The sequence below is a fragment of the Rhizobium sp. Leaf262 genome (genome assembly GCF_001422245.1).
Classification (GTDB): Bacteria; Pseudomonadota; Alphaproteobacteria; order Rhizobiales; family Rhizobiaceae; genus Agrobacterium.
This window is the reverse complement of the sequence record NZ_LMMM01000016.1, coordinates 224091-338041: the sequence shown is the minus strand read 5'-3', so window position 1 is coordinate 338041 and position 113951 is coordinate 224091. Positions and strand designations below refer to the sequence as shown.

Annotated in this window: 115 protein-coding genes and 1 pseudogene (2 of these 116 cut by a window edge); 67 read left to right on the top strand and 49 right to left on the bottom strand. The window is 58.1% G+C overall.

Translation table 11 applies throughout. The annotated features are described in order from the left end of the window. Together dnaA and ASF29_RS15815 are read left to right on the top strand one after the other, a co-directional pair. On the top strand, window positions 1–1429 hold the 3' portion of the coding sequence (gene dnaA, locus ASF29_RS15820) for a chromosomal replication initiator protein DnaA (protein WP_244473571.1). Its footprint begins 38 nt before the window's first position; only the last 1429 of its 1467 coding nucleotides appear in the window; its start codon lies beyond the left edge, outside the window; the stop codon is at window positions 1427–1429. 225 nt (window positions 1430–1654) lie between these two features. Beyond that, the gene (locus ASF29_RS15815; protein WP_062451703.1) at window positions 1655–2089 is read left to right on the top strand and encodes a DUF805 domain-containing protein; all 435 of its coding nucleotides are present in this window, start codon (window positions 1655–1657) and stop codon (window positions 2087–2089) included. Between the two features lies 1 nt (window position 2090). Here the strand turns inward: ASF29_RS15815 and ASF29_RS15810 are convergent, their stop codons facing one another. After that, complete coding sequence (locus ASF29_RS15810; RefSeq protein ID WP_062451604.1) at window positions 2091–2636, bottom strand: hypothetical protein; 546 nt, start codon at window positions 2634–2636, stop codon at window positions 2091–2093. Continuing rightward, window positions 2633–3130 carry a hypothetical protein gene (locus ASF29_RS15805; RefSeq protein WP_200925543.1) on the bottom strand — a complete coding sequence of 166 codons (498 nt, stop codon included), beginning with the start codon at window positions 3128–3130 and terminating at the stop codon, window positions 2633–2635. Before ASF29_RS15805 ends, ASF29_RS15810 begins: the two co-directional genes overlap by 4 nt. 103 nt (window positions 3131–3233) lie before the next feature. Here ASF29_RS15805 and ASF29_RS15800 point away from each other — a divergent pair, with 103 nt between their 5' ends. Further along, entirely contained in the window at window positions 3234–3569 is a 336-nt protein-coding gene (locus tag ASF29_RS15800) for a metalloregulator ArsR/SmtB family transcription factor (protein WP_062451701.1), read from the top strand. Window positions 3570–3577: 8 nt separating this feature from the next. Here ASF29_RS15800 and ASF29_RS25115 read toward each other — a convergent pair. The 5 genes and pseudogenes from ASF29_RS25115 to rph form a co-directional block, all read right to left on the bottom strand. Continuing rightward, window positions 3578–3705, bottom strand: a pseudogene (locus ASF29_RS25115) (coproporphyrinogen III oxidase); the annotation flags it as partial. A gap of 93 nt (window positions 3706–3798) precedes the next feature. After that, window positions 3799–4254, bottom strand: coding sequence for a hypothetical protein (locus ASF29_RS15795; protein ID WP_062451603.1), 456 nt, complete (start codon window positions 4252–4254; stop codon window positions 3799–3801). A gap of 78 nt (window positions 4255–4332) precedes the next feature. Further along, entirely contained in the window at window positions 4333–5538 is a 1206-nt protein-coding gene (gene hemW / locus ASF29_RS15790; RefSeq protein WP_062451700.1) for a radical SAM family heme chaperone HemW, read from the bottom strand. Then, a complete protein-coding gene (gene rdgB / locus ASF29_RS15785) occupies window positions 5538–6182 on the bottom strand; it encodes an RdgB/HAM1 family non-canonical purine NTP pyrophosphatase (protein ID WP_062451602.1) in 645 nt (214 codons plus the stop codon). Before rdgB ends, hemW begins: the two co-directional genes overlap by 1 nt. A 16-nt stretch (window positions 6183–6198) precedes the next feature. Next, window positions 6199–6915 (bottom strand): ribonuclease PH, encoded by a 717-nt coding sequence (rph, locus tag ASF29_RS15780; RefSeq protein WP_062451601.1) that lies wholly within the window; start codon window positions 6913–6915, stop codon window positions 6199–6201. Between the two features lie 160 nt (window positions 6916–7075). On the opposite strand from rph, the gene hrcA reads away from it, so the two are divergent. Next, on the top strand, window positions 7076–8167 hold the full coding sequence (gene hrcA, locus ASF29_RS15775; protein WP_062451600.1) for a heat-inducible transcriptional repressor HrcA: 1092 nt from the start codon (window positions 7076–7078) through the stop codon (window positions 8165–8167). A gap of 126 nt (window positions 8168–8293) precedes the next feature. After that, window positions 8294–8929: a nucleotide exchange factor GrpE gene (gene grpE, locus ASF29_RS15770; protein ID WP_062451599.1), complete on the top strand. Its 636-nt coding sequence runs from the start codon at window positions 8294–8296 to the stop codon at window positions 8927–8929. 139 nt (window positions 8930–9068) lie between these two features. Here the strand turns inward: grpE and ASF29_RS15765 are convergent, their stop codons facing one another. From ASF29_RS15765 to lptC, 7 genes are all read right to left on the bottom strand, one after another. Next, a complete protein-coding gene (locus ASF29_RS15765) occupies window positions 9069–10223 on the bottom strand; it encodes an alpha/beta hydrolase family protein (RefSeq protein WP_062451598.1) in 1155 nt (384 codons plus the stop codon). A gap of 78 nt (window positions 10224–10301) precedes the next feature. Next, window positions 10302–10763, bottom strand: coding sequence for a PTS IIA-like nitrogen regulatory protein PtsN (gene ptsN, locus ASF29_RS15760; protein WP_062451597.1), 462 nt, complete (start codon window positions 10761–10763; stop codon window positions 10302–10304). Between the two features lie 78 nt (window positions 10764–10841). Then, complete coding sequence (gene raiA, locus ASF29_RS15755; protein WP_062451596.1) at window positions 10842–11417, bottom strand: ribosome-associated translation inhibitor RaiA; 576 nt, start codon at window positions 11415–11417, stop codon at window positions 10842–10844. Between the two features lie 224 nt (window positions 11418–11641). Continuing rightward, window positions 11642–13189, bottom strand: coding sequence for an RNA polymerase factor sigma-54 (rpoN, locus tag ASF29_RS15750; protein WP_062451595.1), 1548 nt, complete (start codon window positions 13187–13189; stop codon window positions 11642–11644). Window positions 13190–13371: 182 nt separating this feature from the next. After that, window positions 13372–14184 (bottom strand): LPS export ABC transporter ATP-binding protein, encoded by an 813-nt coding sequence (gene lptB, locus ASF29_RS15745; protein ID WP_156462692.1) that lies wholly within the window; start codon window positions 14182–14184, stop codon window positions 13372–13374. A gap of 10 nt (window positions 14185–14194) precedes the next feature. Then, window positions 14195–14770, bottom strand: coding sequence for an LptA/OstA family protein (locus ASF29_RS15740; RefSeq protein ID WP_062451594.1), 576 nt, complete (start codon window positions 14768–14770; stop codon window positions 14195–14197). A gap of 13 nt (window positions 14771–14783) precedes the next feature. Further along, on the bottom strand, window positions 14784–15449 hold the full coding sequence (lptC, locus tag ASF29_RS15735; protein WP_062451698.1) for an LPS export ABC transporter periplasmic protein LptC: 666 nt from the start codon (window positions 15447–15449) through the stop codon (window positions 14784–14786). A 240-nt stretch (window positions 15450–15689) separates the two neighbouring features. Between lptC and sppA the strand changes: the two genes are divergently transcribed. From sppA to trmB, 26 genes are all read left to right on the top strand, one after another. Then, window positions 15690–16643, top strand: a complete 954-nt coding sequence (gene sppA, locus ASF29_RS15730) for a signal peptide peptidase SppA (protein ID WP_062451593.1) — start codon at window positions 15690–15692, stop codon at window positions 16641–16643. Window positions 16644–16645: 2 nt separating this feature from the next. Then, window positions 16646–16975 (top strand): integration host factor subunit beta, encoded by a 330-nt coding sequence (locus ASF29_RS15725; RefSeq protein ID WP_268753650.1) that lies wholly within the window; start codon window positions 16646–16648, stop codon window positions 16973–16975. A 123-nt stretch (window positions 16976–17098) separates the two neighbouring features. Next, complete coding sequence (locus ASF29_RS15720) at window positions 17099–17449, top strand: lipopolysaccharide assembly protein LapA domain-containing protein (protein ID WP_062451592.1); 351 nt, start codon at window positions 17099–17101, stop codon at window positions 17447–17449. Between the two features lie 272 nt (window positions 17450–17721). Then, window positions 17722–18897 (top strand): class I SAM-dependent methyltransferase, encoded by a 1176-nt coding sequence (locus ASF29_RS15715; RefSeq protein WP_062451591.1) that lies wholly within the window; start codon window positions 17722–17724, stop codon window positions 18895–18897. Then, window positions 18894–19754: an RNA methyltransferase gene (locus tag ASF29_RS15710; protein ID WP_062451590.1), complete on the top strand. Its 861-nt coding sequence runs from the start codon at window positions 18894–18896 to the stop codon at window positions 19752–19754. Before ASF29_RS15715 ends, ASF29_RS15710 begins: the two co-directional genes overlap by 4 nt. Then, window positions 19754–20260 (top strand): signal peptidase II, encoded by a 507-nt coding sequence (gene lspA / locus ASF29_RS15705; protein ID WP_062451697.1) that lies wholly within the window; start codon window positions 19754–19756, stop codon window positions 20258–20260. Before ASF29_RS15710 ends, lspA begins: the two co-directional genes overlap by 1 nt. A 55-nt stretch (window positions 20261–20315) precedes the next feature. Further along, complete coding sequence (locus ASF29_RS15700) at window positions 20316–22562, top strand: PAS domain-containing hybrid sensor histidine kinase/response regulator (protein WP_062451589.1); 2247 nt, start codon at window positions 20316–20318, stop codon at window positions 22560–22562. 98 nt (window positions 22563–22660) lie between these two features. Next, entirely contained in the window at window positions 22661–23542 is an 882-nt protein-coding gene (locus ASF29_RS15695; protein ID WP_062451588.1) for a GNAT family N-acetyltransferase, read from the top strand. Window positions 23543–23656: 114 nt separating this feature from the next. Beyond that, window positions 23657–26371: a DNA mismatch repair protein MutS gene (mutS, locus tag ASF29_RS15690; protein ID WP_062451587.1), complete on the top strand. Its 2715-nt coding sequence runs from the start codon at window positions 23657–23659 to the stop codon at window positions 26369–26371. Window positions 26372–26499: 128 nt separating this feature from the next. Next, on the top strand, window positions 26500–29328 hold the full coding sequence (locus tag ASF29_RS15685; RefSeq protein WP_082453524.1) for a [protein-PII] uridylyltransferase: 2829 nt from the start codon (window positions 26500–26502) through the stop codon (window positions 29326–29328). A 7-nt stretch (window positions 29329–29335) separates the two neighbouring features. Further along, window positions 29336–30937 carry a murein biosynthesis integral membrane protein MurJ gene (gene murJ, locus ASF29_RS15680; protein ID WP_062451585.1) on the top strand — a complete coding sequence of 534 codons (1602 nt, stop codon included), beginning with the start codon at window positions 29336–29338 and terminating at the stop codon, window positions 30935–30937. A gap of 105 nt (window positions 30938–31042) precedes the next feature. Then, window positions 31043–32107 carry a tryptophan--tRNA ligase gene (gene trpS, locus ASF29_RS15675; protein WP_062451696.1) on the top strand — a complete coding sequence of 355 codons (1065 nt, stop codon included), beginning with the start codon at window positions 31043–31045 and terminating at the stop codon, window positions 32105–32107. 94 nt (window positions 32108–32201) lie between these two features. Continuing rightward, window positions 32202–32693 carry a universal stress protein gene (locus ASF29_RS15670; RefSeq protein WP_062451584.1) on the top strand — a complete coding sequence of 164 codons (492 nt, stop codon included), beginning with the start codon at window positions 32202–32204 and terminating at the stop codon, window positions 32691–32693. A 133-nt stretch (window positions 32694–32826) separates the two neighbouring features. Beyond that, window positions 32827–33390 (top strand): NifU family protein, encoded by a 564-nt coding sequence (locus ASF29_RS15665; RefSeq protein ID WP_062451583.1) that lies wholly within the window; start codon window positions 32827–32829, stop codon window positions 33388–33390. 19 nt (window positions 33391–33409) lie between these two features. After that, window positions 33410–34078, top strand: coding sequence for a tRNA (adenosine(37)-N6)-threonylcarbamoyltransferase complex dimerization subunit type 1 TsaB (gene tsaB, locus ASF29_RS15660; RefSeq protein WP_062451582.1), 669 nt, complete (start codon window positions 33410–33412; stop codon window positions 34076–34078). Between the two features lie 39 nt (window positions 34079–34117). Further along, window positions 34118–34612: an N-acetyltransferase gene (locus ASF29_RS15655; protein WP_062451581.1), complete on the top strand. Its 495-nt coding sequence runs from the start codon at window positions 34118–34120 to the stop codon at window positions 34610–34612. A gap of 64 nt (window positions 34613–34676) precedes the next feature. Beyond that, entirely contained in the window at window positions 34677–35105 is a 429-nt protein-coding gene (locus ASF29_RS15650) for a Fur family transcriptional regulator (RefSeq protein WP_062451580.1), read from the top strand. Between the two features lie 32 nt (window positions 35106–35137). Beyond that, a complete protein-coding gene (locus ASF29_RS15645; protein ID WP_062451579.1) occupies window positions 35138–35938 on the top strand; it encodes a lysophospholipid acyltransferase family protein in 801 nt (266 codons plus the stop codon). Between the two features lie 50 nt (window positions 35939–35988). Continuing rightward, entirely contained in the window at window positions 35989–37386 is a 1398-nt protein-coding gene (gene miaB, locus ASF29_RS15640) for a tRNA (N6-isopentenyl adenosine(37)-C2)-methylthiotransferase MiaB (protein ID WP_062451578.1), read from the top strand. A 46-nt stretch (window positions 37387–37432) separates the two neighbouring features. Continuing rightward, complete coding sequence (locus tag ASF29_RS15635) at window positions 37433–38488, top strand: PhoH family protein (protein WP_062451577.1); 1056 nt, start codon at window positions 37433–37435, stop codon at window positions 38486–38488. 7 nt (window positions 38489–38495) lie between these two features. Next, the gene (gene ybeY, locus ASF29_RS15630) at window positions 38496–39002 is read left to right on the top strand and encodes an rRNA maturation RNase YbeY (RefSeq protein WP_062451576.1); all 507 of its coding nucleotides are present in this window, start codon (window positions 38496–38498) and stop codon (window positions 39000–39002) included. 17 nt (window positions 39003–39019) lie between these two features. Continuing rightward, window positions 39020–40156 (top strand): hemolysin family protein, encoded by a 1137-nt coding sequence (locus ASF29_RS15625; RefSeq protein ID WP_062451575.1) that lies wholly within the window; start codon window positions 39020–39022, stop codon window positions 40154–40156. A 190-nt stretch (window positions 40157–40346) separates the two neighbouring features. Further along, window positions 40347–41936 (top strand): apolipoprotein N-acyltransferase, encoded by a 1590-nt coding sequence (gene lnt, locus ASF29_RS15620; protein WP_062451574.1) that lies wholly within the window; start codon window positions 40347–40349, stop codon window positions 41934–41936. 144 nt (window positions 41937–42080) lie between these two features. Then, window positions 42081–42500 (top strand): helix-turn-helix domain-containing protein, encoded by a 420-nt coding sequence (locus ASF29_RS15615; protein WP_062451573.1) that lies wholly within the window; start codon window positions 42081–42083, stop codon window positions 42498–42500. Window positions 42501–42671: 171 nt separating this feature from the next. Next, window positions 42672–43937: a methionine adenosyltransferase gene (gene metK, locus ASF29_RS15610; RefSeq protein WP_062451572.1), complete on the top strand. Its 1266-nt coding sequence runs from the start codon at window positions 42672–42674 to the stop codon at window positions 43935–43937. A 107-nt stretch (window positions 43938–44044) separates the two neighbouring features. Then, a complete protein-coding gene (gene trmB / locus ASF29_RS15605; RefSeq protein WP_062451571.1) occupies window positions 44045–44743 on the top strand; it encodes a tRNA (guanosine(46)-N7)-methyltransferase TrmB in 699 nt (232 codons plus the stop codon). Window positions 44744–44746: 3 nt separating this feature from the next. Here the strand turns inward: trmB and ASF29_RS15600 are convergent, their stop codons facing one another. After that, on the bottom strand, window positions 44747–45646 hold the full coding sequence (locus ASF29_RS15600; RefSeq protein ID WP_062451695.1) for a ribokinase: 900 nt from the start codon (window positions 45644–45646) through the stop codon (window positions 44747–44749). A gap of 49 nt (window positions 45647–45695) precedes the next feature. Next, a complete protein-coding gene (locus ASF29_RS15595; protein WP_062451570.1) occupies window positions 45696–46892 on the bottom strand; it encodes a DNA recombination protein RmuC in 1197 nt (398 codons plus the stop codon). Between the two features lie 149 nt (window positions 46893–47041). Between ASF29_RS15595 and def the strand changes: the two genes are divergently transcribed. From def to arsC, 4 genes are read left to right on the top strand one after another with little or no spacing between them, the layout of a single operon-like run. Beyond that, entirely contained in the window at window positions 47042–47554 is a 513-nt protein-coding gene (gene def, locus ASF29_RS15590) for a peptide deformylase (protein ID WP_062451569.1), read from the top strand. 52 nt (window positions 47555–47606) lie between these two features. Beyond that, window positions 47607–48542, top strand: coding sequence for a methionyl-tRNA formyltransferase (fmt, locus tag ASF29_RS15585; protein WP_062451568.1), 936 nt, complete (start codon window positions 47607–47609; stop codon window positions 48540–48542). After that, window positions 48542–49348, top strand: a complete 807-nt coding sequence (truA, locus tag ASF29_RS15580; RefSeq protein WP_062451567.1) for a tRNA pseudouridine(38-40) synthase TruA — start codon at window positions 48542–48544, stop codon at window positions 49346–49348. The genes fmt and truA overlap by 1 nt, the downstream gene beginning before the upstream one ends. Beyond that, complete coding sequence (gene arsC / locus ASF29_RS15575) at window positions 49326–49730, top strand: arsenate reductase (glutaredoxin) (protein ID WP_062451566.1); 405 nt, start codon at window positions 49326–49328, stop codon at window positions 49728–49730. Before truA ends, arsC begins: the two co-directional genes overlap by 23 nt. A gap of 247 nt (window positions 49731–49977) precedes the next feature. On the opposite strand, the gene ASF29_RS15570 is transcribed toward arsC, so the two are convergent. From ASF29_RS15570 to dapD, 4 genes are read right to left on the bottom strand one after another with little or no spacing between them, the layout of a single operon-like run. After that, window positions 49978–50574: a hypothetical protein gene (locus tag ASF29_RS15570; protein WP_062451565.1), complete on the bottom strand. Its 597-nt coding sequence runs from the start codon at window positions 50572–50574 to the stop codon at window positions 49978–49980. Continuing rightward, window positions 50561–51211, bottom strand: coding sequence for a hypothetical protein (locus tag ASF29_RS15565; RefSeq protein WP_062451564.1), 651 nt, complete (start codon window positions 51209–51211; stop codon window positions 50561–50563). Before ASF29_RS15565 ends, ASF29_RS15570 begins: the two co-directional genes overlap by 14 nt. Then, complete coding sequence (dapE, locus tag ASF29_RS15560) at window positions 51198–52391, bottom strand: succinyl-diaminopimelate desuccinylase (protein ID WP_062451563.1); 1194 nt, start codon at window positions 52389–52391, stop codon at window positions 51198–51200. Before dapE ends, ASF29_RS15565 begins: the two co-directional genes overlap by 14 nt. Before the next feature lie 17 nt (window positions 52392–52408). Next, a complete protein-coding gene (gene dapD / locus ASF29_RS15555) occupies window positions 52409–53263 on the bottom strand; it encodes a 2,3,4,5-tetrahydropyridine-2,6-dicarboxylate N-succinyltransferase (RefSeq protein WP_062451562.1) in 855 nt (284 codons plus the stop codon). A gap of 137 nt (window positions 53264–53400) precedes the next feature. Between dapD and ASF29_RS15550 the strand changes: the two genes are divergently transcribed. Next, window positions 53401–54261, top strand: a complete 861-nt coding sequence (locus ASF29_RS15550) for an LOG family protein (protein WP_062451694.1) — start codon at window positions 53401–53403, stop codon at window positions 54259–54261. Window positions 54262–54400: 139 nt separating this feature from the next. Here the strand turns inward: ASF29_RS15550 and ASF29_RS15545 are convergent, their stop codons facing one another. After that, the gene (locus tag ASF29_RS15545; protein WP_062451561.1) at window positions 54401–55345 is read right to left on the bottom strand and encodes a nucleoside hydrolase; all 945 of its coding nucleotides are present in this window, start codon (window positions 55343–55345) and stop codon (window positions 54401–54403) included. A gap of 182 nt (window positions 55346–55527) precedes the next feature. Here ASF29_RS15545 and ASF29_RS15540 point away from each other — a divergent pair, with 182 nt between their 5' ends. Together ASF29_RS15540 and ASF29_RS15535 are read left to right on the top strand one after the other, a co-directional pair. After that, on the top strand, window positions 55528–55953 hold the full coding sequence (locus tag ASF29_RS15540) for an Hsp20 family protein (protein ID WP_062451560.1): 426 nt from the start codon (window positions 55528–55530) through the stop codon (window positions 55951–55953). Between the two features lie 57 nt (window positions 55954–56010). Further along, a complete protein-coding gene (locus ASF29_RS15535; RefSeq protein WP_062451559.1) occupies window positions 56011–56268 on the top strand; it encodes a DUF1150 family protein in 258 nt (85 codons plus the stop codon). 51 nt (window positions 56269–56319) lie between these two features. On the opposite strand, the gene ASF29_RS15530 is transcribed toward ASF29_RS15535, so the two are convergent. Beyond that, window positions 56320–56955, bottom strand: coding sequence for a trimeric intracellular cation channel family protein (locus tag ASF29_RS15530; RefSeq protein WP_062451558.1), 636 nt, complete (start codon window positions 56953–56955; stop codon window positions 56320–56322). A gap of 138 nt (window positions 56956–57093) precedes the next feature. Between ASF29_RS15530 and ASF29_RS15525 the strand changes: the two genes are divergently transcribed. After that, entirely contained in the window at window positions 57094–57567 is a 474-nt protein-coding gene (locus ASF29_RS15525; RefSeq protein WP_062451557.1) for a hypothetical protein, read from the top strand. 2 nt (window positions 57568–57569) lie between these two features. Here the strand turns inward: ASF29_RS15525 and ASF29_RS15520 are convergent, their stop codons facing one another. Then, a complete protein-coding gene (locus ASF29_RS15520) occupies window positions 57570–58274 on the bottom strand; it encodes a YoaK family protein (RefSeq protein ID WP_062451556.1) in 705 nt (234 codons plus the stop codon). A 148-nt stretch (window positions 58275–58422) separates the two neighbouring features. On the opposite strand from ASF29_RS15520, the gene hutC reads away from it, so the two are divergent. From hutC to ASF29_RS15495, 5 genes are all read left to right on the top strand, one after another. Continuing rightward, window positions 58423–59148, top strand: coding sequence for a histidine utilization repressor (gene hutC / locus ASF29_RS15515; RefSeq protein WP_062451693.1), 726 nt, complete (start codon window positions 58423–58425; stop codon window positions 59146–59148). A 191-nt stretch (window positions 59149–59339) separates the two neighbouring features. Next, entirely contained in the window at window positions 59340–60467 is a 1128-nt protein-coding gene (exbB, locus tag ASF29_RS15510; RefSeq protein ID WP_062451555.1) for a tonB-system energizer ExbB, read from the top strand. A 2-nt stretch (window positions 60468–60469) separates the two neighbouring features. Beyond that, on the top strand, window positions 60470–60952 hold the full coding sequence (gene exbD, locus ASF29_RS15505) for a TonB system transport protein ExbD (RefSeq protein WP_062451554.1): 483 nt from the start codon (window positions 60470–60472) through the stop codon (window positions 60950–60952). Beyond that, entirely contained in the window at window positions 60949–61875 is a 927-nt protein-coding gene (locus tag ASF29_RS15500; RefSeq protein ID WP_062451553.1) for a TonB family protein, read from the top strand. The genes exbD and ASF29_RS15500 overlap by 4 nt, the downstream gene beginning before the upstream one ends. 84 nt (window positions 61876–61959) lie before the next feature. Continuing rightward, window positions 61960–62949: an Ldh family oxidoreductase gene (locus ASF29_RS15495; protein ID WP_062451552.1), complete on the top strand. Its 990-nt coding sequence runs from the start codon at window positions 61960–61962 to the stop codon at window positions 62947–62949. Here the strand turns inward: ASF29_RS15495 and phnN are convergent, their stop codons facing one another. The 9 genes from phnN to mepA all read right to left on the bottom strand — a co-directional run bounded on the left by phnN (window position 62950) and on the right by mepA (window position 71842). Next, window positions 62950–63552: a phosphonate metabolism protein/1,5-bisphosphokinase (PRPP-forming) PhnN gene (phnN, locus tag ASF29_RS15490; RefSeq protein ID WP_062451551.1), complete on the bottom strand. Its 603-nt coding sequence runs from the start codon at window positions 63550–63552 to the stop codon at window positions 62950–62952. Next, window positions 63549–64685, bottom strand: a complete 1137-nt coding sequence (locus ASF29_RS15485) for an alpha-D-ribose 1-methylphosphonate 5-triphosphate diphosphatase (protein WP_062451550.1) — start codon at window positions 64683–64685, stop codon at window positions 63549–63551. The genes phnN and ASF29_RS15485 overlap by 4 nt, the downstream gene beginning before the upstream one ends. Next, window positions 64682–65395: a DUF1045 domain-containing protein gene (locus ASF29_RS15480; RefSeq protein ID WP_062451549.1), complete on the bottom strand. Its 714-nt coding sequence runs from the start codon at window positions 65393–65395 to the stop codon at window positions 64682–64684. The genes ASF29_RS15485 and ASF29_RS15480 overlap by 4 nt, the downstream gene beginning before the upstream one ends. 475 nt (window positions 65396–65870) lie before the next feature. Then, on the bottom strand, window positions 65871–66506 hold the full coding sequence (locus tag ASF29_RS15475) for a 2,3-bisphosphoglycerate-dependent phosphoglycerate mutase (RefSeq protein WP_062451548.1): 636 nt from the start codon (window positions 66504–66506) through the stop codon (window positions 65871–65873). 23 nt (window positions 66507–66529) lie between these two features. Continuing rightward, the gene (dapB, locus tag ASF29_RS15470; RefSeq protein ID WP_062451547.1) at window positions 66530–67357 is read right to left on the bottom strand and encodes a 4-hydroxy-tetrahydrodipicolinate reductase; all 828 of its coding nucleotides are present in this window, start codon (window positions 67355–67357) and stop codon (window positions 66530–66532) included. 24 nt (window positions 67358–67381) lie between these two features. Next, complete coding sequence (locus tag ASF29_RS15465) at window positions 67382–69166, bottom strand: ABC transporter ATP-binding protein (protein WP_062451546.1); 1785 nt, start codon at window positions 69164–69166, stop codon at window positions 67382–67384. Between the two features lie 96 nt (window positions 69167–69262). Beyond that, the gene (locus ASF29_RS15460; protein ID WP_062451545.1) at window positions 69263–70279 is read right to left on the bottom strand and encodes a glucokinase; all 1017 of its coding nucleotides are present in this window, start codon (window positions 70277–70279) and stop codon (window positions 69263–69265) included. 24 nt (window positions 70280–70303) lie between these two features. Beyond that, a complete protein-coding gene (locus tag ASF29_RS15455) occupies window positions 70304–70687 on the bottom strand; it encodes a methylglyoxal synthase (protein WP_062451544.1) in 384 nt (127 codons plus the stop codon). Window positions 70688–70783: 96 nt separating this feature from the next. Further along, window positions 70784–71842 carry a penicillin-insensitive murein endopeptidase gene (gene mepA / locus ASF29_RS15450; protein WP_062451543.1) on the bottom strand — a complete coding sequence of 353 codons (1059 nt, stop codon included), beginning with the start codon at window positions 71840–71842 and terminating at the stop codon, window positions 70784–70786. Between the two features lie 182 nt (window positions 71843–72024). Here mepA and ASF29_RS15445 point away from each other — a divergent pair, with 182 nt between their 5' ends. The 6 genes from ASF29_RS15445 to ASF29_RS15420 all read left to right on the top strand — a co-directional run bounded on the left by ASF29_RS15445 (window position 72025) and on the right by ASF29_RS15420 (window position 80716). Further along, on the top strand, window positions 72025–73869 hold the full coding sequence (locus ASF29_RS15445) for an extracellular solute-binding protein (protein ID WP_062451542.1): 1845 nt from the start codon (window positions 72025–72027) through the stop codon (window positions 73867–73869). A gap of 143 nt (window positions 73870–74012) precedes the next feature. Continuing rightward, window positions 74013–75101, top strand: coding sequence for a microcin C ABC transporter permease YejB (locus ASF29_RS15440; RefSeq protein ID WP_062451541.1), 1089 nt, complete (start codon window positions 74013–74015; stop codon window positions 75099–75101). Further along, window positions 75101–76231, top strand: coding sequence for an ABC transporter permease (locus ASF29_RS15435; protein ID WP_062451540.1), 1131 nt, complete (start codon window positions 75101–75103; stop codon window positions 76229–76231). The genes ASF29_RS15440 and ASF29_RS15435 overlap by 1 nt, the downstream gene beginning before the upstream one ends. Further along, entirely contained in the window at window positions 76228–77877 is a 1650-nt protein-coding gene (locus tag ASF29_RS15430) for an ABC transporter ATP-binding protein (RefSeq protein WP_062451539.1), read from the top strand. Before ASF29_RS15435 ends, ASF29_RS15430 begins: the two co-directional genes overlap by 4 nt. A 174-nt stretch (window positions 77878–78051) precedes the next feature. Then, window positions 78052–79413, top strand: a complete 1362-nt coding sequence (locus ASF29_RS15425; RefSeq protein ID WP_062451538.1) for a glutamine synthetase family protein — start codon at window positions 78052–78054, stop codon at window positions 79411–79413. 1 nt (window position 79414) lies between these two features. Continuing rightward, a complete protein-coding gene (locus ASF29_RS15420) occupies window positions 79415–80716 on the top strand; it encodes an FAD-binding oxidoreductase (RefSeq protein ID WP_062451537.1) in 1302 nt (433 codons plus the stop codon). Window positions 80717–80769: 53 nt separating this feature from the next. Here ASF29_RS15420 and ASF29_RS15415 read toward each other — a convergent pair whose 3' ends face one another. From ASF29_RS15415 to rirA, 7 genes are all read right to left on the bottom strand, one after another. Beyond that, on the bottom strand, window positions 80770–81252 hold the full coding sequence (locus ASF29_RS15415) for a gluconokinase (RefSeq protein ID WP_062451692.1): 483 nt from the start codon (window positions 81250–81252) through the stop codon (window positions 80770–80772). A 120-nt stretch (window positions 81253–81372) separates the two neighbouring features. Beyond that, entirely contained in the window at window positions 81373–82113 is a 741-nt protein-coding gene (locus ASF29_RS15410) for an ABC transporter permease (protein ID WP_062451536.1), read from the bottom strand. Continuing rightward, on the bottom strand, window positions 82110–83048 hold the full coding sequence (locus tag ASF29_RS15405; RefSeq protein ID WP_062451535.1) for an ABC transporter ATP-binding protein: 939 nt from the start codon (window positions 83046–83048) through the stop codon (window positions 82110–82112). The genes ASF29_RS15410 and ASF29_RS15405 overlap by 4 nt, the downstream gene beginning before the upstream one ends. Beyond that, window positions 83045–84205: an ABC transporter permease gene (locus ASF29_RS15400; RefSeq protein WP_062451534.1), complete on the bottom strand. Its 1161-nt coding sequence runs from the start codon at window positions 84203–84205 to the stop codon at window positions 83045–83047. The genes ASF29_RS15405 and ASF29_RS15400 overlap by 4 nt, the downstream gene beginning before the upstream one ends. A 39-nt stretch (window positions 84206–84244) precedes the next feature. Further along, window positions 84245–85156 carry an ABC transporter substrate-binding protein gene (locus ASF29_RS15395; protein WP_062451533.1) on the bottom strand — a complete coding sequence of 304 codons (912 nt, stop codon included), beginning with the start codon at window positions 85154–85156 and terminating at the stop codon, window positions 84245–84247. Between the two features lie 150 nt (window positions 85157–85306). Continuing rightward, on the bottom strand, window positions 85307–86347 hold the full coding sequence (locus tag ASF29_RS15390; protein ID WP_062451532.1) for an AbrB family transcriptional regulator: 1041 nt from the start codon (window positions 86345–86347) through the stop codon (window positions 85307–85309). Window positions 86348–86488: 141 nt separating this feature from the next. Next, a complete protein-coding gene (gene rirA / locus ASF29_RS15385) occupies window positions 86489–86986 on the bottom strand; it encodes an iron-responsive transcriptional regulator RirA (protein WP_062451531.1) in 498 nt (165 codons plus the stop codon). 171 nt (window positions 86987–87157) lie between these two features. On the opposite strand from rirA, the gene ASF29_RS15380 reads away from it, so the two are divergent. After that, complete coding sequence (locus ASF29_RS15380; RefSeq protein ID WP_062451530.1) at window positions 87158–88207, top strand: Fe(3+) ABC transporter substrate-binding protein; 1050 nt, start codon at window positions 87158–87160, stop codon at window positions 88205–88207. Window positions 88208–88267: 60 nt separating this feature from the next. On the opposite strand, the gene irrA is transcribed toward ASF29_RS15380, so the two are convergent. Next, window positions 88268–88687, bottom strand: a complete 420-nt coding sequence (irrA, locus tag ASF29_RS15375; RefSeq protein WP_062451529.1) for an iron response transcriptional regulator IrrA — start codon at window positions 88685–88687, stop codon at window positions 88268–88270. 302 nt (window positions 88688–88989) lie between these two features. Between irrA and fabA the strand changes: the two genes are divergently transcribed. The 3 genes from fabA to fabI all read left to right on the top strand — a co-directional run bounded on the left by fabA (window position 88990) and on the right by fabI (window position 91624). Next, window positions 88990–89505, top strand: a complete 516-nt coding sequence (fabA, locus tag ASF29_RS15370) for a 3-hydroxyacyl-[acyl-carrier-protein] dehydratase FabA (protein ID WP_062451528.1) — start codon at window positions 88990–88992, stop codon at window positions 89503–89505. An 82-nt stretch (window positions 89506–89587) separates the two neighbouring features. Beyond that, window positions 89588–90811: a beta-ketoacyl-ACP synthase I gene (fabB, locus tag ASF29_RS15365; RefSeq protein WP_062451691.1), complete on the top strand. Its 1224-nt coding sequence runs from the start codon at window positions 89588–89590 to the stop codon at window positions 90809–90811. A gap of 6 nt (window positions 90812–90817) precedes the next feature. Next, window positions 90818–91624: an enoyl-ACP reductase FabI gene (gene fabI, locus ASF29_RS15360; RefSeq protein WP_062451527.1), complete on the top strand. Its 807-nt coding sequence runs from the start codon at window positions 90818–90820 to the stop codon at window positions 91622–91624. A 57-nt stretch (window positions 91625–91681) separates the two neighbouring features. Here the strand turns inward: fabI and ASF29_RS15355 are convergent, their stop codons facing one another. Together ASF29_RS15355 and ASF29_RS15350 are read right to left on the bottom strand one after the other, a co-directional pair. Further along, window positions 91682–92548, bottom strand: a complete 867-nt coding sequence (locus ASF29_RS15355) for an amidohydrolase family protein (protein ID WP_062451526.1) — start codon at window positions 92546–92548, stop codon at window positions 91682–91684. A gap of 83 nt (window positions 92549–92631) precedes the next feature. Next, window positions 92632–93393 carry a FadR/GntR family transcriptional regulator gene (locus tag ASF29_RS15350; RefSeq protein ID WP_062451525.1) on the bottom strand — a complete coding sequence of 254 codons (762 nt, stop codon included), beginning with the start codon at window positions 93391–93393 and terminating at the stop codon, window positions 92632–92634. Window positions 93394–93677: 284 nt separating this feature from the next. Between ASF29_RS15350 and ASF29_RS15345 the strand changes: the two genes are divergently transcribed. Both ASF29_RS15345 and ASF29_RS15340 read left to right on the top strand, forming a co-directional pair. Next, window positions 93678–94262, top strand: a complete 585-nt coding sequence (locus ASF29_RS15345) for a TadE/TadG family type IV pilus assembly protein (protein WP_062451524.1) — start codon at window positions 93678–93680, stop codon at window positions 94260–94262. Window positions 94263–94272: 10 nt separating this feature from the next. After that, window positions 94273–94854 carry a TadE/TadG family type IV pilus assembly protein gene (locus tag ASF29_RS15340; RefSeq protein WP_062451523.1) on the top strand — a complete coding sequence of 194 codons (582 nt, stop codon included), beginning with the start codon at window positions 94273–94275 and terminating at the stop codon, window positions 94852–94854. A 74-nt stretch (window positions 94855–94928) separates the two neighbouring features. On the opposite strand, the gene ASF29_RS15335 is transcribed toward ASF29_RS15340, so the two are convergent. Continuing rightward, window positions 94929–96251 (bottom strand): MFS transporter, encoded by a 1323-nt coding sequence (locus ASF29_RS15335; RefSeq protein ID WP_062451522.1) that lies wholly within the window; start codon window positions 96249–96251, stop codon window positions 94929–94931. 313 nt (window positions 96252–96564) lie between these two features. Here ASF29_RS15335 and cyoA point away from each other — a divergent pair, with 313 nt between their 5' ends. From cyoA to upp, 8 genes are all read left to right on the top strand, one after another. Next, window positions 96565–97653 carry a ubiquinol oxidase subunit II gene (cyoA, locus tag ASF29_RS15330; RefSeq protein ID WP_062451690.1) on the top strand — a complete coding sequence of 363 codons (1089 nt, stop codon included), beginning with the start codon at window positions 96565–96567 and terminating at the stop codon, window positions 97651–97653. Between the two features lie 141 nt (window positions 97654–97794). Then, on the top strand, window positions 97795–99798 hold the full coding sequence (cyoB, locus tag ASF29_RS15325; protein ID WP_062451521.1) for a cytochrome o ubiquinol oxidase subunit I: 2004 nt from the start codon (window positions 97795–97797) through the stop codon (window positions 99796–99798). Between the two features lie 4 nt (window positions 99799–99802). Next, window positions 99803–100429 carry a cytochrome o ubiquinol oxidase subunit III gene (gene cyoC, locus ASF29_RS15320; protein ID WP_062451520.1) on the top strand — a complete coding sequence of 209 codons (627 nt, stop codon included), beginning with the start codon at window positions 99803–99805 and terminating at the stop codon, window positions 100427–100429. Next, complete coding sequence (gene cyoD / locus ASF29_RS15315; protein ID WP_062451519.1) at window positions 100429–100845, top strand: cytochrome o ubiquinol oxidase subunit IV; 417 nt, start codon at window positions 100429–100431, stop codon at window positions 100843–100845. The genes cyoC and cyoD overlap by 1 nt, the downstream gene beginning before the upstream one ends. A 122-nt stretch (window positions 100846–100967) precedes the next feature. Then, complete coding sequence (locus tag ASF29_RS15310; RefSeq protein WP_062451518.1) at window positions 100968–101759, top strand: SURF1 family protein; 792 nt, start codon at window positions 100968–100970, stop codon at window positions 101757–101759. 84 nt (window positions 101760–101843) lie between these two features. Then, window positions 101844–103064: a phosphopentomutase gene (locus ASF29_RS15305; RefSeq protein WP_062451517.1), complete on the top strand. Its 1221-nt coding sequence runs from the start codon at window positions 101844–101846 to the stop codon at window positions 103062–103064. Then, window positions 103061–104050 carry an adenosine deaminase gene (locus ASF29_RS15300; RefSeq protein WP_062451516.1) on the top strand — a complete coding sequence of 330 codons (990 nt, stop codon included), beginning with the start codon at window positions 103061–103063 and terminating at the stop codon, window positions 104048–104050. Before ASF29_RS15305 ends, ASF29_RS15300 begins: the two co-directional genes overlap by 4 nt. 101 nt (window positions 104051–104151) lie before the next feature. Then, window positions 104152–104781 (top strand): uracil phosphoribosyltransferase, encoded by a 630-nt coding sequence (gene upp, locus ASF29_RS15295; RefSeq protein WP_062451515.1) that lies wholly within the window; start codon window positions 104152–104154, stop codon window positions 104779–104781. 59 nt (window positions 104782–104840) lie between these two features. Here the strand turns inward: upp and ASF29_RS15290 are convergent, their stop codons facing one another. After that, complete coding sequence (locus tag ASF29_RS15290) at window positions 104841–106337, bottom strand: CoA-acylating methylmalonate-semialdehyde dehydrogenase (protein WP_062451514.1); 1497 nt, start codon at window positions 106335–106337, stop codon at window positions 104841–104843. A 129-nt stretch (window positions 106338–106466) separates the two neighbouring features. On the opposite strand from ASF29_RS15290, the gene ASF29_RS15285 reads away from it, so the two are divergent. Both ASF29_RS15285 and ASF29_RS15280 read left to right on the top strand, forming a co-directional pair. Next, window positions 106467–106781, top strand: coding sequence for an antibiotic biosynthesis monooxygenase (locus tag ASF29_RS15285; RefSeq protein WP_062451513.1), 315 nt, complete (start codon window positions 106467–106469; stop codon window positions 106779–106781). Next, window positions 106778–107677 carry a LysR family transcriptional regulator gene (locus ASF29_RS15280; protein WP_062451512.1) on the top strand — a complete coding sequence of 300 codons (900 nt, stop codon included), beginning with the start codon at window positions 106778–106780 and terminating at the stop codon, window positions 107675–107677. Before ASF29_RS15285 ends, ASF29_RS15280 begins: the two co-directional genes overlap by 4 nt. On the opposite strand, the gene ASF29_RS15275 is transcribed toward ASF29_RS15280, so the two are convergent. Genes ASF29_RS15275 through hutI form a run of 5 tightly spaced genes read right to left on the bottom strand, consistent with a single transcriptional unit; the run spans window position 107652 to window position 113491 of the window. Continuing rightward, window positions 107652–108218, bottom strand: coding sequence for a HutD family protein (locus ASF29_RS15275; RefSeq protein ID WP_062451689.1), 567 nt, complete (start codon window positions 108216–108218; stop codon window positions 107652–107654). The genes ASF29_RS15280 and ASF29_RS15275 overlap by 26 nt on opposite strands. 5 nt (window positions 108219–108223) lie before the next feature. Next, window positions 108224–109897: a urocanate hydratase gene (gene hutU, locus ASF29_RS15270; RefSeq protein WP_062451511.1), complete on the bottom strand. Its 1674-nt coding sequence runs from the start codon at window positions 109895–109897 to the stop codon at window positions 108224–108226. Then, entirely contained in the window at window positions 109894–110709 is an 816-nt protein-coding gene (hutG, locus tag ASF29_RS15265; protein WP_062451510.1) for an N-formylglutamate deformylase, read from the bottom strand. The genes hutU and hutG overlap by 4 nt, the downstream gene beginning before the upstream one ends. 2 nt (window positions 110710–110711) lie before the next feature. Then, the gene (gene hutH / locus ASF29_RS15260) at window positions 110712–112247 is read right to left on the bottom strand and encodes a histidine ammonia-lyase (protein ID WP_062451509.1); all 1536 of its coding nucleotides are present in this window, start codon (window positions 112245–112247) and stop codon (window positions 110712–110714) included. Then, window positions 112244–113491 carry an imidazolonepropionase gene (hutI, locus tag ASF29_RS15255; protein WP_062451508.1) on the bottom strand — a complete coding sequence of 416 codons (1248 nt, stop codon included), beginning with the start codon at window positions 113489–113491 and terminating at the stop codon, window positions 112244–112246. Before hutI ends, hutH begins: the two co-directional genes overlap by 4 nt. Before the next feature lie 84 nt (window positions 113492–113575). Here hutI and ASF29_RS15250 point away from each other — a divergent pair, with 84 nt between their 5' ends. Continuing rightward, window positions 113576–113951, top strand: the 5' portion of a protein-coding gene (locus tag ASF29_RS15250; RefSeq protein ID WP_062451507.1) for a formimidoylglutamate deiminase. The gene runs 968 nt beyond the window's last position; only the first 376 of its 1344 coding nucleotides appear in the window; it begins with the start codon at window positions 113576–113578; its stop codon lies off the right edge, out of view.

The window sequence follows — 113951 nt, the reverse complement described above, 5'->3', positions numbered from 1 at the left end:
GCTCAAGGCGCAAGTCGGACCGGAGGTTTATGCAAGCTGGTTCGCTCGTCTCAAGCTTCATTCGGTGTCCAAGAGTGTCGTGCGTTTCACCGTACCGACCACATTTTTGAAATCCTGGATCAATAACCGTTACATCGACCTCATCACGACCCTGGTCCAGAGCGAGGACGCTGATGTCTTGAAGGTGGAAATTCTCGTGCGTTCGGCAAGCCGTCCGGCACGGCCAGCGCCGGTGGAAGAAAGAGCGCTGCCAGCCTCCGACGTGAGTGCCGCCGCCGTGCAGCGGGCAAAGCCTTTCATTCCGCCGCAGCCTGCTGCCAACACGCAAACGTCTGGCATTCCTGCATCGGTCACACGCCATTCCGGCTCCGGACCTCTGTTCGGTTCCCCGCTGGATAGCCGTTTCACATTCGACACTTTCGTCGAAGGCGCGTCCAACCGCGTGGCTCTGGCGGCCGCCAAGACCATTGCCGAAGCCGGTGCCGGTGCGGTGCGCTTCAATCCGCTCTTCATCCATGCGGGTGTAGGCCTTGGAAAGACGCATCTTCTTCAGGCCATCGCCAATGCGGCCATCGACAGCCCGCGCAATCCGCGCGTGGTCTATCTGACGGCGGAATATTTCATGTGGCGTTTCGCAACCGCGATCCGTGACAATGATGCGCTGACGCTGAAGGATACGCTGCGCAATATCGACCTTCTTGTGATCGATGACATGCAGTTCCTGCAGGGCAAGATGATCCAGCACGAGTTCTGCCATCTGCTCAACATGCTGCTCGACAGCGCCAAGCAGGTCGTGGTGGCCGCAGACCGCGCGCCATGGGAACTGGAATCGCTCGATCCGCGCGTGCGTTCGCGCCTTCAGGGTGGCATGGCCATTGAAATCGAAGGTCCGGACTATGAAATGCGCTATGAAATGCTGACCCAGCGCATCGCAACCGCCCGACAGGAAGATCCGAGCTTCGACATTCCCGAAGAGATCGTCTCCCACGTCGCCCGCAGCGTCACCGCCAGCGGTCGCGAACTGGAAGGCGCCTTCAACCAGCTGATCTTCCGCCGCTCCTTCGAGCCGAACCTTTCTGTCGAACGCGTGGATGAGCTTCTGGCCCATCTGGTCGGCACTGGCGAAGCCAAGCGCGTGCGCATCGAGGATATCCAGCGTATCGTCGCACGGCATTACAATGTCTCGCGCCAGGAACTGGTCTCCAACCGCCGCACCCGCGTCATCGTCAAGCCGCGTCAGGTGGCCATGTATCTCGCCAAGATGCTGACGCCACGCTCTTTCCCGGAAATCGGTCGCCGTTTCGGCGGACGCGATCACACCACCGTCTTGCATGCAGTGCGTAAGATCGAAGAACTGATCGGCGGAGACAGCAAGCTTGGCCACGAGGTGGAACTGCTGAAGCGGTTAATCAACGAGAACAACGCCTGATCCTGATGGCAGGGTAGCCCGCCATTACGACACCGTTCGACTGTCATAATTGAAACCGGCTGCCGTTACGGCGGTCGGTTTTTCTAGTTTTAATTGTGGTTTGACTGTGCTTATTAAAAATGTGGCCGCATGTTGCGTCGCTTGACGCTTCTTTTGTGCTCCATCAGGCGCAAAAAACTGATTTTAGGGATCGGCCGTCACGGCTGGAACGACGAAAGGTACGAGATGGGAAGTTTTTCGACTTGGCATTGGCTCATCCTTCTCGTCCTTTTGGTCATTCCCCTGATTTTCGTTTTCAGGCCACCGCCCGCCGGTCCTAACAGGTTCGGACCATCACCAATGCCCATGACGTTTGGAGAAGCTTTTGCCAGCTTCTTCAGAAACTACGTCAATTTCCGGGGCAGGGCGTCCCGATCGGAATACTGGTTTTCTTTCCTGTTCGTGTCGGCCAGTTCGTTGGGTGTCGACACGATTGACAGTCGTGGGTTCCTAAGCCTGATTTGGTCTTTCGTCCTGTTTTTACCGATGATCGCAGTGTCTGCGCGCCGCCTTCATGACATCAACCGCAGTGGATGGCACCAGCTTCTCTCGGGATTTTTCCCGATCGGTTCCATACTTGTCATCTGGTGGTATTGCACGTCCGGACGAGACGCGACCTGACCTAGGCGATCAGTGGTGTTTCGCTGTTCAGCCCAGGTTCGTCTTGAGGCTCGCGCATCGCGATCCAGAGATGGGTGACGGGGACGAGCAATGTACCGCCGCCAATGATGGCAAAAGGCAAACTTGACCAGCCGCCGTCGCTGACGGCAACAGCCGCCATCACTGTCGTGCTGAAAATAAGCGGCGCTAGCCCACAATAAAAGCCGATCCAAAAATCCCGGCGGTGCATCGATAGCGCAGTTGCGCCCTTGAAGAGATAGATGTGCGACAGCTTTGCCAGTTTCCATAGGGCGATCACACCGGTCACGGACAGCGCCGCGGCTAGGATGACGATCACTGCGATAATGAGGACAGGCGCGGCATCACCGTTCGCATCGCCCAGATAAGCCAAGAGCCAAACAGGACTGAACAGGATCAGCAAGCCGGCATAAGGCGCGCTGATGACCGCCAATAGCCCATAGGTCAGGTAGAAGGGTGCTGCAAAGATAAGTAGTTCAGCGAAATACACGACGCGGGCCACAATCTGCGATGTCGGACGCTCTATCATGGCAAGACCTCCAATGTCTGATCGGCGGCATGCATCTCGCTGCTTAGCCTGCGCCAGTTCTTGGAAGCATAGCGGTGGGCCTGTTTCAGGGCGATCCAGAGCGCCAGTTGCTTAACGGGTGCCAGCCATCCGTTTGCGACGAATTCGCTGCGCCGCTCGACACGTGTCATGTTCGGTCCCATGGAGACCAGAGTGAATTCATCCTCCAGATTGCCGATCCAGTCCTTGCACCACACTGTGCTGCCGATCATGCGATAACGCAGTTTCCGATTTGGGACGTAATCGAGAATGCGCTGATCAATGGTGCCGCGATCCGTGGTGCATTGGCGTGTGTTGCCCACTGCACCATGACCTTCCAGAACCTTGCAACTGACAGGCTTGGGAATGCCGAAGCGAAACAGCAATGGCTTGGAGCTGTCCATTTTGGAGTGGAGAAAATGCGGCCAGATGTGGTGCGGGGCGCTGTTGAAAATCCATTGCGAGTGAATCTGCATGATCTGATCTCCTTCATTTCCACAATTAGGTAATCAACTAAATATAACTCTGTCAACAGTTAGTTGATTGTCTAATTGATTAATGATAGAAAGAGCCATGTCCATTCAGTTGATTTTCGAGGCACTGGCCTCCCCCGTCAGGCGCAAAATCCTGGCTTATGTAGCTCATCACGAGATGAATGCGGGCGATATCGCCGCCCGTTTCGAAATGTCGAAACCGTCGATTTCTCAGCATTTACAATTGCTTGAACATGCGGGTCTGGTGTCGTCGGAAAAACGGGGCAAGTATGTCTATTACCGGCAGGTGTCTGATACGCTTGCCAACAGCCTGACCGGTTTCGTGCAGGATATCTGCCCTATCGGCGCGCCACTGCGGCGCGAAAGTGCGGAGAATGCGCGTAAAGCGAAGGAAAAAGACTTGGGCACTGCATCCGAATAACGGCTATCTCAACACGCCAAATCAGCCACCACCGAGTCCAAAATCAGCATTCCCGATGGCGTCAGCGCAGGCAGGAGTTGCCGATGCGTTCTATGAAACCATTTTGGAAGAGGAAGTCTTTCTTGTCGGGACAAGGTCGCGGACACCGGGTCGCTCTAGTTGGAAAGCGAGCATACGTTCCGTATGCAGCATTTCAGTCGGCGGCGCTGGTCTGATTTGCTCCATATCTTCAATCTTGCTTCGATGACTGGATATCGGCGAGGGCTTGTCTAAGCTTGGACGCCAGCGCTACGTAATCATTACCGGACGATTTGGGGGCATCGGGCCAGGAATAGCCCATGCATGCGGGACGATGGCGTTTGTCTTTCAGTTCGGAATCGTATCTGGGCATGATATGGGCGTGCAGGGCAGGCTCTGCATTTCCCCAGATCTCGTAGTTTATCCGCGCACATTCGGTCACGTTCAGAAGCGCATCACCTACCACAGCCATATCGTTTAAAAATATGAGACGCTCTTGGGCACCAAGATGGTTGAGGCTTGGGACGACAGGGTCCGCAAGCAAAAGACAATAGCCCGGAAGGGGCTGCACGTCGCCAATGACCAGCCAACCTGAAGTCATCCGGGCAATGACGAACGGGTTCGTGCCCGCCCGTGCCATTGCTACCCGTTCCTCGATCAGATTCATGGCTGCCTTTCTTCAAAACACCGGATACCTGGATCACCTTGCGCCCGACAGGACGATTCTTTTTGAATCGACGCGTCATCAACACGCCAGATCAGCTACCACCGAGTCCAGTATCAACATGCCCGATGGCGTGCAGCGCAGGCGGGAGTTGCCGATGCGCTCTATGAAGCCGTGTTGCAACAAGAACTCTTCCTTGTCGGGGTCGAGGTCGCGGCCCGAGAGATCGCTCCAGCGGGCGAGGTCGACACCTTCGCGCAGGCGCAGGCCCATCAACAGCAGCTCGTCGGACTGTTCTTCCACACCCAGCATTTCCTGATCCAGAATGCCATGGCCATCGCGTTCGACGGCCTCGATCCATGTTTCAGGGTGGCGTTCGGTGGCGGTTGCGAGTTTTGCGCTGCCTTTGGTCAGGCGTCCATGCGCGCCGGGGCCGATGCCGGCGTAATCGCCGTAGCGCCAATAGGTGAGGTTATGGCGGCTTTCGGCACCCGGTATGGCGTGGTTGGAGACCTCGTAGGCGGGCATGCCGTGGCGCGCGGTAATCTCCTGCGTTGCCTCATAGAGCAGCGCGGATTGATCGCCATCCGGCACGATCAGCTTGCCTGCCTTGTGCAGACCGTAAAAGGCGGTGCCTTCCTCGATGGTCAGCTGGTAGAGCGACAGGTGATCGACCGCATAGGAAATGGCTTCGACAAGCTCTTTTTCCCATTCCTCGACCGTCTGGTTTGGGCGGGCATAAATGAGGTCGAAGGACATACGCGGGAAGATTTCGCGGGCAAGGCGGATCGCTTTCAGCGCATCGGCCACATCATGAAGCCGTCCCAGAAATTTCAGGTCGCGGTCGTTGAGTGCCTGCACGCCCATCGAGACTCGGTTGACGCCAGCAGCACGGTAGCCGCGAAAACGTTCCGCTTCCACGCTGGACGGATTGGCTTCCATGGTGATTTCGATACCGTCAGGCACATGCCAGAAACGGGCGATGCCATCCAGAATGGCGCCCACGGTCTGTGGGTCCATCAGCGATGGCGTGCCACCGCCCATGAAGATGCTGGTCACGACCTTAGAGCCGCTCAGCTGCCGCATCGTGTCCATTTCCTTGAGGAAAGCGGCAACGAAACGATCCTGATCCACCGGCTTGTGGCGGACATGGCTGTTGAAATCGCAATAGGGACATTTGGCCGCGCAGAAGGGCCAGTGCACATAGATGCCGAAACCGGGCTCACCGGTATCGGGTGCGATCGTTGTGTTGGGGGCAGGGGAGAACCTGCTCCCAAGATCGGTCATCATGCGTTGAGACAGGTTTCGACGAATTTTTTGAAGGCACGGGCGCGGTGGGAGAGAGCCTGGGGATCGCCGGGCTTCCAGCCATGCTTTTCATCGGCGCTCATTTCACCGAAGGTGGTCTCGTAACCTTCCGGCTGGAAAATTGGATCATAGCCGAAGCCGCTCGTGCCACGCGGTGGCCATGCGACCGTGCCTTCGATTTCACCGCGGAAGAACTCCGTATGGCCATCTGGCCAAGCGAGGCACAGCACACTGACGAAGCGGGCCGTGCGGGCGGAAGGATCGGTCGCGCCGCGCTCCTGCAAAGCGTCTTCCACCTTCTGCATCGCCATCGCGAAATCGCGCGTGCCATCCGCTGTCTCGGCCCAATTGGCCGTGTAAACGCCGGGATTGCCATCCAGTGCGTCGATCACAAAGCCACTATCGTCGGACAATGCGGGCAGGCCGGAGGCTTGCGCCGAGGCCAAAGCCTTGATCGCCGCATTTTCCTCAAAGGTCGTGCCGGTCTCGTCAGGTTCTGCGAAATTCAGCTCTGCAGCCGACTTGGCGGAAAAGCCGAAGGGGCCGATGAGATCGGCGATTTCGGCGATCTTGCCCTTGTTATGACTGGCAACGACGATGGTACGTGTATCGAGTTTGCGCATGGTATTCCGCTCCGGATCAGGCAATCGCCTGCTTTTGCAGCTCAACGAGTTCCGCGCAGCCGGTCTTGGCAAGGCCGAGCAGCGTCAGGAATTCCTCTTCCGAGAAAGGTGCGCCTTCGGCTGTGCCCTGAATTTCGACAATGCCACCGGAGCCAGTGATGACGAAATTGGCGTCGGTTTCAGCCGAGGAATCTTCGAGATAGTCGAGATCGATCACCGGTTGGCTGGCGAAAATACCGCAGGAGATGGCGGCGATATGGTCTTTGAGAACCTTCTCGACCTTGATCATGTTGCGGCTTTCCATCCACTTCAGGCAATCGTGAAGGGCAATCCATGCGCCGGTAATGGAGGCCGTGCGGGTGCCGCCATCGGCCTGGATGACATCGCAGTCGATGCTGATCTGGCGCTCGCCGAGTGCCTGAAGATCGACCACGGCGCGCAATGAGCGGCCAATGAGACGCTGGATTTCCTGCGTTCTGCCACCCTGCTTGCCGGACGCGGCTTCGCGGCGCATGCGCTCATGGGTGGAGCGGGGCAACATACCATATTCGGCGGTGACCCAGCCCTTGCCGCTGTTGCGCAACCACGGTGGCGTCTTTTCTTCAAGGCTGGCGGTGACGAGCACATGCGTATCGCCAAATTTGACCAGACAGGAACCTTCGGCGTGCTTGGAGAAATTGCGCTCGAAAGAAACTTTGCGCATCTGATCGGTTTTTCTGCCTGAAGGCCGCATATGGTTCGTCTCCGTTTTGATCTCCGCCTTCTAAGGCCGCGAAACCGGTTTTGCAAAGGAAAAGCGGGCTGGGATTTACCCTGCGCGGAATTTCCGTTTTCACTTAACGACACGAGAGACTATATTCGCTTTGTTACTGACATTATGAAGAGCGAGCGAAATGGGCCTTTCTCCTCCAATCGGAAAAGAACCGGGTGCGTTGCTGGATGATCGCTCGCGCGAAATCTTCCGCCGCATCGTCGAAGGCTATCTGGAAAATGGCGAGCCGCTGGGCTCCCGCAACCTGTCTCGCCTGCTGCCCATGTCGCTGTCTCCCGCCTCCGTGCGCAATGTGATGAGCGATCTGGAAGAGCTGGGCCTCATTTATTCGCCGCATATCAGCGCCGGTCGTCTGCCCACCCAGACCGGATTGCGCTTCTTCGTGGATGCTTTCATGCAGGTGGGCGATCTGCCTGCCGAACAGCGCGCCAGCATCGACCGGCAGATCGGCCCTGTTTCAGGTCGGGAGCAGCCGATTGAGGGGCTGTTGACGGAGGCAAGCCGCATGCTCTCTGGCATGTCGCGTGGCGCAGGTCTGGTGCTGACGACCAAGAGCGACGCGGTGTTGAAACATGTCGAGTTCATTCGCCTCGAGCCGACCAAGGGGCTCGCCATTCTGGTGGGGGGCAACAATCAGGTCGAAAACCGCATCATTGATCTGCCCGCCGGTATCACCTCCTCGCAGCTGACGGAGGCTGCAAACTTCATCAATGCGCATCTGTCGGGCCAGACTCTTCCCGAATTGCGCACGCAACTCTTGCAGCAGAAATCCGAGCTTCAGACGGCGCTCAGCACGCTGGTGCAGGATCTGGTGACGCGCGGTCTTGCGGTGTGGTCCGGCGATAATGAAGAAGGCAAGCTCGGGCGGCTGATCGTGCGCGGACGCTCAAACCTGCTGGAAGGGCTGGCGGGGGAAGAGGACATCGACCGAGTCCGGCTGCTGTTTGACGATCTGGAGCGCAAAGACAATCTGATCGAGGTTCTCAATCTGGCCGAGACGGGTTCCGGCGTCAGAATTTTCATCGGATCGGAAAACAAATTGTTTTCGCTATCCGGCTCATCGCTGATCGTTGCGCCCTACAGGGACGATGAGAACCGCGTGGTGGGCGCCGTGGGCGTGATTGGCCCGACGCGGCTCAACTACTCGCGCATCGTGCCCATGGTCGATTATACCGCCCAGATCATGGCGCGGCTTTCCAGCCAAAGACGCTGATATCGAAAAGACATCATTGAATCCTAGATGGTTTAACTGGCAAGCCTTGATTTTTGCTTGGCAAAGCTCGATATCGGGCGCAACCCCTAACACTAAGCCATTACACATATGAAGCTGGAGAACGTCATGACCGATGACACAAATAAAGCCGGACCTGACGCAGACGTCGTAGACGAGGCTAACGAAGCGGCAACGGCGGAGAACGCTGTGCCCGAGCAGGCAGAGCCCGATCCGATCGATGTGCTGAAGGCCGAAAATGCCGACCTGCGCGATAAATTCCTGCGCCTTGCCGCCGAAATGGACAATCTGCGTCGCCGCACCGAGCGTGAAGTAAAGGATGCCAAGGCCTATTCCGTCGCCGGTTTCGCCCGCGACATGCTGGCCGTTTCCGACAATCTTCGCCGCGCTCTGGAAGCCATTCCCGAGGAACTGAAGACCAATGCCGAAGCGGGCATTACCGGTCTGATCGAAGGCGTCGATATGACCGAGCGCGCCATGCTGTCTGCGCTGGAACGTCACGGCGTGCGCAAGATGGATGTGGAAGGCCAGAAATTCGACCCGAATTTCCATCAGGCCATGTTCGAAATCCCCAACACGGCGGTTCCGAATAACACCGTCGTTCAGGTGGTGCAGGCTGGCTTCACCATCGGTGAACGCGTCCTTCGCCCTGCCATGGTCGGCGTTGCCAAGGGTGGCCCGAAGGGCGAAGTGCCTGTCACGGCAGAGCCGGGCACCAGCAGCGTTAATGAGAAAGACGCTTAACTGCGGTCTTCCGTCATTCCGGCCTTGAGCCGGAATCCAGTCAGCCCAAGTCTTTGGGCTGAAAAAATCCTTCGACCCGACAGACGTCGGGTCACTAGACCCCGGATCAAGTCCGGGGTGACGATCGTTTCAGTCGAAATCACCGCCCAAACTGCCCATCCAGCCAGTCAAACGCATAATCCTGCTGATCCGCTTCGAACACATGGCCGCCCGGCCAGATCTTGCTTTCGAACCGATCCGCCGCATTCCACGCAGTCCAGACGTCTTTCATCTTCCAGAAGGCTTCCGTCACGGACGCAAGCGGGAAGAGCGTGTCCTTCTCCCCTGCGAAGATCAGCATCGGGTTGGGGGCCGAAAGGCTGGCGACATCGGGATAATCCATATGCTGCATCAGGCCGGGATGCGTCATGTGCCAGGCGGAGCCGCCGCGCAGCTGGTTGTTGCCGGGCACCATCAGGCCCTTGGCCGTTGCCATCCAGTTTACCGCGACCGTGGCTGTGATGTCATCGCTGAGGGCTGCTGCCTGCCATGCGCGGAACGCGCCCATGGAAAAGCCGATAGCGGCGACGCGGGCCTTGTCAACCTCTGGCATGCTAGAGAGAAATGCGGCGGCGCGTACATCTTCATACGCCATGGCGCCCGCAAGAGAGCTTCCCATATTGGCGAAATTGGCCGCGAGTGCCTGCTGCGCGTCATAGGTCAGGGCACCGCGATCTCCCCAACCCAGCGCATCGGTCGCCAGAACGACGTAACCGCGACGCGCAAGCACATCGCCCGGGAAGCGGCCCGAAAAGAACTTTTGCGCCCATTGTTCAGACGATGTCAGTTTGCTCTCGTCACCCCATGTCGCAACCAGCTTCTCCTTGCCGATATCGAATTTCGATCCGTGATCATGGTAAAAAACAGCCGCAGGAAAGGGGCCGTCGCCTTTCGGCACCAGTAGCAACGCCATGACGCGATTGTCTTCGGTCAGGTTGAACGCCACCTTGCGGGCGACATAGGAACCGCGATCCACCTCGTCGATGATATGGGGTTCGAATGACGTCTGTTGCGGGGTTTGAAGCGTGAGCTCCCAAAACTTTGCGCGGGCCGCCCGTTTCCATGCCGGGGGATCGGAGACCTGCTGTGACCAGCCCAATGGAAACGTCAATCGCTGCTTTAGTTTGTCCGCAGTTACAGGTAAATGATCGGCTGTCACGCCCTGAGTCTGATAGGCTGTCGTTTCCGCCATCGCTGCCTCGCTACCGCAGGCCGCCATGATTATACCAATCGTCATGATTGTCCGAAGCTCCATGATGTCTCCTCCCACTGTCAGCCATTGCGGAGCCGACAGTCGGAAGGTTTAACAAATCGAGCCGCGATGCAAGACCGCTCAGGCGGCGTTTGCCTGTTCCTGATTGAGGAAGGTGTAGATGGCCGTATCGGATTCGGTCGCGCGTAGTTTGGCAACCAGTTCCGGGTCGCGTAGCACGCGTGCTATACGCGACAGAGCTTTCAGGTGGTCGGCACCAGCGCCTTCGGGCGCAAGAAGAAGAAACACGAGGTCAACGGGCTGATCGTCAAGCGCTTCGAAATCAACTGCGTTTTCCAGACGCGCAAAGACGCCAACGATCGAGTCGATGCTGGCAAGCTTGCCGTGCGGGATGGCGATTCCATGCCCGACGCCGGTCGAGCCGAGCCGCTCGCGCTGCAAGATGACGTCGAAAACTTCCCGTTCCGGCACTCCGGTGATCTTGGAGGCCTTTGCCGCCAGTTCCTGAAGGAGCTGCTTTTTGGAATTGACCTTAAGGGCGGGAATAATCGCATCTTGCTGCAGCAAATCTGCCAACGCCATTCTGTTTATCCTTCATGCCATCGAGACGAACCGGGAGTGCCGCCATGCGGCCGCACCCCCGGTGCCTTGTCAGACTATTCAGTTCTTGATCGTCGCCGCGTCAATCCAACCGATGTTTCCATCGTTGCGGCGGTAAACGATATTCAGTTCCTTGCCCGGGCTGCGGAATAGCAGAACCGGTTCGTCCGTCATGTCCAGCGCCATGACCGCGCTTGCGACCGTCATCGTTTTGACCTGCTTGGAGGTCTCGGCGACGATGGTCGGCGCGAAATCTTCCGGCAGTTCGTCATCTTCGTCTGGCACGGCGTCCATCACCGTGTAGGGGAATTCTTCTAAAATCCCGTTGGACGAAGCACCGTTATGGTGATCCTTCAGTTTTCTCTTATACCTGCGAAGGCGCTTTTCGATACGCGCAGCGGCTGCATCGAAACTCGCCTGCGGGTCATTGGCTTGTCCCGCGGCATGCAACACGATCCCGGTATCGAGATGAATCTTGCAATCGGCATCGAAACGCGCGCCGGATTTCTCCACGGTTACTTGGCCAGAATACCCCCCGTCAAAGTATTTGGTAATCGCCAGGCTAATGTTGTCCTCGATCCTCTGACGGAACGATTCGCCGATATCCATATGTTTACCAGATACACGCACACTCATGGAATTTTTCCTTTTTCAGTGATTTGCGTATACCAGCTTACGTCAAGCTAGGCGCTCATCCAAGCGTTTCGAGTCCGTTTCGGTCTCATTACCGCCTGCCGCAAAAGCGCCCTGTTCTTTTAACGGTTGTTCTGACCCCTGCCCTCTATGCGGCGAGCTTCTAGCCTCGGCGGCAGGAAGAGTCAATTAACATTATTAACATTCTGAAATATATGAATATTTCGTTACGCCGTCGCAACTTTTGCAATTGCTTTCTTTTCCCTACGTCGCTGCACGGACGAGGGGATATTCATGGCTTCACGATATTTTGCGACCGTTCGTCGCGCCAGTTCGACGCCAGTTTTTTTAAGATTTTCCACGATGTCATCGTCCGAAAGCACGGCTTCGGGCGCTTCCTGCGCGATCATATTGCGAATGCGATGGCGCACCGCTTCTGCCGAGTGGCTGTCTCCTCCTTCGACAGCTCCAATCGAAACGCTGAAAAAATATTTCAGCTCGAACAGTCCGCGCGGGGTCAGCATATATTTGCGTGATGTTACACGGCTGACAGTCGATTCATGCATCTTGATCGCATCGGCAACCTGCTTGAGATTGAGCGGGCGAAGATGATCGACACCGTGCAACAGAAAGGCGTCTTGCTGGCGCACGATCTCGCTGGCGACCTTCATGATGGTCTTCGCCCGCTGGTCCAGGCTGCGCGTCAGCCAGCTTGCAGTTTGCATACATTCGGAAATGAACTCGCCGTCCTCGCCCTCGCGCGCCTTGATTTTCGATATCTGGGCAAAATATGTCTGATTGACGAGGACGCGCGGCAGCGTTTCGGGATTGAGCTCGATCAGCCAGCCGCCATCGGAAGAAGGTCTGACGAGAATATCCGGCACGATGGTTTCTGCAATCCCGGCCTCGAAACCCGCGCCGGGTCTGGGGTTCAAGGACCGGATTTCAGCCAGCATGTCCAGAAGGTCGTCCTCGCCAACGCCACACAGCCGTTTGAGTGAAGCGAAGTCCCGCTTGGCCAGGAGCTCGAGATGACCGACGAACGCTTCCATTGCGGGATCGAGGCGGTTCTTCTGCGCCAGTTGAATGGACAAGCACTCACTCAGTGTCCGCGCGAAAATGCCAGGCGGATCGAGCGTTTGAAGCGAGGCGAGCACCACCTCGACATCGGCCATCGGAGTTGAGAGCCTGTTGGAGATCTCACCCAAAGCTTCCGAGGCGATATAACCGGTTTCGTCCAGATAATCGATCAGCGCGTCTGCGATCACCCTGGCCTGGGGCGATGAAACCGTAAACGGCAATTGCTGACCGATATGGTCGCGCAAGCTCGGCTTTCCCGCCACGAAATCATCGAGATCGTAAGCCTCGGCAGACTCTGCCCCCGGCATGGACTTCCACTGACCGACAAGCTCCGGTGCGTCTGCCTTGAGGGCAGCCAGATCGTCGGGAAAGACATTTTCGAAGTTCGTGTCGAGTTGCTCGTTCAGGCTGTCGGCACGGTCGCCGTACCATTCTTCGGAATCATGTCCAGAATCGGAAAACGGTTCGGCAGGTGTGTCTGATTGGCTATAGCTGTCCTCGATTGCAGCAGATGCACTGCCCAAATCGCTGTCGTTTGCCACTATTTCAAGCAGCGGGTTCTTTTCGACTTCCTGGGCGATGAATTGCGTGAGCTCAATATGCGTCATCTGAAGCAGCTGAATGGACTGCATCAGTTGTGGGGTCATGACCAGAGACTGGCTTTGACGCAACAAAAGACTGGCGGACAAGGCCATGGTGGACGCTAAACTCCCATAAACCCCTTCAACGCTCGTATTCTTAAAATAATTGAGCGGTGAAGTCTGAACTGGCCCAAAAATTGCTTTTTATTCTTGTTTGGTCAAGCTCAACTATGGGGCTGGGCGGAAGAATCTTTGCGGGGACTGTCAGGAGGCAGTCGATTTTTTCAGCCTCGATGTCAGAGGCTGAAATTATTACCCAGATACAGTCTGCGGACATCGGCATTGTTGACGATCTCGGACGCGCGGCCATGGGTCAGCACTTCACCGGCATGGATAATATAGGCGCGGTCGATCAGGCCCAATGTTTCGCGGACATTGTGGTCGGTGATCAGAACGCCGATGCCGCGTGCGGTCAGGTGACGGACCAGATTTTGGATATCTCCCACCGAAATGGGGTCGACGCCTGCAAAGGGTTCGTCCAGCAACATGAATGTCGGATCGGTTGCGAGCGCGCGGGCGATTTCCAGACGGCGACGTTCACCACCGGACAGAGCAACCGCCGGTGACTTGCGTAGCTGTGAAATATGAAATTCTTCCAGCAATTCGTCGAGCTTGCGATTGCGCTTCTTCTCGTCGCGCTCATGCACTTCGAGAACGGCAAGAATGTTTTCCTCGACCGTCAGTCCACGGAAGATCGACGCTTCCTGCGGCAGGTATCCAACGCCCAGACGCGAACGGCGATACATGGGCATACCGGTGACGTCGTTGCCGTTGATGGCGATCTTGCCACTATCGACAGGAACAAGGCCGGTTATCATATAGAAGCAGGTCGTCTTGCCAGCACCGTTGGGTCCCAACAAGCCGACGGCCTCGCCGCGGCGCACCACGAGCGACACGCCATTGACGACGCGACGGGTATTATAGGTCTTGGTCAGGCCGTGGGCGATCAGCGTGCCTTCATAGCGCGCCTTGTCACCGGAGGCGATATCCGCTTCCGATGCGCGCGCGGAACCGGCGCCGAACAGCTTTGGAATTGAGAGCATCTTCACAGGGTACGGACTACTGCTTTTTCTGGGACTTGGGGTCAAGCATAATGCGGACGGGTCCGCCACAGCTTTCGAGCTTTGCTTCGCCCGTATTCATCAGCACTGTCAGCTTGCAGCCGGTAAAGACGTTCGTGTCCTGCGAAAGAACGACCTGTTTGCCGGACAGCGTAAAGGTCTGCGATGCCATGTCGAACTCACCCTTGTCGGCCGTTGCCTTCTGGGTGCCGGATGTCAGATATACGGAGTTGTCGACGAAGATCTTGTCGATGTCGGCACCACCACTTGTGATCGAGGAATTGGCAGCAGCGCCATCACCCTTGCTTTTGTAAAGCACAGTCATCTTGCCGGCCTGCAAGGTGGTCGTTCCCTGCACCACCTTTACGTTACCAGTGAAATAGGCCTTGTGCTCCTGATCGCGCACCTCAAGCTGGTCACTTTCGATTGCGATCGGCTGATCGTTGGACAGCTTCATCCCTTCCATACTGCTTGTCGTGCTCTGCGCTGCGGCAGAGCCAGCAAGGCAGGCGAAGGCCATGGCAGCAAAATAGGCGGCATTGGTGCATCGGGCGGGGCGCAAAATCTGCATCATCTGGGTCGGGCTCTCACTTGCCTGCGTTCTGAATGGTGGATGCAGCTATACGAGCTCGTACCTGCCCCGAGAATGTAATTGTTTTGCCATTATCTGCTATGTGCATGCTTTCTGCAACAATCGAACCATCCTTGGTGGTGATGGAGACAGGCGTGTTGCTGTCCATCGTACCGGCTTTCAGGTCGACATTTGCAGACTGGAACTTCGCTTGTATGCCATTGCTGAGATTGATGTCAAAGGGTGCCGTCATTTGCAACCGGTTTGTGGCGCGGTCAAACAGGCCTTCCTGCGCCACCACCTGTGCGACAATGTCGTTCATGGGCACGGCGGCCAGCACTTTTTCCAGCGTCATCAGGTTGGGGCTGGCGATATCCTGCAAGGCCCGTTCGGCGTTCATCGAGTAGTCGAAACCCTTGTTGTTGCGCCCCGCAAGTGCTGGCTTTTCCATGACGATCTTGCCATTTTCTACGGTCGCGCTTTGCAGCGAAACCTCGTCCGGCAGCCATGTACGTGCCAGCGACACAGCAATAAACGTCAATGAGATCAAAGCTGCACCCAACGGGAGGATGATCTTCAGTTTCTTGACGCGCTTGGAGTGGCGCAATGCGAGGGCGTAAGCGCGCGCCTGTCCATCGGACAGAGAAAAACCTGGCGCTGGCTGGCTTAATTGTTCGAGCATCATCCGGATCCGGGGTAAGTCACGTCGCTTTGAGCGGTGTATTAGCGACATTATCAGTGGTTGTAGCTGTTTGGCATGAAGCCGATGCCCTGCCAATATGGTTTTTCTCCGTGTAAGCACAAGAGCTACGATATTTTTATCAAATAAGTCCTTTCTTGTTTGTTTCCGTGCAAGACGTGGCTACAAGGCTGACAAGGGCGGGTTTTGTATGCTGGCGCCCTTCCAGATCGAGGTGAGAAAATGGATCAGATGGCAATCGCAGATCGCAGACAGTTGCGGCGCAAGCTGACATTCTGGCGCATCGCAGCCGTTTTTCTTCTGCTGGCGGGATGTTTCGCGATCTACCGCTTCGCCTTTGCCGAACCGACGAAAAGCGTGCGTCCGCATATTGCCCGCGTCGAAATCAGCGGTCTCATTCAGGACGACACCGAACTTCTGGAGCGCCTGCAAAAGATTGCCGAGAGCGACAGCGCCAAGGGCCTGATCGTCTCCATCTCTTCGCCCGGCGGAACCACCTATGGCGGCGAGCGCATTTTCAAGGCGATCCGTGCTGTTGCCGAAAAGAAGCCGGTCGTTTCCGATGTTCGCACCTTGGCCGCTTCTGCCGGTTACATGATTGCCACCGCAGGTGACACGATCATCGCTGGCGACACCTCGATCACCGGTTCCATCGGCGTTATCTTCCAATATCCGCAGGTGAAGCCTCTGCTCGACAAGCTCGGCGTCTCCTTGCAGGAGATCAAGTCGTCGCCGATGAAGGCGGAGCCATCGCCCTTCCATGAGCCACCCGAGGAATCCAAGACCATGATCCGCAACATGGTTATGGACAGCTATAGCTGGTTCGTAGATCTCGTGGCAGATCGCCGCAAGCTGCCGCGCGAAAACGTGCTAAAGCTTGCCGATGGTTCGATTTTCACCGGTCGTCAGGCCGTGGCCGTGAAGCTCATCGACACGCTGGGTGGCGAAAAAGAAATTCGCAGCTATTTCGAAAGCCGCAACGTTGCCAAGGATCTGCCCATCGTCGAATGGACGGCTCCTCCCAAACGCTCGCCATTTTCACTCTTCAGTCTTGCGGGCATTGCTCAAATGCTCGGATATGACGAATTTTTGCCATTCAACGTGCCTCGCCAGCTGGGTGCCGACAAGTTGTTTCTTGACGGTCTTGTTTCGGTTTGGCAGGTTGGTGACCATTAAAAATCCAATTCTTTCAGGGGGCAACCGTGATTAAGTCTGAACTGGTGCAGATTGTCGCTGCGCATAACCCGCATCTTTACCACCGGGACGTGGAAAATATCGTCAACGCTGTGCTCGATGAGATCACGGATGCGTTGGCAGCGGGCAACCGTGTGGAGCTGCGTGGCTTCGGTGCCTTTTCAGTCAAGAATCGACCCTCGCGTTCCGGACGGAACCCGCGCACGGGTGAGTCCGTTTTTGTCGAAGAAAAATGGGTACCCTTCTTCAAGACCGGCAAGGAGCTGCGCGAGCGTCTCAACCCCGGCATGAGCGACGTCGAAGACGAAGACTAAGTCCGGTGCGCAGATCGTTTGGCGATTTTGCGCTTTGGAGAACGGTTGAGACCGAGCAGTCGGGCTCCTATCTGACGTCCATGCAGGTTTGTCTGAAGGCCCCTAAAGACGGAGTATCGTTGGATGTCTAAGAAGATCGTCAATCTCGTGGTTCTGGTGCCGCTCGCCATCATTCTGGTGGTGTTGTGCGTGGCCAACCGGCAGGCCGTGACACTCGCGCTCAATCCGTTCCGGCCCGATGACAGCGTTCTGTCCTTCTCGGCACCGTTCTTCGTCTTCATCTTCCTCGCCGTCATTTTCGGTGTGTTTCTCGGTTCTCTTGTCACGTGGTTCTCGCAGGGCAAATATCGCAAGCGCGCCCGCACCGAAGCCAAGGAGGCCGTGCGTTGGCATGATGAAGCCAACCGGCAGAAGGCGGCAGCCAATGCGGTGGTCATCGCCCCGTCCACGGATGCGCGCATCGCTGCCAAGTGAGGTCTCCAGGACGTGATGGGTGTTGAAACCGCAGCCCTTTGATAATATTGCGCTGTGATGCTATTCGCTGTCGCATAAGAGTCTGTTTGGAAACTCGGCGGCGGAGAACCGGCGGGTGATTTTTGTGGCTGACAAGGAGAAGATCGTAGGCGATATCATGTGATATCGGCAAGATTTTCGACGCAGTCAGGCGCAAAAAAGCGCCGCTGGGTCGACCCGTCCGATGTTTTCAAACAGACTCTAGAATGCGGTCAGACTTGGAAAGAACCCCGTTGAAGAAAAAAGACAACCGCCCGGGCGCCAAGTCGCGCGCGGGGCAGGAACCCCGGCAGCGCAATGCCGGTAAACCGGCAAGACAAAAAGAGACCGCTCCCCGCAGCCGCGCGCCGGACCATGTCCGCGCTGCCGCCAGCGCGCCATCCAAACCCGGCAAACCCGTTGCGAAAGCGGGCGCTCAGGACAGTGTGAAGGTCAAGATTGCCCCGCAAGAGACGGAACAGGTTCCACCACGCCCTCTCAAGCAGCGGGCCGGCGATCTGCCGGGCGAACAGGTTCCAGTGATCCTGGAATCGCTGGGCGCAGGTGATTTCCACCTGATCGACACCGGCAACGGGCTGAAGCTGGAGCAATATGGCAATTACCGCATCGTGCGGCCCGAGGCACAGGCGCTGTGGCGTCCGAGCCTGCCCGAGCGTGTCTGGGAAAACGCCGATTCCATCTTCACCGGCGATACGGATGAAGACGGCATGGGCCGCTGGCGCTTTCCCAAGGAGCCGCTGGGCGAAACATGGCCACTCTCTCTCCTCGGCGTCAATTTCCTCGGTCGTTTCACCGCCTTTCGCCATGTCGGCGTCTTCCCGGAACAGATTGTTCACTGGGAATGGCTGAAACACACGATCGAAACGGCGGGTCGCCCGCTCAAGGTTCTCAATCTCTTTGGTTATACCGGTGTCGCCTCGCTGGTGGCGGCGGCTGCCGGTGCGGAAGTCACCCATGTGGATGCTTCCAAGAAGGCGATTGGCTGGGCGCGGGAAAATCAGGCACTGGCGGGGCTGGAAAATGCCCCGATCCGCTGGATTTGCGAAGATGCGATGAAGTTCATCCAGCGCGAAGAACGGCGTGGCAACACCTACGACGTTATTCTCACTGATCCGCCGCACTTTGGCCGTGGCACCCATGGCGAGATCTGGCAGCTGTTCGACCATCTGCCGCTGATGCTGGATGTTTGCCGCGATATCCTGTCGCCCAAGGCGCTGGGTCTGGTGCTGACGGCCTATTCGATCCGCGCCAGTTTTTACTCCATGCATGAGCTGATGCGCGAAACCATGCGCGGAGCAGGCGGCGAGGTTGCCTCGGGCGAACTCGTCATCCGCGAGGCCGGTCTTGACGGCAAGACCCGGGGCCGTGCGCTTTCCACCTCTCTCTTCAGCCGCTGGGTGCCGAAATGATCGATGACCGCCGTGAAAACAGACCGGGCCGGGTAGGGCAGGTCAAAGAGGTCACCAGCCTTGCCAACCCCATCATCAAAGACATCAAGAACCTGACCCAGAAGAAGGGCCGGGAAGAAACCGGCACCTTCATGGCCGAAGGGCTGAAGCTGGTCATCGACGCGCTGGAGCTGGGTTGGACAATCCGCACTTTGGTTTACGCGAAAAATGCCAAGGGCAAGCCGCTGGTCGAGCAGGTGGCGACGAAGACCGTCGCGTCCGGCGGGCTGGTTCTGGAAGTGACGGAAAAAATCCTGTCCTCCATCACCCGTCGCGACAATCCGCAGATGGTGGTCGGTATTTTCGATCAGAAATGGACGCCGCTGAAGGACATCCAGCCGCAGGACGGCCAGACTTTCATTGCGCTCGACCGTGTGCGCGACCCCGGTAATCTCGGCACCATCATTCGCACCGCCGATGCGGCGGGTGCATCCGGCGTGATCCTCGTTGGTGATTGCACGGATCCGTTTTCGCTGGAAACAGTCCGCGCCACCATGGGTTCGGTCTTTGCCACGCCGGTTGCGCATGCGACGGTGGAGGAGTTTCTGGCCTGGAAGAAATCAGCTGGTGTCAGCGTCGTCGCCACCCATCTTGCCGGGTCTGTCGATTACCGGACCATCGATTACAAGCGCAAGCCGACCGTGATCCTGATGGGCAACGAACAATCCGGCCTGCCGCCGGAACTGGCTGCGAAGGCAGACCAGCTGGCGCGCATTCCCCAGCAGGGGCGTGCCGATTCTCTTAATCTGGCGATTGCAACGGCCGTCATGCTGTTTGAAGCCCGCCGTCATCTTCTCGAACTCGCACCGGTAAAATGATGGCAAAGCCCGCTCTGTTCTCCAAGCCCATTCCGGCCATCGCGCTGATCGTCTTTGCGCTGATCGCAGACCAGATCATCAAGCTTCTGGTGGAAGCCTATCTGCCCCTGCAGCAGATGGTGCCGGTGATGCCTTATCTGGCGCTCTACCGCACCTATAATCTGGGCGTTGCCTTTTCTATGATGGCTGACATGGAAGGCTGGTTCATCGTGACGATGCGGCTTGTCATCGTCGCCTTTGTCATATGGCTGTGGCGCAAGACGGACAAGGACCGCACCTTCGCTCATCTGGGCTTTGCGCTCATCATTGCCGGTGCCGCAGGCAATATCTTCGACCGTTTTTTATACGGCCATGTGATCGATTATATTCTCTTCCACACCGACACTTGGTCCTTTGCGGTGTTCAATCTGGCCGATAGCTTCATCACGATCGGTGCCGGTTGTGTCATTCTGGATGAGATATTGCACGCCAGAGCAACCCAGCGCGCTAAAAACGAGGAACGCTAAAAATTTAGCGTTCAAGCCAAGCCAATCCAAACGGCTGGCGTGTTAGCTTTTGGTCATGAGCGAACTGGCGAAACTGAAAGAGCAGCTTTCCGAAGCCTTCGGCCCGACTGAGGCGGATGCGGTTTCTCCGGTCGTTTCGAAAAAAGTGCGTTCGCAAGAGGCCGACGCTCTTCCTTTCTATAACAAAATTCTGCGCCGGGTGACGCTGTTCACCGCTGGTTGCGGCTTTGCTTTCGCAAGCGCTGTCTATCTGGGTGGAAACGCCGCACTTTATATGGCCGCACTGTCGGTCGCCATCTGCGTATCCTGCGCGCTCTATATGATGGTCCGGTCCTCCATGCTGCGGCAGGCATCCGTGCGCGATGCCAGGATCATCGAAGCGCGGCAGATGCAGAATGCGGCGCTGATGGCTGAAATCCATGAGGCGATGGGCGATATCGTCGTAACACGGGATATGGAGCGACGCATTCTGCACGCCAATGCCGCCTTTTGCGAAATGGCCGGCTGTGCAGCTCCGCGCGGCAAGACCTGCGAGGAAATCGGCATTGCCTTTCGCCCCGGTGGAAAGGCGCATTGCTACGATGTGGAGATAGCAACGCCCTATGGCCAGCGCATCTTCACCTGGCACGATGTGGTCGCCAATGATTCCTCCAGCAGCCGTCTGGTCATCAGCAGCATTGCCCGCGATATCACCGATGAGCGGGCAGCACTGAGGGCGCGTGAGGATGCAAGACTGCGCGCTGAAAATGCCAATGCCGCCAAGGGCAGGCTGCTGGCCACGGTCAGCCACGAAATCCGCCTGCCGCTGTCGGGCATTCTGGGCATGAACCATCTTCTGTCGCAGACGAAGCTCAGCCATGAGCAGCGCAACTATCTGGATGGCATGCGCCAGTCAGGTCAGGCGCTGGTGCAACTGGTGGAGGATCTGCTGGACTTCTCCACCATGGAAGCGGGACGTTTCCGGCTCAATCCACGCGCGGAGAACCTGCGCCAGCTGATCGAAAGCGTGGTGGAAATGCTGTCCCATCGCGCCCATGAAAAAGGCATCGAAATCGCCTCCATCGTCGCACCCGACGTGCCGGACTATCTGGATTTCGACCCGGCCCGCCTCCGTCAGGTTCTCTTCAACCTCATCGGCAATGCGGTGAAATTCACGAGCAAGGGTGGCGTGCTGGTACAGGCCTCCATGCAGGGCGACACGCTGTCGATTGCCGTTGAAGACACCGGCCCCGGCATGAGCAAGACCGAACAGGCCCGCATTTTCGGAGAGTTCGAGCAGGCGGGCTCCACCTCGCAACGCAGCGCTGGCACCGGGCTTGGCCTTGCCATCTCCGCCCGCATCATCCGTGAATTCGGCGGTCAGCTGTCTGTGACAAGCAAGAAGGGTAAGGGCAGCATCTTCACGCTGACCTTCAAGGCAGGCTCCGCCACGGCATCGGCAGGGCCTTCCAGCCGTATCGGTGTGCTACGCAGATCGAATGTCCTCCTGCTTGCCCCCGCAGGCATTGCTGCAAACGCCACCATCGAATCGATACAGGCGCTTGGCGGCGAGTGCATGTTGGTCTCGACACCACGTCAGCTGGAAGCGCTGCGGTCGAAAGCTTTAGTCGATCTGGACCGCGTCACCGATATCATCATCGATCACCGCGTCGCACCGGAGTTTCGCGAGAGCCTCCATAACTGGCCCGTCGTGGTGGATCGGACGGTGCGCCACATCCTTCTCGTCAATCCGGAAGACCGCGCCTCGCAGCAGCAGGAAGATTTCGACGCCTGGCTGATCAGGCCGCTGCGGGAAAAGTCGCTGACGGATGTGCTGTGCGGTCGCCTGCGCGGTGTGGAGCGACGCGACGCCATCAACGACAACAATCATCCCGGCCTCGGTTTCTTCTCCATGCTGGATGAGAAATCCCACGACCTCGATGTTCTCGTGGCCGAGGATGATCCGGTCAATGCCCGTATCCTGCTTGCAGTGCTGGAAAAATCCGGCTGCACGGTACGGCTGGTGAGCGATTTCGAGGCTCTGTCTGCCGCTCTCGGTGGTGCTGAGACATTGCCCGATCTGGTCATTTCGGATTTGAGCATGCCAGGTGGCGACGGGCTGCAAGTGCTGCCACGCCTCTGCGCCTCGCTGGCGGGTAAAAGCACGCCTGTGATGGTGCTGAGCGGCGATACGACGCCGGATACCAAATCGGCTTTGCTGCTTGCCGGCATCGCCGCCGTGCTGGCAAAACCCGTGGAGCCGAAGCGGCTGATCGAGGAAGTGCTGCGGTTGTTTCCCCAAAAAAGCACAGGCAGATTTTAGATTTGATCTGCGGGCCGTTACGCGGCTAACTGTCACTGTTTTGTCGTCAATAAGTGATTTATGACAGTCAGAACCAAACGGTGGTGGGACGATTCTCCATGATCACGGAAATTCTCGAACACGACATTCGCGAGCGAAATGTCATCACCAGCGCCCGTCCCGTTTCGCAGACGCGCAACGACGACGTCTTCGGCCGTATCGGCCCGTTGGAAACGCGGCTTGCGCGCAATGACCGCGAAATCGACGCAGCGCAACATGTCCGCTTCCGCGTTTTCGTGGAAGAAATGGGCGCGAGACTCCCTGCTGACGCCATGCGCCGCAACCGCGATGCCGACGCATTCGACGCCGTCTGTGACCATCTGTTGGTCCTCGACAATTCCATCGAAGGCGACACCGAAGACCAGATCGTCGGCACATACCGTCTGCTGCGGCAGGAAACGGCCTTTGCCCATAACGGTTTTTACTCCGCCAGCGAATTCGATATCGAAGGGCTGATCGCCCGTCATCCGGGCAAGAGCTTCATGGAACTGGGCCGCTCCTGCGTGCTGCCGGAATATCGCACCAAAAGAACGGTGGAACTGCTTTGGCAGGGCAACTGGGCCTATGCCGTGCGCCACCGCATGGATGCCATGATCGGCTGCGCCTCCTTCCCCGGCGTGCAGCCGGAAGCGCACGCGCTGGCGCTCTCGTTCCTGCACCATACCTGTGGCGCAAAGGGTGACTGGGCGGCGCAAGCCTTGCCTGAACTCTACCGCGAAATGGACATGATGCCGATGGAGGCCATCAACCCACGCCGCGCACTCTTCGCCATGCCGCCGCTGATCAAGGGCTATATGCGCCTCGGTGCCATGTTCGGCTCCGGCGCCGTCGTCGATCACGCCTTCAACACCACGGATGTTCTGGTCATCCTGCCGGTGTCTTCGATTGCGGGCCGCTACATCAATTATTACGGCGGCGACGCCTATCGCTTCACGGGTTGATGCTTTCCGGCCAAGCTTCCTGTGGGCAGGTGGCTTCTATGTGTTGTCCTGATGGGGCGGGGCCGTTAGTCTCTGCGCTCGTTTCCCGCAACACATAGCGATGTTGAAAAGCCATTGACGGACGTTCACTCCACTGCCTCGCTCATATCCGAGGAGAGCCGCGCCTCGGCCACTCCGATGATGGAGCAATATATCGAGATCAAGGCGAACAATCCCGGTTCGCTGCTCTTCTATCGCATGGGCGATTTCTACGAGCTGTTCTTCGATGATGCGGCGGAAGCTTCGCGGGCGCTGGGCATTACGCTGACCAAGCGCGGCCAGCATCTGGGGCAGGATATTCCCATGTGCGGCGTGCCGGTGCATGCAGCCGATGATTATCTGCAAAAGCTGATCCTGCGCGGTTACCGCGTGGCGGTGTGCGAGCAGACGGAAGACCCGGCGGAGGCCAAGAAGCGCGGCTCGAAATCCGTGGTGCGGCGCGATGTCGTGCGGCTGGTGACACCCGGCACGCTGACCGAAGAAAAGCTGCTTTCGCCAACGGAATCCAATTATCTGATGGCGCTGGCGCGTATCAGGGGCAGCGGCGATGCTCAGTTCGCGCTGGCCTGGATCGATATTTCCACCGGCGTTTTCCGCCTGGCCGAAACGACGCTGACGCGGCTTCTGGCTGATATCTGGCGCATCGATCCGCGCGAGTTGATCGTCGCCGACAGCCTGTTTCATGACGAAGAGCTGAAGGCCACCTTCGATGTGCTAGGCCGCGTGGCCGTGCCGCAACCTGCCGTTCTGTTCGATAGTGCGACGGCGGAAGGCCGTATCGCGCGCTATTTTGGCGTCACGACGCTGGATGGCTTCGGCACGTTTTCCCGCGTCGAAATGGCCGCTGCTGCCGCAGCCGTTGCCTATGTCGAGAAAACCCAGATTGCCGAGCGCCCGCCTTTGGCAGCACCCGAACGGGAAAGTGCGGCCTCCACCCTCTTCATTGATCCCGCCACCCGCGCCAATCTGGAACTGACCAAGACGCTATCGGGCGAGCGTGATGGATCGCTACTGCACGCCATCAACCGCACTGTTACGGGCGGCGGAGCGCGGTTGCTGGCAGAACGGCTGATGTCGCCGCTGACGGATGCCGACAAGATCAATGCGCGGCTGGATGCCGTCGCCTATCTGCTGGATGATGTGTCGCTGTCCGATGGCTTACGCGATGCGTTGAAGCAGGTGGCGGATATGCCGCGTGCGCTGTCGCGTCTGGCGCTGGATCGTGGAGGGCCACGGGATCTCGGTGCCATCAGGATCGGGATTTCCGCCGCCGCCCATGTTGCGGAACTGCTGGATCAGGGCCTGTTGCCGGATGAACTGGCGGATGCACTTGCCGCGCTGAAAGCGCTGCCGACGACGCTGGAAGCGATGCTCGCCGCCACGCTTGCCGATGAATTGCCTTTGCTGAAGCGCGATGGCGGTTTCGTTCGCGAGGGCTCCAACCCGGAACTGGACGAGATCAGGGCGTTGCGCGACCAGTCCCGCCGGGTCATTGCCGGGTTGCAGCTGCAATATTCCGAAGAGACGGGCATCAAGTCTCTGAAGATCAAGCACAACAATGTGCTGGGTTACTTCATCGAGGTCACGGCAGGCAATGCCGATGTGATGACGACGGGTGATGAGGCCAAAGCCCGCTTCATCCACCGCCAGACCATGGCCGGTGCCATGCGCTTCACCACGACGGAACTCGCCGATCTGGAAAGCCGCATCGCCAATGCCGCCTCTCAGGCGCTCACCATCGAATTGCAGGCTTTCGAGCAGATGGTGCGGGCCGTCGTTTCCCATGCCGAAGCGATCAAGGCGGGGGCGTTGGCGCTTGCGGCCATCGACGTTGCCACCAGCCTTGCCTATCTCGCCGCCGAGCAGGCCTATTGCCGCCCGGTGGTCGATGGTTCGATGATGTTCGACATCAAGGGTGGACGCCACCCGGTGGTGGAACAGGCGCTGCGCCGCCAGTCGTCAGGGCCGTTCATCGCCAATCATTGCGATCTTTCGGCGGTGAATGGCAATCGCAACGGCGCGATCTGGCTGCTGACCGGTCCGAATATGGGCGGTAAATCGACCTTCCTGCGCCAGAACGCGCTAATCGCCATTTTAGGCCAGATCGGTTCCTTCGTGCCGGCGCAAGCGGCCCATATCGGCATTGTCGACCGGCTGTTTTCCCGCGTCGGCGCATCGGATGATCTGGCGCGCGGGCGCTCCACCTTCATGGTGGAAATGGTGGAAACCGCTGCCATTCTCAATCAGGCAACAGATCGGTCGCTGGTTATTCTGGACGAGATCGGTCGCGGCACGGCGACCTTCGATGGCCTTTCGATTGCCTGGGCGGCTGTTGAACATCTGCATGAGGTCAACCGCTGCCGTGGACTTTTCGCCACCCACTTCCACGAATTGACGGTTCTGTCGGAAAAGCTCGGTCGCTTGTCCAACGCCACCATGAAGGTGCGCGAGTGGGAAGGCGACGTGATCTTCCTGCACGAGGTGGGGCCGGGTGCGGCGGATCGATCCTACGGTATTCAGGTGGCAAGGCTGGCAGGCCTTCCGGCGTCCGTCGTGGAGCGGGCGCGGACGGTTCTGACACAGCTGGAAGATGCCGACCGCAAGAACCCGGCCAGCAAGCTGATCGACGATCTGCCGCTGTTTCAGGTGGCGGTGCGGCGCGAGGAAAGCCGCAGCCATGGCAATTCCAAGGTGGACGAGGCTTTAAAAGCACTCAACCCGGATGAGATGACCCCGCGTGAAGCGCTGGATGCGCTTTATGCGCTCAAGAAACAACTTGGCAAGGCTTGAGCCTTACAGTGCCCCTTGTGAAGGGGCATTGAACTTTTAAGATGCGCATCGTGCCTGTCCATCACGCCCTAAAATCGTTATAGGGCTATGCCAAAACTATAGCCCGTATGAAATGGATATCGGCATCAATGGCCACGAAAGACCTGGATTTCTCCGCAATACTGGATGTCGATGCGCTGAAGCAGGAATGCGAAGCCGTGTTTCAGGGCGATGGGCAGCGCGTGTCGGATGTGCGTGCCGACCTTTTGCCGATCTTCAAGAAAGCCAGCGCGCAGGGCCGCGACAAGGCACGCGAACTTCTGGACACCGAAGGCGGCGGCATTGATTGCGCGCGCCGAATTTCCTGGCTTCAGGATCGGTTGATCGAAGTTCTCTATGATCTGGCCTGCACTTACGTCTATCCCAAGGATGCGCCACAGGTGGCCATAACAGCCGTTGGCGGTTACGGGCGTGGCACGCTGGCACCGGGTTCCGACATCGACCTGCTGTTCTTGCTGCCGCCCAAAAATATGCCTGACATGAACAAGGCGATCGAGTTCGTTCTCTACATTCTCTGGGATATCGGCTTCAAGGTGGGCCATGCCACGCGTTCTGTGGATGAATGCATTCGGCTGTCGAAGGCCGATATGACAATCCGCACCGCGATCCTCGAAATGCGCTCCATCTGCGGCAAGCAATCGCTGGCGGATGAGCTGGAGCGTCGTTTCGAAACGGAAGTCGTTACCAATAGCGGCCCCGAATTTATCGCCGCCAAGCTTGCCGAGCGCGACCAACGCCACCGCAAGGCGGGTGATACGCGCTATCTGGTGGAGCCCAACGTCAAGGAAGGCAAGGGCGGCCTGCGTGACCTGCACACGCTGTTCTGGATTGCCAAATATTATTACCATGTGCGCGACACAGCCGAATTGGTGAAGCTGGGCGTGCTGTCGAAGCGCGAATTGAAGCTGTTCGAAAAGGCCGACGATTTTCTCTGGACCGTGCGCTGCCAGATGCATTTCATCACCGGCAAGGCGGAAGAGCGGCTGTCCTTCGATATTCAGCGCGAAATCGCAGCAGCACTCAACTACCAGCCGCGCCCCGGCCTGTCTGCGGTCGAACGTTTCATGAAGCACTATTTCCTCGTGGCCAAAGATGTGGGCGATCTGACCCGCATTCTCTGCGCGGCACTGGAGGACAAGCAGGCCAAGGATGTTCCGGGCCTGTCGGGCGTGTTCAGCCGTTTTGCCCATCGCCTGCGCAAAATTCCCGGCTCCGACCAGTTCGTGGAAGATCGCGGCCGCATTGCGCTCGCCAATGCCGATGTGTTTCGCAACGATCCGGTCAGCATCATCCGCCTGTTTCATGTGGCCGATATCAACAATCTGGAACTGCATCCAGATGCACTGCGTGTGCTGACCCGCTCGCTCGCTCTGATCAATCACGAGCTTCGCGACAATGAGGAAGCCAACCGGCTGTTCCTCTCCATCCTGACCTCCCGGCGCGATCCTGCGCTGACGCTGCGGCGTATGAACGAGGCGGGTGTTCTGGGCAAATTCATCCCGGAATTCGGCAAGATCGTCGCGATGATGCAGTTCAACATGTATCACCACTATACTGTCGATGAGCATCTGATCCGCTCCGTTGCCGTGCTGTCGGAAATCGAAAAAGGGCAGGCTGTCGATACGCACCCGCTGGTCAACCAGCTGATGCCCGGGATCGAGGATCGCGATGCGCTCTACGTCGCCGTACTGCTGCATGATGTGGCGAAGGGTCGGCAGGAGGATCACTCCATTGCCGGTGCCCGCGTTGCACGCAAACTGTGCCAACGCTTCCGGCTCACCAGCAAGCAGACCGAAACGGTGTTCTGGCTGATCGAGCAGCATCTGTTGATGTCGATGGTGGCGCAGACCCGTGATCTTCACGACCGCAAGACGATCACCGATTTTGCCGACAAGGTGCAGTCCATGGAGCGGCTGAAAATGCTGCTGATCCTCACCGTCTGCGATATCAGGGCCGTGGGACCGGATGTGTGGAACGGCTGGAAGGGCCAGCTTCTGCGCACGCTCTATTATGAAACCGAGCTTCTGCTCTCCGGCGGTTTCTCGGAAACATCGCGAAAAGAACGCGCCAAGATTGCCCGTCAGGCGCTCTATGATTCGCTGACGGACTGGGGCCAGAAGGCACGGCGCAAATATACCGGCCTGCATTACGAGCCCTATCTCTTGTCGGTCGATCTGGAAGACCAGATCCGCCACACGCGGTTTTTGCGCGAAGCGGACAAGCAGGAAAAAGCGCTATCGACCATGGTGCGCACCCATTCCTTCCACGCTATTACGGAAATCACCGTGCTGGCGCCCGACCATCCACGCCTTCTGTCCATCATTACGGGCGCCTGTGCTGCTGCCGGGGCCAACATTGCCGACGCGCAAATCTTCACGACGTCAGATGGGCGCGCGCTCGATACCATCCTCATCAACCGCGAATTCCCAATCGATGAAGACGAGACGCGGCGGGCCAACAATATCGGCAAGATGATTGAAGAGGTTCTGGCGGGCAAGAAGCGCGTTCCTGAGATCATCGCGACCCGCACCAAGGGCCGCAAGAAAAGCAAGACCTTCAACATTCCGCCATCCGTTACCATCTCCAACGGTCTTTCCAACAAGTTCAGCGTGATCGAAGTGGAATGCCTCGACCGCACCGGCCTGTTGGCGGATATGACGGCGGTTCTGGCCGATCTGTCGCTGGATATCACCTCTGCCCGCATCACCACCTTCGGTGAGAAGGTCATCGACACCTTCTATGTGACCGACCTCTTCGGCCAGAAGGTCATGACCGATAACCGGCAGGCGAGCATCGCTTCGCGGCTGAAGGCTGTCATGGCCGAGCAGGAAGACGAATTGCGAGACCGCATGCCGCCCGGCATCATCGCTCACCCCGATGTCGCGGCTCTGCCCGCTTCACTCACCGCGAAGGCTTGAAAACATCATGGGTTTGATTGCCAAATTCGCAACCGTCGGCACCGCGACGCTCGGTAGCCGGCTATTCGGCTTCGTCCGTGAAATGCTGATGGCCGCTGCCGTGGGCACCGGCCCGGTGGCGGATGCCTTCAATGCTGCCTTCCGTTTTCCCAACACCTTCCGCCGCCTGTTTGCCGAAGGCGCCTTCAACTCCGCCTTCGTGCCGCTGTTTGCCAAGGAAATCGAAGCCAATGGCATGGAGGGCGCAAAGCGCTTTTCGGAAGAGGTCTTCGGTGTTCTCTTCACGGTGCTGATGGCGCTGACGATCGTCATGGAACTGTCGATGCCCTTCATCGTGCGGACGGTGATTGCGCCGGGCTTCGTTGAAGACCCGACCAAGTTCGACAACACCGTGCGTCTCGCAACCATCATGTTTCCCTATCTCGCCTGCATGTCGCTGGCGGCAATGATGGGCGGCATGCTGAATTCGCTGCATCGGTATTTTGCAGCGGCGATTGCGCCGGTTTTCCTTAATATTATTCTGATCGGCGTGCTCGGCGTGGCCTGGTGGAAGAGCTACGATCCGCTCCAGGTCGGCTATGCCCTGTCCTGGGGGGTGATGGCCGCCGGTTTCGTGCAACTGGCCATCGTCTGGATTGCCGTGCGCCATGCCGGTATCAAGATCGGCTTTCGCCGCCCACGCATGACCGGCAATGTCAAACGCCTGCTGGTGCTGGCGCTACCTGCCGCCATTACCGGCGGCATTACCCAGATCAACCTTTTGATCAACACCAATATCGCATCCGGCAAAGAGGGCGTCATCTCCTCGCTCGCCTATGCGGATCGCATCTATCAGCTGCCGCTCGGCGTCGTCGGCATTGCGGTGGCGACCGTGCTGCTGCCTGAACTGGCGCGCGCTCTGCGCGGCGGCCATCAGGTGGAAGCGGCCAATCTGCAAAACCGCTCCGTCGAATTCGTGATGTTCCTGACCTTGCCAGCCGCAGCCGCCCTGCTTGTCATGGCCGAACCCATCGTGCGGTTCCTGTATGAGCGCGGCAATTTCTCGCCCTCCGCGACCATTACGGTTGCGCAAATCCTCGGCATTTACGGGCTTGGGCTTCCTGCCTTCGTGCTGATCAAGGCCTTCATTCCCGGCTTCTTCGCCCGCGAAGACACCCGCACGCCGATGATTTTTGCCGCCGTTTCTGTGGTCGTCAACGTATCGCTGGCGCTCACTTTGTTCCCGTTCTATGGCGGGCCGGGCATTGCAACGGCGGAAATCACCGCAGGCTGGGTCAACGCCGCCCTTCTCTTCGGCATGCTGCTGTGGCGCGGCCACTGGAAGCTCGACATTCCGCTTCTGACCCGCATTCCTCGACTGCTGTTTGCAGCGGCGGTCATGGCCATCGCCATCCACTATGCGCTGGCCTATCTCGCCTTCGAACTGTCATCCGCATCGTCTATCGCGGTGCGGGCCGGAACGCTGGTCGGCCTCGTTTTTGCAGCGATGATCCTTTATTTCGGACTGGCCTTCCTTACGGGTGGTTCAAGTCTTGCCATGGTCAAACGCGGATTGAAGCGTCGGCAGGCCAAGAAGGAAACTCCGGCGGAGACGACCGAAACCCCTTGATTGCAGGCTGTTGCGGGTGCATAAGCGCGGCCAATTTGAAACCGAGTCCGAAACCCAGTCTGAAACATAGGGCAAGGCCCTCCACAAGCCTTTTCGAGGATGATCATGAACGCATTCAAGCCGCTGGTTTTCTCAGGCGTCCAGCCGACCGGAAACCTCCATCTCGGCAATTATCTCGGTGCCATCCGCAAATTCGTTGCGCTTCAGCAAGACAATGACTGCATCTACTGCGTCGTGGATATGCACGCCATTACAGCCCAGCTGGTGCATGCAGACCTGAAGGCGCAGACGCGTTCGATTGCGGCGGCCTTCATTGCGGCGGGCATCGATCCGGTCAAGCACATCGTCTTCAACCAGTCGGCGGTGCCGCAGCATGCGGAACTGGCATGGGTGTTCAACTGTGTGGCGCGCATCGGTTGGATGGAGCGTATGACGCAGTTCAAGGATAAGTCCGGCAAGAATGCCGAACAGGTCTCGCTGGGTCTGCTCGCCTATCCAAGCCTGATGGCTGCCGACATTCTGGTCTATCGCGCGACCCATGTTCCTGTCGGTGACGATCAGAAGCAGCATCTGGAACTGGCGCGCGATATCGCCCAGAAGTTCAACATCGATTTCGGTGCCAATATTCGTAACGCTGGCCTTGGCGTCGATATCACCGTGGGTAATGAGCCGGTTCATGCCTATTTCCCGATGGTGGAGCCGCTGATCGGTGGTCCGGCACCGCGTGTCATGTCCTTGAAGGACGGCACGAAGAAAATGTCGAAGTCCGATCCGTCCGACCTGTCACGCATCAATCTGATGGACGATGTCGATGCAATCTCCAGAAAGATCAAGAAGGCAAAGACCGACCCGGATGCGCTGCCAAGCGAAGTGGATGGCCTGAAGGGCCGTGCGGAAGCAGAAAACCTCGTCGGCATCTATGCGGCCCTGTCCGACAAGACCAAGGCCGAGGTTCTCTTAGAATTCGGCGGCCAGCAGTTCTCGGCCTTCAAACCGGCGCTGGTTGATTTGGCGGTCACGGTTCTCGCTCCGATCAATGGCGAAATGCGCCGTCTGCTGGACGATGTCAGCCATATCGACGCGATCCTGAAGCAGGGTGGCGAGCGGGCTGGGGCTATGGCCGAAAAGACCATGAACGAGGTGCGCGACATCATCGGCTTCCTGCGTTGACACGCGGAAGCATTTTTTAATCCTGGGATTTGATATAAAGTCCGCCCGAACCGCCGGGCGGGTTTTGCCGTGACGGCGAAAACAGGAGTATGCAATGGTATCGAAACGGCTTTCGCGTCTCGAAGGACACCGCCGCAAATTTCTGGCGGTTATTGACGGAACACCCGAATGCGAAAGGGCCGTTCATTATGCCGGGCGTCGCGCCAAGAATTCCAATGGCGCTCTGGTTCTTCTCTATGTGATCCCGGAAGGCGACTTCCAGCAATGGCTTGGTGTCGAGCAGATCATGCGGGCCGAAGCGCTCGAAGAGGCCGAGGCGTCGCTGGCCAAGGTGGCGCAGAAGGTGCGTGAGAGCGTCGGTATCGAGCCGGAAGCGGTGATCCGCGAAGGCAATGCCGCCGAACAGATCCACGGACTGATCGAAGAAGACCGCGATATCGCCATTCTTGTTCTGGCGGCGGGATCGACCAAGGATGGTCCAGGTCCACTGGTGTCTTCCATCGCCGGGCGTGGGGCTGCGTTCCCCATTCCGGTGACGGTTCTGCCGGACACTTTGACAGATGAGGAAATCGACGCGCTCTGCTAAGGAGTGGCAGGCTGCGATGCAGATTTCTTGACTATGTTTATCATGTCAGGACTTGAAGTCAGGCTTCGTCCGGCGTATTTTGGAAGTATTCTAAATTCCGGGATGTCCTCCTGACGTCCCGAAGGAGATTGCAATGTTCATTCAGACGGAATCCACGCCGAACCCGGCAACGCTGAAGTTTCTTCCCGGCAAGGTCGTTCTGGAGAGCGGCACGGCGGAGTTCCTGAATGCCGCGCAGGCGCAAGCCTCGCCGCTGGCTGCGGTTCTGTTCGAAATTCCGGGTGTGACCGGCGTTTATTACGGCTTCGATTTCATCACCGTCAGCAAGGATGGCGCGGAATGGCAGCACCTGAAGCCCGCCATCCTCGGCTCGATCATGGAACATTTCATGTCCGGTCGCCCGCTGATGGGAACGGCTGTTGCGGCTGAAATTTCCGACGAGGAAGAAGAGTTCTTCGAAGCAGGCGATGAGACGATCGTTGCTACGATCAAGGAACTTCTCGAAACCCGTGTTCGTCCTGCCGTTGCGCAGGATGGCGGCGACATCACCTTCCGTGGTTTCCGCGATGGTACTGTCTTCCTCAACATGAAGGGCGCATGCTCGGGCTGCCCGTCTTCTACGGCCACCCTGAAGCATGGTGTGCAGAACCTGCTGCGCCACTTCGTGCCTGAAGTGCAAGAGGTCGAGGCCGTCTGATAAAGAGGCGGCTTGATCCATGATCGTTCTTTCCATCGACACATCAGGTGTGGATTGCTCTGCCTGTCTCTATGACAGTGCTGAGGATGCCGTGCTGGGTGAAGTTACCGAGAATATCGGCAAGGGCCATGCGGAACTGCTGATGGGCATCATCGATGGTGCCTTGAGCCAAGCGTCTCTGACGCTTCAAGACGTCGAGCGAATTGCCGTAACCATCGGTCCGGGTTCCTTTACCGGCATTCGCGTTGGTGTGGCCGCTGCGCGCGGCTTTGCTCTATCGCTGGGCATCGAGGCCGTGGGCATCACCACGCTGGAAACGCTGGCGGCGCATCACCATGCCCAAAATCCTGGACTGCCGGTGGCCGTCGGGCTGGATGCCAAGCGTGACGAGGCCTATCTCCAGACCTTTGCTGCGGATGGATCGCCCTTGAGCGAGCCAGCGCTTCTGTCGCTGGACGATGCGAAATCCGCACTTGCAGGCTTTGCTGGCACTGTTATCGGCTCTGCCGCACCGCTTTTTGCGGGTGGAGAAACGGGCTCCGGGCCGGACAGGTTTGCGATTGCGAGGGTTGCCCGTCTGGGCGCGCAAAAGCCTGAAGGCATGCCGAAACCCGCACCGCTTTATCTGCGCGGACCGGATGCCAAGCCGCAGGCAGGATTTGCGCTGGAACGCCGCCCGGTTGCCTGATAGGGCAATCGATAGCTATTCTGCGGATGATTCCCTGCAATGTTTGACGATTATCTCAGCTGGAAACCGTTTTTCGAAGTCGTGACGATGGAGCACGTCGACTCCGCCGATGTTGCCACCCTCCATCAAGAGCGCTTTCCGCGACCGTGGAGCGACGGCGAATTTTCGAGCCTTCTGGGTCAGTCTAGCGTGTTCGGTTTCATCGCGCGCCAGACCAATGCGTTTTTCAGCAAGCCGCTGGGTGGTTTCGTTCTGTCGCGCGAAGCAGGTGGAGAAGCCGAAATCCTGACCGTTGCCGTCAGCGACAAGTTTGCCCGCTCCGGCCTCGGCTGGCGGCTGATGCAGGCGGCGATGCGGGAAGCGAGTATGCGCGGTGCGGAAACCATGTTTCTGGAGGTGGATGGCGGCAATCTGTCGGCCATCGGTCTTTATAAAAAGCTCGGCTTCAAGACGGTCGCCGAGCGGCAGGCGTACTACACAGCGAAAGACGGTACGAAATCGACGGCGCTTGTCATGCGTCGTGATCTTCGCTAGTTCGTGTAGACATTGAAATCAGCGCTTTGCGCCATCCAACGGAAGCATCTGGAAGCCGGACGACGTGATAGACCTCTCTAAAACCCTGGAAGAACTTTGTGCCGAGCGCGGTATGCGCATGACCGATCAGCGTCGGGTGATTGCCCGCGTTCTCCAGGAATCCGACGATCACCCAGACGTCGAAGAGCTGTATCGTCGATCGTCTGCGGTTGATCCGCGCATCTCCATTTCCACGGTCTATCGCACGGTCAAGCTGTTCGAGGATGCCGGTATCATCGAGCGGCATGACTTTCGTGATGGCCGTTCGCGCTATGAGACCATGCCGGAAGAGCATCACGATCACCTGATCGATCTCAAGCATGGTGTGGTGATCGAGTTTCATTCACCGGAAATCGAAGCGCTTCAGGAAAAGATCGCCCGCGAACACGGCTTCAAGCTGGTGGATCACAGGCTCGAACTCTATGGTGTTCCGCTCAAGCCCGACGAAAACTGAACCGGACATGGGGCCACGGAGCGAATGAAGCGATGATGTGGCTGCGGGTTATCTATCTGGTTGTCCTTCTGTCGCTGGTCACACTGGTACTGCTGCCGGTGCAGCTTCTGGCCCTTTGTTTCGATTTGCCGATCAGGCGTCGTCTGCCGCGCTGGTGGCACAGGGTTGCCTGCCATGGGCTGGGCATCAAGGTTCATGTTCACGGTTCGCTGGAGCGGGCAAAGCCGCTGCTTCTGGTGGTCAACCATGTGTCCTGGAAGGACATCATGATTGTCGGCAGCGTGGCCGACGTGGCCTTCATCGCCAAGACGGAAGTGCGGCACTGGCCGATCTTCGGGGTTTTGGCCCGTTTGCAGAAAACCATTTTCGTGGCGCGCGAGCAGAAGCGTGCCGCAGGCGCGCAGGTCAATGAGATTGCGGAACGTCTGGCAGGTGGCGAAATCGTCGTTCTGTTTCCGGAAGGGACAACATCCGACGGCAACCGGCTGCTGCCCATCAAGTCATCGCTGTTCGGTGCGGCCTCCAGTGCTGCCGATCAGGTGCCGGGGCAGATGGTCTATGTCCAGCCCATGGCGATTGCCTATACCGGCATTCAGGGCATGGCGATGGGGCGTTACCACCGCAGCGTTGCAGCCTGGCCCGGCAGTCTGGAATTGCTGCCATCGCTTTTCGGGTTGATGAAGGCGGGCGCTATCGATGTGGACGTCTCCTTCGGCGACGCCATTCCCTTTCACCGGGGCGATAATCGCAAGACCCTGAGCGCGGATGCGACGGCGTCTCTGCGGGCCATGTTGAATTTCTCTTTGCGCGGCGGATGGCGAAAGTCTCGCTAACCGAACATTTTTCTGTTTAATCTGGCGCTCAAAATCATTAGATAGCGGCCATGACCCAGGAAACGATCGGCCTCGAGGCCGCCCCAACTGCTCTTCGCGAAGGCGCAAACAGCCGTAAGGTCTTTATCAAGACCTATGGCTGTCAAATGAATGTCTATGATTCCGTTCGCATGAGCGATGCTCTGGCGAAGGACGGCTACGTGCCGACCGAAGACATGGGCGAGGCGGATCTGGTTCTTCTCAACACCTGTCACATCCGCGAAAAGGCCGCCGAGAAGGTTTACTCCGCGCTGGGCCGTCTTCGCGACATGAAGAAATCCCGCGAGGAGCAGGGCCGCGAATTCATGATCGGCGTGGCCGGTTGTGTGGCGCAGGCTGAGGGTGAGGAAATTCTGCGCCGTGCACCGGCGGTCGATGTGGTCATCGGCCCGCAGACCTACCACCGCCTGCCGGAAGCCTTGAAGCGCGTGCGTGGCGGCGAGCGCGTCATCGAGACCGAATATGCGGTTGAAGACAAGTTCGACCATTTGCCGGTCGCGGAAAAATCGAAGCTGCGTGCGCGTGGCGTAACAGCCTTTCTGACGGTGCAGGAAGGCTGCGACAAGTTTTGTACCTTCTGCGTGGTGCCCTATACGCGCGGGTCGGAAGTCTCGCGGCCTGTGCACCAGATCGTCGATGAGGCCATGAAGCTGGCGGATGCCGGCGTGCGCGAAATCACGCTGCTGGGCCAAAACGTCAATGCCTGGCGCGGAACCGGCCCGAAGGGTGAGCAATGGGGCCTTGCCGAACTGCTTTATCGTCTGGCGGAAATTCCCGGTCTTGCCCGACTGCGTTACACCACCAGCCACCCGCGTGACATGGATGATCAGCTGATTGGCGCGCATCGCGATCTGCGCAGCCTGATGCCCTATCTGCATCTGCCAGTGCAATCCGGCTCGGATCGAATCCTGAAAGCCATGAACCGTCGCCACACCGGCCAGGAGTATATTAGGCTTATTGAAAAGATTCGTGGCGCCCGCCCTGATATTGCCATGTCCGGGGATTTTATTGTTGGTTTCCCCGGTGAGACGGATCAGGATTTCGAAGATACGCTCGCCATCGTGGATCATGTGAAATACGCGCAGGCCTTTTCGTTCAAATATTCGACACGCCCCGGCACGCCGGGTGCGGATTTGACCGATCAGGTACCCGAGGATGTGAAGGCCGAAAGGCTGGAGCGACTACAGGCTTTGTTGCTGAAACAGCAGCATGACTTTGCCGGATCGCTGGTCGGCAAGACCATGGATGTGCTGCTGGAGAAGCCGGGCCGGATGCCTGGCCAGTTGATCGGACGATCTCCTTGGCTGCAATCTGTGAATCTTGATGCAAACGACATGAAAATCGGCGACATTATTCATGTACGAATCACCGCAACGGGTCCAAACAGCTTGTTTGCCGAGGTGGCATAAAGCTAGAGTGAGGAACCCACACTGATTAGGACGGGAGCCTGACCGCTTGAACGCACACGAATTGGTATCACCCTCATCGCGCCAGCCACGCCCAGCCGCGACCGACGCCAATCACTTCGTCCTCACGTTCGAGAATAACAGGATAGCCGGAGAGCTATTCGGTCAGTTCGATCAAAACCTGAAATTGCTGGAACAGCGACTGAACATCGATGCGCGCCCGCGCGGCAATTCCGTTGCCATTACCGGTGAACTGGTTGCCACCAATCAGGCACGCAGGGCGCTGGATTTCCTCTATCAGCGTCTGCTGAAGGGCGGAAGTGTCGAGGAATCGGACGTCGAAGGTGCCATCCGCATGGCGGTGGCTGCCGATGACCAGCTGACCCTGCCGACCATGGAACGCAAAGCCAAGGTCTCCATGGCGCAAATCTCCACCCGCAAAAAGACCATTGCTGCCCGCACGCCGACGCAGGACGTCTATATGCGGGCGCTGGAACAGTCGGAGCTTGTCTTCGGTGTCGGCCCTGCCGGTACCGGCAAGACCTATCTGGCCGTGGCACACGCCGCCCAGCTTCTGGAACGGGGCGTGGTGGATCGCATCATCCTGTCGCGTCCAGCGGTGGAAGCGGGTGAACGTCTGGGCTTCCTGCCCGGCGACATGAAGGAAAAGGTCGATCCCTACCTTCGTCCGCTCTATGACGCGCTTTACGACATGATGCCGGGCGACAAGGTGGAGCGTGCCATTCAGGCTGGCGTCATCGAAATTGCGCCGCTCGCCTTCATGCGCGGACGTACGCTTGCCAATGCTGCGGTCATTCTCGATGAGGCCCAGAACACCACGACGATGCAGATGAAGATGTTTCTGACGCGTCTGGGTGAAAACGGCCGCATGATCGTGACCGGTGACCCGAGCCAGGTGGACTTGCCACGCGGCGTGAAATCCGGCCTCGTGGAAGCGCTGCAAATCCTGCCCGATGTCGAGGGTGTGTCCGTCGTTCGCTTCAAGGACGTCGATGTCGTTCGCCATCCGATGGTCGCACGCATCGTCCGCGCCTATGAAGCCCAGACGGCAGTGCCAGACGAAAGCCTGCCAAGAGGCGTGTGACGCAGACATGACGGCATTGGATATACAGATCAGCGTCGAAGCAGATCGCTGGCCTTCGGAAGAGGAATTGCTTGCATTCAGCAGCCGGGTTTTGAGCCCGGCTGTCGATTTTCTGAAATCGGAAGAGAATCAGCCCTTCCCGAAACAGCCAACCGAGCTATCGCTGGTCTTTACGGATGACGAAGCCATTCGCGAAATCAATGCCGAATGGCGTGACAAGGACAAGGCGACGAATGTCCTGTCTTTTCCGGCCTATCCGCTGGAGCCTGGCGGCATGCCGGGGCCGATGCTGGGTGATATCGTCATCGCGCGCGAGACTGTTGAGCGCGAGGCCCTTGATCTGGAGAAGAGTTTCGAGGATCATTTGACACATCTTCTGGTGCATGGATTTTTGCATCTTTTCGGTTACGATCATCTGGACACCGAAGAAGCGGAAGAAATGGAAGGGCTTGAGACTCGCATTTTGGCCAAGCTTGGTCTATCTGATCCCTATGCGGGACAGGAACCGCTTTGATTTAACAGTTTGGGACCATGAACGAACATTCGGCACGACCGCCCCTGGAGGGCAAAGACACCGGGGAACAATCCTCATCGGAGGAGGGCAGTAGTCCCTTACGGCAGGACTATCAGGCCAAACCCAGAGCCAGCATCTGGTCTCGCATCTCGCGGCTTCTAAAGCCATCGCAGGGCGAGCGTCTTCGAGAAGACATTACCGACGCGCTGATGACCGATACCGAAATCGGCGCCGCGTTTACGCCCGAAGAGCGGGCAATGCTCAACAACATCCTGCGTTTCCGGGAAGTCCGCGTCGAGGACATCATGATCCCGCGCGTCGATATTGACGGGCTCGATCAGGACATGACCATCGGCGAAGCGATGATCCTGTTCGAAGAGACTGGCCGCTCGCGCATGCCTGTCTATGACGAGACGCTGGATAACCCCAAGGGCATGATCCATATTCGTGATCTTCTGTCCTTCATCGGCAAGCAGGCCCGCAACAAGCGCCGCGTCGGCTCGCGTGCTGCCGCAGGAGGCGAAGCCAAGGCTGCGAAATCGCCCCGCGCCAATTTCGACCTTGCCCGCGTCGATCTGGAAAAAACGCTGGCGGAAGCGGGTATCATCCGCAAAATCCTCTTTGCGCCACCATCCATGCTGGCCTCGACTCTTCTCAAGACCATGCAGGCGCAGCGCACCCAGCTGGCGCTTGTCATCGATGAGTATGGCGGCACGGACGGCCTCGTCAGCCATGAAGACATCGTGGAAATGGTCATTGGTGATATCGACGACGAGCACGACAAGGACGAGACGATGTTCTCGCGCCTGTCCGCCGACGTGCTGATTGCCGATGCGCGTGCCGAACTGACTGAACTGGCCGAGGCCATCGGCCCGGATTTCGATGTGCGCGAGCATATCGAGGAAATCGATACGCTGGGCGGTCTGATTTTCTTCGCGCTGGGCCGTATTCCGGTCAAGGGTGAAGTGGTCCGGGCGGTGTCCGGTTTCGAATTCCATATTCTGGATGCTGATTCCCGCCGCATTAAGGGCGTGCGCATCGTGCGCAACCAGTCTTCCGAGGGCGAGGATGACCAAGCGCCAGCGGACGCGCCGAGTGACGTCGTTCTTGCGTTGCCTTCGCCTGAACGTCGGGCGGATAACGCTCCTGCATGATCCAGCAGTCTCTGCTATTCAGGCGCTCGCAGGATTTCTATTCTGCGGGCGTTTTGTCTCTGGAACCCCGAGTATCAGGCTGTTGGATGCAGTGGACGCGCCGTTTTTTTTACAGTAAGTCCCGTTGAGCAGACGGTGTCGCCTCCCGTGTATCTCGTGTCGGATGGTGCCTTAAAAAGGTGGAGACTAGATGGAGCGGCTGGCGGGCAGGATTATGCTGAGCAGTGGTTTTGGCCGGACATTCATTGCAATCGGCGCAGGCGCAGTCGGCGCTCTCGCCTTTCCGCCCTTTGGATTTTTCGCTTCCCTGTTCATTTCCTTTACGCTTCTAGTCTGGCTGGTCGACGGAGCGACGGGAAATCCCGATGGCGGTCTGTGGTCGCGTGGCTGGAAAACCTTCGTTATAGGCTGGCTGTTTGGTTTCGGTTACTTCGTGGCTGGTCTCTGGTGGCTGGGTAACGCCCTTCTTCTGGAAGCAGACGAATTCGCATGGGCCTTGCCGCTTGCCATTTTGGGTCTGCCAGCCTGCCTTGCTATATTCTATGGCTTTGCCGTCATGCTGGCGAACCTTTTGTGGTCGGACGGTTGGGGCCGGATTGCCGCTCTGTCGGCGAGTTTCGGGCTCATCGAATGGCTGCGAAGCTTCGTTTTGACTGGGTTTCCGTGGAATACTGTGGGCTTTGGCCTCATGCCGATACCGTTGATGATGCAGACATCGAATCTCATCGGCATATTTGGCATGTCGATGCTCGCAGTCCTCATTTTTTCCGCACCGGCTCTTCTGGGCACAAAAAAAGGAATGGTCCCCGGGCTCTGTATTGCGGCTCTGGCGATGGCATTTCATCTGGGATATGGCCTCTACAGGCTCAGTCAACCACTGGTCGCCGATGGCAGTGCGCTGACGGTCAGGATCGTCCAGCCGGGAATCGATCAATCGCGCAAGATGTTGAATGCCGATCGCGCGGAAATATTCAAGGAACATCTGCGGCTATCGGCACTCCCCCCGACGGAGGGTCAGAAGCGACCGGATGTCATCGTCTGGCCGGAAACCTCCGTTCCCTTCATTCTGACGCAAAACCCCGACGCGCTGGAGGAAATTTCCAAAACGCTGGAAGACGGTCAAATTCTTCTTACAGGCGCGGTGCGGATGGAGGATGCTGGCGCGGGCCATGCGCCGCGGTATTACAATTCGGTCTATGCGGTGGATAGTCAGGGACAGATCATCGGCGCGACGGACAAGGTTCATCTCGTGCCATTCGGTGAATACGTTCCGTTCGAAAACATTCTGCGCAGCTTCGGCGTCGATAATCTGATCAGTCTGCCAGGTGGTTTTTCGCCCGCCGCGACACGCGAGGCGATCACCCTGCCTTCGGGCAAAAAGCTATATTCGTTCATTTGTTACGAAATCATTTTTCCCGGTGAGGTGCCTGACGATATCACGACCTCGACAGCCATCGTCAACGTGACGAATGATGGCTGGTTCGGCAATACACCAGGCCCCTATCAGCATTTTCAGCAAGCGAGAGTCCGAGCCGTCGAAACCGGCATTCCGGTGATTCGTGCGGCAAATACCGGTATTTCCGCCATTATCGACCCTCTGGGGCGAATTGTCGCAGGTCTGGACTACGGTCAAAAGGGAATAATCGATTCTACCTTGAGTGGTCCGGCCACTGGCGCGCTCACCGCAGATATGCGACACATACACTTTTGGTTGCTCTTTGCATTATTACTCGTTTGTTCAATGATTGCGCGGACTGGTTTGATGAAACGGGAGAATTGACCAAAAACCCCTAAAATTGCATAGTGAACTTGTTAGGTTGCACAACGCACATGATATATTCCTTGCAGTGACAATCCCACGATTCAGGATTTGAACAGGCGTGTAGTCGATAACCCGAAGAAACTGAATGTCAGGACGACACAAATGACAGAGAACAAGAAGAAGCCGAACCCGATCGACATTCACGTCGGGAGCCGTATCCGTCTCCGCCGCACCATGCTGGGCATGAGCCAGGAGAAGCTGGGTGAGAGCCTTGGCATTACCTTCCAGCAAATTCAGAAATATGAAAAAGGGACGAACCGCGTCGGTGCGAGCCGCCTGCAGAACATCTCTGGTATCTTGAACGTTCCGGTATCGTTTTTCTTCGAGGACGCCCCTGGTGACCAGGGCGTTAGCGCGACCGGTATGGCAGAGGCGACGAGCTCCAACTACGTGGTGGATTTCCTGTCGTCTTCCGAAGGCCTGCAGCTCAACCGCGCGTTCGTCAAGATCAGCGACCCAAAAGTGCGTCGTCGCATCGTTGACCTCGTGAAGGCATTGGCTGCCGAAGGCGATACGGAATAAACCTCAAGAACCGCTTTGATTTAAGATAAACGGCCCTTCGGGGCCGTTTTTTATTGGGTAAGCATGAGTTAGGAATTCTCATATAAAGATATATTTATGTCGTTGTGTCCTTGTTTTTTTCGGACAAACTGACTAACAAACCGGAAGACACTTCTTTGAGGGGAATCCCGCATGCGCGCTAATTACCTGTTCACCAGCGAGTCTGTTGCTGAAGGTCACCCTGACAAGGTGTGTGACCGCATTTCCGATGAAATCGTCGATCTCATCTATCGTGAAGCCGCCAAGACCGGCGTTGACCCGTGGACTGTGCGCATTGCTTGCGAAACGCTCGCCACAACCAATCGCGTGATCATCGCTGGCGAAGTCCGCGTTCCCGACACGCTGTTGAAGAAGGACAAGGAAGGCAACGTTCTGAAGGACGCGAGCGGCCACCCGGTCATCAACCCGGCCAAGTTCAAGGCTGCGGCACGCAAGGCCATCCGTGACATCGGCTACGAGCAGGACGGTTTCCATTGGAAGACGGCCAAGATCGACGTGCTGTTGCACCCGCAGTCTGCCGACATCGCGCAGGGCGTGGACAATGCTTCCGACAAGCAGGGAGACGAAGGTGCTGGCGACCAGGGCATCATGTTCGGTTACGCCTGCAAGGAAACGCCGGACCTGATGCCGGCCCCGATCTATTACTCGCATCGCATTCTCCAGCTTCTGGCCACGGCCCGCAAGAGCGGCGAAGGCGAAGCTGCAAAGCTCGGCCCCGATGCCAAGAGCCAGGTGACCGTGCGCTACGTCGATGGCAAGGCTGCTGAGGCTGTTTCCATCGTCCTGTCCACGCAGCACCTCGATGCCAGCTGGGATTCGAAGAAGGTTCGCTCCGTCGTGGAGCCCTATATTCGCGAAGCGCTCGGCGAGTTGAAGATTGCAGACGATTGCCAGTGGTACATCAACCCGACGGGCAAGTTCGTGATCGGTGGTCCTGATGGTGACGCTGGCCTGACTGGCCGCAAGATCATCGTCGACACCTACGGCGGTGCAGCTCCGCACGGCGGTGGTGCATTCTCCGGCAAGGACACGACCAAGGTCGACCGCTCCGCAGCTTACGCTGCCCGCTACATCGCCAAGAACGTTGTGGCCGCAGGACTGGCAGAACGCTGCACGATCCAGCTGTCTTACGCCATCGGCGTGGCCCAGCCACTGTCGGTCTATGTCGATTTCCACCAGACCGGCAAGATGAGCGAAGACGAAGTCGAAGCCGCGATCCGCAAGGTCATCGACCTCTCGCCATCGGGCATCCGTCGTCACCTCGACCTCAACAAGCCGATCTATGCCAAGACGTCCTCCTATGGCCATTTCGGTCGCAAGGCCGGTCGTGACGGCTCCTTCTCCTGGGAGAAGCTGGATCTGGTCAAGCCGCTCAAGGACGCATTGAAAGCCGCATAAGGCTTGTCAATCGTTACCGATTGAGAGATACGGTCTGAAGGTTTTGAAACCCGCACAGCGCCATCAACAGGCACGGTGCGGGTTATCCATTTGCTGAGAGTGTTGACATGACGGAAGAGCGGCGTTCACGCGCAACGGAAGCGTTTTTTGGCCGGCGTAAAGGCAAGCCGCTGCGCAACCAGCAGGTCGATACGATCGAGAACCTTCTGCCTTTGCTGAAGGTGGACCTGGCGACGCAGCCACCGAAAAATCTTGCGGCCATGTTTCCGGCCGATGTGAAATCCATTCGCCTCGAAATCGGCTTTGGCGGTGGTGAGCATCTGGTTCACCGGGCTTCTGAAAATCCTGATACCGGTTTCATCGGCGTCGAGCCCTTCGTCAATTCCATGGCAAAGCTTCTGGGCAGCGTGAAAGAGCGCGAGCTGATGAACATCCGCCTTTATGATGATGACGCCACGCAATTGCTGGACTGGTTGCCGGACGCGTGCATCGACCATATCGACCTGCTCTACCCAGATCCCTGGCCGAAGAAGAAGCACTGGAAGCGCCGTTTCGTGTCTGATGTCAATCTGGCGCGGTTTCACCGGGTGTTGAAGCCCGGCGGCAAATTCTGCTTCGCCTCCGACATCGATACCTACATCAACTGGACGCTTCAGCATTGCGCCGCCCACGGTGGTTTCGAATGGACGGCGCAGATCTCTACCGACTGGACCACGCCATTCGCCAATTGGCCGGGCACTCGATACGAGAACAAGGCGAAGCGCGAGGGTCGCAGCTCCGCCTATCTCACCTTCATCCGGACCTGATTGTCAGACCTTCGCATCCACCTCAGATGCGACGGGAATGGATGGCTGCGCACCTTCGCGGGTGCAGGCCAGAGAACCGGCAACGGCGGCGCGTCGAAGCGCTGCCTCGAAATCTAGACCGGCATCGAGACTGGCGGCAAGATAGCCGCAGAATGTGTCACCTGCACCGACCGTATCGACCGGCTCGATCTTCAGGCCCTTGGCCTTGACGAGCTTACCGTTGCGAATGGCGATCACGCCTTCTGCACCCAACGTGACGATCAGCGTCTGGCCGGTCTCATTATGCAGGGCTGCGAGTTCCTTCTCGCGCTGGTCAGGGGAAAGGCCGTTTTTCCCGATCAGCAACTCGAATTCGGTCTCATTGGCAATGACGACATCTGCCAGTCGCGACAGGCGCTGCGCTTCAGATGTCAGCGGCGCGGTGTTGATCAGCGTCGTCACGCGCTTTGCCTTGGCGGCCTTCAACGCTGCTTCGATGGCTTCGGCCGGAATCTCGAACTGCAACATCAAAATGTCGCCCGCCGCCATTTCGGAGACGGCGCGTTCTGCATCGGCTTCCGAGACTTCGCCATTGGCGGCGGGAATGACCGAGATCATGTTTTCACCGCCCTCACCGATCAGGATAACGGCGGTGCCGGTGGGGACGGCGACGGTTTTGACCAGCGACAGGTCTGCTCTCGCATCGCGCAGCAGAGTCAGCGCAGGGGCGGCGAAAGCATCGTCACCAATGGCACCCGCCATTTTCACCTCTGCACCCGCGCGCCGTGCGGCCAGCGCTTGGTTGGCGCCCTTGCCACCGGCGGCGGTGGAGAAGGTCTTGCCGGTCACCGTCTCACCCGGCTTTGGAAGGCGGTCGGAAATGGCAACGAGGTCCATGTTGATGGAGCCGAAAACTGTGATCATGCGGGTCATTCCATAAGGGACGAAAAAGAAGGCGACTTTGCCGAGTGGATCACTCGTCGTCAACCACCCTCAGCTTGGCAGCACCGGCGCGCACATCCGCAATGCGCCGCAATTGCTCGGCCTCCAGATGGGCAATTTCCTTTTGCGATGGCGCGAAATCAAGGCTTTCGATTTTCACGCCACGCGCCAGCACTTTTTCCGACGAGGTCAGCATCATGTCCACATCCTTCTGAACCAACCCGAAATGTGCCTGCAATTTGCGGGTCCGCTCATCCAGACGCCGCACATCGTCCATCAGCATCGCGACTTCGCCCTGGATGAGATGCGCCTGTTCGCGCATGCGCTGGTCTTTCAGCACCGACTGGATGACCTGCACCGACAGCATCAGCAAGGATGGCGAGACAATCACCACGCGCGAGCGGTGGGCGCGCTGAACCAGATTTTCGAAATGCTGGTGGATATCGGCGAAGATCGATTCCGAGGGCACGAAGATGAAGGCCGTATCCTGTGTCTCACCGGAGATGAGATATTTGTCGGCGACATCGCGAATATGCACTTCCATATCGCGGCGAAACTGCTGGGTGGCGGCGCGTTTGCCGTCGGCCCCCTCTTCCGCCTTCAGGGCATTCCATGCTTCCAGCGGAAACTTGGCATCTATGACCAGCGGAGGCGCATTGTTCGGCATCTTGATGGTGCAATCGGGCCTGAAACCGTTGGAAAGTGTGGGCTGCAAACTGTAGGAGCCGGAGGGCAGGGCGTCGGCAATCAGCGCTTCCATGCGCGCCTGCCCGAACGCTCCGCGCGTCTGCTTATTATTGAGGATGGCCTGCAGGCCGATCACGTCTTTAGCCAGATCCTGAATATTGCCCTGCGCCGCATCGATGACCGCCAAGCGCTCCTGCAACTTGCTGAGGTTTTCATGCGTCGAGCGGGTCTGCTCCGTCAAGGTGGTACCAATGCGCTGCGACATGCCATCCAGCCGGTCGTTCAGAGTCTGGCTCATCTCGTTCTGGCGGGCGCTGAGGCTTTCCGTCATGGCGGCGATACGGCCATGCAGCTCCGACTGGGTTCTGAGAAGCTCGGTGATTTCATCACGCGACTGATCAACGACAGGCGGTCTGCGCCAGACGAAGGCGGCAGCCACCAGACAGCCTGCGACGATGATGCCGAGCAAAGCGCCGACCGATATGTGCAGGTCGCCGAGACTGAAAGCTGTCGTACCAAGAGCAGTGAGATCGATGTTCATGCGCAAATCTACCAGATTTCTCGTGATTCGTAAGATCAAACCAAGAACATTTCTGGGGCCTAATTGAGTCCTATGGATCGCTGAAACAGACCTTATTCCGGGCCTTTATTTTTTGTTTCCTCCAAAGATGAGATGCGTTATGGGAAGCCATGACCATCAAACCGCTTATTATTTTGCCTGATCCGTTGTTGCGCCAGCAATCCAAGCCTATCGAACAGGTGGATGCCGAGATCGTGCGTCTTGCCGATGATATGCTGGAAACCATGTATGATGCGCCGGGCATCGGCCTTGCCGCCATCCAGATCGGCGTGCCGCGCCGCATGCTGGTCATCGATATCTCGCGTGAAGATGAAGACCGCAAGCCGGTCGTTTTCATCAACCCGGAAATCCTCACAGTGTCGGACGATGTTTCGACCTATGAGGAGGGCTGTCTTTCCATCCCGGATTATTATGCCGAAGTGGAACGTCCCGCGGCACTGACGGTTGGCTATATCGACCGCGACGGAAAGCAGCAGACGGTGGAGGCCGATGGCCTTCTGGCCACCTGCCTGCAACATGAAATCGACCATCTGAACGGTGTTCTGTTCATCGACCACATTTCCCGCCTGAAACGGGATATGGTCATCAAGAAATTCACCAAGGCGGCCCGCGCAAAAATCTGATTTGACTGACTTGACGGTCGGCACATCAGGTCTTTGAGGGCAGGGGGCGAGCATGGCATTGCGCATTATTTTCATGGGAACACCGGAATTTTCCGTTCCCACCCTGCGCGCGCTGGTCGATGCGGGCCATCAGATCGCCGCCGTCTACACGCAGCCGCCACGGCCCGGCGGTCGTCGAGGGCTCGATCTCCAGAAATCACCCGTGCATCAGGCCGCTGAGCTGCTCGGCATTCCCGTTCTGACGCCGCTGAATTTCAAGGTGGAAGAAGACAGGGCGCAGTTCAAGACCTTCAATGCTGACGTGGCCGTCGTCGTTGCCTATGGTTTGCTGCTGCCAGAGGCCATTTTAAACGGCACAGAGCTTGGCTGCTACAACGGCCATGCATCGGTCTTGCCACGCTGGCGCGGTGCTGCACCCATTCAGCGCGCGATCATGGCTGGTGATACAGAAACCGGCATGATGGTGATGCAGATGGAAAAGGGGCTGGACACCGGTCCCGTCGCGTTGACGGCAAAGGTTACAATCGGTCCGAACATGACCGCTGGCGAATTGCATGACAGCCTGATGCTGGCGGGTGCTCGACTGATGCGCGAGGCGATGCTGAAGCTCGAAGATCGCGATCTGCCGCTGACACCGCAGGCGGAAGAGGGTGTTCTCTACGCCGCCAAGATCGACAAGGCCGAGACGCGCATCAATTTCTCCCGGTCCAGCCAGGATGTGCACAATCACATTCGCGGCCTCTCGCCTTTCCCCGGCGCATGGTTCGAAATGGAAATCGGCGGCAAGGCAGAGCGCGTGAAGGTGCTGGAGACGGAACTGGCAAGCGGCATGGGCGAGGCGGGCTCCGTTCTGGACGATGCCCTGACGATCGCCTGTGGCAGCGGTGCTGTGCGGCTGGTGCGTCTGCAAAAGGCGGGCGGAAAGCCGATGCTGGCGGCAGACTTCCTGCGCGGCACGCCAGTCGCTGTCGGCACGAGGCTCGGCTGATGCCACGCTTCCGCATGACCGTCGAATATGACGGTTCCCCTTATTTCGGCTGGCAACGGCAGACCAATGGTCCATCCGTGCAAGGCGCGCTGGAAGCAGCCGTGCTGTCGCTGACGACAGAGACGGTCAGCTTTCGTGGCGCAGGCCGCACCGACTCCGGCGTTCACGCCAAGGGGCAAGTCGTTCATGTCGATCTTTCCCGCGCCTGGGAGCCGTATAAGCTGCGCAACGCGCTGAACGCGCATCTGGCCATGGCGGGGGAGGCTGTCTCGGTTCTGGATGTCGAAGCTGTCACCGAGGACTTCGATGCCCGCTTTTCGGCGCTGCGCCGCCACTATCTCTACCGCATCATCTGCCGCAAATCGCGGCTGGCGCTGGAGCACAAGCGAGCTTGGTGGGTGTCGAAAGACCTCGATCATGAGACCATGCATGCTGCAGCCCAGATGCTGGTCGGCCGGCATGATTTCACCACCTTCCGCTCCGTTCATTGCCAGGCCAACAGTCCGGTCAGAACGCTCGACCGGCTGGACGTGACGCGCGACGGCGACCTGATCGAGATACGCGCGACGGCGCAGAGCTTTTTGCACAATCAGATCCGCTCCTTTGCCGGCACGCTGAAACTGGCCGGTGACGGCGGCATGACGGTCGATGATGTGAAGGCAGCGCTTGAGGCGCGCGACCGCAAGGCCTGCGGCCCGGTCGCACCACCGGATGGGCTCTATTTCATGCAGGTCGATTATCCCGACGTGATACCGCCACGCCTGCCCAGAACGGAGACGAACAATGACGGTGACGATCTATCATAACCCCGCCTGCGGCACCTCGCGCAACACGCTGGCCGTGATCCGCCAATCGGGCGAAGAGCCCGTTATCATCGAATATCTGAAGACACCGCCATCACGCGCCGAGATCGTCTCTCTTGCAGAAAAGATCGGCGTGCCGCTGCGCAGCCTTTTGCGGGAGAAAGGCACGCCCTATACGGAACTTGGCCTTTCGGACGAGAGCTTGAGCGACGATGCCTTGCTGGATGCCATCGAAACGCATCCGATCCTCCTGAACCGGCCAATCGTGGTGACGGACAAGGGCGCGCGCCTCTGCCGCCCGTCGGAACTGGTGCTGGACATTCTGGCCGATGGCAGCATCGGTAGCTTCACCAAGGAAGATGGCGAGGTTGTGCCTGAACGCTGATTTCTGCGGAAGCCAGGCGGCAGTAGGTGGTGGCGGGTGCGGCTCACCCCCTCTGTCCTGCCGGACATCTCCCCCTCAAGGGGGGAGACCGGCTCGTAGCAATCTCTCGCCCGTCTTTAACGTTACTGATGGAGTGGGGAGCGTGCGCCCAGCCAATCTCCCCACCTGAGGGGGAGATGTCCGGCAGGACAGAGGGGGGTAAGCCAAGCCCGCCGACGCCTATAATGAAAGCTTCAAACCCCAGTCGTCAGCTCGGATAGACACCCAGAAAGCGTTGCAGCACTTCCGACAGGATCATGCCGGGAATGAGCAGCGTCATGACGAGTGCGGCGACCAGAAGCGGTTGCTCCCGCACGAAGAATTTGACGATGCGCGAAAAGCTGAACACCAGCGCCAGCAGCAGCGAAAACCACAGAATTGCGATCAGTCCCTGCAAGGACGGCACGAGCAGCGCGATCAGGATCAGCGTGGCATAGGCATAGGAAAACGGCAGCGACAGCCAGTTGGCGACGACCACGAGGGCGGGAAACTTCTGCTTCGCACCGAACGCCACCAGCAAAAGCCCGATGAGGATCAGCGGCACCATCCAGCAGATGGCCTCGACCATGGCCAACCGCAGAAAGAAAATGGCGCCGGTGCCAACACCCTTCGGCAAGACGGAAAGATAGGCTTCATGCCACCAGTACCATGACAGCGCCATGGAGGGCAGGCACCACAAGGCCGCGTAGAAAGACCGGGCCATGCCGCGATCAGTCAAATCCAGCAAACGCCCACCGGCCGGATCGCCCAGAAACAGCAACCACAGGCCTCTGACGTAAAGGGTAACCTCGTTATACGACGGCATGGTATCCCCGGGTGCTCTCGCTGTAGTCAAAGGAGGTAGACAAGCCCATGAGGCTTTCCAGATAGGCGGTGACGAAAAATCCAGAGCCGACAACGATAGTGAGTAGGAAAAATATCTGCCAGGAGCGCGCGCCACTTGCGGTTTTCAGCACGATCCCAAGCCATGCAAAAAGGACAATCGCCGTTCCCAGCAGAAAAATCAGGGAGATAATCAAGCCCAGGTTGCCTTTATGATCGAGGCCGTGGGACAGATAAACCACAACGGTGGAAACATAAGATGCCGGTAAGAAAGCCCAGTTGGCAACAACAACCAAAGCACTTGGTGAAACATTCATTCTCAGCAAAGGGACGCAAAGAAAGATGGCGAGTGGTATGACAGCAGACGCGGCGACCTCGATCAAACCGGCCTTGACGAAAAAGTCCACACTGCCCCGGTCTGCATCCGGCATTTCGGAGAGAAATTCCCATCGGCTTAATATGAGATAAGCAAATGTTGCCGGGAGAGCCCAGATCAACGCTTGGAACGAGCTCAGCACGCCCCGAGCGGACGTATCAAATGCCAGCATGCCCTGGCGCTCGCCTTTTCCCAGCAGCCACAGGCCGCGGATGTGAAGAGCAACTTTCCTAAGCGCTGGCATGGTCAAACCAGCGTTCGATGAAGGTCTCGTAGATGCGGGTCAGGGTTTCGAGATCGGCGACGGCCACGCGCTCATCCACCATGTGCATGGTCTGGCCGACGAGGCCGAATTCCACCACGGGGCAATAGTCCTTGATGAAACGGGCATCCGACGTGCCGCCGGTGGTCGATAGCTTCGGCTCGTTGCCGGTGACCTCTGCCACCGCACCCGACAACGATGAGATGAGAGCATTGTTGCGCGTCAGGAAGACGTGGGATGGGCGGTCGGCCCAGATGATATCGTATGTGACCGGCGAACGATCCGGGCGCAGCACGCCACCGGCAGCGGCCTCATCCAGACGGCGGATGATCTCGGCGCGCAGCGTCTCAGCCGTCCACGTATCGTTGAAACGGATATTGAAGGCAGCCGTCGCCTTGGACGGAATGACGTTGGTGGCTGCATTGCCTGTGTCGATGGTCGTGACTTCGAGGTTGGATGGCTGGAAATTATCCGTGCCATGGTCGAAAGGCGGGTCCATGAGTGCGTGGGTCAGTTGCAGCAGACCACGAATGGGATTGTCGGCCAGATGCGGATAGGCGGCGTGGCCCTGAACGCCATGGACCACGATGTGGCCCGACAGTGAGCCGCGGCGGCCGATCTTGATCATGTCGCCCAGCTGATCCGGGTTGGTGGGTTCGCCCACCACGCAGGCATCCCAGATCTCGCCCTTGGCGGCGGCCCATCCCAGAAGCTTGGAGGTGCCGTTGATGGATGGTCCCTCTTCATCGCCGGTGATGAGAAAGGATACGGAGCCTTGGGGCTCTCCATGCTTTTCGATATGGCGGGCGATGGCCGCGACGAAGCAGGCAATGCCGCCCTTCATATCGACGGCACCGCGCCCGAACATTTGTCCATCCGCGATCTCTGCCGAAAATGGCGGATGGCTCCAGGCTGCCTCGTCACCCACAGGCACGACGTCGGTATGGCCCGCAAACATCAGATGCGGGCCTTGGTCACCAAGCCGGGCATAAAGATTTTCGACGTCAGGCGTTCCCTCTTCCGTCGCCGTGACACGCTGCACCGCAAAGCCGAGCGGGGAAAGCAGCGCGTCGAGCAGCGTCAGCGCTCCACCTTCTTTAGGTGTCACCGACGGGCAACGGATGAGGGCGGCAAGATTGGCGACGGGATCGGTGGCGTGCATGGGTCAGTCTACTTCTATCAGTCGCGCAGCAACTCGTTGATGCCGGTCTTGGAGCGGGTCTTCTCGTCCACGGTCTTGACGATGACGGCGCAATAGAGGCTGGGGCCCATCTCGCCATTCGGGAAGGGCTTGCCCGGCATGGTGCCAGCAACAACCACGGAATAGGGCGGCACTTCGCCATAGGTGATCGAGCCGGTGGCGCGGTCTACGATCTTGGTGGACTTGCCGATGAACACGCCCATGCCGAGAACGGCACCTTCGCGAATGATGCAGCCTTCCACGACTTCCGAGCGAGCGCCGATGAAGCAATTGTCTTCGATGATGGTCGGGCCAGCCTGAAGCGGCTCAAGCACGCCACCGATGCCGACGCCGCCGGACAGGTGGACGTTCTTGCCGATCTGTGCGCAGGAACCGACGGTTGCCCATGTATCGACCATGGTGCCTTCATCGACGTAAGCGCCGAGATTGACGAAGGACGGCATCAACACGACGTTCTTGGCCACATAGGCAGAGCGGCGCACGACGGCATTCGGCACAGCGCGGAAACCTGCAGCGCGGAACTGGTTTTCACCCCAGTTTTCGAATTTGGAAGGCACCTTGTCCCACCATGTGGATTCGCCCGGGCCGCCGGTGACGATCTCCATATCGTTGAGACGGAAGGACAGAAGCACGGCCTTTTTCAGCCACTGGTTCACTTTCCAGCTTCCATCGGCCTGCTTTTCAGCAACGCGTGCCTTGCCGCCATCGAGCAGGTTCAGCGAGGTTTCGACGGCATCGCGCACTTCGCCCTTGGTCGATATGGTAACGCTGTCGCGATTATCGAATGCGGTTTCGATGATTGTTTCAAGGGAGCCAAGATCCGAGATGCTCATGAGAATTCCTTAAACTTCGCTGACTATCGTCACATACAGGGAAACATCCGCGCGCTGGCCGGACATGGCCAATTGCTCTAAGCGAGTGTTTCAAGGGCGTCAATGTGATTTGGCGCGGCTATACGAAAGGCATGGACATGGCAAAACTGAAAAATGGCAAGTTGCGGCGCAAGGATGGCGTCTGGGACCCGTTGAAATCCAGCTCGGATGACAAGCAGCAGGCAGAAGGCCTGCCCAAAACCCCGCAATCGGCCTCGCCATCCTATCGTCTGGCCTATACCGACACCGATTTTCTGTGCCGCGAAGAATTGCGCCCCATTCGGCTGCAACTGGAACTGATGAAGCCGGAAATGATCCTGACCGAGCGCGGCATAAAATCCAGCGTCGTTCTGTTTGGCGGCGCGCGCATTCCTGAACCGGGCGGCGAAGCCTGGGCGGCGCGCAACGAGACGCAGAGAAAGAATCTCGAGGCCGCCTCCGTTTATTATGATGAGGCGCGCAAGTTCGCAAAACTCTGCGCCGGTGAATCCGAAAAGCATGACCACCGCGAATATGTGGTGATGACGGGCGGCGGCCCCGGTGTGATGGAAGCGGGCAATCGCGGTGCCTCGGAAGCCGGTGCGCCGTCAATCGGCCTCAACATTCTGCTGCCGCACGAGCAGGCACCCAACCGGCATGTGACGCCAGACCTCAGCTTCAACTTCCACTATTTCGCCATCCGCAAGATGCACTTTTTGATGCGTGCCAAGGCCGTCGTCGTGTTTCCCGGCGGCTTCGGCACCATGGATGAGCTGTTTGAAACGCTCACCCTGATCCAGACCAAGCGCATGGCACCCATTCCGCTCATTCTGTTCGGTGAGGCTTTCTGGCGCTCCATCATCGATTTCGAGGCGCTGGCTGATTTTGGTACGATTGCGCCTGACGATATGGAGCTACTGCATTTTGCCGAAACGGCTGAGGATGCTTGGAAGGTCGTTGCGGATTTTTATGAGCTTTGAGTGTGGCGTTACTTTGCCTCCGTCATCCCGCACCTGATGCGGGATCCAGCCGCCGCGCGTCTGCGCGACGACAAGACTCTTTCTCGATCAAGGACTTGATCGCGCTGGACCCCGGCTCAAGGCCGGGGTGACGGAAAAATCAAATCCGCGCAAACCTCTCCGTCAGCAGCGCGAAGAAACCATCCGCATCCACATCGCGCATGACGCGGGCATTCGGTTCGCGGCCAGTGACCTTCCACCAATCGACAACGGTCATGCCGATGGTGAGTTCGGAATTCACCTCGATTTCGACATTGCAATCGCGACCATCGAAGAGTTCCGGCTTGATGAGATAGGCAATCACGGTCGGGTCATGCAGCGGGCCGCCGTCGGAGCCGTATTTCTCCACGTCGAAGCGCTCGAAGAATTCCAGCATTTCGGCCATGGCAATCGCCGGGCGGGTGCCGATATCGCGGATGGCGGCAACGCGGGCCTTGGTGGTCAGCAGCTTGTGCGTCACATCCAGCGGCATCATGACCAGCGGAATGCCGGAGCGGAAGACGATGTCTGCGGCCTGCGGATCGACATAGATGTTGAATTCGGCAGCGGGCGTGATGTTGCCGCCCTCGAAGAAGCCGCCACCCATCAGCACCAGTTCCTTCACGCGCGGCGCAATATCGGGCGCCTTCTGCAAGGCGGTGGCGATGTTGGTGAGCGCACCCAGTGTGCAGAGCGTGATGGTGCCTTCCGGCTCACGGCGGATCGTCTCGATGATGAAGTCGATGGCGTTCTGCGATTGCGCTTCGAGAACCGGCTCCGGCAGGGTGGGGCCATCGAGGCCGGTGCTACCGTGAACGTGCTCGGCAGTAATCGGCGCGCGGACCAGCGGGCGCTCGCAGCCTTCATAGACAGGGATTTCCGTGCGGTTGCACAGTTCCAGCATGATGCGAATGTTGCGGCTGGTCAGCTTCAGCGGTACGTTGCCTGCAACGGCGCAAAGACCGAGGACTTCGATTTCCTCTGGGCTTGCCAATGCCAGCATGATGGCGGCTGCGTCGTCCTGCCCCGGATCCGTGTCGATAATGATTTTTCTGCGCTCGGCCATGATTGTCCTGTTCTTTCTATGACACGCCTTTTCAGGCCTGTTTCGCAGCCTTGTCAAGCACGCGGCAGTTCAGCCTTTTCGCGGCGTGGCGTTCTTGCGTTGCAAACAGCATGTTCCCATATGAGGGAGTGCCGCCGCAACCGGGGCACAGGATCGTCGCTTGGGTACAAGGACTGAAACAGATGAGTCGCATGACACCTTTCACGCACCCGCTGATGCTGGGTTTCGATGCCATGGAAAAAACGCTGGAGCGCATGGCAAAGGCGAATGATGGTTATCCGCCCTATAATATCGAACGCCTAGCCGCCGAGGGAAACAGCCCCGAGCGCCTGCGAATCACCATTGCGGTGGCGGGATTTTCCGAAGACGATCTGGAAGTGACGACAGCAGACAATCAGCTCGTCATCCGTGGACGCCAGCAGGAACAGGATGCGCGGGATTATCTCTATCGCGGCATTGCTGCGCGCCAATTCCAGCGGGTTTTCGTTCTGGCGGACGGGATGCAGGTCAATGATGCGCGCCTGCGCAACGGGCTGCTCTCCATCGATCTGACGCGACCGGAAATCTCCAACGTGGTGAAGAAAATTAACATTTCCGTCTCACAGTAGGATTCTGCACGCCATCGATTCTCACGTCGCGGCGTCTTAGAATGTGGAGGCTGAAATATGCTCTTGAAAGAAGCGCATGCGCGTTTGACCAAGTCCCAGCTGGCTCATATCGGAGCAGGCGAAGTCGGATATATCCGCAAAATTCGTGCCGAAGACGTCAACCGTTGTTTCCCGGAAGCACCCAATATCGATCCCGGCCTTGATCTGTGGGCCCTGTTCGGTGCGGATGGCACGCCGATCCTGTTGACCGACAATCGTTCCAGCACCTTCTTCAAGGCAGCGGAGGACGAGCTTCGCACCATCAGCGTGCACTGATCGCAACCAGAGTTTTCCCAGACCGCCTCAGCCAGGTTTTTGAACGGCTGCTTACATGACGTCCTCCGGCGGCCTTCCGGGGCGAGCGCGATAACGCGGGAAGGTCCAGCCGAAGATCAAGGCACCGCTTCTGATCGCAAAAGCCGTGAGAACCCCGGCTGCTGAGGCGATGAGCAGAGGAAGTCCAATGGCATGGGCGGCCGTAAAGACACAGGCACCCGCAAGCGCGCAACTGACATAGACCTCTGGTCTCAGCAGGACCGAGGGTTCGCCCGCCAGAATATCACGCAGCACACCTCCAAAGGTTGCGGTTAATGTGCCGGTCACGATGGCGACAGTGGGCGATCCGCTTGCGGCAAGCCCTTTGGCCGCGCCCATGACGCAATAGGCGGAAAGCCCGATAGCATCCAGCCAGATCAGCAGCCGATAGCGCGATTCCATCAGGTGGGCTGTCAGATAGACCAGCGCGGCTATGCCGACGCACACCAAAATGTAGGTGGGATTGACGACCCAGAAGACGGGCGTGCGTCCCAGCACCAGATCCCGAAGGGTGCCGCCGCCTATTCCCGTGACGGCCGCAAAAAACAGAAAGCCGATGAGATCGAGTTGCTTGCGCGAGGCCGCCAGCGCACCCGTGGCGGCAAAGACGGCGACGCCCGCATAATCGAGAAAAGCCAGAAGGGTCATAGGCAGGCGCTTTCCTTGAGTGGTTTCGCAAGCGGTCAGTGTCACGCAAGGGCCGGTCTTTACGATCCTGTGCCGGATCAAAGATGACATGCTCGATGCCTGGCATCCATAGCCGAAACAGACGTAAAGGAAAATGCCGTGAAACGCCTTCTCATCGTAATGCTTCAAGCCTTGGCTTTCCTGGCAATGCCCGTCGTTGCTTTTGCCCAGCAACAGCTTGTGAGCGATCCTGAAATCTACGAGAAGGATCATTTTCGCGCCGAGTGCAAAGTTGCCGAATTCGGCCCGAATTTTCTCACGCGGCTCGACATCAACAATGACGGGCTGGTGGATGCCGTCACCAATCGTGGTGAGCTGACCTGCGATGGCGAGAAGGCACGGGCCTGCAACGATGATGGCTGCCCCTATAATTTCTATGTACAGGTCAAGGAAGGCGGTTATCTGATGATCGCCACCGCCACGATCTACAGCTATGATTTCGTCCAGCGCTTTGGAAACATGGTTTTCGTGCTCAAAATGCACCCGCGCTATTGTGACAGAACCGATAGCGAGCCTTGCGAAATGACGGTGCGTGTCCGCGGCACGACATTCGTAACAATATCCAAGAAATAGGCTCAGACAGGTTTGGGTCCCGTTTTACGATTATAGCGATGCCGCAAGGAGCGCGGCATCATCGTGCTGGCCAATGCGATTAGGAAAACGGACAGGCTGACGGTCGCCAATGCGATCTCGGGCCAGGTGATTGCGAGGACCGCGCCACAAAGTGCGCCGCTGATCATGCCGATCCATGGCACGAGCTGTATCGTCCAATCCAGATTTCGATCGCCCAGAACAAATCGCCCGATGCCGCGGCCAAAGCGGGATAAAGCACCCGTGACATAGGTCAGCCCGATGGGCAGCCCCTCCACGTTTTCAACGGCGGCATTGATCATGCCCATCGCAAAGACCACGAGATAGAACGGCGCGGTCTTTCCGCCCTGTCCTTGCAGGACAGCGCTAAGCAGCAGAAAGAGGCCGACCGCACACAGTACGGCAACAACGCGTCTTTCGGAGAGGTTGGCCACGATGATCCCTCCCGCATTTCCGCTCACGAAAACAAGGATGGCCAGAAGAAGCCGGGTTGCATGGGAAAGATCGCCAGCCCGTAGCGACAATGCGGCGCGCGTCGTATTTCCCGTCATGAAAGATACGAAGTCGCCCGACATGGACAGTCCGATGGCATCCGTCATTCCGGCAACGAAAGAAATTGCCGCCACCAGCGCGACACCTGCGCCCTTTCGCCGTAGCGTGATCAATCTTCGGCGTCTTTGTCGGGTCATGGGGCTTCTCGTTGATCTGTCTCGAACTGGACAAGTTTAGGCGTGAGCACCGGCGAATTTCAACTGCCGTTTGGGGACTTCGCAAGTCCTGTGGTGATTCCGGTGACGGGATGATATCACGCCAGCAATGCAACAGGACGAACAGCCTATGACCGAGACCCCCAGGGTTCAGGAAAGGTCGCTACACGAACGCATCACTGCGGATATCGAGGGGCGGATCATGTCCGGCGCGTGGCCGCCCGGTCATCGAATTCCCTTCGAGCATGAACTGACCGTTGAGTACGAATGCTCCCGCATGACGGTCAACAAGGCGCTGAGTGAGCTGGTGAAAAAGGGTCTGATCGAGCGCCGCCGCCGCTCTGGAAGTTTCGTCACCCAGCCGCATGCGCAATCTGCCGTGTTGGAAATCCACGACATCCAGCGCGAGGTTCAGGCCCTGGGTCTGATATATGGATATCGGCTGGACCGTCGGGAACTGCGCAAATCGACGGCAGAAGACCGCAAGACTCTGGATGTGAAGGCAGGCGCTCCGGTACTGGCGCTGACCTGTCGCCATTTTACCGGCGATGCACCGTTTTGCCTTGAGGACCGTGTTATCAACGTTGCTGCCGTGCCGAGTGCACGGGAGGCGGATTTTTCAGAGGTCGGCCCCGGGCACTGGCTCCTTCAGATGGTTCCCTGGAGCGCCGCCGAACATCGCATCCGTGCGGTGTCGGCCGACCGGCGCGTGGCTGAAGCCCTTGCGATACCCAGTGGTACAGCCTGTCTGGTTATCGAGCGGCGAACCTGGAATGGGCCGAACTACATAACCCATGTCACCGTGACCTACCCCGGCGATCGCCACGAACTTATGGCGCAATTCCTGCCTTCCTGAGGACGGCCAGCTGCGCTGTTTGCACTCTTTTCGGAAAAGAAGAGTTTACATCACAGGTTTTGACGATGTATTAGTTGTCAAATTTACTCAACTTTGTTAGCGGACCTCACAGAGGCGCTGCACCTTGCAAGATTGAGATGCAGATCTGGCTGTGAACATCAGTGCGCGTTACGAAATCCGGGAATAAAATCATGATTGCACCTGAAAAACTGAGTCTTCTGCCCAGCAATGTGACATCAGGCAAACGACGCATATCCGGGGCAGTCATAGTTTCGCTTGTGGCATGCCTCTACGCTGGTGCCGGGATTGCGCAGACCGAACCTGCAGCTCCTCCCGCAGGAGCAGCACCTTCGTCCCAAGCGCCTGCTCCAGCGACGGCTGCACCACCGGTCCAGCCGCAAGCACCTGCAGCAACGGCTCCAGCACCTGCGGTTCCGGACACGTCTTCTCCGCAACAGGCGGCCCCAGCTCCCTCAGCAGCACCGGAGGCTTCTCCTCCGCAGCAGACGCCATCGGCGACCGATACCACGCCCGTCCAGCCGAGCCTGGCGGACACGCCCGCTCAGCCTTCTGTCAGCGCCGAACAGCGCACCGACATCCCGCATAATCTTTCTCCCTGGGGCATGTTCATGGCTGCCGACTGGGTGGTCAAGGGCGTCATGATTGGTTTGGCTTTTGCCTCGCTCATGACATGGACGGTCTGGGTTGCGAAATCCATCGAGTTGACAGGCGCGCGTCTGCGGGCAAGGTCGGCGCTCAAGATCGTTCGCAATGCGAAGACGCTCTCGGAAGCCACGACCGCTATCGAAAACAGGGGTGGTCCCGGGGCTCTCATGCTGCGCATGGCCACGCATGAAATGCAATTGTCCGACGCAGTGGTGGAACATACCGATGGCGGCGGCATCAAGGAACGTGTCTCTTCGGTTCTGTCGCGTATCGAAACCCACGCCGGTCGCCGTATGTCGCGCGGCACTGGTGTTCTGGCGACGATCGGCTCCGTTTCACCCTTTGTCGGCCTCTTCGGCACGGTCTGGGGGATCATGAACTCCTTCATCAGCATCTCGGAATCTCAGACGACAAATCTGGCCGTCGTCGCGCCCGGTATCGCTGAAGCGCTTCTGGCTACGGCGATTGGTCTGGTCGCGGCCATTCCAGCCGTCGTCATCTACAATGTGTTTGCGCGTTCCATCACCGGCTACCGACATTTGCTGGCCGATGTCGCAGCCGGTGTCGAACGTCTCGTCAGCCGTGACCTCGACTTTCGCCGCATCCCGCCGGGCAATACCGCAAAGCCCAATGTTTCGCTCGTAGGACGCTGATCATGGCTGGTGGCATTAGAGAAAGTGGTGGAGACGAACTCTCCGAAAACCACGAAATCAACGTGACGCCTTTCATCGACGTCATGCTGGTTTTGCTGATCATCTTCATGGTGGCGGCACCTTTGGCGACCGTGGATGTGAATGTCGATCTGCCCGCGTCGTCTGCAAAGCCGGCCGAGCGTCCGGACGAGCCGCTCTATCTGACCGTCAAGGACGATCTCTCTCTGAATCTCGGCAATGACGCGGTATCAAAAGAGGCGCTTGCCGCCAGTCTCGATGCACGCACCGGCGGCAACAAGGATACCCGAATTTTTCTTCGTGCGGACAAGGCCGTCGATTACGGGCACTTCATGGATGTCATGAACACGCTACGGGATGGCGGTTATCTCAAGATTGCGCTTGTCGGTCTTGAAGGTGCCGCTGCTGCGAGCCCGCCTGCGCAGGGCACATCTTCTACCCCGGCTCCGGTGGGGGCGACCCCATGAGCGAAAGCGACCTTCTTCGTTCCGGATGGTCCAGGCTGGGCGAAGTCGCCCTTTGGGCGGTTGCAGGTGTACTGATGCTTTCCGTACACGCGGGTGGCGCTTATTATCTCATGCAGGAGCAGCCGGAACCGGACAATGATGGCGGTCCGCCTGCCGCGATCATGATTGAGCTTGCCGCTCTTCCAGAGGCTGTGGAGACCGAACAGACGGTGGAGGCCAATGACGTAGAGGACGTGCAGGAAGTCGAGAGCGTCCAGCCTGATAGAGTAGAAGAGGTTCCGCCGCCGGAAACGCCGCCGCCTCCGCCTGAACCTGTGGCGGAAGAAACACCGCCAGAGCCGCAGCCCGAGCCTCTGCCAGAGGTTGCCGAACCGGTGCCCGAGGAAACGCCTGAGCCGGTTGAAGAAATCGATCCCATTCAAGAACAGCAGATGGCTGCGCTTGAAAACGTCGAAGTACCTCTGCCTGTCTTGCGGCCTCCTCCTCCGCCCACCGAGAAAAAGGTGGAAAAGAAGGATGTGCCCGACAAGAAAAAGGTCGAGCGCAAGCAGGTGGCATCTCCACCTCCATCCGCTGCCAAGGAAGCCGCAAAAGTGGAGGCGACGCAGTCGAACCGCACCGCTGCTTCCCGCAACAGTTCGGGCTTCTTTTCCTCAACCATGACACCTGCCAAGTGGGAGGCGCGTGTACGGTCGCGGATCATGGGCAAGAAGCCCAGTTCTCTGTCGGGAAAAGGTGTAAGCGCTGTCGTCAGCTTCATGGTCAGCGAATCCGGGTCTCTGACCTCGATAAAACTGGTTCGCTCAACAGGTGACTCCACGCTCGACCAGCAGGTCATCGGGTGGATTCAACGTGCATCGCCTGTAGCAGAACCGCCACCAAATGCCCGCCGGGACGTGACGGTGCCAATCAGCATTCGATAGGATTTGGATGTTTTTTCCAAATCCTGTTTCTCTTGCCGCTCTGCTGGGGTAAGGCTTGATATCCCTTGGTAGGCAGAGAGTCTCATGAAATTCAGCATTGAACACGCCGAAAAATTCGTTTCTTCCATTTTCGAGGCGAACGGCGTTTTGCCGGCCAATGCCCAATCCGTCGCACGCGCGCTTGTTGCGGCGGAAGCAGCCGGGCAGGGTGGACATGGCGTCCGCAGGATACCCGCCTATATCAGCCAGTTGCGTGTCGGCAAGATCGACGGAACAGCCAAGCCTGCGGCATCACGTCCGCGTCCTTCTGTTCTCAGCGTCGATGCGGGATACGGCTATGCATATCCGGCTATCGATATGGTGGTCGATCAGCTTCCGGCGATCGCCAGGGCGCAGGGCATCGCGCTTGGGGTCATAGGCAGGTCTCACCACGCAGGGGTCATGGCTCTTACCGTCGAACGGTTTGCCGATCAGGGCCTAGTCGCTTTCATGGTCGCAAATGCACCCGCCTCTATGGCTCCCTGGGGCGGTACCAAACCGCTTTACGGCACAAATCCGATTGCGTTTGCGGCGCCCGTTGATGGCGCAGACCCGCTCGTAATCGATCTCGCCCTCTCAAAGGTGGCGCGCGGCAAAATCATGGCAGCGCGGCAAAAGGGCGAAAGCATACCCGATGACTGGGCGTTCGATAGCCAGGGCCGTCCGACGACGGATCCGGATGAGGCCATCAAGGGAACGATGGTGCCCGCTGGCGATGCCAAGGGTGCAGCGCTAGCCTTGATGGTGGAGGTCATGGCTGCGGGTCTGACCGGCGGGAATTTTGGTTTTCAGGCTTCCTCGCTTCTCGACGATACGGGAACGGCGCCATCGCTTGGTCACACCATCATCGCCATCGACCCCACGATTGCCGGAGATGATATCTTTGCGAGACGATTGGCGCTCATGGCTGCGGAGATCGAGGGGCAGGAAAACGCCCGTCTGCCGGGCCGCAGGAGCCAGGGCATCCGAAAGCAGTCGCTGGAGAACGGAATCGTCATCGAAGACGACATCTTGGCGCAGATCAAGGCCCTGTGATCAATCGCGCAGGTCGATTAGGGTCACAACGAGGTCGACAAAGGCGGTTCCTGACGTTTCCAGCGCGCCGCTATTGTCTATGGTGGTCACGTCGAAGTCGCCGCAGACATCCAGCGAACGACGCTCGAGTCTGCGCATGATGTCGTCATGGCTCTCCCTGCCCCGACCTTCAAGCCGGGCCGCGAGCACCTCCGGCCTTGCAACGATATTGACGATCTTCAGCCTGGGGAACACAGCCTTAAAATGGCCGAGCGCAGAGCGAGAGCCATTCGCAATGACGATGTTTCCCTCAGCAAGCTTGTCTTTTACCGCTGCTGGAATGGCATAGTTCAGCCCATGCGCTTGCCAGGAGACGCAGAATTCACCTTTGGCATGGCGACGTACAAATTCTTCGTCGCTCACGGCATCATGGTTTTCGCCGCCAGCGCTGCTGTCACGCGTAATCACGCGACGTACGAAATGCACATCACCCCGGCTCAAGAGCCGGTCGGCGGCGAACTCCATGATGGTATCCTTGCCCGCACCGCTCGGTCCCACCACGACGATCATCAGGCCTGTGGATGGCGATGGGACCGGTGAGAGCGAGGGCACCGTATCACTCATGCGACGCGCCTGCCTTGCCGCCAGACCGATCGGACAACCGGAACGTCGTTGTTGCGACGGACTCGGACGAGATCGGCTCGCAAACCGTTTGCAATCCGCCCGCGATCCATCAGGCCAACTGTGCGTGCCGGTGTGGCCGTGACCATCGATATGGCTGCGGGCAGCGTTATGCCTTCAACCTGATCGGCCAGAAGAAACGGAGCATAAAGCAGGCTGAACGGCACGTAGTCGGACGACAGGACATCGAGAACACCGATTTCAGCCAGATCACGGGCAGCAATGTTACCGGAGTGTGATTTACCGCGCACGATGTTGGGAGCGCCCATCAAGACGCTCATGCCTGCACCATGCGATGCCTGTGCAGCTTCGACGCTGGTTGGAAATTCGGCAAGTTTGACGCCATGACCGATCGCTTCTTCGACATGGCTCTGCGTCGCGTCGTCATGGCTCGCGATGGTGATGCCGCGTGCCAGACATTGCGCCGAGAGATAATCGCGGTGGTTGGTGGAATATTTGGCGGAAGCCGCCACACGTCGATCCACAAAAGCCTGGAAGGCCTCGTCGCTCAAGCCGCGCTTCTTCTGATAAAAGACGATATATTGATCCATCGTCTGAAACTGCCTTTGACCCGGCGAATGATCCATCAGCGAAATCAGTTTTACCTGGGCGTCGTCCTCGAAATCTTCGAAGTGCTCAAGGACATCCGCAGAAGCCACTTCGCAGCGAAGATGCAAAAGATGATCCGCACGCAGGCGACCCTCCCTTTGGGCCTGTTCGATGGCGTCGGCCATCTGGCGCATTTCGCCGCGTGCAAAGCCGCCATCTTCGTCCGAACCCAGCCGGAGACAATCGAACACGGTGGTAATGCCTGAAGACGAGATCTGCGCATCATGCGCCTGAATGGCGGCCACCTTGTTCCATGTCACGCCGGGACGTGGAGAATAATGCTGTTCCAGATGGTCGGTGTGCAACTCGACCAGACCAGCGATAAGGTAATCCCCCTCGAAATTCTCACCTAGGCGTGACGTTCCCTCACTGATATCGGCAATCAGGCCATCCTTGATCTGGACCGACCCCTCGATGATCTCATCCTGGAGAACGATGCGTGCATGGGTTAAAACCTGTTCGGTCATCGGATTGCCTCTTTCTCGACGGGTGTGGTCCTGAGCGTGTCAGGCGCTTCCGCAAGCGGCAGCCATGTGTGAACGGTAAACGCCTCTCCACGCGCCCTCTCGACAAAAAGGCCAAGACCGGAGATGGCCAGAGATCGCTCCGTAAAGTCCGAAAATTCCCTCATCAGCAGGGCGCGGACACGGTCACGATCCTTTGTCTCAACAGGACCTGTCAGTGTCATGTGAAAACGAAAATCGTCCATGACGTGCGGATAACCCCATTGTGAAAGATTGCGCCGCTGGCTTTCGCTGAGTTCCTGCGGCCTTCTTCTTGCAATATCGCTTGGCGAAAGGACTGCCCGGAAGGGCTCGAAATACGCGACCACATCTGCGGCGAAGTCCTGCAGCGCTTCGGATTTCGCTTTGGGCACGATGGCAAAAAAGGGACCAAGGTTATCGATAATCATCTCAGGAATTTCGAAAGCTTGTCGGGTTCTCGCAAAATTCTGGAAAGCGGTCAGAAGCTCAGCCTCGCTGCTACGATCCGCCAGTTCGAAAGGCGCTTTCAGTGTCGCATGAAATCCGTAACGGCGAGGCTCGGCCGTCATGTGCCTTTGGTCAGCGTCGTTATGGTCTTCGGCGCCTGTGAAGGCATTTCGACCAAGCCAGCGAGACGCCTTGCGGGTAAGAGCATCATCGGGAGAAGGGGAGAAATAGATGGCGTAGCGCACGGGTCGCACTTTCAGGTATCGGCAGTCACGGCATTATTGAAATGAATCGCCTCAACGACGCAAGGCTGTAGAGGCGAATTAGCCTCTGCGCATGACGGAATGATGATGTGGCAGAAAAAAATTGGACTTTGTTGTACCGGGAAGGGCAGCTCAACTTGGCTGCGATGCCGCTGCGGCGGATGGAAAACGTTTGGCGACAGAGACCTGCCTGAGCAGCATTCCGGCATGAATTGAAACTTCTTCAAGAATTGCGCGTTGTCTCCTCACAGTCTTCACGGATGGAAGGAGTAAAGGCAATGGAAGTTGGAATTCTCGTCGCGCTATTCTTCACCGTCTTCGCAGCCTCGAGCGTATTTTGCGCCTATTGGTTCGGCGAATCTCACGGCTCTCGGTGAGTGTCATAAAATATACTTGATACGCTAAAAAGCAGGCTTAGAGAATATCATCTCTAAGCCTGCTTTTTTTGTTGAACAACTTAATGAGCGGCAGACATGTCGCCCAGTACTTCCTTGGATGCAACGGTCGAATCTGCGTTCAGCTTGTAGACCATAGGGACGCCGGTCGCGAGATTGAGCTTCAAGATTTCTTCTTTGCTCAGCTTGTCGAGAACCATGACGAGAGAGCGAAGCGAGTTGCCGTGCGCTGCCACGAGAACCGTTTCACCTTTTAAAACACGGGGCAGGATTTCCGTCAGATAATAGGGCCAGACGCGCGCGCCGGTGTCGCGCAGGCTTTCACCGCCTGGCGGTGGAATGTCGTAGGAGCGGCGCCAGATATGAACCTGCTCCTCGCCCCACTTTTCCCTCGCATCATCCTTGTTCAAGCCGGAGAGATCGCCGTAATCTCGCTCGTTCAGCGCTTCATCACGGATCGTCTCCAGATCGGACTGACCGACATTGTCCAGCACCATTTGGCATGTGCGCTGGGCACGGATCAGCGACGATGTGTATGCCACATCGAACTTGATGCCGTAATCGGCAAGCGCCTTGCCACCGGCATTGGCTTCCTGAACACCAAGCTCCGTCAGGTCGGGGTCGCGCCAGCCGGTGAAGAGGTTCTTGAGGTTCCAGTCACTTTGGCCGTGACGAACGAGGACGAGGGTTCCGCTCATATCAATGTCTCTCCAGAGGTTGGTTAGTGGTCTTCAGCCAGACCGAGAACGTCCAGCATCGAATAAAAGCCGGGCTTCTGGTCGTGCGCCCAAAGGGCGGCAGCAATTGCGCCACGGGCAAAAATGGTCCGGTCTGCGGCATGGTGCGAAAGCGTGACCTGCTCGCCTTCGCCAGCGAAAATCACCGAATGGTCGCCGATCACGGAGCCGCCGCGCAGCGTCGCAAAACCGATCGTGCCGCCTTCGCGCGGGCCTGTATGTCCATCACGCACACGTACGGATTTGGCCGCAAGGTCGATACCGCGCCCTTTTGCTGCTGCCTGGCCTAACAGCAAAGCAGTGCCGGACGGCGCGTCGACCTTGTGCTTGTGGTGCATTTCGAGGATTTCGATGTCCCAGGCATTCGCATCGAGCGCCTTTGCCGCCTGCTGCGTCAAGACGCCGAGCAGATTGACGCCAAGGCTCATATTGCCTGACTTAACGATGCGGGCATGGCGAGCGGCGGCCTGAAACTTTGCCTCGTCGTCAAGCGTGCAGCCGGTGGTACCGATGACATGGACGATCCGCGCCTGAGCCGCAAGGCCAGCAAAGCCAACGCTTCCCGCAGGCGAGGTGAAGTCGATGACACCTTGTGCATGCAAGAAGGCGTCGAGCGCGTCACTTGTGACAGCAATGCCGATAGGACCGAGGCCCGACAGTTCACCCGCATCACGGCCGATAAAGGGAGAGCCTTCGCGCTCGACTGCTGCATGAAGCTGGACACCCGGCGTTTCATGGATCAGCCGGATCAGTGTCTGCCCCATACGACCGGCCGCACCCACCACCACCAGTTTCATGCCATCGCCGCTCATGCTTCCTCGCTCATGCTATCGGGTTCAAAGGCCACGGACACCCGTGGCCTGAAGATTGTTGAGGCGAGCGTAAAGACCATCGTCTTGCCGCGCAAGCGTCTCGTGAACGCCTTCTTCTACGACCAGCCCCTCGTTCATGACCACGATCTTGTCGGCTTTGACCACCGTCGACAGGCGGTGGGCGATGACGATGACAGTGCGTCCGTTCATAGCCGTATCGAGCGCCTTCTGAACAACGGCTTCCGATTCCGTATCGAGTGCGGACGTCGCTTCATCGAGCAGCAGGATCGGCGCGTTGCGCACCAGTGCACGCGCAATCGACAGGCGCTGGCGCTGGCCGCCAGACAGGCTCATGCCGTTTTCTCCCACCGCAGTGTCGTAGCCCTCCGGCTGCGCGACGATGAAATCATGCGCAAAGGCAAGTCGTGCGGCCTCTTCGATCTCGGCATCCGTCGCGTCCGGGCGGCCATAGCGAATGTTGTCGCGAATGGTGCCTTCGAACAGATAGGGCTGCTGCGAGACGTAGGCCAAATTCTGGCGAAGCGACATGGTCGTCACATCCGCGATGTTTTGACCATCGACCAGAATGGCGCCGCCGTCCGGATCGTAGAAACGCGGCACGAGATTGATGATCGTCGACTTACCCGCCCCGGACGGACCCACCAGCGCCGTCGTCTTGCCGCCTTCGGCGATAAAGCTGACGCCTTTCAGGATCGGGCCGCCATCCTTGTAGGAAAACACCACGTCCCGCAGTTCGACCGTGGCATTGGTGATCGCCAGCGGCTTTGCATCCGGTTTCTGACGCTGGATCGGCTCCATATCGAGAATGTCGTAGATCATCTGCGCATTGACGACCGCGCGTTCCAGAGAAATCTGCACGCGTGCAAGACGGCGGGCCGGATCATAAGCGAGCAGAAGCGCGGTCACGAAGGCGAAGAATGCACCTGGAGGCACATTGTAATAGATGGCGCGATAGGCGGCGTAGGCCAGAACGCCCGATACGGCCAGGCCGGCAATGGTTTCCGTCAGCGGCGCGCTCTTTTCCGTTAGACGTGCAATGCGGTTTGCGCGCATTTCAGCGGAATCGATGACGCGATCGACGCGATGTTCCAGCTGCTTTTCCATCGTGAAGGCTTTGACGATGGCGATACCCTGCAATGTTTCCTGCATGGCGCCCAGCACGCGGCTGTTGAGGATCACCGCATCCCGCGTGGCGCTGCGAAGCCGCTTGGAAATATAGCGCAGTCCCAGAACCAATGGTGGAACGATGAAGACGATGACGATCGACAGGATCGGGTCCTTGACGATCATCACCGCAACCAGCGCGATAAAGGTCAGTAGATCGCGGGCAACCGTCGTCACGGTCAGGTTCATGACATCGCGAATGCCGCCGATGTTCTGGCTGACCTGTGCTGCCAGATGCGCGGAGCGAGATTCGCTGAGATAACCCACCGACAGGGTCATGAGATGCGAGTACAAACGCTTCTGATATCGCGCAACGATATTGTTGCCTATTTTCGAGAGCGCCACCGATTGTCCGTAAGTGGCAAGCCCGCGAATAAAGAAGGCGACGAAAATGGAAAAGCAGATCAGCCAGACAAGATCGGCGCGTCGGTTGACGAACGCCTCGTTGATGACGGAATCCATGATCCAGGCCGTAAACGCCGTGGTGCCGGCGACCGTCAGCAGGCAGAAAATCGCAAAACCATAACCGGGAATATGATCGCGGGCGTTTTCGGCAAAAATGCGCTTCAGCACGGACGTGATTGTGTCGGTATCAACGGGGTGCCGGTTCTTGGCGGTTTTCAAGCTTTATCCACCTTATGCGGTTTTTGGCGGGCAAGCCGCCTCTTCAACCGGCGTCTATAGCCATTCGAGCCGGTTTTGGCCAGTGCTGACTTGTGCTTACGCCTGCCAGCGCCGTCCATCCAGCGTCAGACCAAAATCCGACGGCGTGCGGGCATAAGCTGAAAGGCCGGCCAAAGCCGCCTGCGGGTGGGTGACGACATGGGTGGGAATGCTGCGCATGAGGGCCTTGTGCGGGGCCTTGTCCTCGAAAGCTGCGCGGAACTCCGGAAGTCGCAAGGCCGGGATGATTTTCTGAGAGATGCCGCCGGCCAGATAGACGCCGCCACGGGCCATGAAAATCAGTGCCATGTCGCCCGCGATCCGCCCTAGATAGGTGCTGAACAGGGACAGCGTTTCCTGCGCCTGCAGGTCTTCGCCGCTCAGGCCTTTCGCCGTCACGTCTGCAGGGTCGGAAAACACCGGCGTGATGCCGTCTGTCGCACAAATGGCGCGGTAGAGATTAACGAGGCCGCGCCCACACAGGATCTGCTCGCCTGCGATACGTCCTTCGATGGCGTCGAGATGTGGAAATACCCGATAGTCGCGTGCGCTGCGCGGGCCGATATCGACATGGCCGCCTTCACCGGGAACCGGAAACCACATGCCGCGTGCATAGACGAGGCCCGCGACACCCAGCCCGGTGCCGGGCCCAAGCACGACGCGCGATGCCATCATATCCGGCTGATGAGGGCCGATGGTTTCCCTGTTGTCGCCGCCAAGCGAGGCAATCGCGAGAGCCTGTGCTTCGAAGTCGTTGATGACGATCACGTCTTTCAGGCCGAGATTGGCGAGCATTTCCCTGGGCCTGACGATCCAATGGCAATTGGTCAGCGGTATCTCGTCAGCCTCGATCGGCCCGGCAACCGCAAGGATCGTGGAGACTGGCAGCAAGGCCGTGTGGTTCAACACGGCATTCTGGATTGCCTCGTCGATCGACGCGTAGTCGGCGGTCTTGACGCTCGTCAACTGGGTGGGGTCGGCGTCGGCATCCGGCAGAATGCAAAAGCGCGCATTGGTACCACCGATATCTCCGATGAGAATCGGAAAGGAAAGAGTATCGTTCTGCTTGGGCATCGCTGCTCCTGGATCGCCGGGCTATCAATGGGTCGAATGAAAATCGGTCAACTGCTCGGCCGTAGCGCGGTTCAAGGCCATGGGAATATCGTAGACGGTCGCAAGGCGCGTCAGTGCTTTGACGTCGACATCATGCGGCAGGGACGACAGGGGGTCGATGAAGAAGATCAGCATGTCCACATCGCCCGTCGCGATCATCGCGCCGATCTGCTGATCGCCACCCAGCGGGCCGCTTTTCAGACGAACCACGTTCAAGCCGGGACAGGCATCCTGCACGCGCCCGCCAGTAGTGCCGGTGGCGACGATCCTGAATTGCGAGAGGGCTGCCTGATGCTGACGGGCGAAATCCGCCATGTCGTCTTTCTTCTGGTCATGCGCGATCAAAGCGATACAGCGTTGCCCTGTCATTTGGTCTCTGCGCCCCAGCCTTGTTCAGATCGCATTTTCTAAATCGATTTGAAGCCTTCTAACGCAACTTCACACCGTTTGGAAAGCCGGGCCGCGTCAATTCGAAGACGGGCGGGAAGATGGTCGCGGCACATCGGCGGGCGGCATGGGTGCCGCCTTGCCCGACGATTGTGGCACGATGTCCTGTACCTGTGCGGCTGGCGCAGAAGGCGTGTAGGAATTTTGAGCAGCAACGCTTGCCTTGCCAGCGGCAGGTGCGGCGGCAATGGCTGCGCAGGCTTTCGGCAAATCGGAGACCATCATGGCGCGCGGCGGCTTGGGCGGCTTGGCATTGGGGTCTTTCTTCGGTGTGGCCCAAGGTTCCTTGGTGAACCACCATGCCAGCGACTTGTCGCAGCCATCGCCAGCACCCACAGGTGCCTGCGGTTTGCAGTTCGGCGCGCCCGGCGGGCATTCGAGGCGAACGTGGAAGTGTTCATCATGCCCGTAGATCGGCCTGATCTTGCCCATGAAGGTGCGGTCGCCGGTCCATGTCTGGCACAGCTTCTGCTTGATGGCCGGGTTGACGAAGATGCGCTCCACCTGCGGATAGCTCGCCGCCATCATCACCAGTTTTGCATTGAGCGGCGACCATTTGCGGTCATCCACCGTCAGGAATTTGCTTTTGTCCAGCATGGAGATGAAGGGTGTGCTTTCCCGCTGCTCTGCACTCATCACCTGCTTGGGCATTTGTCGCCACCAGATGTCGACGTCGAGGCCGATCTGATGAGAAGCATGGCCTGTCAGCATCGGCCCGCCACGCGGCTGCGAGATATCGCCGATCAACAGGCCCGGCCATCCGATCTTTTGCACGTCCTGCGCAAAGCGTTCGATAAAGGAAATCAGTTGCGGCTGACCCCAGCGCCGGTTGCGGGACAGCCTCATGGCCTGAAAGCCCTGACCTTCCGTGGGCAGCGCCACCGCACCGGACTGGCAACCCTTGGCATAGGAACCGTAAGACGCAGAGGGTCCGGCAGATGGCAGGGCGATATTGCCGAAGACCTGTTTTGCGGGCGCATCCTGCGCAAAGGCAGAGACCGCATCTGCCGCCAGCATGGACATCATCGAAAGTGCCAGAAATGATGCCTTGCCCACGCCTTTTGCCAGTTTGTCCATATTGTCCGTCGCCTGCGATGCTTGAAATGATTCTCTTTGAAATATTACGCTGGAACGCGAATTTGGTGAAAGCATGTTTGGCCGATTTTGGCGGCATAAACGGCTTGTGACCCAAATCCCCTATATTTTGCCAATGTTTGTCTTATGGTGCACGGCAATGAAACGAAAAGGACTGTCGCTTTATGGCATTGGCAAGGTTGAAATCCGGTGTGTTCGCTCTGGCTGCTCTATCATGCGTGATGGCGCCGACGGCGGCACTGGCGCAGGACAGCGAAAACTGGCGCAGTGGGATTTCGACGATTGGCGAGCTGAAGCACCCGAACGGATTTGAGCGCTTCGATTATGTGAACCCGAATGCGCCCAAGGGCGGGACGTTGCGCCTTTCGACAGCAGGCACCTTCGATACGGTCAATCCGCTTCTGGCAAAAGGCGAACTTGCCACCGGGCTTGGCGCTGTTTTTGATACGTTGATGAAATCCTCCGAAGAGGAACTCTCCTCATCCTACGGCCTTCTTGCCGAGGCCGTCAGCTTTCCAGACGATATTTCCAAGGCCAGTTTTCGGCTGCGGAAAGAAGCGAAGTGGGCCGATGGTCAGCCGGTGACGCCCGAAGATGTCGTTTTCAGTTTCGAAAAGGCGAAGGATTTAAGCCCGCAACTGGCAACATATTACACCCATGTCACCAAGGCCGAAAAGACCGGTGAACGGGAAGTCACTTTCACCTTCGATGAAAAGAACAACAAGGAACTGCCCCAGATCGTCGGCCAGATCATGGTCGTTCCGAAACACTGGTGGGAAGCCAATGGCGCAGACGGCAAGCCGCGTGACATTTCCCGTGGCACGCTGGAGCCCGTCATGGGGTCCGGCCCATACAAGATCGCGTCCATCGCACCGGGTTCGACCATCACCTATGAGCGGCGCGACGATTATTGGGGCAAGGACGTCAACGTCAATGTTGGGATGAACAACTTCAAGACGATCACTTACACCTTCTACACAGACCGCGATGTCGAGTTTCAGGCGTTCAAGGCCGGGAATACGGATTTCTGGCAGGAGAATTCAGCAGGGCGCTGGGCAACGGGTTATGACTTTCCGGCCGTGAAAGACGGTCGTATCAAGAAAGAGGAGTTGCCCAACATCTATCGTTCAGTTGGCATAATGCAGGCACTCGTGCCGAATGGACGACGCGATAAATTCAAGGATCCAAAAGTCCGGCTGGCCTTGAACTACGCCTTCGACTTCGAAGAAATGAACCGCACGCTGTTCTATAACCAGTATCAACGCATCGGCAGTTTCTTCATGGGAAGCGACCTAGCATCGTCTGGCCTTCCTCAAGGAAAAGAGCTGGAAATTCTGAACGAAGTTAAAGATCAGATCCCCCCTGATGTTTTTACAAGGGAATTTCGAAACCCGGTTGGCGGTGACCCCGCCAAACAGCGCGACAATCTTCGTGAAGCCGTAAAGCTCATGAAGGAGGCCGGTTATGAGCTTCGTGGCAACCGAATGGTCAACGCGTCCACGGGCCAGCCTTTTGAGTTCGAAATTCTCGTTGATTCCGCAGCGATGGAGCGCGTGGTGGTTACTTACGCGCAAAATCTAAGAAAGATCGGAATCAACGCCACAGTCAGAGTGGTGGATACGTCGCAATACACAAATCGTACCCGGTCTTTTGATTTCGACATGATCGTCAATCTCTGGGCTCAGAGCGCGAACCCGGGAAATGAGCAGGCAGATTACTGGGGCTCTAAGGCTGTTGATCGCCAAGGGTCTAAAAACTATGCCGGCATCAGCAACCCCACTGTTGATGCAATCGTCCGCAAGATCATTTTTGCCGCAAACCGCGACGATCAGGTAGCCGCCGTAAAGGCGCTGGACCGGGTGCTTCTTACTGGAAACTATGTGATCCCGCAATTTTATCGTGGTGAAATGACGCTTGCCTACTGGAATACACTGGTGCAACCCCAGACGCTGCCTAGATACGGCATTGGTTTCCCCGATGCATGGTGGTCTGCAAACGCCGTAAAATAACGTTGGCCTTGCTTTATAAGCCAAGCCTTGATTCACATGAGCGATAACGAATCACGCCGCCTGCGGGTTACCGCAGGCCCGAAAGGAAACGGTTTGACGAAGCCGATGACGACTGAGCCCAACGCCATAAAGCGGAGCGCCTGATGGGAGCTTATATTCTGCGGCGTCTGGCCCTGATGATACCGACAATTATCGGCATCATGGGCATTTCCTTTCTCGTCATTCAGTTCGCACCCGGTGGTCCGGTTGAGCAGGTGGTTGCACAGCTTTCGGGCTCCGGCGACAGCGCGTCGGACCGTCTTTCCGGTGGTGGCGACCTCATGGGTGGCGGTCTGGATGAGAGCGGTTCGAAATATCGTGGCGCGCAGGGGCTAGACCCCGACCTGATCGCCAAACTGGAAAAGCAGTTCGGTTTCGACAAGCCGCCGCTCACCCGCTTCCTCGACATGATGTGGAATTACATCCGCTTCGATTTCGGCGATAGCTTCTTTCGCAATTCCTCCGTCATCGATCTCATCATCGACAAGCTGCCGGTGTCGATTTCGCTCGGCTTTTGGATATTGATCATCTCCTATGCGATCTCGATCCCGCTTGGCATCAAGAAAGCAGTGTCGGATGGCTCGAAATTCGATGTCTGGACATCCGGCATCGTCATCGTCGGCTATGCGGTGCCGAGCTTCCTGTTCGGCATTCTGCTCATCGTCGTCTTCGCGGGCGGATCGTTCTTCGACTGGTTCCCGTTGCGGGGGCTGACGTCTGACAATTTTGCGCAACTGACGTGGTGGCAGAAGATCATCGACTATTTCTGGCACTTGGCGCTGCCGCTAACTGCGCTCGTTCTCTCAGCCTTTGCCACGACGACACTGCTGACCAAGAATTCCTTCATCGATGAGATCAAGAAGCAATACGTAGTCACGGCGCGCGCCAAGGGCCTGTCTGAACGCAAGGTTCTCTATGGCCACGTCTTCCGCAACGCCATGCTGATCGTCATCGCCGGTTTCCCCGGCGCCTTCATCTCGGCCTTCTTTACCGGGTCGCTGTTGATTGAAAACATCTTCTCCTTGGATGGTCTTGGACGGCTGGGTTATCTTTCGGTCGTCAACCGCGATTATCCGATCGTGTTCGGAACGCTGTTCATCTTCTCGCTGATGGGCCTCGTCGTCAGCCTCATCTCCGACATGATCTACACCTGGATCGATCCGCGTATCGACTTTGAGCGGAGGGATGTGTGATGGCTGTTGCAATCGACACACCACCACAAAAGCGGCCGTTCTTCTCTCCCACAAGTGTGCGGCGCTGGCAGAATTTCAAGGCGAACCGGCGCGGCTACTGGTCGTTCTGGCTGTTCCTTCTGATCTTCGGATTGAGCCTGTTTGCCGAGTTTCTGGCCAACGACAAACCTATCATCGCCTCCTACAAGGGCGAGATTTTGGTGCCTGTCATGATGGATTACCCGGAGGAGAAATTCGGCGGCTTCCTGGCCCAAACGGATTATAAATCCTCCTTCATTCAGGATGAAATCAACGCCAATGGCTGGATGATCTGGCCGCCGATCCGCTATTCCTACCAGACGGTGAACTCAAATATTCCGCACTCGGCACCCACAGCGCCTTTCTGGCTGATGGATGCGCAGGAACGTTGCTCCGGTTACCCGCAAGGCGCGGCCGATCCCGGCTGTACGCTCGGCAATCTCAATTGGCTGGGCACCGACAATCAGGCGCGCGATGTCGCAGCCCGCGTCATCTATGGCTTCCGCATTTCCGTGCTGTTCGGGCTGGCGCTCACCATTGCCTCGGCCATCGTCGGTGTCAGCGCCGGTGCAGTGCAGGGCTATTTCGGTGGCTGGACCGACCTTTTGATGCAACGTTTCATCGAGATTTGGTCGTCCATGCCGGTGCTCTACATCCTGCTGATCATCGCGGCCATCCTGCCGCCCGGCTTCTTCGTCCTGCTGGGCATCATGCTGTTGTTCTCGTGGGTCGGCTTCGTCGGCATCGTGCGCGCCGAGTTTCTGCGCGCCAGAAATTTCGAATATGTCAACGCCGCCCGCGCGCTTGGCGTCGGCAACGGCACCATCATGTTCCGCCACCTGCTGCCCAATGCCATGGTGGCAACGCTGACCTTCCTGCCCTTCATTCTCTCGGGCTCGATCACAACGCTCACCTCGCTCGATTTCCTCGGCTTCGGCATGCCGCCCGGCTCTCCCTCGCTGGGAGAACTGATCGCTCAGGGCAAGAACAACCTTCAGGCGCCCTGGCTGGGGCTGACGGCCTTCTTCACAATGTCGATCATGCTGTCCCTGCTGATCTTCGTCGGTGAAGCGGTGCGAGATGCCTTCGATCCGAGAAAGACCTTCCGATGAGTGCCACGAAGGATATGATGACCACTCCGCTTCTTTCCGTCCGCGATCTCTCCGTTGCCTTCCATCAGGGCGGCAAGGAAAGCGTGGCTGTCGATCATGTGTCGTTCGACATCATGCCGGGCGAGGTCGTGGCGCTGGTGGGGGAGTCGGGTTCCGGCAAATCGGTGACGGCGAATTCCATTTTGAAGCTTTTGCCCTATCCGGCGGCGAGCCACCCGTCTGGCCAAATCCTGTTCGGAGGCAAGGATTTGCTGAATGCGTCGCTGCGCGATCTTCGCAATGTGCGCGGCAACGATATCACCATGATCTTTCAGGAGCCGATGACCTCGCTCAACCCGCTGCACAGCATCGAGCGGCAGATTGGTGAAATTCTCGAGCTTCATCAGGCCATCACCGGTATCGAGGCGCGCAAGCGGACGCTGGAACTGCTGTTGCAGGTCGGTATTCGTGAGCCTGAAAAGCGGCTGAAGGCCTATCCGCATGAACTCTCCGGTGGCCAGCGCCAGCGTGTGATGATTGCCATGGCACTCGCCAACCGGCCGAAACTGCTGATCGCCGACGAACCCACGACGGCGCTGGATGTGACGGTGCAGGCGCAAATCCTGGAGCTTCTGGGCGATTTGAAGAACCAGCATGACATGTCGATGCTGTTCATCACTCATGATCTCGGCATCGTGCGCAAATTCGCCGACCGCGTGTGCGTGATGACCAAGGGCAAGATCGTCGAGACCGGCACGGTCGAGCAGGTCTTCACCGATCCGCAGCACGCCTATACCCGCCATCTTCTGGCTGCCGAGCCCAAGGGCGAGCCGCCGCTGTCCGATAGCAGCAAGCCAGTGGTCATGCAGGGAGACGAGATCAAGGTCTGGTTCCCGATCAAGGCCGGGCTGATGCGCAGGGTGGTGGATCACGTCAAGGCGGTGGATGGCATCGATATTACCCTGCGCGCCGGGCAGACGGTGGGTGTCGTGGGTGAATCCGGTTCGGGCAAGACGACGCTGGGTCTCGCGCTCTCGCGGCTGATTTCCTCCAAGGGGCGGATCAGCTTCATCGGCCAGTCCATCGATGGTTATTCCTATTCCATGATGAAACCGCTCAGAAACCGGCTTCAGGTGGTGTTTCAGGACCCCTATGGGTCTCTCAGCCCGCGCATGTCGGTGGGGGAAATCATCGCCGAAGGTCTGCGGGTGCATGAAAAAGCCCTGTCTGCGGATGAGCGCGACCGGCGCGTGGCGCAGGCACTGGATGAGGTGGGGCTCGACCCCGCCACGCGCTGGCGTTACCCGCATGAATTCTCGGGCGGCCAGAGACAGCGCATCGCCATTGCCCGCGCCATGGTGCTGAAACCCCGCTTCGTGATGCTGGACGAGCCGACATCGGCGCTGGATATGAGCGTGCAGGCGCAGGTGGTCGATCTGTTGCGGGATTTGCAGGCGAGACATGATCTGGCCTATCTCTTCATCAGCCACGATCTGAAGGTCGTCAAAGCGCTCGCCAACGACATGATCGTGATGCGTCACGGCAAGGTGGTGGAAAGCGGTCCGGCAAAGTCCATCTTCGAGGCACCGAAAGAGGACTATACGCGGGCGCTGATGGCGGCGGCTTTCAACATCGAAGCCGTCAAGACGGCAGCGATCAGCGAGTAGGCGTCTCCAAGAACGCGCTGGCCTTCTCGCCCCGGCCCACGTACGATGCAGTCAGGATGCGGGAAACAAAGAGGCGTGATGTCGTCATGACGGCGCGATATATACTTTATCAGCTTGTGGATGTTTTCCGTTAGCGACTCTGCCGCGAACCGAAGAGAAACAACCTGCTGGTGAATGATGGTCGATATTGAATACGCAAAAAGATTTTTCGAAGAAAACCCCGATATTGAAATTCTTGAAGCCTTTGTCATCGATGTAAACGGCGTGCCGCGCGGCAAATGGATCCCGCGTGAACGGGCCATCGACGTGCTGGAAAAGGGCATGGCCGTGCCGCGCTCGGTCTACGCGCTGGATATCTGGGGCCGCGACGTAAACGCAGCCGGACTTGCAGAAGGCACCGGCGACCCTGATGGTCTGTGCTTTGCCGTTCCAGAAACGCTCTCACGCGTTACATGGCTGGGGCGCTCCACGGCGCAGGTTCTGCTGGCCATGAAAGACCCTGACGGCAACGGTTTTTATGGCGATCCGCGCACTGTGCTGGCGCAGGTGCTGGCAGGCTTTACCCGTCGCGGGTTGACGCCGGTTGTCGCGACCGAGCTCGAATTCTATCTGATCGATCCTGTCCGCTCCGCGCTCGACCCCGTGCGCCCGCCGCGTAGCCGCGAAGGCCGCTGGCATACGGGCCAGACGCAGGTTCTCTCCATCTCCGAATTGCAGGATTTCGAGGGCGTCTTTCACGATATCTCGACGGCCTGCCGCGCGCAGAATGTCGGAGCCGATACGACGCTGCGCGAAAACGGTCCGGGCCAGTATGAAATCAATCTCAACCATGTGCCGGATGCTTTGCGGGCGGCGGATGATGCCGTTTTTCTGAAGCGCATCGTCAAGGGCGTGGCGCGCAAGCACGATCTCGATGCCACCTTCATGGCCAAGCCCTACGGCATGCAGGCTGGCAACGGCATGCATGTCCATTTTTCCATGCTGGATAGAGATGGCAACAATATCTACGCCGGTGAGAACGGCCCTTCCGAAGCATTGATGCATTCGGTCGGTGGCCTGTTGGAGAATATGGGTGAGAGCATGGCCGTGTTTGCGCCGCATGCCAACTCCTACCGCCGCCTGCGCCCCAGCGAACACGCACCGACCTATGCTTCCTGGGGCATCGATAACCGGTCTGCTGCCGTGCGCGTGATTGTCGCCAGTAAGGCTGCGACCCGTATCGAACACCGTGTGGCAGGAGCCGACACCAATCCCTATCTGGTGCTGGCCATGATCCTGAGTGCCGCCCTTGCCGGCATGAAGGAAAAGCGCCAGCCGGGTGGTGCAATTTCGGGCGATAGCCACGCCATCAATCATGAGCCGCTGCCGACGAACTGGGACTATGCGCTGCAGCGTTTCACGCGCTCCAGCTTTGCCTATGCGACATTTGGGCAGAAATATCGCACGCTATACTCAGCCTGCAAACAGCAGGAATTGTCGGAATTTTCCCTCCGCGTAACCGACGTCGAATACGACGCATATATCAGGACGGTGTGACATGGCGAAAGTGACTGACACTCCAAATCCCGGCCATACCACTTCATGGTACGCGGCATCCGCCAACACAAAGACGGTTCGCACCGCGCTTCAGGGCGATCAGGATGCCGATGTGTGCATCATCGGCGCGGGCTTCACCGGCCTGTCGGCTGCACTGGAACTGGCGCAAAAGGGCTTTTCCGTCATTGTTCTGGAAGGTGAGCGGGTCGGTTTCGGGGCATCAGGGCGCAACGGCGGTCAGATCGTCAACGGCTATAGCCGTGACCTTCACACGGTTGCCCGGCGTTACGGCGCGCAGAAGGCAGCGCAGCTGGGCGCGATGTCGCTGGAAGGCGGGCAGATCATCCGCGACCGAGTCGCGAAATACAATATCGATTGCGATCTGGTGGATGGCGGTTTCTTCGCAGCCTTCACGCTAAAGCAGATCAAGGAAATGGCTGAAAACAAGGCCAATTGGGAAAAGCACGGCCATACCGGGCTGGAGATGGTCTCCAAGGCCGAGGTCGGCAAATATGTGAAGTCGGACCGCTATGCGGGCGGCATGATCGATCGTTTCGGCGGGCATATTCATCCGCTGAATTACGTTTTAGGCGAAGCGGCGGCGATTGAGAGCCTCGGCGGGCGCATTTTCGAAAACTCGCGCGTTATTGCGGTCGAGCAGGGCTCAAACCCCGTCGTGCGGACAGCACAAGGCAAGGTTGCGGCCAAATATGTGCTGGTCTGCGGCAACGCCTATCTCGGCGGACTGCTGCCGGAAATCGGTGAACGGATGATGCCGGTGTCCAGCCAGGTCATGGCGACGGAAGTGCTGGATGCGGCGCTGATCGAAGATCTCTTGCCGGCCAATTATTGCGTCGAAGATGCCAATTATATCCTGGATTACTACCGCCGCACCTCCGACAACCGCCTGCTCTATGGCGGCGGCATCGGTTATGGCGGCAGCGATCCAGCGGACCTGACCAGCGTTATCCGCCCCAATATGCTGAAGACCTTTCCGCAATTGCAGAATACCAAGATCGATTTTGCCTGGAGCGGCAATTTCGCCCTGACGCTGACCCGCATTCCGCATATCGGACGCCTGTCACCCAACGTCTATTTCTCGCACGGCGATAGCGGCCATGGCGTGACGACGACGCAGCTTCTGGGCAGAATTCTCGGTGAAGCGGTTGCGGGTCATGCGGAACGCTTCGATGTCTGGTCGTCGCTGCCGAACTACCCTTTCCCCGGCGGCAAGACGTTCCGGGTGCCGCTCACCATGCTCGGCGCGTGGTGGTATGGCTTGCGCGACAGGCTTGGGATTTAAAGCAATTCCAGCAAAAGTGTGAAGCGGGTTTGTGTCCGCAATTGCGTGGAAATCTACAGAGCGGATAGCCCCTTTAAGGCGTTCTCGGTGATTTCGTCCGGCGTGGCGTCGATGCTGATCGTGACGACGCCGGGTTCGCCGGTTGGGACTTCCAGCGTGGCGAGTTGTGTCTTCAACAGAGATAGCGGCATGAAGTGACCGGTGCGTGCGCCCATGCGCTTGGTCAACAGCGCTTCGCTGCCTTCCAGATAGACGAAGGCCAAGGAACCGCCGCAGGCTTTGCGCAGTCGCTCACGATAGGTCTTCTTCAGCGCGGAGCAGGAAATGACGATGCCGCCCGCCTCATAGCCCTTGTGCAGTTCCGCGCCGACGAGATCGAGCCACGGCCAGCGGTCGTCATCGTTGAGTGGCGTGCCCGCAGCCATTTTTTCCACATTGGAAGCCGGGTGCAGCTTGTCGCCTTCCATGAAGGGAATGCCGAGCTTTTCGGCCAGTTCTTCGCCCACGGTGGATTTGCCGCAGCCGCTGACGCCCATGACGATGATTGCCTGTTTCACGTTATTCCGCCTCTTCCACTATCAACCGACATCGTTTGGCCAGTTCGTCGTATGATTACGCGTGCGCGCAGCCGTCTTGCATGAAATCGGCATCCCCGGTCAACCGCCCGTTCGTCTTGCTGCTCCGGCCTCGAGCATGCTGAGGCCACCGTGAATGAGAACCGCAAGCACGGCGACGATCAGGCCGCCCTGCAGGATGAAAGCCAGATTGTTTGATTGTAGTCCCGCAATAATGACCTCCCCCAAGGTACGGGCTGCCACCGTCGAACCGATCGTGGCCGTCGACAGGCTGATGACGGCAGACAGTCGTATGCCTGCCAGAATAGCGGGAAAGGCCAAAGGCAACTCGACGCGCCATAGCCGTTGCAAGCCGGTCATCCCCACACCGCGTGCCGCTTCCATCACCGCTGGTGGTAGCGTTGTCAGTCCCGTCAGCGTGTTTTCGAAAACAGGCAGTAGGGCATAGAGAAAAAGCGCAGTCAGGGTCGGCTTTTCACCGAAGCCGATGATTGGAACGGCAAGGGCAAGGACCGCCACGGGCGGAAAGGTCTGTCCGACATTGACGATGCTGCGCGAGAGCGGCAGAAATTCCCGCCCGAATGGACGCGTGACGATGATGGCCAGCGTTCCGGCAATGATGGCAGCAGCACCTGTAGCTAGTGCGACGATTGCCAGATGAGAGAGCGTCAATGAAAGAAGATTTGCCTGCACATAGATGGCCGGTGCGTTGGTCTGAACCAAAGGCTGGAACAGCGGCTCGAACAGGATCGGCTGAGCCAGAAATGTCGCAAGCAGGAGGCCGAGTGCAAGCAGAATGATGGGACCGCGGTGAAGGCTCATGAAGGCCCCGCCGCATTTCTCAGCAGGGCCTCGCGACGGACGAGCCCGAGCAACTGACCATCAGGACCTGCGACCGGCAGCGTCTCGCAACCCGCCCACAACATTGCGGACAGGGCATCACGCTGCGTCATTGTTTCGGGCAGCGGTTCGCCTTCGCATGCTCCTGCTTCGATGATGGGGGCAAGAGATGATACAGAAAGGAGACGCAAGGCGCGTTCGCCTTCGCCAATCATCGTGCGAACGAATTCCGTGGCTGGGTTTCGAACCAAATCTGCCGGTGGGCCATATTGCACGATCCTGCCCTTGTCCATGACGGCAATCCGGTCGGCCAGATGGAACGCCTCGTCCATATCATGCGTCACCAGAACGATCGTCACACCGAGTTTCTTTTGAATCGAAAGCAGATCTTCCTGCGCCTTGGCGCGAATGATCGGATCGAGAGCGCCGAACGGTTCGTCCATCAACAGGATATTGGGTTCTGCCGCAAGCGCTCTGGCAACACCCACCCGTTGCTGTTGTCCGCCCGAAAGTTCGGTTGGAAAGCGTTTTGCATAAAGCGAGGGATCAAGCTGGAAGAGGGTCAGGAGCTCCAACACTTTCGCATCGATCCGGGCCCGATCCCAGCCGAGCAGTTCCGGCACGGTCGCGATATTCTGGGCAACGGTTCGGTGCGGAAAAAGCCCATGCCCCTGGATCGCATAGCCGATACTGCGGCGCAGCCTGTATCCCGGCATGTCCAGAATATTCTGACCGTCGATCCTTATGACACCGGATGTCGGCTCGACGAGGCGATTGATCATCCGCAGCAAAGTCGTCTTGCCTGAACCTGAAGTGCCGACGACAACGGTGATGCTGCGTGCCTGCATCGTCAGCGACACGTCATCGACGACCGTTGTGCCGTTATAGTCCTTCCGCAAAGTTTCGACTTCGATCATGTGCGGTTTTCCCGTTTGAGGAGTTGGCTGTCGATCAGCGCATCCAGAAGAATGGCGGCGGAGAAGCCGAGGATGACCGTGGGGATGGTACCGAGCAGCACGAGGTCCATCGCCGTTTGCCCGATGCCTTGAAAGACGAAGACGCCGAACCCGCCGCCGCCGATCAGCGCCGCAATGGTGGCAAGACCGATGTTCTGCACAAGGACGATGCGGATGCCCGTCAAAATGATAGGCAGGGCAAGAGGAAAATCGATCTTGAGAAGTCGTTGGGCGCTGGTCATTCCAAGACCGCGGGCTGCCTCTCTCACAGACGCTGACACGCCATCAAGTCCGACCACCGTGTTGGAGACAACAGGCAGCAAGGAATAAAGAAATAGCGTGACAAAAGCAGGAGCCGCGCCGATGCCCCTGATGCCGGCATCCGCCGCACCGGGTATATTGGCGGCAATCCATCCAAGCGGCGCGATGAGAAGGCCAAAAAGTGCGATAGACGGTACCGTCTGCACGATGTTCAGGCTGTTCATCACGCCAGAGCGAAGTTTCTTCACCTTGTAGCAAAGAACACCCAAGGGAATGCCGACAAGTGTCGCGGCAAACAACGACCCTAGAGCCAGTTGCACATGTCGTCCTGCTTCCGTCCAGAAAATATCGGCGCGGCTTTTATATTCCTTCAGCAGCGAGAGGTCGTCCCAATAGCCTGAGACAAGCACCGCTCCAATCAGGCCAAGCGACGACACAAGAAGCAGGACGCGCGTGGAAGGTTTGGGATCAAGCCGCGCGATTGCGTCTGTCGCCATCAGAACTAGGCCCGCCAGCAACAACCAGAAACCAATGGCCGGAGAAACGCGTGCGTAACTGTTGTCGGGCGGTGTCAGGTGCGATGCTGCAATACCAATCGTAAAGGCCAGCGCTGAAAGGCAAGCAAGCGCACACACAAGCCGCAGCGTTACTGCGCCTCGCAGCATCGCGATGAATGATGCCACCACCACAAGGGCGATCAACGCGTAGCTGAAAAATGCGGGTAGGGCTTCGAATATCGACCGCGTCTCGCCCTGTATGATCCGGTTTGCACGAAATGTTGCAAATGGCAGCAGCAGAAGTGTGTAGAAGAGAAGTGCTGCAATGATCACGCCCACCTTGTCAGGCGCGAACCGCAAGGCTCTCGGGCGTGATTCAATGTGCTGCAACGCGGCCTCTTACTGGACGAGGCCGTTGGTCGTGAGGAAGTCCAGCGCGACAGCTTTCGCCTGCTCGCCACCGACCTGAACGCGACCATTCAGTGCCTGAAGGGTCGCGAGATCGAGTTTTTCGAAAACCGGCTTCAGCATTTTCTCTATATCCGGATGCTTCTTCAGCACCTCTTCACGAATGATGGGAGCGGGCTGGTAGACGGGCTGCACATTCTTGTCGTCTTCCATCACGACGAGGCCGGACGGTGCGATGCCACCATCCGTGCCATATACCATGGCGGCGTTGGCATTATTGGTCTGGTTGGCAGCTGCAGCGATCGTTGCCGCGGTGTCGCCACCGGACAGTGTAATGAGCTGATCGGCCTTTAACGTGAAGCCGTAGGTTTTTTGAAACGCGGGAAGTGCTGCTGCCGAGTTCACGAATTCGGACGACGCTGCAAGGACGATCTGGCCACCGCCGGCCACGTATTTTCCAAGGTCGCTCAATGTTTTGAGATTGTTTTTGTCGGCTATGTCCTTGCGGATAGCGATGCCCCAGGTGTTGTTGGCAGGCGAAGGAGACAGCCAGACTATCTTGTTTGCGTCGTAGTCCAGTGTTTTGGCTTCTTCATAGGCCTTTGCGGCATCCTTCCAAAGAGGATCATCGGCCTTTTCGAAAAAGAAGGCGGCATTACCGGTATATTCAGGGTAGATATCGATCTCGCCAGCGGTAATCGCCTTGCGTACGACCGGCGTCGCGCCGAGCTGGATACGGTCCGTCGTCTCGATATTGTTCTTGTTCAAAACGGCAAGGATGATGTTTCCAAGCACGCTTCCCTCGGTGTCGATCTTGGAGGACACGACGACCTGTGCCTGAGCAATGGAAGCATAAAGGGCAAGCGCCAGTCCGGCGCCGGTGAGCTTCAGTAAACGCTTCATCAACGTTCTCCTTTTCAACAAGAGTCAGGAGGGAATTCATCCTCATGTCGATGCAAGCGATACTTCCCCGGTCCGGAGACGTTAACGAATGCGAAGCGCCGATGGTTGCATCAGAATTTCGAAGATTGCTAATTTTGTTGTCTGGAACACTTAGCCAGAAGCGCCGCTTCTCGGCTTGCGCATGACGAGCGGCATCAGCATCGACAAAAACAACAGGCGCAACACGTGGTGAGAACCGACATAAGCGGTATCGGCATGCATCATCACCGCCATGGCCGCCATTGTTTCAAGTCCGCCAGGAGCAAAGGCAATCATCACGGCATTCAAAGGCACGCCGGTGAGCCGTGAGACAGATACCGCAGCGATGGATGCCAGCAGGACGACGGCAACAGTCACCACTCCGCCTGCAAGAAACGCCTTTCGCATATCCCGCAGGGAGGCGCGAGAGAAGCGGGTGCCGATCATGCTTCCCAGCACGATGTAGGTCGGTTGGCTGAGCCAGCCGGGAACGCCACCGCTGGCCAGGCCGGTTATGTGAATGCCGATGGACACGGCAACGCCGCCCAGCAGCAGCGCGGCGGGAAAGCGCCAGCGCAGGAACAGCCATCCGACCGCCAGCGAAGCGAGAATGGTCAGCCCGAGAACGATCGGGTGCAGCGGCGGAGAAAGTGAGATCGGCTCGATGCTAACCAGATCGAAATAGTCAACGACGAGCGGGACGACGAGCGTAAGTGCGAGCACGCGGACACTCTGGATGACGCTCACGGTGGCCAGATCGCTCTTTGTTTCCGCGGTCAGACTTATGATGTAGCTGAGATGGCCGGGGGACGCCCCAAGCATCGACGTGTTGCGGTCATATCCAAAGCCGTAATGCAAAATCCAGAAGGCAACATAGAGCAGAACGACGACCGTGATCAGGACGGCAAGAAAGCTCAATGGCCAGGCCCTTGCCGCATCGATGACTTCAGGCGTGACGCTGGTTCCCATGGAAATGCCGACGACGACGAAGGACGCATTGCGCAACAGGGTCGGAACTGAAAGGCGTAAACCTGCAAGGCCGCCCATCGTTACCGCCAGTGCCGGCCCGCAGAGAAAAGGTGCCGGTAAACCCAGTGTCAGTGCGATCAAAGCGCCGAGGGTGCCGATGATTGCGGTAAGGACAAAGCTGCGGTGGTCTGGCTTGATGATCATTTCAAAATACGAATTGCAGTCGGAAAGCGCATGGAAATGGTCAATTGCGCCCTTTCATACCGCGTCGTCAACCGTCAGCGGTGCAAAAAAGAAAACCCGCGAACCGGGTTCGCGGGTTGATGACGTGACAACGAAAGGAAATCAGGCGGCTGGCAAGGCAGGGGCTGCAACCGACCCCGCGGCTGGACGGCGCTTGGCCATCGTGTCATCGAGGCCGAGAAGAAAACTGATTTGCGGACGTGCCTTGACGAGGTCGTCGATGGAATATTGCGTCAGTACGTCGAAGAAGGCGTTCAGCGCCTTGCGCAGAGCGGAGTTCAGGCCACAGCTATCGACGAGCGGGCATTCCACCGCGCCGTCTTCAAAGCACTCTGCCATGGCAAAACTGTCTTCCGTCACCTTGACGACGTCGAACAATGAAATCTTGTCGGCAGCGCGACCCAGTTTCACCCCACCATTACGACCGCGAACGGTCTCTACCAAGCCGGCCTTGTTGAGTGGCTGAAGAATCTTGAACAGAAACAATTCCGATACGCCGTAAGCTTTTGCGATTTCAGGAATGCGGCTGAGATGACCATCGTTGGCAGCGCAATACATCAACATGCGGACGGCATAGTTGGTCTGTTTGGTCAAACGCATGCTGATCTCCTAGCTTTAATCTGGAGCTATATAGTCTCTTTTTTAGTTTAGAACAATTCCAGAAATGAAAAAATCTCCAATGGATTTTCCAGACTCTCTTTTGCCCCGTTGACCCGTCTGCCGATTCATGAACAAACAACTCAAGAATCCAATTTATCGGAGACATCTCCCATGGCAAGAACGAAATCGATCCTACGTGCCATTGCAGCGACGGCGGTATTTGCCGGTGGAGGCATATCCACAGCCTTCGCGGACGGCGAAGTCAATGTCTATTCCTATCGCCAGCCGGAACTGATCCAGCCATTGCTGGATGCCTTTACAAAGAAGACGGGTATCGAAACGAACGTTCTGTTTCTCGACAAGGGACTGGTCGAGCGCATCCAGGCGGAAGGTGTCAATTCGCCTGCGGACATTCTGCTGACGGTCGATATCGCTCGCCTCGTTGAGGCGAAGGAAGGTAAGGTCACACAGCCCGTGCTCAATGACCCCATCATTGAAAAAGACATCCCGTCAAATCTGCGCGACCCCGAAGGCGAGTGGTTCGGACTGACGACACGCGGGCGGGTGGTCTATGCGTCCAAAGATCGCGTGGCCCAGAAAGACATCACCTATGAGGAGCTTGCCGACCCGAAGTGGAAGGGTAAGATTTGCATTCGCGATGGCCAGCATTCCTATAACATCGCACTTTTTGCGTCGATGATCGCGCATCACGGGGTGGACTACACCCGCACGTGGCTGACAGCACTCAAGAACAATCTGGCCCGCAAGCCCGATGGCACCGACCGCAGCCAGGCCAAGTCCATCTATTCCGGCGAATGCGATATAGCACTCGGCAACACCTATTATGTCGGCCTGATGCTGACCAATGAGCAAGAACCAGAGGAAAAAGTCTGGGCCAACTCCGTGCGCGTCATCTTTCCCAATGCCAATGACCGTGGCACCCACGTCAACATTTCTGGTGTGGCGATGACGAAATATGCGCCGAACAGGGACAATGCGCTCAAACTGATGGAATTCCTCGCCTCCGGCGAAGCCCAGGAAATCTATGCCCGTCAAGTTTTTGAATATCCGGTGCTCCCTGGCGCTCAGCCTTCGGATGTCGTTAAGAACTTCGGACCGATCAAGCCGGACACCTTGTCGCTGAAGGATATCGCCGCCCATCGCAAGGAGGCATCCGAACTGGTCGATGAAGTCGGCTTCAACGACGGTCCGTCGAATTAAGAGCTGCTAAGCTTGAAGGGGAATGCAGTGCCGTCTTCAATGCGGCACCTGAAAGTGGAATCAGCGACGCTTGCGGCGCAGGCGGATGACCACGTCGACATGGGCTATTTCCATACCCTCGGGAGGCTCCGGCAGATTGCCGATTTCCAGATTGTTGACCGGAATATCGAGGACCTCGTTTTCGCCTTCCACGAAAAAGTGGTGGTGGTCGGAAACATTGGTATCGAAGTAGGTTTTTGCACCCTCAACGGCCAGCACGCGAATGAGGCCCGCTTCCGTGAACTGATGCAACGTGTTGTAGACGGTCGCAAGCGAGATGGGGACGCCCGCGGTCACGGCTTCGTCGTGCAGCTCTTCCACGGTCAGATGGCGGTCACCCTTGGCAAAAAGAAGGTCGCCCAGCGCAACGCGCTGCCGCGTCGGGCGCAGGCCAAATCGGCGCAATCGCGTTCCAATGTCCAGTGTGGCGTCAAATGCCATGCAATGCGGCCCCAAAAACCGGTGAATAAACCCAATCGAAGGAGCATATAACTTTTACGCGCAGTGTTTTCAATAGTTTCCGGCCAGCGCAGCCGCGGCAAATGGCTGCAAAGCGGCGTTTTTTACAAATTTCCTCTGGTTCCAGCCTTACGCTTCCTGTATGCGGGCGCCATATTGAGGCTTGGCTTCATCGGCAAGACTAGGGATCGTAAATACAAGCTGCCCTTGTGGCACTTCATTTTTGGACCTAACTTGCGCTACGCAAGTCGAGCAACGAACAGTTAACGGGGAAACGGAAGCATATGGCAACGAGGCAATCCAGCTACAATTACGAGGAAATTCTGGCGTGCGGACGCGGCGAACTTTTCGGCCCCGGCAATGCACAGCTTCCTCTGCCTCCGATGCTGATGGTCCATCGCATCACAGAGATTTCCGAAACCGGCGGGGAATTCGACAAGGGCTTCATCCGTGCCGAGTATGATGTGAAGCCTGATGACTGGTACTTCCCCTGCCATTTCCAGGGCAACCCCATCATGCCCGGCTGCCTCGGGCTCGACGGCATGTGGCAGCTTACCGGCTTTTTCCTTGGCTGGCTGGGTGAGCCTGGTCGCGGCATGGCACTCTCTACGGGTGAAGTGAAGTTCAAGGGCATGGTTCGTCCCGAAACCAAGCTTCTCCAATACGGCATCGATTTCAAGCGCGTCATGCGCGGTCGCCTGGTTCTCGGCACTGCCGATGGCTGGCTTAAGGCCGATGGCGAAACCATTTATCAAGCGTCGGACCTGCGTGTCGGTCTGTCGAAAGAAAAGACCGCCTGACCCCTGATCGTTCAGGTGCGAGCGGCCCATGTCGCTCGCAGCCAGAATCCATCGCGCGGCAAACACAGAAAAGGTCAACTTTATGAGAAGAGTTGTAGTCACCGGCCTAGGTATTGTTTCATCCATCGGCAGCGATGCCGCAGAGGTTACGGCGTCCTTGAGAGATGCGAAGTCGGGGATTTCATTCTCGCCGGATTTTGCCGAGCATGGTTTCAAATGCCAGGTCTGGGGCAAGCCATCGCTCGACCCGACCGATCTGGTTGACCGTCGCGCCATGCGTTTCCTGTCTCAGGGTGGTGCCTGGAACCACGTTGCGATGAAGCAGGCGATTGCCGATTCCGGTCTGGAAGAAAGCGTCATCAGCGGCAATGAGCGCACCGGCATCATCATGGGTTCGGGTGGTCCGTCCACCCGCACCATTGTTGAGGCATCGGATATCACGCTCAAGAACAACAGCCCTAAGCGTATCGGTCCCTTTGCCGTGCCGAAGGCCATGTCTTCGACCGCATCTGCCACGCTTGCCACATGGTTCAAGATCCACGGCGTCAACTACTCCATCTCGTCGGCCTGCTCTACTTCTGCGCATTGCATCGGCAACGCGGCGGAAATGATCCAGTGGGGCAAGCAGGACGTGATGTTTGCGGGCGGCCATGAAGACCTCGACTGGTCCATGTCGAACCTGTTCGATGCCATGGGCGCCATGTCGTCCAAATATAACGATACTCCATCGGTCGCTTCGCGCGCCTATGACGCCAACCGTGACGGTTTCGTCATCGCTGGCGGTGCCGGTGTTCTGGTTCTGGAAGAGCTGGAACATGCCAAGGCACGCGGTGCCAAGATTTATGCCGAGATCGTTGGTTACGGCGCAACATCTGACGGTTACGACATGGTCGCGCCATCGGGTGAGGGTGCGATCCGCTGCATGCGTCAGGCGCTGGCAACGGTAAAGGGTGACGTCGATTACATCAACACCCACGGCACCTCCACACCTGTTGGCGACAGCAAGGAAATCGGCGCGATTCGCGAAGTGTTCGGTGCCAATATTCCGCATGTCCAGTCGACCAAGTCGCTCACGGGTCACTCGCTGGGTGCTGCCGGTGTGCAGGAATCCATATATGGCCTGCTGATGATGCAGGAACGTTTCATCGGCGAGAGCGCCCATATCGAGACGCTCGATCCTGAATTCGAGGGCGTGAACATCGTTCGAAAGCGCATCGACAACGCCAAGATCGACACGGTTTTGTCCAACTCCTTCGGCTTCGGCGGCACCAACGCCACGCTCGTCTTCCAGCGCTACAACGGATAATTGCCCATGAATGGCATCATGCAGGGAAAACGCGGCCTCATCATGGGTGTCGCAAACAACCACTCCATCGCCTGGGGCATTTCCAAGGCGCTGGCCGCCCAGGGCGCGGAGCTTGCCTTTACCTATCAGGGTGAGGCTCTGGGCAAGCGTGTGAAGCCGCTCGCCGCAGAACTCGGCTCCGACTTCATCGTTCCCTGTGACGTCGAGGATATCGCCTCGGTGGATGCCCTGTTTGATGCCGTGCGTGAGCGCTGGGGTTCGCTGGATTTCGTCGTCCACGCCATCGGTTTTTCCGACAAGAACGAACTGAAGGGTCTTTACGCAGATACGACGCGGGCAAACTTCAGCCGCACCATGGTCATTTCCTGCTTCTCCTTCACGGAAATCGCCAAGCGGGCTGCCGAACTGATGACCAATGGCGGCTCCATGCTGACGCTGACCTACAATGGCTCCCAGCGTGTCATCCCCAACTATAACGTCATGGGCGTGGCCAAGGCGGCTCTCGAAGCCTCCGTGCGCTACCTGGCTGCCGACTACGGTCCGAAGGGCATTCGCGTCAACGCCATTTCCGCCGGTCCGGTCCGGACACTGGCTGGCGCCGGTATCTCGGATGCGCGCGCGATTTTCTCCTGGAACCAGAAGAACGCACCGATGCGCCGCACGCCTGACATCGAGGATATCGGCGGTTCGGCGCTATACCTTCTGTCCAACCTGTCGCGTGGCGTGACCGGCGAATGTCACTATGTCGATGGCGGCTTCAACATCACGTCGATCCCGACGCTGGAAGTGCTTTACAACGCTGACAGCGAATAAGGCGAAACGCCGATACAATAACAGAAGCCTGGTCACGCCGGGCTTTTTCCTTTCCGCTCAGACCGGATCGAAGCCGAACAATTCTTCCGGGTTTGTCACAAGTGCCTTGCGTCGGGCTTCATCCGAAGGCAGCCATGACAGGACCGTGTCCAGCAGGTCTGCATCGTTAGGATATTCCTCTGTGGTCTTGGCATTGTTATGGGGCCAGTTGGTGCCCCAGATGATGCGATCCGGTGCGTATTCGGCGATTACCCTTGCCACAGTGGCGATGTCTTCGAAATCGGGTCCACCTGAACGACTGGATTCGTAGCAGCCTGCGAATTTGAACCAGCAATTGCCCTTATCGATTAATCGCTTCACGGCCGCAATCTGGGGGCTGTCGGGTGTCACGCCCGCAAAGAACTTGCCATGGTGATCCAGAATCCAGCGGCTCTTGACCGCAGCAAGTCTTTCTTCGTGGTCGAGAATGTGAGAGCCATCGAACTGCACAGCGATGCACCAGCCGAGTTCTTGCGACAGACTGTCGACCTCTTCCAGATGACTGAGGTCGACGGCACCGCCTGGTAAATCCATGATGCGTGCGCCGACCACGCCAGCCTCGGTCAGTTCCTGAAGTTCATCGAGCGAGGTCTGGCGGGTGATGACCGCCACGCCACGGGCTACGCTGCCGACTGCCTTCAAGCAGGCGATCAGATTGCCATTGTCGCGCTGATGGGCATTGCCCTGGGTTATCACAACACGATCGATGCCAAGCCAGCGCATCAAACGACGATACTCCTGCGGGTCTGGCGTCCCTTCAGGAACGGGCGGCCCACCCGCTTGCTGAGGAAAACCTGGCAGATACATGTGCATCTGCGTGTCTATCGTACCCTTTGGCATGACCACGCGTGGGGCCCGGCCTTCGAACGTTCTTTCGATTGTCATAAAATTCCTCCGGGCTCACGCCCTTTCATAAGCGGGACGCAGCGGTTGACGGCAGGGTGCGCAAGGCCGTGTGCCCCGCGCGATCAGCGATCGCCCTGCCGCAACATGGCGCGGTAGCGCTGTTGGCTTCCCTTTAAATGCTGACGCATCGCTTCGCGGGCCGCCACGGCGTCTCCGTCCGAAATGGCGTGGACGATGACATCGTGCTCCTTTTGGAGTTGCTGGAGATAGGAGGCGGCTGTTTTCTCCGACTGCGATGACCGTAGCGCCGCGCGTGGAATAACGTTCTGCCCCATCACTTCCAAAAACTCCCGGAAGCGCGGATTGTTTGTGGCGTCCGCAATGGCAAGGTGCAGCTTGAAGTCCGCCTCGGCTGTCGGCTCGCCATTTTCGATGCAGCTTTGCACGGCGGAAAGACAGCGGATAATGGCCTCTTCCTGCGCTGGCGAGCGGCGAACCGCCGCAAGTTCGGCAGCTTCTGTCTCGACCGCAGCGCGCAATTCAAGGAGCTCGATGATCGAGGAGATGCGATCGTGGTCGACGTCCTGGAAGGGTTGGGGTTGCTGTGTCGGTAGCGTCAGAACGAAGATGCCAGCGCCATGACGGGCCTCCACCAGCTTGTCGGCGCGTAGCGCTGCCACGGCCTCACGCACGACCGTGCGGCTCACCTTGTAAAGCTCCGTCAACCCTGCCTCGCTGGGCAGCTTGTCGCCTGGTTTGTATTCACCCGACAAAATGGCGTGCCGTAAGGCGTCTGCCGTCTGGCTGACGAGCGAGCCGCCGGAGCGTCCGACTGAGGATTGTTCTTTTACGCCGCCTTCGACGGTTTCTTGGACGCTGGACAAGGTGTCACTCCGGGCAATTTCGAGACATCGCAGACGCGCGCCATCTTCATGATCGATCAGGATTTAGCAAATATCCCGTAACGAGCGGGATTTGGCAATATTTATATTATTTCCATCCCTCATTGATATGATCTCCGAGTTGCGGCTCCAGTCGGAAAATCGTTCTGATACGGGAAATGCAAGATTTTCACGCAATACAATTTAAACGAAGCCACGGTAAAGTTCTATCGCATAAAAGCTTTGCGGCAGACATGCTTTCCCGTCATGAAGATAGAAAAAGCTCTATGCGATCGGTTTTTAACAAAGCAGGACTGGCTCGGAGATTTATACGCTCGCGCGATGGCGCTGCGGCAATCGAGTTTGCAATCCTCGCCATACCGTATTTTCTCGTTGTCTTTGCCATTATCGAAACCTTCCTGGCCCTGATCGGCGAGCAACTGGTGTCGAATGCGACAGACACGATGGCGCGCAGATTGCGCACCGGGCAAATAGCCAGCACGATCACCCGTGACGAGTTTCGCAAACAGTTCTGCGCGGAAGTCTCCATCCTGATCACCTGCACGGCCGAAGAGATCAAGACGCCACAAAAACTTTACATCGATCTGAGAAAATTTTCTGCCTTCGCCGATATCCCCAAGTCCATACCGCTGACGCCGAACGGGCAGTATTACGACCTGGACACATCGGCCTTTGGTTTCTCACCGGGCGGTCCCAGCACGATCAACATGCTGCGCGTCTACTATCGTTGGCAGGTCACCACCGATCTGATCCGGCCTTTTTTAACGAGAATTCGCCCCAAGGATGGCTCGATGCCATCCCATTTCCTGATCGTTGCAACGGACGCTTATCTTAATGAAGCCTATCAATGAGCGCACAGGCATGAAAAGACGATCACGCGCTGTCCTCCATGCCTTCGTGTCAACGCTGAAACGTCTGAAGAACGACCGCAGGGGCGTCGGCGCGGTGGAATTCGCGATCATCTTTCCGCTTCTGATGGCGCTTTACATCACCGCCTTCGAACTCACCATCGGCTTCAGCGTCTACAAGCGCGCCACCCGCGCAGCCGGCTCGATTGCGGATCTGGTGTCCCAGCCCCAAACCGTCAACAAGGCTTATCTCGGCACCATGAAGGATGTGGCAGCGGCGATCTTCGTGCCGTATGGAACGACAGGCCTGACACTTAAGATCACAGGCATTCAGGTCGACGCGAACAAGGTGGCCAAAGTGAGCTGGTCGTGGGATCAAAATGATAAGCGGCCCTATCCGGTCAATAGCATCGTTGTCATCCCGGACAATCTCAGGCAGGCAAACGCCTTTCTCATCCACGCGGAACTGACCATCCCGCATACGCTCTTGATGGTGATGTCGACGCTCTCGTCGAAACTCACGCCCATCACCATTGGTCGAGACTATTATTTTGCCAAGCGCGAGGCCGATCCCATTACCTGTTCGGATTGCTGATCGTTCTCAGTTGAATGAATAAAAAAGCCGCGGAGCCCAGACGGTCCGCGGCTTTCGTTTTCAATATCAGCGGTTCACTCGGACGGCATGTCCAGTGTGCGGCTGAAATAGAGCGCGACGATCGTGCAGACCGCACCCGACAATAGGTAGATGCCGACTGCAAACAGTCCGAACTTCGATGAGAAACCGAGAGCAACCAGCGGAGCGAAGCCAGCACCGATCAGCCATGATATGTCCGATGTCAGAGACGCGCCGGTATAGCGATATTCGCGGCTGAAACGGGAGGCAAGCGCGCCGCCGGACTGGCCGAAAGACAGACCCAGCAAAGCGAAGCCGATCAATACGAAAAGATAGCGTCCAATGTCACCGGACGACAAAAGCACCGGCGCCATGAAGCTGAAGATCGCGATCAGGGCAGCGGCAATGCCGATCAGCTTGCGGCGGCCGATCTTGTCCGACAGCACACCCGACACGACGATCATGCCGCCAGCGATAATGGCGCTGACGAACTGCACGAACAGAAAGTCGGACACACGCTGGTTTGTGTTGAGTGACACCCAGCTGAGCGGAAACACCGTGACGAGGTGGAAGAGCGCAAAGCTCGCCAGAGGCACGAAGGCACCGGTCAGAACGACGCGGGACTGATTGCGCAGCATCTGGAACATCGGCTTGGGTTCCAGCTCATGCTGCTGCAACATGGTCTGGAATTCGGGCGTCACGATCATGCGCAGACGGGCAAACAGCGCTAGCACGTTGAGTGCCAGTGCCACGAAGAACGGGAAGCGCCAGCCCCATGCCAGGAATTCCGGGTTGGACAGCTGCGTGGTGAAGATGATGAAGAAGGCACTGGCAAGGCCAAAGCCCATGGCAGCACCAAGCTGCGGCATCATCGCGTACCAGCCGCGCTGTTTTTCAGGCGCGTTCATGGCCAGCAGGGATACCAGACCATCCCAGGCGCCGCCAAGGCCGATGCCCTGACCGATGCGGAACACGGCGAGCAGGAGCGGTGCGATCATGCCTGCGTCGTCATAGGACGGCAGGAAGCTGATCGCCATGGTCGATCCACAGAGCGTGAACAGTGCAGCCGTCAGTTTGACGGCGCGACCGAACTTGCGGTCGATCTGTAAAAACAGGAGGGAGCCGATCGGGCGGGCAATGAAGGCCAGCGAGAAGACGGCGAAGGAATAGAGCGTTGCGGTCAGCGGATCGACGAAAGAGAAGAAGACGTGAGGGAAGACCAGTGCCGATGCGATGGCATAGACGAAAAAGTCGAAAAACTCAGTCATTCTGGCCAGAATGACCGCGATCGTAATGCGATCGGGGTCCACTGCCACCGGCGTTGTCGGTTGGCCTTTTCGCCCATTGTGGTCCGTATAGGACGTGTCGGTGTAGCTCATAAATTCCCTCCTGCGTATGGACATGCCATGACCATAACGCCCGGCGCTCCTCTATCGCCGACGTTATGCGACGGATTGTCACACAGGGGTTCAAAGGCGTCAAATGAAGATTACGCGTAAGGGCTTGCTCACCCGCGATCCTATGAGATAATGGACCGTTCTCTGCGTTCCGGCGCCGCTCCGGGTGCAGCAAAGATTGCGGCTCGAAAATTTATGCTGCACCGCGACAAACTACCTCATGTCATTTATGACGTTTGATAAGTATACGCCACACTACCAAAAACAGTACGAGTACCAGAACGTGCGCACGCTCATGAAAATTCCATCTGCCCTCCTGGCCATTTCGTCTTTGCTGCTGTTAAGCGGCTGCGATCTCGTTGTGATGAACCCTGCGGGTGATATCGCCGTCCAGCAGCGCGACCTGATCATCACCTCCACCGTGTTGATGCTCCTCATCATCGTTCCGGTCCTTGCTCTCACGCTCTTCTTTGCCTGGAAGTACCGCGCATCCGCAAAGGCGGAGGATTACGATCCGGAATGGCATCACTCTACGCGTCTTGAAATGGTGATCTGGTCGGCTCCGGTCGCTATCATCCTGATGCTGGGAACGGTGACCTGGATTGCGACCCACCGTCTTGATCCGTACCGTCCGATCGAGCGCATCGATGAAAACCGTCAGGTGACGGTCGACATGAAGCCGATCACCGTCGAAGTGGTGGCCATGGACTGGAAGTGGCTGTTCTTCTACCCGGAACTGGGTATCGGCAGCGTCAACGAATTCGCAGCGCCCGTCGATGTGCCGATCAACTTCAAGATCACCGGCACCACGGCGATGAACTCGTTCTTCGTGCCTGCACTGGCCGGCCAGATCTACGCCATGGGCGGCATGCAGACGAAGCTGCACGCGGTCATTAACAAGCCCGGCGTTTATGACGGCTTCTCGGCCAACTTCTCCGGCCCGGGCTTCTCGCACATGCGCTTCAAGTTCCACGGACTGAGCCAGGAAGGCTTCGACCAGTGGGTTGCCAAGGCGAAGGATGGCGGCAAGGGCTTTGGCCGCATGGAATATCTCGAATTCGCAAAGCCAAGCGAACGCGAGCCCGTGCAGTATTTCGCCAATGTCGATCCAGAGCTTTACTACGCGATCCTCAACCGTTGCGTCGAGCCCAACAAGCTGTGCATGCGTGACATGATGCATATCGACGCCAATGGCGGCGGCGGCAAGGAAGGCATCGATATCGCCAAGGCTTTGAACTCCGTGGTCTGCACGCCGCTTTCGCCTTATGGCGTCGCGTCCGGCCCGCAGTCTGTGCCTGCGGCCATCGAAGGCCAGACATTCGAGCCGGCGGCTTTGCCAGATACGAAGGCGCAACTGCCGTCCTCAGGCAAAAGCGCAGGCTGAAGACATGAATTGCCTCAGAGCCGCGCGAGGTTCGCGCCGCTCTGAGCATGCCGGTTCTTCCGGTCCGTAGATTTAATGATGTGGAGTGTTTCTATTCGTCCAAATGGACGAGCGATACTCCGAAAATCGCAAGAGGCTAAAATGGTCGTCAATACCGATCAAACGTCGTTTCTTTTCGGGAAGCTGACGTGGGAATCCATCCCCATTCATGAGCCCATTCTGATCGTGACCTTCGCGGTTGTGGCGCTCGGTGGCGCAGCCGTGCTTGGTGCGCTCACCTATTTCCGGCTCTGGGGTTATCTCTGGAAGGAATGGTTTACATCTATCGATCACAAGAAGATCGGTATCATGTATATTATTCTGGCCCTCGTTATGCTGCTGCGCGGTTTTGCCGACGCCATCATGATGCGCCTCCAGCAGGCTATTTCCTCCGGTGGTTCGGAAGGTTATCTCAACCCGCACCATTACGACCAGATTTTCACCGCCCACGGCGTGATCATGATCTTCTTCATGGCGATGCCGATGATCACCGGTCTGATGAACTACATCATTCCGCTGCAGATCGGTGCGCGTGACGTGTCCTTCCCGTTCCTCAACAACTTCTCCTTCTGGATGACCACGGCTGGTGCCGTCATCACCATGATCTCGCTTTTCATCGGTGAATATGCCCAGACCGGCTGGCTGGCCTATCCGCCGCTGTCGGGCATTCAGGGAAGTCCGAGTGTCGGCGTCGACTATTATATCTGGGGTCTGCAGATTGCCGGTGTGGGAACGACGCTGTCGGGTATCAACCTGATCGTCACCATCATCAAGATGCGCGCACCCGGCATGACCCTGATGCGCCTGCCGATCTTCGTCTGGACGTCGCTGTGTTCGAACATCCTGATCGTGGCGTCCTTCCCGATCCTGACAGGCACGCTCGCGCTTCTGACACTTGACCGTTACGTTGGTACGAATTTCTTCACCAACGATCTCGGCGGCAACCCGATGATGTATGTCAACCTCATCTGGATCTGGGGCCACCCGGAAGTCTACATTCTAGTGCTGCCAGCCTTCGGCATCTTCTCCGAGATCGTGTCGACCTTCTCCAACAAGCGCCTGTTCGGTTACGCCTCGATGGTCTATGCGACGGTGGTCATCACCATTCTCGCTTACGTCGTGTGGCTGCACCACTTCTTCACCATGGGTTCGGGTGCCAGCGTCAATGCCTTCTTCGGCATCACGACCATGATCATCTCGATCCCGACCGGTGCGAAGATCTTCAACTGGCTCTTCACCATGTATAAGGGCCGCATCACCTTCGATGTGCCGATGCTGTGGGCCATGGGCTTCATGATCACCTTCGTCATCGGCGGCATGACGGGCGTGCTGCTCGCCGTTCCTCCGGCAGACTTCGTGCTGCACAACTCGCTGTTCCTGATCGCCCACTTCCACAACACGATCATCGGCGGCGTGGTCTTCGGTGTTCTCGCAGGTATCGCCTACTGGTTCCCGAAAGCTTTCGGTTACCGCCTCGATCCATTCTGGGGTAAGCTGTCCTTCTGGTTCTGGTTCGTCGGCTTCTACTTCGCCTTCATGCCGCTCTATGTTCTCGGCCTGATGGGTGTAACCCGCCGCCTGAGCCAGTTCGAAGACACCTCGCTTCAAATCTGGTTCATCATCGCTGCCTTCGGTGCATTCCTCATCGCACTCGGCATTGCCTCCTTCATCATCCAGCTTATCGTCAGCTTCCTGCGACGCGAAGAGCTGCGCGATGTGACCGGCGATCCCTATGGCGGTCGCACGCTGGAATGGTCCACCTCTTCTCCGCCGCCTGCCTACAACTTCGCCTTCACGCCCGTCGTGCATGAGGTCGATGCCTGGGCGCACATGAAGAAGCATGGTGCGGAACGTCCGGTCGATGGCTTCATCCCCATCCACATGCCGAAGAACACCGGCACGGGCGTCATCATCAGCGCGATCAGCGTCGTGCTTGGCTTTGCACTGGTGTGGCACATCTGGTGGCTGGCAATCGTCTCGATGGTTGCGATCATCGCGGTCTCCATCGCCCACACCTTCAACTACAATCGCGACTATTACATCCCGGTTTCGGATGTGACGGAAGTCGAAGCAGAACGTACGAAGCTGCTGGCAACTCAGGCGTAACAGAATGTCTCAAGCACCTGTCCAGAGCGCCGATGGCGCAGAAAAGCCGGTCTTCTACCTGAAGGAAGACCACCACCCGGAAAACGGTACATCCATCGGTTTCTGGCTGTATCTGATGAGCGACTGCCTGATCTTCGCAACGCTCTTTGCAACCTATGCCGTTGTCGGCCGCAGCTATGCGGCCGGTCCTTCCGGCGCTGACCTCTTCGATCTTAAGCTTGTGGCGATCAACACCGGTTTCCTTCTCTTTTCCTCCATCACCTATGGCTTTGCCATGCTGGAGGCACAGAAGAAGAAGATCAACACGACGCTGATCTGGCTCGCCATCACCGGCCTGTTCGGTCTGGCCTTTCTCGGGCTGGAACTCTACGAATTTTACCACCTGATCCACGAGGGTGCGACACCACAGCGCTCTGCCTTCCTGTCGGCCTTCTTTGCGCTGGTCGGCACGCACGGTCTGCACGTCACCTTCGGCGTCATCTGGCTGGTCACGCTCATGGTGCAGGTCAAGAAGTTCGGCCTGCATGCTGAAAACATGCGCCGCCTGACGTGCCTGTCCATGTTCTGGCACTTCCTCGACGTGATCTGGATCGGCGTCTTTTCCTTTGTCTATCTGGTTGGAGTTCTGTGATGAGTGCAAACACACACGACCATAGCCACGATCACGGTCATGCACATGACCATGGTCATGACCACCACCACGATAGCGGCGAAGATCACGGCTCCTTCAAGAGCTACATGATCGGCTTCATCCTCTCAGTCATCCTGACGGCTATTCCGTTCTGGCTGGTCATGGGCGATGTCCTCGACAACCGCACCACAACCGTCATCGTTATCATGATCTTCGGTGTGATCCAGGTTTTCGTGCACATGATCTACTTCCTGCACATGAACACAAAGTCGCAGGGCGGCTGGACCTTCATGTCGCTGCTGTTCACGCTGGTCGTCGTCATGATCACGCTCGTCGGCTCTCTCTGGGTCATGTACAACATGAACAAGAACATGATGCCGACCATGACGATGGAGCAGATGCGCAACATGCCGTAACCGGCATTGCTGCAACCTTCTGGCGGCCCGCGCAACACGCGGGCCGCTCTTCTCCGAGAGACACAAAACCCATGAATCGGAGAGCGGATTCATGGGGTTTTCTGTTGAGCGGGAAAGCTCGAATGACCATTCAAAATGAAAACACGCCGCGCAGGGGCATCCGCCCTGCGGCCATCGTCGTCATCCTCATGACCGTTGTGCTGACCGGTTGCCTCTTGGCGCTCGGCACATGGCAGGTCAACCGGCTGGCATGGAAGCGGGACCTGATTGCCAATGTCGAGGCGCGCGCCCATGCCGCCCCCGTGGAAGTGCCTGCGGTTAGCGAATGGCCTGCCATGACCGACCCATCGCAATACGAATATCGCCGCGTCCACCTGTCCGGCACGTTCCGCCATCGCGACGAAGTGCAGGTCTATACCGTCTCCGATCTCGGCCCCGGCTATTGGGTGCTGACGCCGCTTCAACGGGATGACGGTTCCTCCGTCATCGTCAACCGTGGCTTCGTGCCGACCGACAAGCGCGAGCCTTCCACGCGACCGCAAGGCGAAGTCGAAGGCCGCGTCGATGTTATCGGTTTGATGCGCGCGCCTGAGACCGGCGGGCTTTTCTTGCGCACCAACGATCCGCAGAACAATCGCTGGTATTCCCGCAATATCACCCAGATTGCCGAGATAAAACAAATCGCGAATGCCGCGCCCTTCTACGTCGATGCGGATACCACACCCAATCCGGGCGGCTTCCCCATCGGTGGCAAGACCATGCTGACTTTCCCCAACAACCACCTGTCCTATGCCATCACATGGTACATTCTGGCGGGCATGGTGGTGGCTGCGGGCTGGTATGTCACGCGCAACCTCAATGCGCCGAAAGATGCAGGCAAGGACGCCCCCACAGGCGTTCAAGAGAGTGCTTAAAGAAAGCGTTTCACCTTTTCTCTCGCGGTGATTATATCACTCGTTTGTTATCGCGGTCTCTGCGCCGCGCTTTTTGGGTGACGCATGGCACGGGCCTTTCTTCTTGTTCTTGATTCCTTCGGTGTCGGTGGCGCGCCGGATGCCGAGCAATATGGCGATCTCGGCTCCAACACGCTTGGCCACATCGCCGAGTTCTGCGCTGCCGGTGCCGCGGATCGCTTGGGGCTACGCTCCGGCCTACTGAAACTGCCGAACATGTCGGCGCTCGGGCTTTTGAACATCGCCCAGCTTTCCAGCGGCGAAACACCGGCTGGCATGGAGCCGCCCGAACGCATCTATGGCATCCACGGCTGCGCCAATGAGGTGTCGAAGGGCAAGGATACACCATCGGGCCATTGGGAAATTGCAGGTACACCGGTCCGGTTCGACTGGGGGTATTTCCCAACCGAGGGCGATGCTTTCTCTCCTGAACTGGTCGAAGCGATTTGCGAGCAGGGCGAGGTGCCCGGCATTCTCGGAAATTGCCACGCATCCGGCACCGAGATCATTGCGCGTTTCGGTGCAGAGCACATCCGCACCGGCAAACCCATCTGCTATACGTCGTCGGATTCGGTGTTCCAGATCGCCGCGCATGAGACGCATTTCGGGCTGGAGCGGCTGATCGCCTTTTGCCAGACGGTGCGCAAGCTGGTCGATCCGCTCAATATCGGTCGTGTCATCGCCCGTCCATTTACCGGCGAAACCGTCGCTACGTTTGAGCGAACCGGCAATCGTCGCGATTTTTCCGTGCTGCCGCCGGAGCCAACTTTGCTTGATCGTCTGGTGGAGATGGACCGCAAGGTGCTGGCCATCGGCAAGATCGAAGATATCTATGCCCATCAGGGCATTTCGCGCGTTATCAAGGCCAATGGCAATGACGCGCTGATGGATGCAACCTTGCAGGCGATGGAAGAGGCCGAAAACGGCGATCTCGTCTTCACCAATTTCGTCGATTTCGACATGATCTACGGCCACCGCCGCGATGTGGCGGGTTATGCCGCAGCACTTGAAGCCTTTGACGCCCGCCTGCCGGAAATTCACCGCAAGATGCAGCCGGGCGACATCGCCATTCTCACCGCCGACCATGGCTGCGACCCGACATGGCGCGGCACGGACCATACCCGCGAGCGCGTGCCGATCATGGCCTTCGGGCCCGGCATCCGCGAACGCAATATCGGCATTCGCTCATCCTACGCTGATATCGGCGAGAGCATCGCTTCCCATCTCAGCATACCAACCGGCCGCCACGGCAGGAGTTTCATGTGACGTCGCATTTGTTGAAAGCAGAAATCCACTGCCATCTGGAAGGTGCCGCCCCGCCCTCGTTGGTGGCACAGCAGGCAAAGAAATACGGCATAGACAGCAGCAGCTTCCTGCGCGATGGCGCTTACATCTGGACGGATTTTGCCGAATTCATCCGCTGCTATGATGCCGTGGCCCAGGTCTTCAAGACCGAGGAGGATTATGGGCTCCTGGCCGAGACCTATCTGACAGAACTGGCTGGCGAAAACACCATCTACAGCGAACTCATCATTTCGCCCGATCACGGTGACCGCATTGGTTTGGGCGCGGATGCCTATCTCTCTGGCATCGCTGCAGGCATTGCGGCAGCCAAAGAGAAGACCGGCATTGAAGCGCGCATCATCGTCACCGGCGAGCGTCACTTCGGCCCGGAAAGCGTGATCGCTGCTGCGGAATATGCCGCGCGCGTCAAGCACCCGCTGATCACGGGCTTCAACATGGCAGGCGAGGAGCGCATGGGCCGCGTGGCCGATTATGCCCACGCCTTCGACATTGCCCGTGATGCCGGGTTGGGGCTGACTATTCATGCGGGTGAAGTTTGTGGCGCTTTCAGCGTGGCGGACGCGCTCGATCTCGTCAAACCGCAGCGTATCGGCCACGGCGTGCGATCCATCGAAGACGACGCCTTGGTCGCGCGGCTGGTGGAACTCGGCACGGTTTTGGAGGTCTGCCCCGGTTCCAACATTGCGCTCAACGTCTACCCGGATTTCGAAAGTCACCCCCTGAAACGGCTTCGTGACGCGGGCGTGCGCGTCTGCATCAGCTCGGATGATCCACCGTTCTTCCACACCTCACTGGCGCAGGAATACGAGATCGCCCGCCACGCCTTTGGGTTTAGCGATGCGGAGATCAATGGCATGACACGCACCGCGCTAGAGGCCGCGTTTGTGGATGAGGGCACACGCGCCAAGCTGCTTGCCAAGCTGGATGCGCAGTCTCCAGCGGCATAAATCGGGTGGGAACGGAGGTGCAAAATGTGCTTCTGGTCTTGCGAAAGCCGCGCATTCGGTGAAATACAGAGACATCATAGATAAAAGAAAAGGCCAGCTTCATGGACGGCGTCACCGTTATCGCTCATCCCCTCGTGCAGCACAAACTCACCATCATGCGCAAGAAGGAAACCTCGACCGCCGGTTTCCGCCGCCTGCTGCGGGAAATCTCGACGCTGCTCTGCTACGAGGTCACGCGCGATCTGGAAATGACGATGGAAACCATCGAAACGCCGATGCAGACCATCGAAGCGCCGGTTCTGGAAGGCAAGAAGCTGGTGTTTGCCTCCATCCTGCGTGCTGGCAACGGCCTGCTGGAAGGCATGCTTGAGCTCGTTCCCTCCGCCCGCGTCTCGCATATCGGTGTCTACCGCGATCACGACACGCTTGAGGCCGTCGAATATTTCTTCAAGGCACCGGACAATCTCGATGCGCGCCTGATCATCGTGGTCGATCCGATGCTGGCCACCGGCAATTCGTCTATCGCGGCTGTCGAGAAGCTGAAGGAACGGGGCGCGAAGAACATGCGCTTCCTCTGCCTGCTGGCAGCACCCGAGGGCATCAAGAACTTCCGCGAAGCGCACCCGGATGTTCCGATCTACACGGCTGCCATCGACAGCCACCTGAACGAACAGGGCTATATCATGCCCGGCCTGGGTGACGCGGGCGACCGCATGTACGGCACCAAGTAACACGCATAAAAAATGCGCCCTCAGCGATGAGGGCGCATGATCATCGAGATCAATCTCTCTTACTTCATCGTCGGCATGACGAATTCCGCACCGCTCTTGATGCCGGATGGCCAGCGGGCCGTGACCGTCTTGGTCTTCGTCCAGAATTTGATCGAATCTGTGCCGTGCTGGTTGAGATCACCGAAGCTCGAAGCCTTCCAACCGCCGAAGGAGTGGTAGGCAAGCGGAACCGGGATCGGAACGTTGATGCCGATCATGCCGATGTTGATGCGCGATGCGAAGTCACGCGCTGCATCGCCGTCACGGGTAAAGATGGCGACGCCGTTGCCATATTCATGTTTCATAGGCAGTTCCAGCGCATCTTCGTAGTTCTTGGCGCGAACGACGGACAGAACGGGTCCGAAGATTTCCTGCTTGTAGATATCCATATCTGTGGTCACGTTGTCGAACAGGCAGCCGCCGACGAAATAACCCTCTTCATAGCCCTGAAGCTTGAAATTGCGGCCGTCGACGACAAGCTTTGCACCTTGCTCAACGCCACTGTCGATCAGGCCGCTCACGCGTGTCTGCGCTTCCTTGGTGATCAACGGACCCATATCGGCCTTGTCGTCAGTGTAAGGGCCGATCTTCAACGCTTCGATCTGCGGAATGAGCTTTTCGATGAGGCGATTTGCGGTCTCTTCGCCCACTGGAACAGCCACAGACACTGCCATGCAACGTTCGCCAGCCGAACCGTAACCTGCACCCATCAAGGCACTGACGGCCTGATCGAGATCGGCATCCGGCATGATGATCATGTGGTTCTTGGCCCCGCCGAAGCACTGCGCGCGCTTGCCGTTTGCGGCAGCCGTGCCGTAAACATAGCGTGCGATGGGCGTGGAGCCGACGAAGGAGATGGCACCGATATCCGGGTTGGTCAGAATGCCGTCAACCGCGCTCTTGTCACCATTGATGACGTTGAGAATACCCGCAGGCAGACCAGCTTCGATCATCAGTTCGGCCAGACGGATCGGTAGCGATGGATCGCGCTCGGATGGCTTGAGGATGAAGGCATTGCCGCAGGCAATGGCTGGCGCAAACATCCACATGGGGATCATGCCGGGGAAGTTGAACGGCGTAATACCGGCGCCAATGCCGACCGGCTGGCGAATGGAATACATGTCGATGGCAGGACCGGCACCTTCGGTAAACTCACCCTTGGCCAGATGCGGAATGCCGCAAACGAATTCGCAGACTTCAAGACCGCGAATGATATCGCCCTTGGAATCTTCGACCGTCTTGCCGTGTTCGCTGGACAGAAGAACCGCCAGCGCATCCATGTTCTGGTTCAGCAAATCAACGAACTTGAAGAAAACACGGGCGCGGCGCTGAGGATTGGTCGCGGCCCACTTCGGCTGCGCGGCCTTGGCGCTTTCAACAGCGGCCAGAATTTCGGCATCGCTGGCCAGAGAAAGCGTCGCCTGCACTTCGCCCGTTGCCGGATTGTAGACATTGGATGTGCGACCGCTCGTGCCTGCCACATGCTTACCGTCGATGAAATGACCGATTTGCTTCATGGATGTTCCTCCTGATTTTTTGATAGCGAACCATCGCACTTCAATTTATACAAATCAATGAGCTGATATAAGAAGCGGTTGTGCGCAAATTGAAGTCCGAAACTGGACCACCAGACAGTGAGCAAATCGATGGATCAAGACCTTGTCGTCAGAATGGCGGACATCGAAATCGACCCGTTTCACCTGGATGCCTATTGCCATTTGCTTGCCGAAGAGATCGAGGCTTCGGTCAGTATGGAGGAGGGCGTGATCTCGTTGAATGCGGTGGCGATAAAGGATTGCCCGGAGAAAATTCGTATCCTTGAGATTTACGCCAACCCTGCGGCCTATGAGACACATTTACAGACGCCGCATTTTCTCAAATACAAGGCAGCCACGGCGGCAATGGTGAGGTCGCTCACGCTGATTGATGTTGAACCCGTGATTTTGCGCAGCAAGCCATGAATTGGGATGACGTCCGTATTTTCCTAGCTGTTGCACGAACGGGCCAAATCCTTGCGGCATCAAAACGTCTCGGCTTGAACCACGCCACATTGTCGCGACGGCTGACCTCCCTTGAAGAAGCGCTTAAGACCCGGCTTTTCATCCGCCGCACCAACGGCTGTGAGTTGACGGAAGCTGGTAGCCGTTTTCTGATATCGGCCGAGCATATGGAAGCCGAAATGCTCGCGGTTCAGGCAAGTCTTGGACGCAGCGATGCCGCGATTAGCGGAACCGTCAGGATCGGTGCCCCGGACGGTTTTGGTGTTTCGTTTCTGGCACCGCGTCTTGGCGCATTGATGTCGCTACACCCGGAACTCAAGATCGAGCTTGTCCCGGTACCACGCTCTTTTTCGCTGTCGCAGCGCGAAGCAGATATTGCCATTACGATTGAAAGACCGGAGCAGGGCAGGTTGGTTTTCTCGAAACTGACGGATTATTCGCTCGGTCTCTATGCCTCCAAATCCTATCTGAAGAAAAGCGGCGTGCCCGAGACCATCGAGGCGCTGAAAGGCCACCGCCGAATCGGTTATGTCGAAGACCTGATCTTCTCGCCATCGCTCAACTACACCGGCGAAATCCTGCGCGATTGGGATGCGAGCTTCGAAATATCCAGCGCCATCGGCCAGACGGAGGCCGTGCGTTCCGGCGCGGGCATTGGCATTCTGCATGATTACATCGCCCGCAGTCATGCCGAACTGGTGCGGGTCTTGCCGGAGGTTTCGATCCGAAGGTCCTATTGGACCGCCTTTCATGAAAACGCTCGGCAACTGGCGCGCGTCAGAACCGTGGCGCAATTTCTTCAGGATATCGTCGCCAGCGAAAGGTCGATCTTCAGTCCTGCGGCGTCAGACGAATAATATAGCAGGTTATCTCGTCCGCCCGCACAGTGACGGCGGCATCAATCGACATCGCATCCAGCGCTTTCAGATCGACGGACTTATGATCAGATGTCAAGGAGACATCGCCCATCGCCAACACGAAAACCGCCTCGCTTTCCGCCTGCTTGCTGACCGAAAAGCGACCAGTGACGCGCTCGACGCTGTGACGATAGCGTCCTCGCCTTGTCATCACATTCAGGTCCGTAATCGGACCATCGACCAGCCTTGCCGCCACGGGAACATCCGCTGCGAAGGCAAGTGGCGGGCTGGAGCGGTTCAGCAGCAAGGGTTCTTGACTATCAAACGTCAGCGACATGCCGTTTCCATCCAGAATGGACAGCGTGCGATCTATGCCGGGAAAGATCGAAAAAGGACCGTCACTCGCAACCGTTGCCATGCTGATGCGCGAGTCGAAATCATCGACCGAGGCATCGGGTGGAAAAACGGCAATTTCCACCGTCTCCCCGCCGCCATTCTTCCATGGCATGCGCTTGTGTTCACTGGCGCGGTAAAGCGTCATGGCCATCAGTTGCCCAGAATGCCGGGCAGCCGAAGCCCCTTTTCCCGGGCGCAGTCGAGCGCAATGTCATAGCCCGCATCGGCGTGCCGCATGACGCCGGTGGCCGGGTCGTTCCACAGCACACGGTCCAGACGCCGTGCCGCATCTTCTGACCCATCGGCGCAGATGACGACGCCGGAGTGTTGCGAAAAGCCCATGCCGACACCGCCGCCATGGTGCAGCGAAACCCAGGTCGCACCCGATGCGGTGTTCAGCAGCGCGTTGAGCAGCGGCCAGTCGGAAACGGCATCCGATCCGTCCTTCATCGCTTCCGTTTCGCGGTTGGGAGAGGCAACGGAGCCGCTGTCCAGATGGTCCCGCCCGATGACGACGGGAGCTTTCAGCTCACCGCTTTTGACCATGTCGTTGAAGGCGAGTGCCAGACGGTGACGATCTCCCAGACCTACCCAGCAGATGCGGGCTGGTAGGCCCTGAAAGGCGATGCGTTCGCGCGCCATGTCCAGCCAGTTGTGCAGATGGGTATTTCCGGGTGTCAGTTCCTTCACCTTGGCGTCGGTCTTGTAGATATCATCAGGATCACCCGAAAGGGCGGCCCAGCGGAACGGGCCGATACCGCGGCAAAACAGCGGGCGGATATAGGCAGGCACGAAGCCGGGGAAGGCGAAGGCGTTTTCGAGGCCCTCTTCCTTGGCGACCTGACGGATGTTGTTGCCGTAATCCAGCGTCGGAACGCCCGCATTCCAGAAATCGACCATGGCCTGCACCTGAAGCTTCATCGAAGCGCGGGCGGCAGCTTCCACGGCCTTCGGATCGCTCTCCTGTTTGGCGCGCCACTCGGCAACCGTCCAACCAACCGGCAGATAGCCATGGATCGGGTCATGCGCTGATGTCTGATCGGTCACGATGTCAGGGCGAATGCCGCGCTTGATCAGTTCGGGGAAAATATCCGCAGCATTGCCGATGAGGCCGACGGATTTCGCGTCGCCTGCCTTCGTCCATTGGTCGATCAGAGCAAGGGCTTCGTCCAGCGTATGGGCTTTGGCATCAACGTAGCGGGTGCGCAGTCGAAAATCGACGCGGGTCTCATCGCATTCCACCGCAAGGCAGCAGGCCCCGGCCATAACAGCGGCCAGCGGTTGTGCGCCGCCCATACCACCCAGGCCGCCGGTCAAAATCCATTTGCCCTTGAGATTGCCGTCGTAATGCTGGCGACCGGCCTCCACGAAGGTCTCGTAGGTGCCCTGCACGATGCCCTGCGTGCCGATATAAATCCATGAACCAGCGGTCATCTGGCCGTACATGGCCAGTCCCTTTTTATCCAGTTCGTTGAAGTGTTCCCATGTCGCCCAGTGCGGCACGAGGTTGGAATTGGCAATCAGCACGCGCGGGGCATCCTTGTGGGTGCGGAACACACCGACCGGCTTGCCGGATTGGACCATCAGTGTCTCGTCCTCGTTGAGGTCCTTCAACGTGGCGACGATGCGATCGAAATCTTCCCAGGTGCGGGCAGCGCGGCCAATGCCGCCATAGACCACCAGCTCATGCGGGCGCTCGGCCACTTCGGGGTCGAGATTGTTCATCAACATGCGCAGCGGCGCTTCTGTCATCCAGCTTTTGGCATTGAGCTCGGAGCCTCTGGGGCTGCGGACCTCACGTTCGTTATGGCGCGGATTGGTCATGATGGCTTCCCCTTATTTTTGGCGTGCAGCGCGAAGTCTTCCATCCGCGTCAGAATGTCCTTGAGATGAATGCGAAGTTTCCCAGCCTTCTCGGTGTCATAGGCGAAGGGCGGCGCTTCCGTTGCCAGATGCGTGGATTGCGCCAGTTCCATCTGGATGGCGTGAACACCGCTATCCGGCTTTCCATAATGCCGCGTCGTCCAGCCACCTTTGAAACGTCCGTTGAGGACAGACGCGTAGCCCCGCGCTTTCACGGTGACATCGACGGCGATGGCTTCGATGGCGGGGTCGCAGGTGCGGCCCATATCCGTGCCGATATTGAAATCGGGCAGGGCGCCGTCGAACAGGAACGGAATGTGCGAGCGGATGGAGTGGCAATCATAAAGAATAGCGATGCCATGGATGGCTTTCACCCGCGCTATTTCCGCCTCAAGGGCTGCATGGTACGGCGTATGAAATTCTGCGAGCCGGTGTTCGACATCCGCTGAAGTTGGCTCTTCACCCTCTTTCCAGATCGGCTGGCCATCGAAATCCGTGGTCGGCACCAGACCGGTCGTGTTCTGGCCGGGATAAAGGCTGGAGCCCTGCGGGTCGCGGTTTGCGTCGATGACGTAGCGGTGGAAGGTCGCACGCACGGTGGTCGCATCATCAAGCAGTCCGGCATAGAGGTCGTGAATGTGCCAATCGGTATCGGCAAGCATTTTGCCGGTGTCGTTCAGGCGCTCCGAGATCTCTGAGGGAACATCGGTGCCTGTGTGCGGCAAGCCGAGAATGATGGGTGAGGAGCCCTGGTGCGTTTCGAAAACAGGCATCCTCAAGCCTCCAGCTTCGGCAGAATGCCGTCCGAGATGACAGACACTAGCGCCCCGGATGCGATCAGTTCCGAGGCGGCCTTGAGGTCAGGTGCCATGTAGCGATCATCATCCAGCGATGGGATGACGTTGCGCAGCACGGCCATCGCTTTTTGCAGCTCCGGGCTGGTCTTCAACGGGCCGCGAAGCTCCACACCCTGAACGGCAGACAAAGCCTCGATTCCGAGAATGGCGAACAGGTTTTCGCTCATCGCCAAGAGGCGGCGCGCACCATGGCAGGCCATGGACACATGGTCTTCCTGATTGGCGGATGTGGGCGTGGAATCGACCGATGCCGGGTGCGACATCTGCTTGTTTTCACTCATCAAGGCCGCAGACGTCACCTCGGCGATCATCAGGCCGGAATTCAGACCCGGCTTTTTCGACAGGAAAGCGGGCAGGCCGTAGGACAGGGCGGGGTCTACCAGAAGCGCGATGCGTCGCTGGGCAATCGCACCGATTTCACAGATGGCAAGCGCTGTCTGATCGGCAGCAAAGGCCACGGGCTCGGCATGGAAGTTGCCGCCAGAGACGACGGAATTGTCCGAGAGCACCAACGGATTGTCGGTGACCGCATTGGCTTCGATCTGCAATGTCTGTGCGACCTGTCGCAGCAGGTCGAGGCAGGCACCATCCACCTGTGGCTGGCATCTGATGCAATAGGGGTCCTGCACGCGCTCGTCGCCTTCGATATGGCTGACGCGGATTTCCGAGCCCTCCAGCAGATTGCGAAGAGCCGCACCCGCATCGATCTGGCCCTTGTGGCCACGCAGCGTATGAATGTCGGGGTGGAACGGTGCGGATGAGCCCATGGCCGCATCTGTAGACAGCGCACCGGTAATCAGCGCCGCCTGCGCTGCGCGATGGGTGCGGAACAGTCCTGCCAGCGCCAGCGCCGTGGAGGTCTGCGTGCCGTTGATCAGAGCCAAGCCTTCTTTCGCGGCCAGCACGACAGGCGTCAGTCCCGCCTTGGAAAGTGCTTCGGCTGCTGGCAGCAGAGCGCCTTCGAAAAACGCCTCGCCTTCGCCCATCATCACGGCGGCCATATGCGCCAGCGGCGCAAGATCGCCGGATGCACCGACCGAACCCTTCTCCGGGATGGACGGGATGACACCCTTTTCCAGCATGCCCTCGATCAGCCGCACCAATTGCAGCCGCACACCGGAGGCTCCGCGACCGAGCGAAATCAACTTCAGCGCCATGATCAGGCGCACCACATTTTCCGGCAGCGCGGCACCCACGCCGCAGCAATGCGACAGGATGAGATTGCGCTGAAGCGTCGCCACATCGGCGGCGTCGATCTTGATCGAGGCCAGTTTGCCGAAGCCGGTGTTGATGCCATAAACCGGCGCATTGCCTGCCGCGATTTCGGCAATGCGTTTTGCCGCGCGCTCAATGCCTGCATCGAAGGACGAATCGAGCTTCGTCGAGCCATTGTTCCAGTAGATATCGGCGAGATCGGAAAGCTGCACGGAGCCGGGGTGAAGCGTGATGGTCATGATGTGATCCGTCCCTTGAAAATGCGGGCATGAAGCGGGTTGAAACCGATGCGGTAGACGAGCTCTGCGGGACGCTCGATATCCCAGATGGCGAAGTCGGCGGATTTTCCGACCTCCAGCGTTCCGGTCTCGGAGGTGAGCCCGAGTGCCTTGGCCGCGTTGCGCGTGGTGGCAACAAGGCATTCCTCGACCGTCAGCCGGAACAGGGTCGCGCCCATGTTCATGGTCAACAGCAGCGAGGTCAGCGGGGAGGTGCCGGGGTTGCAATCTGTCGCAAGCGCGATATCGGCACCCGCATCGCGCAACGCCTGAACCGGCGGCACTTGTGTTTCGCGCAGTGCATAGAACGCACCCGGCAGCAGTACCGCAACGGTTCCGGCTTTGGCGAGTACTTCCGCACCGGCCTGATCCAGATATTCCAGATGATCCGCCGAAAGCGCACCGAAGGACGCCGCTAATTCGGCACCGCGCAGGTTGGATAATTGCTCCGCATGCAGCTTGACCGGCAGGCCCAGTGACTGGGCCTTGTCGAAAACCCTGCGAACCTCTTCGACGGAAAAAGCGATGCCTTCGCAAAAGCCATCGACCGCATCGATCAGGCCTTCCGCATGGCCACGCTCCATTCCGGGCAAGGCGACCTCAGTGATGTAATCGGTAGTGCGGCCTTTGTACTCCGCCGGTGTCGCGTGGGCGGCAAGGTAGCTTGTGACAATGCGCACGGGGCGAAGCGTCTCGAGCTTGCGGGCAGCCCGCAACATCTTCAGCTCTGTTTCAACGTCCAGCCCGTAGCCGGATTTGATCTCGATGGTAGAAATGCCCTCCGCCAGCAACGTATCCAGCCGAGGCAAAGCCTGCGCCACCAACTCGTCCTCCGATAGCGCCCGCGTATCGCGAACGGACGAGACGATGCCACCTCCGGCCTTGGCGATGTCTTCATAACTTGCGCCGTTCAACCGCATCTCAAATTCCATGGCACGATTGCCGCCAAAGACGAGATGGGTGTGGCAGTCGATCAGGGCAGGGGTGATCCAGCGTCTCTGGCAATCCATCGTTTGCGCATCGTCAAGAGTATTGCGAGGCAGCGCGTCTTCGGCACCGACGAAAATGATGCGGCCTGATTGCGTGGCAATCGCGCCATGTTCGATGATGCCAAGACCGTGTCGGGCAGGGTCAAGGGTCGCTATCCGTGCATTTCGCCACAGCACCGGCCTGTCATCTTGTGATTTCGTGTTCCCGCTGGGCATGAGTTTTCCCTTCCCTTTTTTGAATATGTATATACATAATAGTTCGAGAGGCAAGACCTTTGAAAAGAGAAACGGGAGGCGGGAATGGCTGTGCATGCACAAGCAGCTCTGTTGCCGACGGGCTGGGCACGACATGTCGCGATAGAAATAGACGCGGGAAGAATCACGTCCATCAAAGTTGGTGTCGAGGCCGCGTCTGGTGACGACAGGCATGGAGTCGTTGTCCCCGCCATGCCAAATCTCCACAGTCATGCATTTCAGCGCGCCATGGCAGGCATGGTGGAACGGCGAGGATCAAGCGAGGACAGTTTCTGGAGCTGGCGTAGCTTGATGTATCGTTTTGCCCTGACCATGACGCCTGAGGATGTCGAGGCCGTCGCCGCTCAGCTCTATATGGAAATGCTGGAGGCGGGTTTCGGGCGTGTCGGCGAGTTCCACTATCTCCATCACGATAAGGATG

Bases quoted from the DNA above. Each gene is read 5' to 3' on its own strand.
- ASF29_RS15815 (WP_062451703.1), top strand. From the start codon at position 1,655: ATGGGAAGTTTTTCGACTTGGCATTGGCTCATCCTTCTCGTCCTTTTG.
- ASF29_RS15810 (WP_062451604.1), bottom strand. From the start codon at position 2,636: ATGATAGAGCGTCCGACATCGCAGATTGTGGCCCGCGTCGTGTATTTC.
- ASF29_RS15805 (WP_200925543.1), bottom strand. From the start codon at position 3,130: ATGCAGATTCACTCGCAATGGATTTTCAACAGCGCCCCGCACCACATC.
- ASF29_RS15795 (WP_062451603.1), bottom strand. From the start codon at position 4,254: ATGAATCTGATCGAGGAACGGGTAGCAATGGCACGGGCGGGCACGAAC.
- hemW (WP_062451700.1), bottom strand. From the start codon at position 5,538: ATGACCGATCTTGGGAGCAGGTTCTCCCCTGCCCCCAACACAACGATC.
- rdgB (WP_062451602.1), bottom strand. From the start codon at position 6,182: ATGCGCAAACTCGATACACGTACCATCGTCGTTGCCAGTCATAACAAG.
- rph (WP_062451601.1), bottom strand. From the start codon at position 6,915: ATGCGGCCTTCAGGCAGAAAAACCGATCAGATGCGCAAAGTTTCTTTC.
- hrcA (WP_062451600.1), top strand. From the start codon at position 7,076: ATGGGCCTTTCTCCTCCAATCGGAAAAGAACCGGGTGCGTTGCTGGAT.
- grpE (WP_062451599.1), top strand. From the start codon at position 8,294: ATGACCGATGACACAAATAAAGCCGGACCTGACGCAGACGTCGTAGAC.
- ASF29_RS15765 (WP_062451598.1), bottom strand. From the start codon at position 10,223: ATGGAGCTTCGGACAATCATGACGATTGGTATAATCATGGCGGCCTGC.
- ptsN (WP_062451597.1), bottom strand. From the start codon at position 10,763: ATGGCGTTGGCAGATTTGCTGCAGCAAGATGCGATTATTCCCGCCCTT.
- raiA (WP_062451596.1), bottom strand. From the start codon at position 11,417: ATGAGTGTGCGTGTATCTGGTAAACATATGGATATCGGCGAATCGTTC.
- rpoN (WP_062451595.1), bottom strand. From the start codon at position 13,189: ATGGCCTTGTCCGCCAGTCTTTTGTTGCGTCAAAGCCAGTCTCTGGTC.
- ASF29_RS15740 (WP_062451594.1), bottom strand. From the start codon at position 14,770: ATGATGCAGATTTTGCGCCCCGCCCGATGCACCAATGCCGCCTATTTT.
- lptC (WP_062451698.1), bottom strand. From the start codon at position 15,449: ATGCTCGAACAATTAAGCCAGCCAGCGCCAGGTTTTTCTCTGTCCGAT.
- sppA (WP_062451593.1), top strand. From the start codon at position 15,690: ATGGATCAGATGGCAATCGCAGATCGCAGACAGTTGCGGCGCAAGCTG.
- ASF29_RS15720 (WP_062451592.1), top strand. From the start codon at position 17,099: ATGTCTAAGAAGATCGTCAATCTCGTGGTTCTGGTGCCGCTCGCCATC.
- ASF29_RS15710 (WP_062451590.1), top strand. From the start codon at position 18,894: ATGATCGATGACCGCCGTGAAAACAGACCGGGCCGGGTAGGGCAGGTC.
- lspA (WP_062451697.1), top strand. From the start codon at position 19,754: ATGGCAAAGCCCGCTCTGTTCTCCAAGCCCATTCCGGCCATCGCGCTG.
- ASF29_RS15700 (WP_062451589.1), top strand. From the start codon at position 20,316: ATGAGCGAACTGGCGAAACTGAAAGAGCAGCTTTCCGAAGCCTTCGGC.
- ASF29_RS15695 (WP_062451588.1), top strand. From the start codon at position 22,661: ATGATCACGGAAATTCTCGAACACGACATTCGCGAGCGAAATGTCATC.
- ASF29_RS15685 (WP_082453524.1), top strand. From the start codon at position 26,500: ATGGCCACGAAAGACCTGGATTTCTCCGCAATACTGGATGTCGATGCG.
- murJ (WP_062451585.1), top strand. From the start codon at position 29,336: ATGGGTTTGATTGCCAAATTCGCAACCGTCGGCACCGCGACGCTCGGT.
- trpS (WP_062451696.1), top strand. From the start codon at position 31,043: ATGAACGCATTCAAGCCGCTGGTTTTCTCAGGCGTCCAGCCGACCGGA.
- ASF29_RS15670 (WP_062451584.1), top strand. From the start codon at position 32,202: ATGGTATCGAAACGGCTTTCGCGTCTCGAAGGACACCGCCGCAAATTT.
- ASF29_RS15665 (WP_062451583.1), top strand. From the start codon at position 32,827: ATGTTCATTCAGACGGAATCCACGCCGAACCCGGCAACGCTGAAGTTT.
- tsaB (WP_062451582.1), top strand. From the start codon at position 33,410: ATGATCGTTCTTTCCATCGACACATCAGGTGTGGATTGCTCTGCCTGT.
- ASF29_RS15655 (WP_062451581.1), top strand. From the start codon at position 34,118: ATGTTTGACGATTATCTCAGCTGGAAACCGTTTTTCGAAGTCGTGACG.
- ASF29_RS15645 (WP_062451579.1), top strand. From the start codon at position 35,138: ATGATGTGGCTGCGGGTTATCTATCTGGTTGTCCTTCTGTCGCTGGTC.
- miaB (WP_062451578.1), top strand. From the start codon at position 35,989: ATGACCCAGGAAACGATCGGCCTCGAGGCCGCCCCAACTGCTCTTCGC.
- ybeY (WP_062451576.1), top strand. From the start codon at position 38,496: ATGACGGCATTGGATATACAGATCAGCGTCGAAGCAGATCGCTGGCCT.
- ASF29_RS15625 (WP_062451575.1), top strand. From the start codon at position 39,020: ATGAACGAACATTCGGCACGACCGCCCCTGGAGGGCAAAGACACCGGG.
- lnt (WP_062451574.1), top strand. From the start codon at position 40,347: ATGGAGCGGCTGGCGGGCAGGATTATGCTGAGCAGTGGTTTTGGCCGG.
- ASF29_RS15615 (WP_062451573.1), top strand. From the start codon at position 42,081: ATGACAGAGAACAAGAAGAAGCCGAACCCGATCGACATTCACGTCGGG.
- metK (WP_062451572.1), top strand. From the start codon at position 42,672: ATGCGCGCTAATTACCTGTTCACCAGCGAGTCTGTTGCTGAAGGTCAC.
- trmB (WP_062451571.1), top strand. From the start codon at position 44,045: ATGACGGAAGAGCGGCGTTCACGCGCAACGGAAGCGTTTTTTGGCCGG.
- ASF29_RS15600 (WP_062451695.1), bottom strand. From the start codon at position 45,646: ATGATCACAGTTTTCGGCTCCATCAACATGGACCTCGTTGCCATTTCC.
- ASF29_RS15595 (WP_062451570.1), bottom strand. From the start codon at position 46,892: ATGAACATCGATCTCACTGCTCTTGGTACGACAGCTTTCAGTCTCGGC.
- def (WP_062451569.1), top strand. From the start codon at position 47,042: ATGACCATCAAACCGCTTATTATTTTGCCTGATCCGTTGTTGCGCCAG.
- fmt (WP_062451568.1), top strand. From the start codon at position 47,607: ATGGCATTGCGCATTATTTTCATGGGAACACCGGAATTTTCCGTTCCC.
- truA (WP_062451567.1), top strand. From the start codon at position 48,542: ATGCCACGCTTCCGCATGACCGTCGAATATGACGGTTCCCCTTATTTC.
- arsC (WP_062451566.1), top strand. From the start codon at position 49,326: ATGACGGTGACGATCTATCATAACCCCGCCTGCGGCACCTCGCGCAAC.
- ASF29_RS15570 (WP_062451565.1), bottom strand. From the start codon at position 50,574: ATGCCGTCGTATAACGAGGTTACCCTTTACGTCAGAGGCCTGTGGTTG.
- ASF29_RS15565 (WP_062451564.1), bottom strand. From the start codon at position 51,211: ATGCCAGCGCTTAGGAAAGTTGCTCTTCACATCCGCGGCCTGTGGCTG.
- dapE (WP_062451563.1), bottom strand. From the start codon at position 52,391: ATGCACGCCACCGATCCCGTCGCCAATCTTGCCGCCCTCATCCGTTGC.
- dapD (WP_062451562.1), bottom strand. From the start codon at position 53,263: ATGAGCATCTCGGATCTTGGCTCCCTTGAAACAATCATCGAAACCGCA.
- ASF29_RS15550 (WP_062451694.1), top strand. From the start codon at position 53,401: ATGGCAAAACTGAAAAATGGCAAGTTGCGGCGCAAGGATGGCGTCTGG.
- ASF29_RS15545 (WP_062451561.1), bottom strand. From the start codon at position 55,345: ATGGCCGAGCGCAGAAAAATCATTATCGACACGGATCCGGGGCAGGAC.
- ASF29_RS15540 (WP_062451560.1), top strand. From the start codon at position 55,528: ATGAGTCGCATGACACCTTTCACGCACCCGCTGATGCTGGGTTTCGAT.
- ASF29_RS15535 (WP_062451559.1), top strand. From the start codon at position 56,011: ATGCTCTTGAAAGAAGCGCATGCGCGTTTGACCAAGTCCCAGCTGGCT.
- ASF29_RS15530 (WP_062451558.1), bottom strand. From the start codon at position 56,955: ATGACCCTTCTGGCTTTTCTCGATTATGCGGGCGTCGCCGTCTTTGCC.
- ASF29_RS15520 (WP_062451556.1), bottom strand. From the start codon at position 58,274: ATGACCCGACAAAGACGCCGAAGATTGATCACGCTACGGCGAAAGGGC.
- hutC (WP_062451693.1), top strand. From the start codon at position 58,423: ATGACCGAGACCCCCAGGGTTCAGGAAAGGTCGCTACACGAACGCATC.
- exbB (WP_062451555.1), top strand. From the start codon at position 59,340: ATGATTGCACCTGAAAAACTGAGTCTTCTGCCCAGCAATGTGACATCA.
- exbD (WP_062451554.1), top strand. From the start codon at position 60,470: ATGGCTGGTGGCATTAGAGAAAGTGGTGGAGACGAACTCTCCGAAAAC.
- ASF29_RS15500 (WP_062451553.1), top strand. From the start codon at position 60,949: ATGAGCGAAAGCGACCTTCTTCGTTCCGGATGGTCCAGGCTGGGCGAA.
- ASF29_RS15495 (WP_062451552.1), top strand. From the start codon at position 61,960: ATGAAATTCAGCATTGAACACGCCGAAAAATTCGTTTCTTCCATTTTC.
- phnN (WP_062451551.1), bottom strand. From the start codon at position 63,552: ATGAGTGATACGGTGCCCTCGCTCTCACCGGTCCCATCGCCATCCACA.
- ASF29_RS15485 (WP_062451550.1), bottom strand. From the start codon at position 64,685: ATGACCGAACAGGTTTTAACCCATGCACGCATCGTTCTCCAGGATGAG.
- ASF29_RS15475 (WP_062451548.1), bottom strand. From the start codon at position 66,506: ATGAGCGGAACCCTCGTCCTCGTTCGTCACGGCCAAAGTGACTGGAAC.
- dapB (WP_062451547.1), bottom strand. From the start codon at position 67,357: ATGAGCGGCGATGGCATGAAACTGGTGGTGGTGGGTGCGGCCGGTCGT.
- ASF29_RS15460 (WP_062451545.1), bottom strand. From the start codon at position 70,279: ATGCCCAAGCAGAACGATACTCTTTCCTTTCCGATTCTCATCGGAGAT.
- ASF29_RS15455 (WP_062451544.1), bottom strand. From the start codon at position 70,687: ATGACAGGGCAACGCTGTATCGCTTTGATCGCGCATGACCAGAAGAAA.
- mepA (WP_062451543.1), bottom strand. From the start codon at position 71,842: ATGGACAAACTGGCAAAAGGCGTGGGCAAGGCATCATTTCTGGCACTT.
- ASF29_RS15445 (WP_062451542.1), top strand. From the start codon at position 72,025: ATGGCATTGGCAAGGTTGAAATCCGGTGTGTTCGCTCTGGCTGCTCTA.
- ASF29_RS15440 (WP_062451541.1), top strand. From the start codon at position 74,013: ATGGGAGCTTATATTCTGCGGCGTCTGGCCCTGATGATACCGACAATT.
- ASF29_RS15435 (WP_062451540.1), top strand. From the start codon at position 75,101: ATGGCTGTTGCAATCGACACACCACCACAAAAGCGGCCGTTCTTCTCT.
- ASF29_RS15430 (WP_062451539.1), top strand. From the start codon at position 76,228: ATGAGTGCCACGAAGGATATGATGACCACTCCGCTTCTTTCCGTCCGC.
- ASF29_RS15425 (WP_062451538.1), top strand. From the start codon at position 78,052: ATGATGGTCGATATTGAATACGCAAAAAGATTTTTCGAAGAAAACCCC.
- ASF29_RS15420 (WP_062451537.1), top strand. From the start codon at position 79,415: ATGGCGAAAGTGACTGACACTCCAAATCCCGGCCATACCACTTCATGG.
- ASF29_RS15415 (WP_062451692.1), bottom strand. From the start codon at position 81,252: ATGGGCGTCAGCGGCTGCGGCAAATCCACCGTGGGCGAAGAACTGGCC.
- ASF29_RS15410 (WP_062451536.1), bottom strand. From the start codon at position 82,113: ATGAGCCTTCACCGCGGTCCCATCATTCTGCTTGCACTCGGCCTCCTG.
- ASF29_RS15405 (WP_062451535.1), bottom strand. From the start codon at position 83,048: ATGATCGAAGTCGAAACTTTGCGGAAGGACTATAACGGCACAACGGTC.
- ASF29_RS15395 (WP_062451533.1), bottom strand. From the start codon at position 85,156: ATGAAGCGTTTACTGAAGCTCACCGGCGCCGGACTGGCGCTTGCCCTT.
- ASF29_RS15390 (WP_062451532.1), bottom strand. From the start codon at position 86,347: ATGATCATCAAGCCAGACCACCGCAGCTTTGTCCTTACCGCAATCATC.
- rirA (WP_062451531.1), bottom strand. From the start codon at position 86,986: ATGCGTTTGACCAAACAGACCAACTATGCCGTCCGCATGTTGATGTAT.
- ASF29_RS15380 (WP_062451530.1), top strand. From the start codon at position 87,158: ATGGCAAGAACGAAATCGATCCTACGTGCCATTGCAGCGACGGCGGTA.
- irrA (WP_062451529.1), bottom strand. From the start codon at position 88,687: ATGGCATTTGACGCCACACTGGACATTGGAACGCGATTGCGCCGATTT.
- fabA (WP_062451528.1), top strand. From the start codon at position 88,990: ATGGCAACGAGGCAATCCAGCTACAATTACGAGGAAATTCTGGCGTGC.
- fabB (WP_062451691.1), top strand. From the start codon at position 89,588: ATGAGAAGAGTTGTAGTCACCGGCCTAGGTATTGTTTCATCCATCGGC.
- fabI (WP_062451527.1), top strand. From the start codon at position 90,818: ATGAATGGCATCATGCAGGGAAAACGCGGCCTCATCATGGGTGTCGCA.
- ASF29_RS15355 (WP_062451526.1), bottom strand. From the start codon at position 92,548: ATGACAATCGAAAGAACGTTCGAAGGCCGGGCCCCACGCGTGGTCATG.
- ASF29_RS15345 (WP_062451524.1), top strand. From the start codon at position 93,678: ATGCGATCGGTTTTTAACAAAGCAGGACTGGCTCGGAGATTTATACGC.
- ASF29_RS15340 (WP_062451523.1), top strand. From the start codon at position 94,273: ATGAAAAGACGATCACGCGCTGTCCTCCATGCCTTCGTGTCAACGCTG.
- ASF29_RS15335 (WP_062451522.1), bottom strand. From the start codon at position 96,251: ATGAGCTACACCGACACGTCCTATACGGACCACAATGGGCGAAAAGGC.
- cyoA (WP_062451690.1), top strand. From the start codon at position 96,565: ATGAAAATTCCATCTGCCCTCCTGGCCATTTCGTCTTTGCTGCTGTTA.
- cyoB (WP_062451521.1), top strand. From the start codon at position 97,795: ATGGTCGTCAATACCGATCAAACGTCGTTTCTTTTCGGGAAGCTGACG.
- cyoC (WP_062451520.1), top strand. From the start codon at position 99,803: ATGTCTCAAGCACCTGTCCAGAGCGCCGATGGCGCAGAAAAGCCGGTC.
- cyoD (WP_062451519.1), top strand. From the start codon at position 100,429: ATGAGTGCAAACACACACGACCATAGCCACGATCACGGTCATGCACAT.
- ASF29_RS15310 (WP_062451518.1), top strand. From the start codon at position 100,968: ATGACCATTCAAAATGAAAACACGCCGCGCAGGGGCATCCGCCCTGCG.
- ASF29_RS15305 (WP_062451517.1), top strand. From the start codon at position 101,844: ATGGCACGGGCCTTTCTTCTTGTTCTTGATTCCTTCGGTGTCGGTGGC.
- upp (WP_062451515.1), top strand. From the start codon at position 104,152: ATGGACGGCGTCACCGTTATCGCTCATCCCCTCGTGCAGCACAAACTC.
- ASF29_RS15290 (WP_062451514.1), bottom strand. From the start codon at position 106,337: ATGAAGCAAATCGGTCATTTCATCGACGGTAAGCATGTGGCAGGCACG.
- ASF29_RS15285 (WP_062451513.1), top strand. From the start codon at position 106,467: ATGGATCAAGACCTTGTCGTCAGAATGGCGGACATCGAAATCGACCCG.
- ASF29_RS15280 (WP_062451512.1), top strand. From the start codon at position 106,778: ATGAATTGGGATGACGTCCGTATTTTCCTAGCTGTTGCACGAACGGGC.
- ASF29_RS15275 (WP_062451689.1), bottom strand. From the start codon at position 108,218: ATGACGCTTTACCGCGCCAGTGAACACAAGCGCATGCCATGGAAGAAT.
- hutU (WP_062451511.1), bottom strand. From the start codon at position 109,897: ATGACCAATCCGCGCCATAACGAACGTGAGGTCCGCAGCCCCAGAGGC.
- hutG (WP_062451510.1), bottom strand. From the start codon at position 110,709: ATGCCTGTTTTCGAAACGCACCAGGGCTCCTCACCCATCATTCTCGGC.
- hutH (WP_062451509.1), bottom strand. From the start codon at position 112,247: ATGACCATCACGCTTCACCCCGGCTCCGTGCAGCTTTCCGATCTCGCC.
- hutI (WP_062451508.1), bottom strand. From the start codon at position 113,491: ATGCCCAGCGGGAACACGAAATCACAAGATGACAGGCCGGTGCTGTGG.